This is a genomic window from Vibrio sp. Evd11 (genome assembly GCF_900382755.1).
Lineage (GTDB): Bacteria > Pseudomonadota > Gammaproteobacteria > Enterobacterales > Vibrionaceae > Vibrio > Vibrio lentus.
The window spans coordinates 1-115,343 of record NZ_OSDX01000001.1 but is presented as its reverse complement, the minus strand read 5'-3'; the positions used below and the strand labels follow the sequence as shown (position 1 = coordinate 115,343).

The 115,343-nt window shown below is 44.5% G+C and carries 100 protein-coding genes and 1 pseudogene (1 of these 101 running past the window's edge); 40 read left to right on the top strand and 61 right to left on the bottom strand.

Going from position 1 to position 115,343, the window contains the following annotated elements:
- From bamA to rpsB, 9 genes are all read right to left on the bottom strand, one after another.
- A protein-coding gene (gene bamA, locus ED652_RS00505; RefSeq protein ID WP_122053191.1) for an outer membrane protein assembly factor BamA crosses the window boundary here: on the bottom strand, positions 1-345 show its beginning. 2,061 nt of this gene lie to the left of the window's left edge; the window shows 345 of its 2,406 coding nt (coding positions 1-345); its start codon is at positions 343-345; its stop codon lies off the left edge, out of view.
- A 48-nt stretch (positions 346-393) separates the two neighbouring features.
- Positions 394-1,752 carry a sigma E protease regulator RseP gene (rseP, locus tag ED652_RS00500; RefSeq protein ID WP_122053190.1) on the bottom strand — a complete coding sequence of 453 codons (1,359 nt, stop codon included), beginning with the start codon at positions 1,750-1,752 and terminating at the stop codon, positions 394-396.
- Complete coding sequence (ispC, locus tag ED652_RS00495; RefSeq protein WP_122053189.1) at positions 1,749-2,957, bottom strand: 1-deoxy-D-xylulose-5-phosphate reductoisomerase; 1,209 nt, start codon at positions 2,955-2,957, stop codon at positions 1,749-1,751. The genes rseP and ispC overlap by 4 nt, the downstream gene beginning before the upstream one ends.
- 50 nt (positions 2,958-3,007) lie before the next feature.
- Positions 3,008-3,850, bottom strand: a complete 843-nt coding sequence (locus ED652_RS00490) for a phosphatidate cytidylyltransferase (RefSeq protein WP_017110385.1) — start codon at positions 3,848-3,850, stop codon at positions 3,008-3,010.
- Between the two features lie 15 nt (positions 3,851-3,865).
- Positions 3,866-4,618, bottom strand: a complete 753-nt coding sequence (locus tag ED652_RS00485) for an isoprenyl transferase (RefSeq protein ID WP_102314158.1) — start codon at positions 4,616-4,618, stop codon at positions 3,866-3,868.
- A gap of 98 nt (positions 4,619-4,716) precedes the next feature.
- Complete coding sequence (gene frr / locus ED652_RS00480) at positions 4,717-5,274, bottom strand: ribosome recycling factor (RefSeq protein ID WP_029225913.1); 558 nt, start codon at positions 5,272-5,274, stop codon at positions 4,717-4,719.
- Positions 5,275-5,371: 97 nt separating this feature from the next.
- On the bottom strand, positions 5,372-6,103 hold the full coding sequence (pyrH, locus tag ED652_RS00475; RefSeq protein ID WP_009847418.1) for a UMP kinase: 732 nt from the start codon (positions 6,101-6,103) through the stop codon (positions 5,372-5,374).
- A gap of 157 nt (positions 6,104-6,260) precedes the next feature.
- Complete coding sequence (tsf, locus tag ED652_RS00470; protein ID WP_017107181.1) at positions 6,261-7,106, bottom strand: translation elongation factor Ts; 846 nt, start codon at positions 7,104-7,106, stop codon at positions 6,261-6,263.
- 138 nt (positions 7,107-7,244) lie between these two features.
- Positions 7,245-7,976 (bottom strand): 30S ribosomal protein S2, encoded by a 732-nt coding sequence (gene rpsB, locus ED652_RS00465; protein WP_032500394.1) that lies wholly within the window; start codon positions 7,974-7,976, stop codon positions 7,245-7,247.
- A 458-nt stretch (positions 7,977-8,434) separates the two neighbouring features.
- On the opposite strand from rpsB, the gene map reads away from it, so the two are divergent.
- The 3 genes from map (at position 8,435) to ED652_RS00450 (ending at position 12,622) form a co-directional block, all read left to right on the top strand.
- The gene (gene map / locus ED652_RS00460; RefSeq protein ID WP_017110387.1) at positions 8,435-9,313 is read left to right on the top strand and encodes a type I methionyl aminopeptidase; all 879 of its coding nucleotides are present in this window, start codon (positions 8,435-8,437) and stop codon (positions 9,311-9,313) included.
- Positions 9,314-9,452: 139 nt separating this feature from the next.
- Positions 9,453-12,074, top strand: coding sequence for a bifunctional uridylyltransferase/uridylyl-removing protein GlnD (gene glnD / locus ED652_RS00455; RefSeq protein WP_065110910.1), 2,622 nt, complete (start codon positions 9,453-9,455; stop codon positions 12,072-12,074).
- A gap of 164 nt (positions 12,075-12,238) precedes the next feature.
- Positions 12,239-12,622, top strand: a complete 384-nt coding sequence (locus tag ED652_RS00450) for a DUF3461 family protein (RefSeq protein WP_017107178.1) — start codon at positions 12,239-12,241, stop codon at positions 12,620-12,622.
- A gap of 142 nt (positions 12,623-12,764) precedes the next feature.
- On the opposite strand, the gene truC is transcribed toward ED652_RS00450, so the two are convergent.
- Together truC and ED652_RS00440 are read right to left on the bottom strand one after the other, a co-directional pair.
- The gene (gene truC / locus ED652_RS00445) at positions 12,765-13,514 is read right to left on the bottom strand and encodes a tRNA pseudouridine(65) synthase TruC (protein ID WP_122053188.1); all 750 of its coding nucleotides are present in this window, start codon (positions 13,512-13,514) and stop codon (positions 12,765-12,767) included.
- Positions 13,514-13,828, bottom strand: coding sequence for a YqcC family protein (locus ED652_RS00440; RefSeq protein ID WP_102314161.1), 315 nt, complete (start codon positions 13,826-13,828; stop codon positions 13,514-13,516). The genes truC and ED652_RS00440 overlap by 1 nt, the downstream gene beginning before the upstream one ends.
- A gap of 87 nt (positions 13,829-13,915) precedes the next feature.
- Between ED652_RS00440 and ED652_RS00435 the strand changes: the two genes are divergently transcribed.
- Both ED652_RS00435 and ED652_RS00430 read left to right on the top strand, forming a co-directional pair.
- Positions 13,916-14,956, top strand: coding sequence for a DUF3549 family protein (locus ED652_RS00435; protein ID WP_122053187.1), 1,041 nt, complete (start codon positions 13,916-13,918; stop codon positions 14,954-14,956).
- 101 nt (positions 14,957-15,057) lie between these two features.
- Entirely contained in the window at positions 15,058-15,366 is a 309-nt protein-coding gene (locus ED652_RS00430) for a DUF3301 domain-containing protein (RefSeq protein ID WP_122053186.1), read from the top strand.
- On the opposite strand, the gene ED652_RS00425 is transcribed toward ED652_RS00430, so the two are convergent.
- The gene (locus ED652_RS00425) at positions 15,332-15,850 is read right to left on the bottom strand and encodes a GNAT family N-acetyltransferase (protein ID WP_017095538.1); all 519 of its coding nucleotides are present in this window, start codon (positions 15,848-15,850) and stop codon (positions 15,332-15,334) included. The genes ED652_RS00430 and ED652_RS00425 overlap by 35 nt on opposite strands.
- Before the next feature lie 770 nt (positions 15,851-16,620).
- Between ED652_RS00425 and ED652_RS00420 the strand changes: the two genes are divergently transcribed.
- From ED652_RS00420 to ED652_RS00410, 3 genes are all read left to right on the top strand, one after another.
- Positions 16,621-16,908: a hypothetical protein gene (locus ED652_RS00420; RefSeq protein ID WP_108092865.1), complete on the top strand. Its 288-nt coding sequence runs from the start codon at positions 16,621-16,623 to the stop codon at positions 16,906-16,908.
- An 86-nt stretch (positions 16,909-16,994) separates the two neighbouring features.
- A complete protein-coding gene (locus ED652_RS00415) occupies positions 16,995-17,438 on the top strand; it encodes a YaiI/YqxD family protein (protein WP_004734361.1) in 444 nt (147 codons plus the stop codon).
- Positions 17,439-17,556: 118 nt separating this feature from the next.
- A complete protein-coding gene (locus ED652_RS00410) occupies positions 17,557-18,297 on the top strand; it encodes a MipA/OmpV family protein (protein ID WP_122053185.1) in 741 nt (246 codons plus the stop codon).
- 105 nt (positions 18,298-18,402) lie between these two features.
- Here ED652_RS00410 and ED652_RS00405 read toward each other — a convergent pair whose 3' ends face one another.
- From ED652_RS00405 to ED652_RS00395, 3 genes are all read right to left on the bottom strand, one after another.
- Complete coding sequence (locus tag ED652_RS00405; RefSeq protein ID WP_029225911.1) at positions 18,403-19,989, bottom strand: AbgT family transporter; 1,587 nt, start codon at positions 19,987-19,989, stop codon at positions 18,403-18,405.
- Positions 19,990-20,375: 386 nt separating this feature from the next.
- The gene (ykgO, locus tag ED652_RS00400) at positions 20,376-20,501 is read right to left on the bottom strand and encodes a type B 50S ribosomal protein L36 (RefSeq protein ID WP_010436457.1); all 126 of its coding nucleotides are present in this window, start codon (positions 20,499-20,501) and stop codon (positions 20,376-20,378) included.
- Positions 20,501-20,761, bottom strand: a complete 261-nt coding sequence (locus ED652_RS00395; RefSeq protein WP_054541634.1) for a type B 50S ribosomal protein L31 — start codon at positions 20,759-20,761, stop codon at positions 20,501-20,503. Before ED652_RS00395 ends, ykgO begins: the two co-directional genes overlap by 1 nt.
- Before the next feature lie 123 nt (positions 20,762-20,884).
- On the opposite strand from ED652_RS00395, the gene tsaA reads away from it, so the two are divergent.
- The 6 genes from tsaA (at position 20,885) to ED652_RS00365 (ending at position 25,421) form a co-directional block, all read left to right on the top strand.
- Positions 20,885-21,580 carry a tRNA (N6-threonylcarbamoyladenosine(37)-N6)-methyltransferase TrmO gene (gene tsaA / locus ED652_RS00390; RefSeq protein WP_122053184.1) on the top strand — a complete coding sequence of 232 codons (696 nt, stop codon included), beginning with the start codon at positions 20,885-20,887 and terminating at the stop codon, positions 21,578-21,580.
- Positions 21,581-21,681: 101 nt separating this feature from the next.
- On the top strand, positions 21,682-23,397 hold the full coding sequence (locus ED652_RS00385) for a proline--tRNA ligase (RefSeq protein ID WP_122053183.1): 1,716 nt from the start codon (positions 21,682-21,684) through the stop codon (positions 23,395-23,397).
- Positions 23,398-23,602: 205 nt separating this feature from the next.
- Positions 23,603-24,298 carry a tellurite resistance TerB family protein gene (locus tag ED652_RS00380; RefSeq protein ID WP_017110395.1) on the top strand — a complete coding sequence of 232 codons (696 nt, stop codon included), beginning with the start codon at positions 23,603-23,605 and terminating at the stop codon, positions 24,296-24,298.
- A 168-nt stretch (positions 24,299-24,466) separates the two neighbouring features.
- Entirely contained in the window at positions 24,467-24,670 is a 204-nt protein-coding gene (locus ED652_RS00375) for a YaeP family protein (RefSeq protein WP_008222923.1), read from the top strand.
- A gap of 1 nt (position 24,671) precedes the next feature.
- On the top strand, positions 24,672-24,863 hold the full coding sequence (locus ED652_RS00370) for a DUF4250 domain-containing protein (protein WP_010436438.1): 192 nt from the start codon (positions 24,672-24,674) through the stop codon (positions 24,861-24,863).
- Positions 24,864-25,094: 231 nt separating this feature from the next.
- Positions 25,095-25,421 carry a hypothetical protein gene (locus ED652_RS00365; protein WP_122053182.1) on the top strand — a complete coding sequence of 109 codons (327 nt, stop codon included), beginning with the start codon at positions 25,095-25,097 and terminating at the stop codon, positions 25,419-25,421.
- A 564-nt stretch (positions 25,422-25,985) separates the two neighbouring features.
- Here the strand turns inward: ED652_RS00365 and glyA are convergent.
- Complete coding sequence (gene glyA, locus ED652_RS00360; protein WP_122053181.1) at positions 25,986-27,236, bottom strand: serine hydroxymethyltransferase; 1,251 nt, start codon at positions 27,234-27,236, stop codon at positions 25,986-25,988.
- 347 nt (positions 27,237-27,583) lie between these two features.
- Between glyA and ED652_RS00355 the strand changes: the two genes are divergently transcribed.
- The gene (locus tag ED652_RS00355; protein ID WP_016784986.1) at positions 27,584-28,186 is read left to right on the top strand and encodes a YitT family protein; all 603 of its coding nucleotides are present in this window, start codon (positions 27,584-27,586) and stop codon (positions 28,184-28,186) included.
- A 182-nt stretch (positions 28,187-28,368) separates the two neighbouring features.
- Here the strand turns inward: ED652_RS00355 and treC are convergent, their stop codons facing one another.
- The 5 genes from treC to gmhB all read right to left on the bottom strand — a co-directional run bounded on the left by treC (position 28,369) and on the right by gmhB (position 33,826).
- Complete coding sequence (gene treC / locus ED652_RS00350) at positions 28,369-30,054, bottom strand: alpha,alpha-phosphotrehalase (protein ID WP_122053180.1); 1,686 nt, start codon at positions 30,052-30,054, stop codon at positions 28,369-28,371.
- A 139-nt stretch (positions 30,055-30,193) separates the two neighbouring features.
- Positions 30,194-31,618, bottom strand: a complete 1,425-nt coding sequence (treB, locus tag ED652_RS00345) for a PTS trehalose transporter subunit IIBC (protein WP_102435090.1) — start codon at positions 31,616-31,618, stop codon at positions 30,194-30,196.
- Between the two features lie 204 nt (positions 31,619-31,822).
- Positions 31,823-32,767, bottom strand: a complete 945-nt coding sequence (gene treR, locus ED652_RS00340; protein WP_122053179.1) for a trehalose operon repressor TreR — start codon at positions 32,765-32,767, stop codon at positions 31,823-31,825.
- A gap of 88 nt (positions 32,768-32,855) precedes the next feature.
- The gene (locus ED652_RS00335; protein ID WP_017110401.1) at positions 32,856-33,197 is read right to left on the bottom strand and encodes an MliC family protein; all 342 of its coding nucleotides are present in this window, start codon (positions 33,195-33,197) and stop codon (positions 32,856-32,858) included.
- Positions 33,198-33,274: 77 nt separating this feature from the next.
- Positions 33,275-33,826 (bottom strand): D-glycero-beta-D-manno-heptose 1,7-bisphosphate 7-phosphatase, encoded by a 552-nt coding sequence (gene gmhB / locus ED652_RS00330; protein ID WP_017110402.1) that lies wholly within the window; start codon positions 33,824-33,826, stop codon positions 33,275-33,277.
- Between the two features lie 240 nt (positions 33,827-34,066).
- On the opposite strand from gmhB, the gene metN reads away from it, so the two are divergent.
- From metN to ED652_RS00315, 3 genes are all read left to right on the top strand, one after another.
- Positions 34,067-35,101: a methionine ABC transporter ATP-binding protein MetN gene (gene metN, locus ED652_RS00325; RefSeq protein ID WP_065103078.1), complete on the top strand. Its 1,035-nt coding sequence runs from the start codon at positions 34,067-34,069 to the stop codon at positions 35,099-35,101.
- Positions 35,091-35,774 carry a methionine ABC transporter permease gene (locus ED652_RS00320; RefSeq protein ID WP_004734372.1) on the top strand — a complete coding sequence of 228 codons (684 nt, stop codon included), beginning with the start codon at positions 35,091-35,093 and terminating at the stop codon, positions 35,772-35,774. The genes metN and ED652_RS00320 overlap by 11 nt, the downstream gene beginning before the upstream one ends.
- Positions 35,775-35,840: 66 nt before the next feature.
- Positions 35,841-36,650: a MetQ/NlpA family lipoprotein gene (locus ED652_RS00315; RefSeq protein ID WP_122053178.1), complete on the top strand. Its 810-nt coding sequence runs from the start codon at positions 35,841-35,843 to the stop codon at positions 36,648-36,650.
- 91 nt (positions 36,651-36,741) lie between these two features.
- Here ED652_RS00315 and ED652_RS00310 read toward each other — a convergent pair whose 3' ends face one another.
- The 3 genes from ED652_RS00310 to syd form a co-directional block, all read right to left on the bottom strand.
- Complete coding sequence (locus ED652_RS00310) at positions 36,742-37,947, bottom strand: carbohydrate porin (protein ID WP_122053177.1); 1,206 nt, start codon at positions 37,945-37,947, stop codon at positions 36,742-36,744.
- A gap of 395 nt (positions 37,948-38,342) precedes the next feature.
- Complete coding sequence (locus tag ED652_RS00305) at positions 38,343-39,119, bottom strand: Zn-ribbon-containing protein (RefSeq protein WP_017106286.1); 777 nt, start codon at positions 39,117-39,119, stop codon at positions 38,343-38,345.
- A gap of 4 nt (positions 39,120-39,123) precedes the next feature.
- A complete protein-coding gene (syd, locus tag ED652_RS00300; RefSeq protein WP_017106285.1) occupies positions 39,124-39,669 on the bottom strand; it encodes a SecY-interacting protein in 546 nt (181 codons plus the stop codon).
- Between the two features lie 131 nt (positions 39,670-39,800).
- Here syd and queF point away from each other — a divergent pair, with 131 nt between their 5' ends.
- The 5 genes from queF (at position 39,801) to xni (ending at position 47,323) form a co-directional block, all read left to right on the top strand.
- Positions 39,801-40,646, top strand: a complete 846-nt coding sequence (gene queF, locus ED652_RS00295; RefSeq protein WP_122053176.1) for an NADPH-dependent 7-cyano-7-deazaguanine reductase QueF — start codon at positions 39,801-39,803, stop codon at positions 40,644-40,646.
- A gap of 58 nt (positions 40,647-40,704) precedes the next feature.
- Positions 40,705-42,963 carry a lipopolysaccharide assembly protein LapB gene (locus ED652_RS00290; protein ID WP_122053175.1) on the top strand — a complete coding sequence of 753 codons (2,259 nt, stop codon included), beginning with the start codon at positions 40,705-40,707 and terminating at the stop codon, positions 42,961-42,963.
- Between the two features lie 118 nt (positions 42,964-43,081).
- Positions 43,082-44,647, top strand: coding sequence for a GGDEF domain-containing protein (locus tag ED652_RS00285; protein WP_122053174.1), 1,566 nt, complete (start codon positions 43,082-43,084; stop codon positions 44,645-44,647).
- A 393-nt stretch (positions 44,648-45,040) separates the two neighbouring features.
- Positions 45,041-46,408, top strand: coding sequence for a nucleotide 5'-monophosphate nucleosidase PpnN (ppnN, locus tag ED652_RS00280; protein WP_122053173.1), 1,368 nt, complete (start codon positions 45,041-45,043; stop codon positions 46,406-46,408).
- 141 nt (positions 46,409-46,549) lie between these two features.
- On the top strand, positions 46,550-47,323 hold the full coding sequence (xni, locus tag ED652_RS00275) for a flap endonuclease Xni (protein WP_009847458.1): 774 nt from the start codon (positions 46,550-46,552) through the stop codon (positions 47,321-47,323).
- 202 nt (positions 47,324-47,525) lie between these two features.
- On the opposite strand, the gene ED652_RS00270 is transcribed toward xni, so the two are convergent.
- The 8 genes from ED652_RS00270 to pomA form a co-directional block, all read right to left on the bottom strand.
- Positions 47,526-49,556 carry a TonB-dependent receptor gene (locus ED652_RS00270; RefSeq protein WP_122053172.1) on the bottom strand — a complete coding sequence of 677 codons (2,031 nt, stop codon included), beginning with the start codon at positions 49,554-49,556 and terminating at the stop codon, positions 47,526-47,528.
- Between the two features lie 420 nt (positions 49,557-49,976).
- Positions 49,977-51,068: a 23S rRNA (cytidine(2498)-2'-O)-methyltransferase RlmM gene (gene rlmM, locus ED652_RS00265; RefSeq protein ID WP_029223477.1), complete on the bottom strand. Its 1,092-nt coding sequence runs from the start codon at positions 51,066-51,068 to the stop codon at positions 49,977-49,979.
- Positions 51,065-51,463: a DUF423 domain-containing protein gene (locus ED652_RS00260; protein WP_065103071.1), complete on the bottom strand. Its 399-nt coding sequence runs from the start codon at positions 51,461-51,463 to the stop codon at positions 51,065-51,067. Before ED652_RS00260 ends, rlmM begins: the two co-directional genes overlap by 4 nt.
- Positions 51,453-52,076 (bottom strand): alpha/beta fold hydrolase, encoded by a 624-nt coding sequence (locus tag ED652_RS00255; protein WP_122053171.1) that lies wholly within the window; start codon positions 52,074-52,076, stop codon positions 51,453-51,455. The genes ED652_RS00260 and ED652_RS00255 overlap by 11 nt, the downstream gene beginning before the upstream one ends.
- Positions 52,069-52,977, bottom strand: a complete 909-nt coding sequence (locus ED652_RS00250) for a transcriptional regulator GcvA (protein ID WP_017106275.1) — start codon at positions 52,975-52,977, stop codon at positions 52,069-52,071. The genes ED652_RS00255 and ED652_RS00250 overlap by 8 nt, the downstream gene beginning before the upstream one ends.
- Positions 52,978-53,650: 673 nt before the next feature.
- Entirely contained in the window at positions 53,651-55,099 is a 1,449-nt protein-coding gene (gene thiI, locus ED652_RS00245) for a tRNA uracil 4-sulfurtransferase ThiI (protein ID WP_017106274.1), read from the bottom strand.
- 313 nt (positions 55,100-55,412) lie between these two features.
- Positions 55,413-56,360 carry a flagellar motor protein MotB gene (locus tag ED652_RS00240; RefSeq protein ID WP_029223478.1) on the bottom strand — a complete coding sequence of 316 codons (948 nt, stop codon included), beginning with the start codon at positions 56,358-56,360 and terminating at the stop codon, positions 55,413-55,415.
- A 15-nt stretch (positions 56,361-56,375) separates the two neighbouring features.
- Positions 56,376-57,140: a flagellar motor protein PomA gene (pomA, locus tag ED652_RS00235; RefSeq protein ID WP_017106271.1), complete on the bottom strand. Its 765-nt coding sequence runs from the start codon at positions 57,138-57,140 to the stop codon at positions 56,376-56,378.
- Positions 57,141-57,438: 298 nt separating this feature from the next.
- Between pomA and xseB the strand changes: the two genes are divergently transcribed.
- The 3 genes from xseB to dxs are packed head-to-tail and all read left to right on the top strand — an operon-like array spanning position 57,439 to position 60,491.
- Positions 57,439-57,681, top strand: a complete 243-nt coding sequence (gene xseB / locus ED652_RS00230) for an exodeoxyribonuclease VII small subunit (protein WP_004734405.1) — start codon at positions 57,439-57,441, stop codon at positions 57,679-57,681.
- Between the two features lie 20 nt (positions 57,682-57,701).
- A complete protein-coding gene (gene ispA, locus ED652_RS00225; RefSeq protein WP_012604642.1) occupies positions 57,702-58,586 on the top strand; it encodes a (2E,6E)-farnesyl diphosphate synthase in 885 nt (294 codons plus the stop codon).
- Positions 58,587-58,607: 21 nt separating this feature from the next.
- Positions 58,608-60,491, top strand: a complete 1,884-nt coding sequence (gene dxs, locus ED652_RS00220) for a 1-deoxy-D-xylulose-5-phosphate synthase (RefSeq protein WP_017633413.1) — start codon at positions 58,608-58,610, stop codon at positions 60,489-60,491.
- Positions 60,492-60,626: 135 nt separating this feature from the next.
- Here the strand turns inward: dxs and ED652_RS00215 are convergent, their stop codons facing one another.
- From ED652_RS00215 to ED652_RS00145, 15 genes are all read right to left on the bottom strand, one after another.
- A complete protein-coding gene (locus tag ED652_RS00215; RefSeq protein WP_065103066.1) occupies positions 60,627-60,986 on the bottom strand; it encodes a putative quinol monooxygenase in 360 nt (119 codons plus the stop codon).
- 50 nt (positions 60,987-61,036) lie between these two features.
- Positions 61,037-61,543, bottom strand: a complete 507-nt coding sequence (gene pgpA / locus ED652_RS00210) for a phosphatidylglycerophosphatase A (RefSeq protein WP_102306460.1) — start codon at positions 61,541-61,543, stop codon at positions 61,037-61,039.
- The gene (thiL, locus tag ED652_RS00205; RefSeq protein ID WP_122053170.1) at positions 61,543-62,517 is read right to left on the bottom strand and encodes a thiamine-phosphate kinase; all 975 of its coding nucleotides are present in this window, start codon (positions 62,515-62,517) and stop codon (positions 61,543-61,545) included. Before thiL ends, pgpA begins: the two co-directional genes overlap by 1 nt.
- A gap of 115 nt (positions 62,518-62,632) precedes the next feature.
- Positions 62,633-63,100, bottom strand: coding sequence for a transcription antitermination factor NusB (nusB, locus tag ED652_RS00200; RefSeq protein WP_004734399.1), 468 nt, complete (start codon positions 63,098-63,100; stop codon positions 62,633-62,635).
- A complete protein-coding gene (gene ribE / locus ED652_RS00195; protein ID WP_004734398.1) occupies positions 63,100-63,570 on the bottom strand; it encodes a 6,7-dimethyl-8-ribityllumazine synthase in 471 nt (156 codons plus the stop codon). The genes nusB and ribE overlap by 1 nt, the downstream gene beginning before the upstream one ends.
- A 280-nt stretch (positions 63,571-63,850) precedes the next feature.
- Positions 63,851-64,960, bottom strand: a complete 1,110-nt coding sequence (ribBA, locus tag ED652_RS00190) for a bifunctional 3,4-dihydroxy-2-butanone-4-phosphate synthase/GTP cyclohydrolase II (RefSeq protein ID WP_004734397.1) — start codon at positions 64,958-64,960, stop codon at positions 63,851-63,853.
- Positions 64,961-65,068: 108 nt separating this feature from the next.
- A complete protein-coding gene (locus ED652_RS00185) occupies positions 65,069-65,725 on the bottom strand; it encodes a riboflavin synthase (RefSeq protein WP_004734396.1) in 657 nt (218 codons plus the stop codon).
- 84 nt (positions 65,726-65,809) lie between these two features.
- Positions 65,810-66,919, bottom strand: coding sequence for a bifunctional diaminohydroxyphosphoribosylaminopyrimidine deaminase/5-amino-6-(5-phosphoribosylamino)uracil reductase RibD (gene ribD / locus ED652_RS00180; RefSeq protein WP_122053169.1), 1,110 nt, complete (start codon positions 66,917-66,919; stop codon positions 65,810-65,812).
- A gap of 10 nt (positions 66,920-66,929) precedes the next feature.
- A complete protein-coding gene (nrdR, locus tag ED652_RS00175; RefSeq protein ID WP_017106265.1) occupies positions 66,930-67,379 on the bottom strand; it encodes a transcriptional regulator NrdR in 450 nt (149 codons plus the stop codon).
- 156 nt (positions 67,380-67,535) lie between these two features.
- Positions 67,536-68,786, bottom strand: coding sequence for a glutamate-5-semialdehyde dehydrogenase (locus tag ED652_RS00170; RefSeq protein WP_122053168.1), 1,251 nt, complete (start codon positions 68,784-68,786; stop codon positions 67,536-67,538).
- A 65-nt stretch (positions 68,787-68,851) separates the two neighbouring features.
- On the bottom strand, positions 68,852-69,991 hold the full coding sequence (proB, locus tag ED652_RS00165) for a glutamate 5-kinase (protein ID WP_102306456.1): 1,140 nt from the start codon (positions 69,989-69,991) through the stop codon (positions 68,852-68,854).
- A gap of 121 nt (positions 69,992-70,112) precedes the next feature.
- Positions 70,113-70,502, bottom strand: coding sequence for a sigma factor-binding protein Crl (crl, locus tag ED652_RS00160; RefSeq protein ID WP_017091097.1), 390 nt, complete (start codon positions 70,500-70,502; stop codon positions 70,113-70,115).
- A gap of 144 nt (positions 70,503-70,646) precedes the next feature.
- Positions 70,647-71,900 (bottom strand): esterase FrsA, encoded by a 1,254-nt coding sequence (frsA, locus tag ED652_RS00155; RefSeq protein ID WP_026012376.1) that lies wholly within the window; start codon positions 71,898-71,900, stop codon positions 70,647-70,649.
- 89 nt (positions 71,901-71,989) lie between these two features.
- Positions 71,990-72,454 (bottom strand): oxytetracycline resistance phosphoribosyltransferase domain-containing protein Tet(34), encoded by a 465-nt coding sequence (tet(34), locus tag ED652_RS00150; RefSeq protein ID WP_017084190.1) that lies wholly within the window; start codon positions 72,452-72,454, stop codon positions 71,990-71,992.
- A gap of 84 nt (positions 72,455-72,538) precedes the next feature.
- Positions 72,539-73,828 carry an NCS2 family permease gene (locus ED652_RS00145; RefSeq protein WP_017106261.1) on the bottom strand — a complete coding sequence of 430 codons (1,290 nt, stop codon included), beginning with the start codon at positions 73,826-73,828 and terminating at the stop codon, positions 72,539-72,541.
- A 1,065-nt stretch (positions 73,829-74,893) separates the two neighbouring features.
- On the opposite strand from ED652_RS00145, the gene ED652_RS00140 reads away from it, so the two are divergent.
- A complete protein-coding gene (locus ED652_RS00140; protein WP_102361916.1) occupies positions 74,894-76,366 on the top strand; it encodes an aminoacyl-histidine dipeptidase in 1,473 nt (490 codons plus the stop codon).
- 319 nt (positions 76,367-76,685) lie between these two features.
- On the opposite strand, the gene ED652_RS00135 is transcribed toward ED652_RS00140, so the two are convergent.
- Complete coding sequence (locus ED652_RS00135) at positions 76,686-77,225, bottom strand: DUF3332 family protein (protein ID WP_122053167.1); 540 nt, start codon at positions 77,223-77,225, stop codon at positions 76,686-76,688.
- A gap of 271 nt (positions 77,226-77,496) precedes the next feature.
- Here ED652_RS00135 and ED652_RS00130 point away from each other — a divergent pair, with 271 nt between their 5' ends.
- Entirely contained in the window at positions 77,497-78,543 is a 1,047-nt protein-coding gene (locus ED652_RS00130) for a succinylglutamate desuccinylase/aspartoacylase family protein (RefSeq protein WP_102291181.1), read from the top strand.
- A gap of 133 nt (positions 78,544-78,676) precedes the next feature.
- Here ED652_RS00130 and ED652_RS00125 read toward each other — a convergent pair whose 3' ends face one another.
- Positions 78,677-78,991, bottom strand: coding sequence for a DUF3622 domain-containing protein (locus ED652_RS00125; protein WP_017106303.1), 315 nt, complete (start codon positions 78,989-78,991; stop codon positions 78,677-78,679).
- Positions 78,992-79,341: 350 nt separating this feature from the next.
- Between ED652_RS00125 and ED652_RS00120 the strand changes: the two genes are divergently transcribed.
- Positions 79,342-80,349 (top strand): adenosine deaminase, encoded by a 1,008-nt coding sequence (locus ED652_RS00120; RefSeq protein ID WP_122053166.1) that lies wholly within the window; start codon positions 79,342-79,344, stop codon positions 80,347-80,349.
- A gap of 125 nt (positions 80,350-80,474) precedes the next feature.
- Here the strand turns inward: ED652_RS00120 and ED652_RS00115 are convergent, their stop codons facing one another.
- Positions 80,475-81,659 (bottom strand): NnrS family protein, encoded by a 1,185-nt coding sequence (locus tag ED652_RS00115; RefSeq protein ID WP_122053220.1) that lies wholly within the window; start codon positions 81,657-81,659, stop codon positions 80,475-80,477.
- 307 nt (positions 81,660-81,966) lie between these two features.
- On the opposite strand from ED652_RS00115, the gene ED652_RS00110 reads away from it, so the two are divergent.
- Entirely contained in the window at positions 81,967-82,521 is a 555-nt protein-coding gene (locus tag ED652_RS00110) for a gamma-glutamylcyclotransferase family protein (RefSeq protein WP_122053165.1), read from the top strand.
- Positions 82,522-82,626: 105 nt separating this feature from the next.
- Here ED652_RS00110 and ED652_RS00105 read toward each other — a convergent pair whose 3' ends face one another.
- Positions 82,627-82,959 (bottom strand): tRNA-binding protein, encoded by a 333-nt coding sequence (locus ED652_RS00105; protein WP_122053164.1) that lies wholly within the window; start codon positions 82,957-82,959, stop codon positions 82,627-82,629.
- Between the two features lie 197 nt (positions 82,960-83,156).
- Here ED652_RS00105 and ED652_RS00100 point away from each other — a divergent pair, with 197 nt between their 5' ends.
- Positions 83,157-84,155 (top strand): substrate-binding domain-containing protein, encoded by a 999-nt coding sequence (locus ED652_RS00100; protein ID WP_122053163.1) that lies wholly within the window; start codon positions 83,157-83,159, stop codon positions 84,153-84,155.
- A gap of 219 nt (positions 84,156-84,374) precedes the next feature.
- Here the strand turns inward: ED652_RS00100 and galM are convergent, their stop codons facing one another.
- From galM to galE, 4 genes are all read right to left on the bottom strand, one after another.
- Complete coding sequence (galM, locus tag ED652_RS00095) at positions 84,375-85,454, bottom strand: galactose-1-epimerase (RefSeq protein ID WP_122053162.1); 1,080 nt, start codon at positions 85,452-85,454, stop codon at positions 84,375-84,377.
- Between the two features lie 111 nt (positions 85,455-85,565).
- A complete protein-coding gene (gene galK, locus ED652_RS00090; RefSeq protein WP_122053161.1) occupies positions 85,566-86,726 on the bottom strand; it encodes a galactokinase in 1,161 nt (386 codons plus the stop codon).
- Between the two features lie 193 nt (positions 86,727-86,919).
- On the bottom strand, positions 86,920-87,972 hold the full coding sequence (locus tag ED652_RS00085) for a UDP-glucose--hexose-1-phosphate uridylyltransferase (protein ID WP_122053160.1): 1,053 nt from the start codon (positions 87,970-87,972) through the stop codon (positions 86,920-86,922).
- A 294-nt stretch (positions 87,973-88,266) separates the two neighbouring features.
- Positions 88,267-89,286 (bottom strand): UDP-glucose 4-epimerase GalE, encoded by a 1,020-nt coding sequence (gene galE / locus ED652_RS00080; protein WP_122053159.1) that lies wholly within the window; start codon positions 89,284-89,286, stop codon positions 88,267-88,269.
- Between the two features lie 393 nt (positions 89,287-89,679).
- On the opposite strand from galE, the gene ebgR reads away from it, so the two are divergent.
- The 7 genes from ebgR (at position 89,680) to ygjK (ending at position 102,020) form a co-directional block, all read left to right on the top strand.
- Positions 89,680-90,663, top strand: coding sequence for a transcriptional regulator EbgR (ebgR, locus tag ED652_RS00075; protein WP_122053158.1), 984 nt, complete (start codon positions 89,680-89,682; stop codon positions 90,661-90,663).
- Between the two features lie 324 nt (positions 90,664-90,987).
- Entirely contained in the window at positions 90,988-94,104 is a 3,117-nt protein-coding gene (gene ebgA, locus ED652_RS00070; protein WP_122053157.1) for a beta-galactosidase subunit alpha, read from the top strand.
- A 3-nt stretch (positions 94,105-94,107) separates the two neighbouring features.
- Positions 94,108-94,560 (top strand): beta-galactosidase subunit beta, encoded by a 453-nt coding sequence (locus ED652_RS00065; RefSeq protein WP_122053156.1) that lies wholly within the window; start codon positions 94,108-94,110, stop codon positions 94,558-94,560.
- A gap of 166 nt (positions 94,561-94,726) precedes the next feature.
- A complete protein-coding gene (locus tag ED652_RS00060) occupies positions 94,727-96,151 on the top strand; it encodes an amino acid permease (protein ID WP_017110435.1) in 1,425 nt (474 codons plus the stop codon).
- 573 nt (positions 96,152-96,724) lie between these two features.
- Positions 96,725-98,158, top strand: a complete 1,434-nt coding sequence (locus ED652_RS00055; protein ID WP_017110436.1) for an amino acid permease — start codon at positions 96,725-96,727, stop codon at positions 98,156-98,158.
- Positions 98,159-98,558: 400 nt separating this feature from the next.
- Positions 98,559-99,623, top strand: coding sequence for a protein YgjJ (gene ygjJ, locus ED652_RS00050; protein WP_122053155.1), 1,065 nt, complete (start codon positions 98,559-98,561; stop codon positions 99,621-99,623).
- Positions 99,624-99,638: 15 nt separating this feature from the next.
- On the top strand, positions 99,639-102,020 hold the full coding sequence (gene ygjK, locus ED652_RS00045) for an alpha-glucosidase (protein ID WP_122053154.1): 2,382 nt from the start codon (positions 99,639-99,641) through the stop codon (positions 102,018-102,020).
- Between the two features lie 174 nt (positions 102,021-102,194).
- Here ygjK and ED652_RS00040 read toward each other — a convergent pair whose 3' ends face one another.
- The 4 genes from ED652_RS00040 to ED652_RS00025 all read right to left on the bottom strand — a co-directional run bounded on the left by ED652_RS00040 (position 102,195) and on the right by ED652_RS00025 (position 108,647).
- Complete coding sequence (locus ED652_RS00040; protein ID WP_122053153.1) at positions 102,195-105,311, bottom strand: beta-galactosidase; 3,117 nt, start codon at positions 105,309-105,311, stop codon at positions 102,195-102,197.
- 160 nt (positions 105,312-105,471) lie between these two features.
- The gene (locus tag ED652_RS00035; protein ID WP_122053152.1) at positions 105,472-106,698 is read right to left on the bottom strand and encodes an ABC transporter substrate-binding protein; all 1,227 of its coding nucleotides are present in this window, start codon (positions 106,696-106,698) and stop codon (positions 105,472-105,474) included.
- Positions 106,699-106,875: 177 nt separating this feature from the next.
- The gene (locus tag ED652_RS00030) at positions 106,876-107,727 is read right to left on the bottom strand and encodes a carbohydrate ABC transporter permease (RefSeq protein WP_004734435.1); all 852 of its coding nucleotides are present in this window, start codon (positions 107,725-107,727) and stop codon (positions 106,876-106,878) included.
- On the bottom strand, positions 107,727-108,647 hold the full coding sequence (locus ED652_RS00025; RefSeq protein ID WP_065110865.1) for a carbohydrate ABC transporter permease: 921 nt from the start codon (positions 108,645-108,647) through the stop codon (positions 107,727-107,729). Before ED652_RS00025 ends, ED652_RS00030 begins: the two co-directional genes overlap by 1 nt.
- Positions 108,648-108,943: 296 nt before the next feature.
- On the opposite strand from ED652_RS00025, the gene ED652_RS00020 reads away from it, so the two are divergent.
- Positions 108,944-110,026 carry an ABC transporter ATP-binding protein gene (locus ED652_RS00020; protein ID WP_122053151.1) on the top strand — a complete coding sequence of 361 codons (1,083 nt, stop codon included), beginning with the start codon at positions 108,944-108,946 and terminating at the stop codon, positions 110,024-110,026.
- Positions 110,027-110,302: 276 nt separating this feature from the next.
- Positions 110,303-111,643 carry an MATE family efflux transporter gene (locus ED652_RS00015; protein ID WP_102466073.1) on the top strand — a complete coding sequence of 447 codons (1,341 nt, stop codon included), beginning with the start codon at positions 110,303-110,305 and terminating at the stop codon, positions 111,641-111,643.
- 92 nt (positions 111,644-111,735) lie between these two features.
- Here the strand turns inward: ED652_RS00015 and ED652_RS00010 are convergent, their stop codons facing one another.
- Both ED652_RS00010 and ED652_RS00005 read right to left on the bottom strand, forming a co-directional pair.
- Positions 111,736-113,430, bottom strand: coding sequence for a solute:sodium symporter family transporter (locus ED652_RS00010; protein WP_122053150.1), 1,695 nt, complete (start codon positions 113,428-113,430; stop codon positions 111,736-111,738).
- A gap of 101 nt (positions 113,431-113,531) precedes the next feature.
- Positions 113,532-115,343 (bottom strand): annotated as a pseudogene (locus ED652_RS00005) (alpha-galactosidase).

The following is a 115,343-nucleotide window of genomic DNA, read 5'->3' as shown; positions in this document are numbered from 1 at the left end:
ATCTAGGTTCTGCTGAAGTTGCTCTTCTTTGATCGCTTTGTTCCCTGAGAATGAAATGCTTGCGATGGTCGGTCGTTCTTTTACTTGAACAACTAAAACACCTTCATCGCGAAGGACCTTAACATCCTCAAAGTTACCTGAAGCATACAGTGCACGAATGATCTCAGATACATCGCTTTCATCCACTTCATCGCCAATACGCACTGGCATTTTCAGTAGAGCTGCACCAAGTGCAACACGCTGTAAACCTTCGATCTTGATATCTTGAACTACAAAGTTTTGTGCTCCGTTCGCAGCCACACTAGTGGCCAATAGACTTGCGAACAGAATTTGCTTAATCGCCATACTTATTCTAATTATTCCTTGCTACTACCAATGCCTGTGAGAAACCATTCACAGACGAGTAAAATCATTAAATATTGCCAGAGCCATCAAAGAGAAGAGGATTGCTCCTCCCACTCTGTATCCCATTTCCTGAATTTTTTCAGGAACCGGTTTACGAGTTATGGCCTCAATAGCGAAAAAGAGCAAATGTCCGCCATCAAGCATAGGCAGCGGAACCAAATTAATAATACCCAAATTGACACTAATCAGAGCTAAAAAGCCTAAGAAGTAAACCAAACCGTAATCGGCGGTTGTACCTGCACCTTTAGCAATTGAAATCGGGCCACTCAAGTTGTTTAAGCCGACATCACCAACGATGAGCTTCTTGAGCATTGTCAGCGTCAAACCAATGATTTGACCTGTTTTATCAAATGCTTTTCCTACAGACTCAATTACACCAAATTGTAACTCAAAGCGATAATCTTCTGGCCATTCTGCGACTTCTGGAGCAATACCCGCATAGCCGATTATAGAACCATCAGAAAGCTCTCGACTTTTGGGCGTCATAGATAACGACTGCTCAGAACCATTGCGAAGTACCATAAGGCTCATGGATTTCATCGGGTTCGAGCGAATTAACTCAACAACCGACGGCCACTGTTCAATTGGCTGCCCATTAATCTCAACAATTTTGTCGCCGGCTTCTAGCCCCGCAGAGTATGCAGCGCCATCATCAATGACTTGAGCAAGCACTGTTGATATCTCTGGAGAATACGGTCTAAAACCAAGCGTTGTCATTGCAGACTCAGTTTCTGGGTTGAACGACCAGTCTGAAATATCCAATGTCATCTGTTGCTCAAAACCAATATCGTCTTGAGAAGAAACCGTTACGGTCATGGACTGATCACCAATATGTGATATCAAACCCATATTAACTGATTCCCAATCTGCGGTTTTGATTCCTGAAATAGATTTAAGTTCCATTCCAGTTTCAATTCCGGCTTGTGCAACAATAGATTGAGGGGTCACTTCACCTATCACCGGTTTAACCGCTGGTACACCGATCAAAAAAACCAACCAATACGCAAACACTGCAAAGATAAAGTTAAATGCTGGGCCTGCACCCACTATCGCCGTACGTTTCCACAATGGCTTCTTGTCAAAAGCGTATTGCTGTTCTTCTTCAGAAAGGTCGTCAACACGCCCATCGAGCATCTTAACGTAGCCGCCCAGCGGAATCACTGACAAGCTGTATTCAGTACCATCACGGCCGATCTTACTCCAGATTGATTTACCAAAACCAATCGAGAATTTTTCTACTTTCACACCACAACGACGAGCAACCCAGAAGTGTCCAAATTCATGAACAGCGACCAGAATGCCAAGCGCTACAATAAAAGATGCGAAGTTCCACAGAATTCCACTCATGCTAGCTGCTCTTTAATAAATTGAATGGCTATTTGACGAGACATATTATCGAGCTCAAGAAGGCTTTCCAAGCTATCTAAGCCCTCAGAGTTATATTGTTCACATACTTTGCTCATAACATGCTCGTTAATGATAGCAATATCGGTAAACTTCACTTGATTGTTCAAGAAAGCATCGACTGCAATTTCGTTTGCCGCATTAATTGCTGTTGTCGCATGCTGACCTAAGTAGCACGCTTCGATCGCTAATCTCAAGCATGGGTAACGAGTTAAATCAGGCTCTAAGAATGTCAGTTCGCCAACCTTAGTAAAGTCCAACGGCTTCACACCCGCTTCAGTACGGTCAGGGTAAGACATGGTCAAAGCAATTGGCGTCGCCATATCAGGTTCACCCATTTGAGCCAGTACCGAGCCATCTTTGTACTGAACCATAGAATGAATCACAGACTGAGGGTGGATAATAACTTTGAGTTGCTCTTTAGAGGCATTAAATAACCACTTAGCTTCAATGTACTCTAAGCCTTTATTCATCATCGTTGCTGAATCAACAGAGATCTTAGGTCCCATTGACCAGTTAGGGTGTGCAATAGCACGCTCAGGAGTGACGGATTCAAGCTCTGCAACATCGGTATAACGGAAAGGGCCGCCAGAACCCGTCAAGAGAATATGGTTGATACCGTTCTCTTCCAGATTACAACGACCTAGATTGGTTTGTACATTTTGCGGTAGGCATTGAAAGATAGCATTGTGTTCACTATCGACAGGAAGTAGCTCAGCACCATATTTTTCGACTGCGTCGATGAACAACTGCCCTGACATCACTAAGGCTTCTTTGTTAGCCAGTAAGATACGCTTGCCCGCTTTAACTGCTGACATAGTAGGAAGCAGGCCTGCCGCTCCAACAATCGCAGCCATCACAGTATCGACTTCTTTTAAAGAAGCGACCTGACACACCCCTTCAGGGCCAGATAGCACCTCTGTTTTAGGATGACTGGCAGACAAAATTTCAGCTAATCGAGACGCTGCATCTGGGCACGCCATAGCTACGTAGCTAGGGTTCCACTTTTCAACTAACGCCAACATCTTGTCGACATTCGAACCTGCTGCTAGTGCGACAACTGAATAGAGCGTCGGGTTTTTCTCGACCACTTTCAGTGTACTTGCACCGATAGAGCCTGTAGCACCAAGGATAGTTAGATTTCGCATCGCATATGACCGTAGAAATGTAATAAAGGGCAGAATCACTGCCCTTTTTATTAGAATGCTAAATAAAGCAGAGCAAAGACAGGGAATGCAGCCGTTAAGCTATCTATTCTATCAAGTATACCACCATGACCAGGAATCAGATTACTGCTGTCTTTGACCCCGGAAACACGCTTAAACATGCTTTCAACAAGGTCACCAAGAACAGAGATAACAACCGTCACTAGGGTGATAACAATCATGTGAAGAGGACTGGTAAACTGGATATCAAACAAATCAGCAAAGATCCAAGCCACGATCACCGCGGTAATAATACCGCCAATAAGACCTTCAATCGTCTTATTTGGGCTTACCGCTGGCGCCATTTTACGCTTACCAAAGCTCTTACCTGAAAAGTATGCGCCGCTATCTGCGGCCCACACGAGCAAGCAAACAAACATCACTAGCTTTGCACCATGATAAGGATCCGCATCGATACCGTTAGCGCGCAAAATCACCACACTCCAAAAGAATGGCAGCAGAGTAAGTAGCCCAAAGCCGTGTCTAAGAATAGAAGAGTCTTTCCATGCAGGCATAGACTTAGGATAAGTCACCGCCATACCACTCGCTATCACCCACCAAATCGAACCAATACTCAGAATGGCATAGTGAGCACTAGAAAGGTGATTAAGGCTAAATGCATCAAAAGGGATAAAAGCAAAACTGGCAGCACTCACCACAACCGTTGGAATCAACGCTAAGTAACGCGATTTGCTTTCAACAAACTGAGTCCACTCCCAAAAGCCCAATAACGTAATTACCGCTAATGAAAGTATAAATGTGGGAAGTGATAACTCGAAAATACCTAGAATAACTAGGGGAGCCAAAATCAACGCCGTAATAATTCGTTGTTTCAAACCAAAAAATCCTTATTAACTGTCCATCAGAGCTTTAATCTGCTCACCCGTGCATCCAAAACGACGCTCACGGTTTACAAACCAAGTCACAGCTTCGACTAAGCTGTCTTCATTAAAGTCTGGCCAGAATTGTTCAGTGAAATACATTTCAGCGTAAGCCAATTGCCAAAGCATAAAGTTGCTAATGCGACATTCACCACTGGTGCGAATCAGCAGATCAACTTCAGGAATATCAGACATTGTTAGGTGCTGTGTAATCATAGCTTCATCAATGTCTTCTACATTAATATCACCAGACTTTACCTGTTGAGCAATAGAGGTCATTGCTTGCTGAATATCCCATTTACCGCCGTAGTTAGCCGCAATATTGATAACCATACCGGTATTAGCGCTAGTCAAAGCTTCTGCTTCTTCTATCTTCTTTTGTAGTCGATCATTAAAACGACTTTTATCACCAATAACACGAAGTTGTAGATTATTTTTATGAAGCTTTTTTACTTCACTAGAAAGGACTGAGATAAACAGTTCCATCAAAATACCGACTTCTTCTTCTGGTCGACGCCAGTTCTCGCTGCTAAATGCAAAAAGTGTAACAGCTTTAATGCCAAGTCTGGCAGCAGAAGAGATGGTTTTTCGAACGGCTTGAACACCGTTTTTATGGCCAAAGACGCGAGGCTTGCCCTGAGCTTTTGCCCAGCGGCCATTACCATCCATAATGATAGCAATGTGTTTAGGAAGAGAGTCTGTGAACGCTTGAGAATTATGCATAAAAGAGTGAATCAAATTCTAATAGTCGAACAGAGTAGCATAAAAAAACGCTGAACAGTGAGTACAGCGTTTTTCCAGTAAGTAAAGAATATGGGAAATTAAACTTCCATCAACTCTTTTTCTTTCGTAGCTAGAACTTCATCTACGTTCTTAACAGCAACGTCAGTTAGCTTTTGAATTTCGTCTTGTGCTTTACGATCTTCATCTTCAGAAATTTCTTTGTCTTTCAGAAGTGCTTTAAGATCGCCATTCGCGTCACGACGGATGTTGCGGATAGCAACACGGCCACCTTCAGCTTCGCCACGAACGATTTTAACTAGGTCTTTACGACGCTCTTCCGTTAGCGGTGGAAGTGGAACACGGATAACTGTACCAGCAGACATAGGGTTTAGGCCTAGGTCAGACGACATGATTGCTTTTTCAACAAGAGGCGTCAGTGTTTTATCAAATACAGTGATCGCTAGAGTACGTGCGTCTTCAGCAATAACGTTAGCAACTTGAGTCAAAGGCGTTGGTGCACCGTAGTACTCAACAGTCAGACCAGAAAGTAGGCTCGGGTGTGCACGACCTGTACGAATCTTTTGCAGGCTGTTTTTTAGTGCATCAACACTTTTTACCATGCGCTCTTGAGCGTCTTTTTTGATTTCGTTAATCACAATTTCACCTTGATTATGTTCTTTCTTCAAGAAAGCTTTTTATTTGGAGTGATAAGGATAAGCTTACCAAAGTGTAAACCTCAGTAAGCCCGAAAAATTAGTCAGCATCGCTGATTAATGTACCTTCAGTTTCACCCATAACCACGCGGCGTAGTGCGCCTGGTTTATTCATGTTAAATACACGGATTGGCATTTTGTGATCACGTGCTAGCGTAAATGCAGCCAAATCCATTACTTTCAATTCTTTCTCAAGAATCGTGTTGTAAGACAAAGTATCATACAGCTCTGCGTCTGGGTTTGCTACTGGGTCAGCAGTAAATACACCATCTACTTTCGTCGCTTTTAGAACTACGTCAGCTTCAATTTCGATACCACGTAGACACGCAGCAGAATCTGTAGTGAAGAATGGGTTACCAGTACCTGCAGAGAAGATCACAACGCGACCTTGACGTAGTTGGCTGATTGCATCTGCCCAGTTGTAATCGTCACACACACCTTTAAGAGGGATTGCAGACATTACACGTGCGTTTACGTAAGCACGGTGTAGAGCGTCACGCATTGCAAGGCCGTTCATTACCGTTGCAAGCATACCCATGTGGTCACCAACAACGCGGTTCATACCTGCTTCAGCAAGGCCTGCACCACGGAAAAGGTTACCGCCACCGATAACAACACCTACTTGAACACCTAGTTCAACCAATTCTTTTACTTCTTGAGCCATACGATCAAGGATCGTCGGGTCAATACCAAAACCTTCTTCGCCTTGTAGTGCTTCACCGCTAAGTTTTAACAGAATACGTTGATACGCCGGTTTAGGGTTCGTAGTCATGGAGTTTACCTTCCAAAGAGTTGATGATTAACAGTCATGGATAAAAACTGATTAGCTCAGTTCGCATTCATAACAGCTAAAAGCCAAAAATAATTCACTATTCATAAAAAGACCGCAGCATTTGCCACGGTCTTTTTTTCAATCAATACGCTAAGGATTAACCTTGTTGTACCGCTGCAACTTCGTCTGCGAAGCTCATTTCAGCAGCTTTCTCGATACCTTCACCAACTTCTAAACGAACGAAGGTAGTAACTGATGCGCCTTTCTCTTTAAGAATGTCAGCAACAGTTTTCTTAGGTTCCATGATGAAAGCTTGACCAGTAAGAGATACTTCGCCCGTGAATTTCTTCATACGGCCGATAACCATTTTCTCAGCGATCTCTTGTGGTTTGCCTTCGTTCATAGCGATTTCTACTTGAACAGCTTTTTCTTTTTCTACTACGTCAGCAGGTACGTCAGATGGGTTAACGTACTCAGGCTTAGAAGCAGCAACGTGCATAGCGATGTGCTTAAGCGTTTCAGCTTCGCCTTCACCAGCTACAACAACACCGATTTTCTCGCCGTGACGGTAAGAAGCTAGTGCAACACCTTCAACAAGCTCAACACGACGGATGCTGATGTTCTCACCGATCTTAGTTACTAGAGCGATACGTGCGTCTTCAAACTTAGCTTGAAGAGCAGTGATGTCTAGACGTTCAGCTAGAGCCGCTTCAGCAACTTCGTTAGCGAATGCAAGGAAACCTGCATCTTTAGCTACGAAATCAGTTTGGCAGTTCACTTCAAGAAGAGCAGCAACGCCAGCTTCTTCTTTAATGATGATTGTGCCTTCTGCAGCAACGTTACCAGCTTTTTTAGCTGCTTTCGCTGCGCCAGATTTACGCATGTTTTCAATTGCTAGCTCGATGTCGCCTTCAGCAGCAACAAGCGCTTTTTTACATTCCATCATGCCCGCTGCAGTGCGTTCACGAAGTTCTTTAACTAGAGCTGCAGTTACAGTTGCCATTCTCTATTCCTTAGTAAATTCTAAAAAAGATAAAAAACAGGGGCCTAATTAATTGGCCCCTGATATTGACTGTATTCAGTCCGTTAAGCCATCGATTATGACCGCTTAATATGAACTAAATATGGCTCAGAGCCGCTATTATTCAGCTTCTACAAAACCGTCTTTTTCAGCAGCTACAGCAGCAACATCTTTGTTACGACCTTCTTTAACCGCGTCTGCAGCAGCGTTTAGGTAAAGCTGTACTGCACGGATTGCATCATCGTTACCTGGGATAACGAAGTCAACGCCGTCTGGGTTAGAGTTAGTATCAACTACAGCGTAAACTGGGATACCTAGGTTGTTTGCTTCTTTAACTGCGATGTGTTCGTGATCAGCATCGATAACGAATAGAGCGTCTGGAAGGCCGCCCATGTTCTTGATACCACCAAGAGATTTCTCTAGCTTCTCCATTTCACGAGTACGCATTAGAGCTTCTTTCTTAGTAAGCTTGTCGAAAGTACCGTCTTGAGCTTGCGCTTCAAGTTCTTTCAGGCGCTTGATAGACTGACGAACAGTTTTGTAGTTCGTTAGCATACCGCCTAACCAGCGGTTGTTAACGTAGAACTGGTTGCTGTTGATAGCAGCTTCTTTAACAGCTTCAGATGCAGCGCGCTTAGTACCAACAAAAAGAACTTTACCTTTCTTCTCGCCAACTTTAGCAATTTCAGCTAGAGCTTCGTTGAACATTGGTACAGTTTTTTCTAGGTTGATGATATGAACCTTGCTACGAGCACCAAAGATGAATGGCTTCATTTTTGGGTTCCAGTAACGAGTTTGGTGACCGAAGTGAACACCAGCTTTAAGCATATCGCGCATTGATACAGTTGCCATTTTAAAATCCTCTATGGGGTTAGGCCTCCACACTCCCCATGAATCCGACCCCTAACAACTAACCACTTTTTCAGCCGTTATCTGTGTTGTTGAGGCACCCCGGAACATGTGTCGGAATGTGTGTGATTTAAAGATATAAGTTAGTGGACACGAAGCTTGTTTCGCCAATTGGAGAAAACAGTCCTGATGTCCGGCGCGCTTTATACCATATTTTGTCCATCTATGGCTAGAAAAAAATATAAAAATGGCGGTTGCTATACTGATCTTTGATGCTGTATTTCTCTTATAAATAGTACCAATAACGCAAGAGGCTATCGGCTTAAAGTTGAACACTATTCAATCACGCTTAGTAGTATCCACCAGCATTATATGGGTATCAGAATGTTGCGCTAAAATGCTGCACTGCTAGAATAGCCCCAATATGCACACTTAGGTGCTACCAAATTAAGAGATATGCAATGGCTGTAAAAATTAAAACTGCTGAAGAAATCGAGAAAATGCGCGTTGCCGGCAAGCTGGCTTCTGAAATTCTAGAGATGATTGAACCTCATATCCAAGTAGGTACAACGACAGAAGAACTGAATAAGATCTGTCATGAGTACGCTCTAGAAAGAGGCGCATACTCAGCACCACTTGATTACCACGGTTTCCCTAAGTCAATCTGTACGTCTATCAACCACATCGTGTGTCACGGTATTCCAGCATCACAAGATGAGACGGGTAGCACAGGTCAATTCAAACCTGCGGTATTGAAAGATGGCGATATTCTAAACGTTGATATCACTGTGATTGTTCCTGATGACGAAAATGCAGACCTAAGCACTCGTCCACAAGGCTACCACGGTGACACATCTAAGATGTTCCTTGTGGGTGAAGTTTCTCCAGCAAACAAACGTCTATGCATGGTTGCTCAAGAAGCACTTTACGAAGGCATGCGCCAAGTAAAACCTGGTGTTCAGCTTGGTCAAATCGGTACCGCTATCGAGAAGTACATCAAAACCAACAATAAGAACAACCCACGCGCTAAGTTCTCTATTGTTAAAGATTACTGTGGCCACGGCATCGGTTCTGAATTCCACGAAGATCCACAAGTGGTTCACTACAAAAACAGCGACCGTACCGTACTGAAAGCTGGCATGTGTTTCACAATCGAGCCAATGATCAATGCTGGTAAGTTTGGCTGCCGTCTTGATGACGAAGATAGCTGGACAGTGTACACAGCAGACAGCAAAAACTCTGCACAGTGGGAACACACACTGGTTGTAACGGAAACAGGTTGTGAAGTACTAACACTACGCAGCGACGATACGATTCCACGTATCATGAAGAACGCTTAGTTCAACAAGCTGAATACAATCAGACTTTTAAAAATATCCCCGCATTGTCGGGGATATTTTTTATCTACGTAATTTCGATTTTCCATCACCTTCTGTTAAATTGTTAAATACTCTCATTTGCTTGCACGGATAGCAGACTATGCCTTATCAATGCCCTATTACGTTCAATGACGAACAAATTGAAATCTGCGAATTAAAAAACCAACTCGAAATCTTCACGCAGTATCAGAAAGATGAATTTCTCAATCATCACCCAGTGACAGACTTAGTGTTGCTACGCTCTGAATATATGGATTTGCTCCTCAACCGATTATGGGATCATTTTGGTTTTAGCAAACTGCCTCATATTGCGTTAGTCGCTGTAGGTGGTTATGGTCGCGGCGAACTGCACCCGTTATCCGACATTGATATCTTAATCGTATCGCAAAAGACGCTGCCTCCCGCACTGGGTGAAAAAGTCAGTCAGTTCATCACGCTACTTTGGGATTTGAGACTCGAAGTTGGCCACGCAGTGCGTACCATTGCTGAATGTATTGAGATTGGTAGTGACGATTTAACGGTTGCAACTAACCTGCAAGAGTCGCGCTTACTGTGTGGCAGTGAAGACACCTTCCAAGAGCTGAAACTAAAGATTCATTCCGATTCATTTTGGCCAAGTGAGACCTTTTACAAAGCCAAAATTCAAGAACAAAGAGAGCGTCATGCTCGCTACCACGACACCACCTACAATCTAGAACCGGACATCAAATCAACACCCGGTGGATTAAGAGACATCCACACTCTGAGTTGGGTTGCGCGTCGACATTTTGGTGCCACATCTCTACTGGAGATGAGCAAATACGGATTCCTCACCGATGCTGAATATCGTGAGCTCGTTGAATGCCAAGATTTCTTATGGCGCGTTCGCTTTGCATTGCATATCGAACTACGCCGCTACGACAACCGACTTACCTTCGCGCATCAGGCTCAAGTAGCCGAACACCTTGGTTATACTGGTGAAGGCAATCGCGGCGTAGAAATGATGATGAAAGAGTTCTACCGAACACTTCGTCGTGTCGCAGAGCTCAACAAGATGCTGCTTAAACTGTTTGACCAAGCGATCATCAATGGTGGTCAGACGCAAGAAGCCGAGATTCTCGACAACGACTTCCAACGTCGAGGCTCACTGATCGAAGCGCGTAAGCCTGCCCTATTCCAAGCTCGTCCGGAAACGATTCTCGATATGTTTATCCATATCGCTAATGACTCTTCCATCGAAGGGGTAAGCCCACCAACCTTGCGACAACTGCGTACTGCACGTCGTCGATTGAACCGCTTCCTGCATACCATTCCTGAAGCGCGTGACAAGTTCATGGACTTGGTTCGCCACCCAAATGCACTGCACAAAGCTTTTAGCCTAATGCATAAATTGGGCGTGTTATCGGCCTATTTACCGCAATGGAGTCAGATTGTTGGTCAAATGCAGTTTGATCTGTTCCATGTCTACACCGTGGATGAGCACAGTATTCGTCTGCTCAAGCACATCAACCGTTTTAACCAAATTGAAAACCACGATAAGCACCCAATTTGTTGTGAAGTGTACCCGCGAGTTCAGAAGAAAGAGCTGCTGATCCTCGCCGCTATCTTCCATGATATCGGTAAAGGCCGTGGGGGTGACCATTCGGAAATTGGCGCAGTTGAAGCTTACTCTTTTTGTATTGAACATGGGCTATCGAAGCCAGAAGCCAAGCAAGTAGCATGGCTTGTTCAGAACCACCTATTGATGTCTGTCACCGCCCAACGCCGTGATATCTACGACCCTGATGTGATTACCGAGTTTGCTAAAAAAGTCCGCGATGAAGAATCCTTAGAGCTACTGGTGTGCTTAACCGTCGCCGACATCTGTGCGACTAACCCTGAATTATGGAACAGCTGGAAACGCACCCTGTTAGCGGAGCTATTTCACTCAACACAGCGAGCACTGCGCCGTGGCTTGGAAAACCCCGTCGATGTCAGAGACCGTATTCGTCACAATCAGCAGATGGCATCAGCTCTACTGCGTAAAGAGGGCTTCACCGCTCGTGAGATTGAAGTGCTTTGGCAACGTTTCAAAGCCGATTACTTCTTACGTCACACGCACAAGCAAATCGCTTGGCACTGTGAGCACTTACTTCGTCTAGAAGACCCAAGCCAACCGTTAGTTTTGATCAGCAAGAAAGCGACGCGTGGCGGTACTGAGGTGTTTGTTTATTGTAAAGACCAAGCCGCACTTTTTGCGACCGTTGTAGCTGAGCTTGATAGACGCAACTTCAACGTTCATGACGCGCAGGTTATGGTCAGTAAAGATGGCCATGTTTTGGATACCTTTATCGTACTCGATCAGCATGGTGAAGCTATTGATGAAGCGAGACACAAAGCCGTAGCTAAACATTTGACTCACGTTCTGGCTGATGGCCGTCCAACTAAAATTAGAACGCGCAGAACGCCACGTAACTTGCAGCACTTCAAGGTAAAGACTCTGGTCGAATTCCTACCGACCAAGAGCAAGAAACGCACCTTGATGGAACTCAGAGCCCTGGACACGCCGGGATTACTGGCTCAAGTTGGTGCAACCTTTGCTGAGTTAGATATCAATTTGCACGGCGCTAAAATTACCACCATCGGCGAACGCGCAGAAGATTTGTTTATTCTGACAAGTGAAGCGGGAGGAAGGCTATCTGAAGAGCAGGAACAAGCGCTAAGAGAAAGATTGACTGAGCATGTTTCGGAACTTGCGCCCTAAAAAGAGAATCTAATCATCAGATAAGTGTGGGTAAAGATAGAGAGCGATCTTGCCCACAACTTACAATCAATTCCCATATATCAACTATCTAGCTCGTCGTTAGGCTGCTACATTGATCAAGTCAATTACATAAAAGTATTACATTCATAAACTAGAGGTCGCTTATGTATCCAAACCTCACTGGCTTAGGTATCCACGAACCTAAACAGATTGAACGTTACTCCCTTCGCCAAGAAGCTCACAAAGATATTCTTAAGATTTACTTCCGTAAACAGAAAGGCGAACTGTTCGCGAAAAGCGTTAAGTTTAAGTATCCACGACAAGTAAAAAGTGTGCTTGTTAGCGGTGGCAACAATCAATACAAAGAAGTGACCGAGATTAACCGTAATCTCACACTTGTAATTGATGAGCTCAATAAGATCACCAAGCCGATTCCAACCGCAGAAGTCGATGTGAAACAGAAAATTCTTACTGACTTGCGTCACCTAGAGAAAGTGGTATCGAGTAAGATCGCAGAGATCGAAGCGGATCTAGAAAAGCTAAAATGATCCCGCGGTTCGCGGTTAGCTATGTACGGTTTACACCTAAATACTAGTTACCCGTACAAATTGCACAGACATTAAAAAGGGCTGATATCACTATCAGCCCTTTATTTTTTCTATTGTCTACGTTGACTAGGCACGTGTGCGTTTACTTAGACAAACATGCTTCAGCATTCACTAAGTTGGTATCCCACTCAAAGGTTTCAAATAACCTTAACCACGTTTCATCTAGGTTGGCCTTCATCACCAATTCTTCTTTAGTGAAAGGATGGATGAAGCGCAATTCAGAAGCATGCAGTAACAGACGGTGCGAGTCTAAATCATCACGAAACAATCGGTTATGTTTACCATCACCATGTGAAGTATCGCCGACAATCGGGTGTCTTAGGTGAGCCATATGACGACGCAGTTGATGTTTACGTCCTGTCTTTGGCATCATCTCAACTAAGCAGTAACGACTGGTAGGAAAACGGCCTGTTGAATACGGCACTTCGACTTTCGCTAACGGCTCGTAAACGGTGACGGCTTCTTGTGGTTCTTTGTCTTCTTTCGCGAACTTATCGGCGATCTTATCCAGTTCAACCTTAAGCGCATAATCAAGCGTATCGCCCTCTTCTATCCACCCACGCACAATCGCATGATAGGTTTTTTGCATCTCGTGGTTGGCGAACATCGGCATCACCTCAGAGGCAACCTCACTCGACAGTGCAAACACCAACACACCAGATGTAGGTCGGTCTAAACGATGCAGAGGAAAGACGTGCTGGCCAATTTGGTCGCGCAGAGTCTGCATCACAAACTGAGTCTCGTGTTTATCCAACCATGAGCGATGCACTAGCATACCCGCAGGCTTATTCACCGCGACAAAATACTCATCTTGATAAATGATCTCTAACATTACGCGCATACCTCATCAATGCTCAGAATCGTCACTAGCAATTCCGCTTTCTCTGCCTCATTTTTCCACACTTCACCAAAATAAGGATGAATAGCAAAGCCTTTAGGTAGGCTCATTTGTGCATCCATCATTGCATTGATCTTAACGATGAAGATCCACTGCAACCACTCTTCAGGTTGTAGCGAATCAATAGCGAAAGGTTCAACGCTCGCCAGAGCTTCATCCGAAGGCGGAAGAGCACTCCATAGAGAACATTGGCGCATTTGTTGTTCTAATTGTTGAAGTAAAAGAGGTAACTTTGTGGCTGCTGTCATTTTTCACCAAGTTATTTATCTAGTGACCTTGAAATTGGGGCATAGAGTACCATCTATTTAGGAAAGAAAGTTAGGAGCTTTATTACTATGGAAACGATTCACACGCTCACTCAGTTGCTAAAGAATAGCGGTTGCCAATACGATATCTACGACCTCGGTCGTCGTATCCAGAAGATCGACAACACCCTATTCTCTGATGTTGAGCAGGGGAAACAGCCATACCCGTTTCCACTTCAAAAACAAGCTCACTTAGCGATTAGCTACTGGAACGAACACAAGCAGCCTTGGATCTGGTTCCTAAAATTCAAACTCGATGAAAGAGGCTTACTGCATCAAGGGGATGTGGGTAATTTTCTTAAGTTTGTTATCGAAGCAATGGGCACGCGTTTGAACGGTGATATCAGCGAAGAGCAACAACAAAAGCTGTCAAACAACCCATATACCTTCAAGCCTTCTGAAGACAAAATGGCCGTATTCCATAGCCAAGTCAGAGCAGGCTTAGACCTTGCGACGAGCCAATATTACGAGCACGCTCAGCATTACTTCACGGGTGAGCTTGGTTGGGATAACTGGAAAACAGTTGGACTACAAGGCATCACTGATATGTGTGCGCGTTTAGGTAACCAACAAAACGGTGTTGCGATTCGTAAAGCCATCAATAAGCTGCCATCAGAACCGCTATACGCGACGCTAGGTGCGCTTGAGCATACACAAATCAATGACAAACTCGCGCAACGCTTACAAGAGCTTGCAGAGAATGAAATCGCAAGCAAAGAGCCTGACTTGTTCTTACTTTCAGCTTTAGTTCGTGCCCTTTCCGGTGCAGAACAAGGGATCGCGAATAACATCATTAACCAAGTTCTCGCTAGTCCACGCTTGAGCCACCAAGAAGTGTTGATTGGTTTAGCGGGTCGTAGCTGGCATGCGCTACAAGACCCTGCGATTGCTGAACAATTCTTGTTGCGTCTCGCACAAACGGGCAATCAAAACCTGTTTAATCAGTTATTTGCAGATTTAGTGATGATTCCAACACTAAGAATGGTATTTTTACCCTTGTTGAATTCGAACCCATCACCTGAGCTCGCAAACGCATTGATTGAGTTACAACAAGCGGCTAAGTCTCAATAATTGACTGATGACTAACTCAAAAGCGAGCTAGATCTGTAGCTCGTTAACACAAGCTCAAAATTACGATTGGAAGAGAGTGATTAAAAGGAAGTATGGATTAAATGATAGATAACTTATTGGCTATTTTGCTTCTGTGCTTCTTTTGCTTTCTGTTTTGGCAGCAGCGCAGGCAATCCGAGCTTGCGAAAGCTGCCATTGCGAGAAAGTGTAAAGAGCTCGACCTACAATTATTAAGTGTCGCCTTCAACGGTCATAAACTTAAGATGCGCCATGAACTCACGACCATTTGTCGCTGGCATACTGTGTACCATTTTGAATTTTCGGCGTTAGGTGACGACCTGTACCAAGGAAAACTGACCATGGTGGGTTTTCGCTCTATGCGGTTTGAGCTACAGCCTCATAGAATGTAACGTCGCAATACGCGGTATAACTATATTCATGATAAGGGCCAAACTGATCTTGTTTGGTCTCTTTAAATGCAAAGCCTAGTTTTTCTAATAACTTAATCGATGGGTTGTGACCAACATTCACGGTCGCAACTACATTCGTTAGGTGTTCTTCAAAACAGACCAAACTAAAGAAAGGTTTTAGCACTTCACTAGCAAGGCCTTGATTCCAAAATTCCTTGTCCAGAATAAATCCCAGTTCATGCTTCCCTTCTTCAGACGAAACAAACAAATGCCCGAGGTATTCGCGGGTTTGGTTGTGGATAATTGCTCGGCAAAAACCAACGTTGTCGTTCAGTATTTCTTGAAATAAGTGTTTTGCAGAGGCAATAGAATGCGGCCCGTTCATTTCAGCACGATTAATGGGGCAACAATTCAACTTGATAAAGTCGTGTTGTAGCTGTTCGGTATAAGGTACCAACAACGTTCTTGAGGTTGCTATCGTCATAAAACACTCCTTGTGTTGACCATTAGCAGAAAAGCAGATGTCACGTACTTAGATAAAAAGATCTTGAATTAAAGAGAGCCCCTAGATAAAGAAAAAGCCTCAGGAAAAGAAAAGCCCCGACACCGAAGTGTCAGGGCTAGGGTCTTACTCGCAGCAGTCCGGCTACTAATAAATGCTCCATGCATCATCCATAATAGTGACTGTAATCCTTCAGCTCTTTCCTTTACTTCGCCATCCTAGCGGTGTCCAATCATCCTGAAAGCTAACAATCCTAGTTAGCGCACATCACTTGTTCCGTGAGCGGTGTCCTTTACATCATCCTGATGCTAATCCAACCCTTTAAATCCTAAAGGTGTCCATTGTCATTCCGTTGCAGCTAACTTCCTGTTAACTGACTGTATCCCTACAATGTCCTTACGCTCCATGCTTGACTACTCAATCCTAAGTAACCAAATCTTCATCCTGAAGATAACCAAATCCTTGGTGCTTTCCTGTTCCGTGTCAGAATCCTTCCGACAAGGTTTAATTTACGCGATTTAAGATTTCGGACAATAGATTTGCATCACATTTTGAATTCAATAAAGTTGTTAATTATATAAAACAATTAAAATTCAAAAACTTAACCATATGCATATCAATCTCTCTAGAGAACTATTTGTGTTATCTCACAGCCTTTGTAAGAGATCTCTCACACGCGATGGGCTGTTTTATGATTCGCTATCATTCACTGGAGCGAGTAAAATGACCAAATACTAAAAATGGAGGTCAACATGCTGACAAAAGATGTGTCTGAAGAGTTGAAATCAGTGCTTGAAGGACTGCAAGCACAAGGGAAAGAGCCAACTGTTGCTTTAGTGAAAGCTCGTATGAGTACATCCGTTCCAATGCCAGCTTTGATTACAACCATCAAGAGCTGGAAAAGTGCGAATCGCGTACCTAAAGTGGAAGTCGCGACACAAGCAGAGCCAGCACTTGATCGTGTTAGCCAACTGGAAAAGCAAATCCTTGAACTTACCGCTCGCGTTGCCACGCTAGAAGCCAAGTTAACTGATCAATAAGTTAACGGAACAATAAGCTAACTGGTCAATAAGGCAACTGAGCAATAAGTTGACCGATAAATAAGCTAACAGAGAAATAGAACACTATGAAGATATGGGTTGATGCGGACGCTTGTCCCAAGGTTATCCGAGAAACAATCGTACGCGCAGCTGAACGCACAGGGGTCGAATGTACCTTTGTCGCAAACCATTTGGTTCCCGTTCCCAAGCGTAATAACATTCACTCAATTCAAGTCCCAAGCGGATTTGATATTGCAGATGATGAAATCGTAAAACGCACTGAACCCGGTGATCTGGTGATTACCTCTGACATTCCTCTGGCGGATGAAGTGATCACCAAAGGTGCGCTTGCTTTAAGTTCTCGCGGCGAGCTTTACACCAAAGAGACCATTAAAGCGCGTCTCAACATTCGTGACTTTATGGATACTATGCGTTCAAGTGGTATTCAAACTGGCGGACCAAGCACTCTTTCTCAAACCGACCGTCGTGAGTTCGCAAACCACCTCGATCGCCTATTAGCAAAGCGCTAATCACAGCCTTTCTAATGACGACAACTTTTGAAGTCGTCACTTAGTCGATACAGCCCCGATGAAATTTTAATCGACATACTCCGTTCTTGATATTTATTACAATAACGGAGTATTGCTTATGATTTGTCGAATCGCCCTCTCGCTATCCATTGTTTTTGGCAGCACCCAACTTTCTTTTGCTGATGAAGACTTTGCTGATCAAGAGTACGGAATCATCGGAGGCAGCATCACCTATGGTGAAAGTGTTTTCTCGACTAAAACTACCCCTCAATTTGGCGCGACACCCAACCTATTCTATTCAGGTCCAAAAGGCTTTATCGATGGTAGCTTAGCCAATTGGCAACTGCTGCCCTACGTAGGATTATCTGGAAATTGGCGCTTTGCTGAAGTGTCAGACACTTTTGTGGATCTACCTAACGGCATTCAAGACAGAGATGGTAATGGAGAGCTGGGGATAACCTTAGGAACGGTAGGCGCACGCCTTACCTACTTACACGATGTGACTTCAGAACATAACGGCTACGAAGTTCAGCTTCACTTAGGCAGAACATTAGAAACCTGGACGCAACCATTCACCATTACGCCCTACCTAGAAGTCGATTATCGTGATAAGAAACTGTCCAATCACCTGTATGGTATTTCTAACACCGAATCTTCTGCCTCAGGGTTAAATCAGTTTGATGCGGGGTCGACGTTTGTTTATCAAGCAGGGCTAATCGGGCTTTATGAGTTCACGCCAACTTGGATTGGTATCGCTCGAGCAGACCTAATTCATCATGACAGCGACAGCGCGTTGATACAACGAGATGTGGGCTGGTCATTCGAACTAGGGGTTACCTATCGGTTTGCGGGATTGTAAGTTTACTGACTCAAACAAAAAGAGCCTGCATCAATGCAGGCTCTTTGGTATATCGTCTTTTATTCAGTTAATAAGCGAATCGAAATGTTCGCCTATCACCGTTCACTAAGGCGTGTAGTACGTTGCAGCACCAGGACCTACTGGTAGACCAAATACGAATACCCATAGGTAGAACAAGATGCTCCAACCGAACATGAATACCATTGAGTAAGGCAACATTGTCGCGATCAGTGTACCGATACCTAGGTTCTTCATGTAGCGAGTTGCTACGGCAAGGATAAGACCGAAGTAGCTCATCATTGGTGTAATGATGTTCGTTGTTGAATCACCGATACGGTAAGCCGCTTGAATCGTTTCCGGTGCGTAGCCTACTAGCATCAACATTGGAACGAAGATTGGCGCTGTTACTGCCCACTGTGCAGAAGCTGAACCGATCATCAGGTTAATGAAGCCACACATTAGGATGAATGCGAAGAACAACATTGGACCCGTTAGGCCAATATCCTGAAGGAATGTTGCGCCGCCTACAGCGACCACTTGACCGAAGTTCGTCCACTTAAAGAAAGCAACAAACTGCGCAGCAAAGAATACAAGAACAATGTACATGCCCATTGAAGACATAGACGTTGCCATTGCATTAATCACATCACGGTCATTCTTCATTGAACCAGTAACTTTGCCGTAAACAAAACCAGGAATAGCAAAGAATACAAAGATAAACGCGACGATACTTTTCAGGAATGGAGAACCTGAAATCGTACCTGCCTCTGAACGCAGAACACCGTCAGCCGGAACCACAGTCCAAGCTAAAAGTGCGCTCACGATTAATACAGCAACACCTGCTAGTTTAAGGCCTTTCTTCTCAATAGCAGTAAGCTTACCCATTGAGTCATTTGAAAGATCTTCAGATGCGTCTTCATCGTTGTATTTACCTAACTTAGGTTCAACAATCTTCTCTGTTACCAATGCACCGGCAATCGAGATAAAGAAGGTCGAAACAAACATGAAGTACCAGTTTGATTCAGGGCCAACAGAGTAAGAAGGATCAAGCATTTGTGCCGCTGTTTCTGTAATACCAGAAAGCAGTGGATCAACCGTACCGATAAGTAGGTTTGCAGAATAACCACCAGATACACCAGCAAATGCTGCCGCTAGACCTGCTAATGGGTGACGACCCAATGAGTGGAAAAGCATTGCAGCAAGAGGGATAAGTACTACGTAACCTAGCTCTGAAGCCGTGTTAGAGATAATACCGGCAAATACCACGGTTACAGTAACCATGCGCTGAGATGCGCCCATTACCATGCCGCGCATTGCCGCAGATAATAGACCTGAGTGTTCAGCAATCGCAACACCTAGCATTGCAACAAGCACGGTACCAAGTGGCGCAAAGCCAACAAAGTTCTTAACTAGATTAGTTACGATGAGTTGTAAGCCTTCAGCATTAAGTAAGCTTACAACGTGGATCATGCCATCAGCAGCACGACCGCTAGCACCTTCTGGGCGAGGATCCATTACAGATACTTCGAAGTAACCAGCAATTCCTGAAGAAACTAGGATTGCGACACAGAAGATTGCGAAAAGAGTGATTGGGTGGGGTAAAAGGTTCCCCAAATATTCAACGCCATCGAGAAAGCGGGTAAAAATAGGTTTCTTTGGCGAGTTGTTTTTTATTGAAGCTGATGAACTCATCAGTTCCCTCCTTGTAGTGATTCCTGTGCAATTGTGACAAAAATGTTCAAATTGCCAGCGCAGAGTACGCGACAAAATTATCAATTAGAAATTCAAAATGTTACAAAATGTGTAACAAACGACGATTTTTAACTCTATTTGAACAATTAATTAGCAAATAAATCTATATTAAATACAAAAGATAGATTTATAATTCACAAACAAGCATTCACTACAAATATGACTGACAATATAACTCATTGATTCACATGAAAATAAAACACACCATACTCTAAAGGAGGATTCTATATTGGCCAAGGTTCCGCTCGAAGGAAAAGAAAAACAGGCAAATGAATGAAGTTTGACTTTCCCCTCGTTTTTACACACGCGTCACATCATATTGACGGTTATTTTTGAACCGCTTTAAATCTTGGATTGGATTTGCAGATCACATAATGACGCCCTCTGCGCTTAACGATCTGGCAATCTGGGTGACGGCTTTTCGCACTTTTAAGTGATTTAACAACTTTCATTATTTAGCTCCCTTACCTAATTGACCAAAGCGACGAGTAAAGTTAGCAACACGTCCCTCTTTATGAAGCACTCTCTGTTTACCCGTATAGAAAGGATGCGATTTTGCAGATACTTCAATCGTGAAATAAGGATAAGTATTGCCATCTTCCCATTCGATAGTGCGGTCTGTTTTCAGCGTAGAGCCTATTAAGAAGTACTCATCAACGCTGGTGTCATGGAACACCACTGTGCGGTAGTCAGGGTGGATATTCGGTTTCATTGTATTTCCCTAAATAATTAAATTGATATGTTATAACATCCCAAATGATAATTATTATCAAAAGAAAAACAAGTGATTTTATGATATTTTTCCGTCTTAACTGAAACCAGAGAACACCTTGCTATGTACACCATTGAACCTGTTGGCTTTATTGAGTCTCCTTATAAAGAGAAGTTCGCGGTACCAAGACAGCCTAGGTTAGTACCCACTTCTACCTCAAGAGTTAGGCTGGTTGACGCAGCAAACTGTCTTGAGTCTGTTCGTGATATTGAGCAATTTAGTCACGTATGGTTGTTGTTTCTGTTCGATAAGAACCTTGAAGCCGGCTGGAAACCAACAGTGAGACCCCCTCGCCTTGGCGGTAATGAACGCATTGGTGTCTTCGCATCGCGTGCCACCTTTAGACCGAATGGAATAGGCATGTCTGCGGTTGAGCTTAAAGGTGTATCTCAAGAAAAGGGACAAACTTGGTTGGACTTGGGCAGTGTTGATCTCGTTGACGGCACACCTATCATCGACATCAAACCTTATATCCCCTACTCGGATTCGATTCCCGATGCACTAGGAGGGTTTGCTGCCGATGAACCTGAAGTGTTAGATGTAAACTTCTCGCAGCAAGCTCAAAGTAAGCTGTCTGGTCACCCACAGGCGCGCCATATCATTCAGGTGATCAAAGAAGTGTTAGGCCAAGATCCACGCCCCGCCTATAAGAAAGGTAAGCCAGACAGTAAAGAATATGCGGTAAATTTGTTCGATCTTAACGTGAAATTCGTTGTTGAAACGCTTTTCATCAATGTTACCGACATTGAACGCTTTTGAGATCCCAAATAGGCTGATATTATATGCGGCTATATCAGATTTGCTGTCGTCACTAACTGCAGCAAATTTTCTTTTATCAATGATGAAACGGATACCATAGAATGCGTACCAGTAACTACCTTCTTTCTACTCTGAAAGAGACTCCAAACGACGCAGAAGTTATCAGCCACCAGCTGATGCTACGTGCAGGTATGATCCGTAAGCTAGCTTCAGGTTTATATACTTGGCTACCTACTGGTCTACGTGTACTGCGTAAAGTCGAAAATATCGTTCGCCAAGAGATCGATAATGCAGGTGCCGTTGAAATCTTGATGCCCGTAGTTCAACCGTTTGAGCTTTGGGAAGAGACTGGTCGTTCTGAAAAGATGGGTCCTGAGCTACTTCGTTTCACAGACCGTCATTCTCGTCCGTTTGTTCTTAGCCCAACAGCAGAAGAAGTGGTAACGAGCCTAGTACGTAACGAGATCAGCTCTTACAAACAGCTTCCTCTAAATCTGTACCAAATCCAGACTAAATTCCGTGATGAACGCCGCCCTCGTTTTGGCGTAATGCGTGCACGTGAATTCTCTATGATGGATGCGTACAGCTTTGATATCGATAAAGAAGGCTTAGAAAAGTCTTACCAAGCGATGCACGATGCTTACTGTAAAGCATTCGACCGCATGGGTCTTGAGTACCGTCCAGTATTGGCAGACTCTGGCGCAATCGGTGGCAGCGGCTCTCAAGAGTTCCACGTTCTTGCTGAAAGCGGCGAAGACCTAATCGCATTCTCTTCAGAATCTGATTACGCAGCGAACATCGAGAAAGCAGAAGCACTAGCTCCTACTGAAGAAGTTGCAGCGCCAACTCAAGAGATGGAACTGGTTGATACGCCAAACGCAAAAACAATCGCAGAACTTGTAGAGCAACACGGTCTAGCAATCGAGAAGACAGTTAAGACTCTATTCGTTAAAGCTTCTAATGAAGTAGACGCTGATATCATCGCGCTAATCATCCGTGGCGACCACGAGCTTAACGAAGTGAAAACAGAGAACCTTCCACAGGTTGCTTCTCCACTAGAGATGGCTTCTGAAGAAGAAATCCGTGCACTTGTTGGTGCAGGTCCTGGTTCACTTGGCCCTGTTGGTCTAGAGCTACCATTCATCGTTGACCGCTCTGTTGCTGTAATGAGCGACTTCGGTGCTGGTGCAAACGTAGACGGTAAGCACTACTTCGGTATTAACTGGGGTCGTGACGTTGAGCTTGCTCAAGTTGAAGACCTACGTAACGTAGTTGAAGGCGACCTTAGCCCATGTGGTCAAGGTACCATCCAACTTAAGCGCGGTATCGAAGTTGGTCACATCTTCCAGCTAGGTAACACTTACTCGAAAGCAATGAACTGTAACGTGCTTGGTCCTGATGGTAAGAGCGTAATCCTAGAAATGGGTTGTTACGGTATCGGTGTTTCACGTGTTGTTGCATCAGCTATCGAACAAAACCACGATAAGTTCGGTATCACTTGGCCAGACGCACTAGCACCATTCCAAGTTGCTATCGTACCAATGAACATGCACAAATCTGAGCGCGTTAAAGAAGCAGCTGAGAAGCTATACGCTGAATTAACGGCTATGGGAATCGAAGTACTATTTGATGACCGTAAAGAGCGCCCAGGTGTTATGTTTAAAGATATCGAGCTAGTGGGTATCCCTCACACTATCGTTATCGGTGATCGCAGCATGGACGAAGGTAACTTCGAATACAAAAACCGTCGTACTGGTGATAAAGAAGCTATCGCAATGGACACGGTTATCGAGCACCTTAAAGCTCAACTAGCTTAATCATCCGATTGCTTGTGCTTGCAAGCTGATAGATAGATAAACATTGAAAGGCTGCCATTAGGTGGCCTTTTTTGTGCCTGTCGTTTCTCTTCAAATTCCCTTCTATTTATCACCAGAGTAAATAACGTAAGTTAATCCCCTGTTCATCTTTATATCCGTATATTGGTTTCAACTACTCTTTGACACATTTACATTGGAGGTATCGATGGATATCAAAAGCTTACTTAACCAAGCACTTAAGTCAGATCTCGTTAAACAAGGCACTCAGAAGCTTTCCCAAGGATCTTCGAGTTTAAGTAGTCTCTCTAAAGGCAGTAACAGCAATGGCAAGAGTAGCAGTAAAAGCACACTTGGCGCCTTCGGTGCAGGCGCAGTTGGGGGCGGACTTTTAGGTGCGTTAATGGGCTCTAAGAAGACTAAGAAGATGGGTAAGAAAGCAGCTGGGATTGGTGGCGCAGCGGCACTGGGTGCTCTGGCTTATAAGGTCTACAACGATTACCAATCGAAACAAGGCCAAACACCAAATACCGAACAAGCTCAATTTGATGAGAACGATTCAAACCATAGCGTACTGATTCTAAGATCGATGATTGCTGCGTCCAAAGCCGACGGGCATGTTGATGAAGAAGAGATGGCTAAGATTGAACAAGCCGTCGAGAACATGGGCGCAGATTATCAGCTGACTAAATTGGTGTCTGAAGAATTGCACAAGCCACTCGATCCAAGCGAAATAGCTCAATTAGCAACATCACCTCAACAAGCGAGTGAGATCTACTTAGCCTCTTTGATTGTGGCCGACGAGCAGAACTTTATGGAAAAGGCTTACCTCAAAGAGTTAGCAAAGCAGCTTAACCTTGCTGATGAAGTGACTTATCAGCTTGAACAGCAGATCTCTAGTTAAGCGGTCAATATCAGGCTAATCCACAAGCTGACAGAGTGATATATTGAGCCTCAACAAAATGAGATATTGAGCAAGGACAAACTAACTCTGAACTTAATCAGATCCGCTTTGTTTTTGCTTATCTCTATGTGTATATTGAGATCAGTTATCATTTGGTTAGGTATAAAAATGAAAGTATACGATTGTTGTGATTTGGTGCGTGAACTGTATTCTCAAATTGGCAGTGGCGACCAAGGCTACATCCCTAAAGCGATCACCTGCGCGGTAAAAACATTGAACGACCTTGCTGCAGATGAATCTCTTCCTAAAGAAGCGCGTGAGCGTGCAGCATTTGCCGCTGCTAACCTACTGATCTCAGATTTCGAGGACTAATATGAACCTCGCTAATTTTGAAAAGATGGATCCAGTGATGTTGATGAGTATCGTCAACATGAAACTACGTGACGACTTCGGCGGTGATTTGGATCGAGTAGTTAACTTCTACGAGATCGACAAAGCAGCATTGATCGCTAAACTTGCTTCTGCTGGTTTTGAGTTCCTTCCAGAGGCCAAACAGTTTCGGTAGTGGTTTAGAACAAGCTTAATTTTGAAAGGCCAACCTCAGCGTTGGCTTTTTTATTGGTGATACATATCGAATAAACATGTAGTTAGCCAGTTATAATTTCTCGGTCTGCATCTATACTTTTATATCTTAGAGTCAACGAACGCGTCTTGAACCAAAGCGTATTGTTGTATAGGCTACCTCAAATAGCATATAAAACTCATCACTCAATCTGATGATAGCGAAGGATTAACAATGAAAAGACCCGGACTTTTAGCCGTTTTCGCAGCAACACTGACTGCAGGTTGCGCTTCAAATACACAGCAAGACAACTTTCGTGAAGCCTCTTTTGAGCTGTGTAACACCGAAGTCGATATTTACTCAGTAAGCCATGATGAGCGAATTCGTATCGTCTGTTCTGATGGTTCTAAATTCGCTTTGAACAGCGAAGATACGCTAGAAGTAATGCGTGATATCAACATCGACTATTGTGATGGCGAAGGCTTAGGTAAATTCAACGAGAGCCGCCACTACTACTCATTCAAGTGTAAGTCTGGCACCCTACTAAGCATCAGAAAATAGAGCCAACACAAGCAAACCACAAAGGGTTGATGTGCAAACATCAGCCCTTTTTAGTACCTGCCTTTCTGTATTCTCAGATAGCCCAACTCTCATACCGATATATACCCAAAAGGTCCCTAACAAGGAGCCCTTCAAATCGTATTTTTCAATCAAATAGCTTTAGTTCAAGGAACAGGCGCGGAGTTTTCAGCACCTTTCCCTAAAACAAAAAGAGACTCAATGAGCCCCTTTAAAAGTATTTTTCAAGGTAGTCGTTTGAAATTCTAGGAGAGCACGCGGAGCTTACGGATGTAAGTGAGCATGCTCGACAACGACTTTATTACTTACGAATACAAAAAAGGCTCCCAACAGGAGCCTTTCAAATCGTATTTTTCAATCAAATAGCTTTAGTTCAAGGAACAGGTGCAGAGTCTTCAACACCTTTCCCTAAAACAAAAAAGGACTCAATGAGCCCCTTTAAAGTATTTTTCAAAGTAGTCGTTTGAAATTCTAGGAGAGCACGCGGAGCTTACGGATGTAAGTGAGCATGCTCGACAACGAAGTTCAAATTACTACGAAGAAAAATTAAGCGTAAACCGGTAGACGCTTACAGATATTTAGTACTTTTGCTTTCGTTGCTTCAATAACAGACTCATCGCCCATGTTATCAAGGATGTCACAGATCCAACCTGCTAGCTCTTTCGCGTCTGCTTCTGAGAAACCACGACGAGTAATAGAAGGAGAACCGATACGGATACCAGACGTAACGAACGGGCTACGCGGGTCGTTTGGTACTGAGTTCTTGTTAACTGTAATGTTAGCTGAACCTAGTGCTGCATCTGCTTCTTTACCTGTGATGTCTTTGTCGATTAGGTCAACTAGGAACAGGTGGTTCTCTGTAGAACCTGAAACGATGTTGTAACCGCGTGCTAGGAATTCAGCAACCATTGCTTTTGCGTTAGCCACTACGCGAGCTTGGTATTCTTTGAATTCTGGCTCTAGAGCTTCTTTGAACGCTACTGCTTTACCAGCAATAACGTGCATTAGAGGGCCACCTTGGCCGCCTGGGAATACTGCTGAGTTTAGCTTCTTGTAAAGATCTTCACCTTCGTTAGAAAGGATAAGACCACCACGAGGACCAGCAAGTGTTTTGTGCGTAGTCGTTGTTACAACGTGAGCATGTGGAACTGGGTTCGGGTATACGCCTGCAGCGATTAGGCCAGCAACGTGAGCCATATCTACGAAGAAGTAAGCTCCTACTTTGTCAGCGATTTCACGCATGCGCTTCCAATCACAAACTTGAGAATAAGCAGAGAAACCACCGATGATCATCTTAGGTTTGTGCTCGATAGCTAGCGCTTCCATCTCTTCGTAATCGATTTGACCTGCTTCATCGATACCGTAAGGGATGATGTTGTAAAGCTTACCCGAGAAGTTTACTGGAGAACCGTGAGTTAGGTGACCACCGTGCGCTAGGCTCATACCTAGAACAGTATCGCCAGCGTTTAGTAGTGCCATGTATACAGCGTTGTTTGCTTGAGAACCTGAGTGAGGTTGTACGTTCGCGTATTGAGCGCCAAACAGTTCACATGCACGTTCGATTGCTAGAGTTTCAACTTTATCTACGAACTCACAACCACCGTAGTAACGCTTACCAGGGTAGCCTTCAGCGTATTTGTTTGTAAGTTGAGAACCTTGAGCTTCCATTACACGTGGGCTTGTGTAGTTTTCTGAAGCGATAAGTTCGATGTGCTCTTCCTGACGAAGAGTTTCTTCTTGGATAGCTGCGAATAGGTCCGCATCGTAATCAGCAATGTTCATGTCACGCTTAAGCATCTATATCTCCTGACTCAGATTGTACTGAAAGTTTCAAAAAAACCACACAACGACCGAAAGCAAACGTTTCCGTCACCGTTTTGATGTGACGCATTCTACATAATTTGATCTAGGTCATAAAGAGCTAATTGCAATTTTATCATGCAGTTTTTTCATAATCACATATAAGATTCATCATGGTTATTAAGCTTATCCAACCAAAGATGACGCTTACTGTCAATTTTACGCTTTACACCCTGTAAAACGCAGATTACATAGGTTTACCTTAATTTTACCCCTCAAGCTACCGAAAGCTAAGGTTTTTCTCTACTATGCACGCCTTTATTGGTTAGGTAATTATTAAAACGATGGAAAAACACTCACGTAAAGAAGATTGGGTAGCTATTCTCACTGGCACGTTTTTAGTGGCGTTAGGCGTCTTCTTTTTACAGTCAGCGAACCTGCTTACCGGTGGTACTACTGGCTTGGCTCTGCTTTTGAGTCAATTCTTACCTGTAACCTTCGGTATTTTGTACTTTGTGGCCAACTGTCCATTCTATTTATTGGCGTGGAAACGATTTGGCCGTAGCTTTGCCATTAGCAGTGCCATTGCTGGTGCGTTAGTTTCTGTGTTTGCCGATCATTTATACCTCGTTATCTCACTAGAAGTTCATAACGAGATCTACTGTGCTGTTGCCGGTGGCTTATTAATGGGCTTAGGTATGTTAATCCTATTCCGTCATCGCTCAAGCTTGGGTGGCTTCAACGTATTATGTTTGTTCATCCAAGACCGCTACGGCATCTCTGTGGGTAAAACTCAAATGGGCATTGATGCCTGTATTCTGTTTGCGTCTTGCTTCTTCGTATCGCCTTGGGTAATTGCTGTTTCAGTATTGGGCACCGCAGTATTGAACATCGTATTGGCAATGAATCACAAGCCTACTCGTTATTCGGTGAACTACGCGTCTTAACGTTCATTACCTGCTCTGTCGTTACTGGCACGCGGTACTCTAGCTTCTCGCAAACGAGCTTCAGGGACGATAATCCAGACATCACTAAAACAAAAAGGCTTTGGGGAGCACTCCAAAGCCTTTGTTGAAACCTAAATCTCTAGGGGGAACGGAGAATTAGGTTAATTGAAATCGTAACGAGACTAAGCTTCGATCAAGAGGATACGCGTCTCGTAAGGTCGCAGCACTTGGTGATGAGACGCCACTAAACTCTCGCTCACTTGATAATTACACAACAAGCTCTTAGCCTTCGTCATCTCAAAACGTTCAGGTAAAACGCATTCAGCCTCTTCACCATAATAGTTGTTAATGCACAATAGGTTCCGCCCTTCGCTCTCGCGTGCATACGCAAAAATGGATGAATGCTCAGGCAATAGATCTTGATAGTTGCCATCCGTAATCACTGGCACTTGTTTACGTAACTCAATCAAACGCTTGTAAAAATAGAAGACCGAGTCTTTATCTTCAAGCGCTTGCTCTGCGTTGATCTCAGTGTAGTTATTCGCAACATCTAACCATGGCTGTGATAACGAGAAGCCAGCGTAAGTCTCACTATTCCATTGCATTGGTGTACGAGAGTTATCACGGGATTTCTGCGCTAAGATCGCCATCATATCTTCATGAGCCACACCATCACGGTTCACCATAATGTCGTACATGTTGGTACTCTCTACATCACAATACTGGCTGATCTCGGTGTAACCCGGGTTGGTCATACCAATCTCTTCACCTTGATAGATATAAGGTGTGCCTTGCATCATGTGGACTGACGCAGCCAGCATCTTGGCTGATTCAACGCGATATTGTTGATCGTTTCCTAAGCGGCTCACGATTCTTGGTTGGTCATGATTACACCAAAATAGTGCGCCCCACCCTTTTCCGTTTAAGCCAGTTTGCCAATGATTGAAGATCGATTTGAGCTGTAAGAAATCAAACGGCGCATTGGTCCACTTTTCACCATTAGTGTAATCAACCTTAAGGTGGTGGAAGTTGAACACCATTGATAGCTCGCTGTTATCAACGTTTGAGTATTGCTGACAATGTTCCAACGTGGTTGAAGACATCTCACCTACGGTCACGCTACCGTATTTTTGGAATACCGCTTCGCTGATCTCTTTCAGATATTCGTGCACTCGTGGGCCATCGGTATAGAAACGGCGACCATCACCGATATCATCATTTGGGAAATCTTGCTGCTTTGAAATCAGGTTGATTACGTCCAAGCGAAAACCATCGACGCCCTTTTCTGCCCAGTAGCTGATAACCTCTTTCACTTCTTCACGTACAACCGGGTTCTCCCAGTTAAGGTCGGCCTGTTCTTTCGCAAATAAATGTAAGAAATATTGCCCAGTGACTTCATCCATTTCCCAAGCGTTACCACCAAACTTAGACTGCCAGTTGGTTGGTGCTTGACCGTTTACTGGGTCTTTCCAGATGTAGTAGTCGCGGTATGGGCTGTTTTTGTCACCCAATGCAGACTGAAACCATGCATGCTCGGTCGAGGTATGATTTACCACGATATCCATCACGATACGGATGCCACGTTGATGCGCTTCAGACAATAATAAGTCGAAGTCTTCCATAGTGCCGAATTGAGGGTTAATCGAGTAATAGTCTGAAATATCGTAGCCGTTATCGATCATAGGTGACGAGTAAACTGGGGTTAACCAAATAGCATCTACACTCAAATGTTTAAGGTAATCCAGTTTCGAAATGATCCCTTTGATATCGCCAGTACCTTTGCTGCCACTGTCACAAAAGCTCTTTGGGTAGATTTGATAGATGGTTGCGGTTTTCCACCAGCTTTCATCATGTTCAGTCATCGCCATCTCTAACACTCACTTACCAGAAAATATAAATAAAAAATCACCATGTGAATCATGGTTGAATAGCCGTTATAACTAAGAGAAAAAGCTATAACTAAGAGAAAAGCGATGACTCACTTAAAGTCATCGCTTGTTAAATGCATTACGCGTTGGCGGTTTCTAGTTCGCCTTTCATCTGTGCTCGCTTGTAGAAGAACAACGTCAGCGTTATCGGTAGGACAATCGCCACTAGCATCGCGACTAAGTAAATCGACCAATATTGAGGTTGAATCGATAAGATACCCGGCAAGCCACCAACACCGATACCATTAGCCATCACACCTGCACTACCACAGATTGCAGCCGCTGCGGCACTGCCGATCATTGCGCTCAGCATGGGGAATTTGTATTTAAGGTTGATGCCGTACATCGCTGGTTCCGTCACACCTAAGTACGCTGAGATTGCAGCGGGTACTGATATGTCTCGCTCGCCTTCACGCTTACTCAAAATAATAATGCCAACTACAGCAGATGCTTGTGCAATGTTTGATAGCGCAATCAAAGGCCAGATTGGTGTGCCACCTAAATCTTGCATTAGTTGTAAGTCCACAGCGTTGGTTGTGTGGTGAATACCCGTGATAACCAAAGGTGCGTATAAAAAGCCAAATACTACTGACCCAAGAATCGCGAAGTCGCCGGTCATTGCCACTTTGGCAGCGAATGCCACACCATCACCTAACATACGACCGAATGGGCCAATGAAAGCGTGCGCTAGAATCACAGACAAGATGATCGAGACAAATGGCACGACAACTAGGTACAGATAAGAAGGAACAATGCGCTTAAGGTTGGTCTCAATGAAGGCCAGAGCCACACCCGCTAACATTGCAGGGATCACCTGAGCTTGATAACCGACCTTCTCAATCACGAACAAGCCAAAGTCCCACACCTCAGGTACCGATTTACCTATCATGTAAGCGTTCATCAACTGTGGAGAAACCAAGGTCACACCGAGCGTGATACCTAAAATAGGCGTTCCGCCGAGTTTCTTAACCGTTGCCCAACACACACCAACCGGTAAGAAGAAGAAAATCGCTTCGCCAATCAACCATAAGAAAGAATGAACGGTTGCCCAAAATTGGCTGATTTCAACCAAGGTTTTGCCATCGAACATGCGAATGTCGCCAATCACATTACGGAAACCAAGAATCAAACCACCAGTAATAATGGCAGGTAGCAGTGGTACGAAAATTTCGGCTAAATGGGAGATACCACGCTCAAGGAAATTCATGTTTTGACGAGCAGCCAACTTCGCCTCATCTTTTGATGATGCATCTTTACCAGTTTGCTCAATCAGAAGTGCGTACACCTCATCAACCTCGGTGCCAATCACGACTTGGAATTGACCTGCGTTCGTAAAGCAGCCTTTTACCAGTTTAAGCTTCTCTAATTCTGCTTTGTTCGCTTGTTCCGTATCGTTCAATACAAAACGCAGTCGAGTTAGACAATGGCTGACACTCGCAATATTCTCTTTGCCACCGACTAACTCGATAAGACGCGCAACGTCTTGCTTCGCTATCTTACTCATACTACCCCACCCTGATTTCATTCAATTACTCATCTAAACCATGCAGCTATAACCACTCGGATTTAGATTTATGGGAACATTCCCAATTACGATTATTATAATGCCCATATGAATGATAAATTAAAATGGGAACAGTCCCATTAATTGAAAGAGATCACACTCTAATTTTAATCTAAGCGGTTCAATTTCGCTTGATTGAGTGGATTATAGAATAGGTGATTGAGTGTGATGAGAGATCTCTGCATTGCCTAAAAGCTGAGAGATCAATAAATTAGCGGCTAACTTACCCGCAGATTGATACCCAGGATCAATGCTAAATACTCGCGGGAACAAGAAAGAGAGAAGATCATTACCACCAACACCGGTCACCACCACATCTTCACGTTGTAGTTCTTGCAGACGTTTGATTACGCCAAGAGCCAATGTGTCACTGGCACACACAATCGCTTGAGTCGCAGGAGCAAGCACCTCATCCACCAACTGATAAGCACTTTCGTGATGAAGTTGACCAGTACGATAGTTGGCAACTGAGCCTGTGTTTTCACACCACTCGAGATAAGCCTTAAGACGCAGTTCACCGGTTGATTTATCGCTAGGATCAACGCCAATGAAACCAACATCAGAGATCCCCTGATCCGATAGATGCGCTAATGCACTATTGATCACATGTTGGTTGTCATAGTTAATCGACGTCACGTTCTCGGTATCCAGAGCAATCACAACCGCTTTGTGTTCCCAAGCTTCAATCGCAGGAATATCGCAGTCAGTAAAGCCAAACACGATTATGCCGTCTACATTGCGGCGCTTAAGAACCTGAAGATGCTCATTGGCTTTTTCTCTATCGAGCTGGCTTTCCATGATCACGACATCGTAATCCGCTCGATACAACTCAGCCAACATAGTGCTAACTGCTTTGTTTTCAGAAGGAGAATCCAGACGAGAAATGATGACACCGATGACTTTTTGACTGCCACCACGCATCGACTGCGCAGACTTTGAAGGCGTGTACCCAGATTCTTGAATTACTCTTTCCACCCTTTCTCGGGTTTCAGGTTTCACTTTTGGATCATTGGTCAGAACACGAGATACGGTTGACTTACCAACACCGGACAGCTTAGCAATATCGAGAATAGTGAGTTTTTTGCTCATAAAAAGTCTAACGTTAAAGGGAAGAGAAGAAAAAGTGAGGGTGTAATCCCTCACTTAACTGTTTGTAAATCCTAGCAACTACTATGACTTACTTTTGGCAATTTCGATAGACGACACGACCAAGTTCTAGACGTGCGTTGTCACCTTTAGTACGTAAAGTGACGCTGTTAATCAGTTCAGAGGTTCCATCATCTAAGATGTATTTCGTTCCTGAACCTGCTGGAACTTGAGTCAGACGGTATTCATTCTCAGGGAGACGTAATACCGCTTTTTCATTATCAAGGTAAGCCACTTCAAACGAAACGTCAGACTCACATTGATAAGTCACGAATTGATTATCCGATGCTGCGCTCTCAGTCTCAGGAGCTGCTGATTTAGAGCACCCGACTAATGCAACTGAACATAGAGATGCTACTAACATAGCTTTCATACTTCGTTCCTCATCTTTATATAGTGGGCAAATATGGTGGACAACACTCATTTGCATACTGAGCGATAGGTCTGTGTTTAGCCTTTCAAATATGCGGGTACATCTTTAATGCTATCCAGCACGACACTGGCAAGTGCCTCACCCTTTTCAGTCACGGGTTTACCGGTTCTCACCAAGACTCGGGTACCAACACCAGCGGCTTCTGCTGCCATCATGTCTTCAGCTTTATCGCCGATCATGACAGAATTCGCCATATCAATTTTCAGAAAGTCACGAGCAGAAATGAACATACCTGGTTTAGGCTTGCGACATTCACAATCTTGCTTGTAGTCGCCAATGCCGTGTTCAGGGTGATGAGGACAGTAATAGATACCATCTAACTCAACGCCATTATCGACAAAGTTCCAATCCATCCATTGCGTCAAAGAAAGAAAACGATCTTCGCTAAACTTGCCACGAGCAATACCAGATTGGTTGGTCACAAGTACCAATAAATAGCCCATATCTTTAAACGCTTTCGCCGCTTCAAACACACCATCGATGTATTCAAAGTCATGCTCATCATGTACGTAGCCGTGATCAACATTAATCACACCATCACGATCTAAAAAAACAGCCGGTTTAGACAAAATTCAGTTCTCTATCAACTCTCTATTAATCATTAATTATTACACGCTTTATTTGCTTCATCACTATCTATTTAGTTTTGCGTTCGTTAACGATTTGTTTCTACCCTAGCAACACGATCGACGTTTAGCCGTCTAGACGTAAAAATATCTATTGACTTAGATCATAGAACACCATAGCATCATCTGTAAATCGAACGAGCTATCGATATATTATTCTGTTTTACCTGCACGAGTTCCCCTATGATTAAAGTGAATCAAGTCAACAAGGTTTTTTATCAAGGCACTAAAGAAATCAATGCCTTAATTGATATCAACCTCCACATTCCTCAAGGTCAAATCTTTGGAGTCATCGGCTCTTCAGGTGCAGGCAAAAGTACCCTAATCCGCTGTGTAAACATGTTGGAAGCTCCAACGTCTGGTGAAGTGATTGTTGACGGTATTGACCTAACAACACTCAGCAAATCAGAACTCAGCGAAGCGCGTCGTAACATCGGCATGATCTTCCAGCACTTCAACCTGCTGTCTTCTCGTACTGTATTTAACAATGTAGCACTGCCTTTAGAGCTTGCTGGTAAAGATAAAGCAGCGATTGAAGCAAAAGTGAGTGAGCTACTTGAACTTGTTGGTCTATCAGACAAGCGTGACACCTATCCAGCCAACTTGAGTGGCGGTCAAAAGCAGCGTGTTGCGATTGCTCGCGCACTGGCCTCTGACCCGAAAGTATTGCTATGTGATGAAGCGACCAGTGCACTCGATCCTGCGACTACTCAATCTATTCTTGAGCTACTGCGTGAAATCAACCGCAAGCTGAACATCACTATCCTGCTTATTACTCATGAAATGGATGTAGTGAAAAGCATTTGTCACGAAGTGGCGATCATTGGCGGCGGTGAATTGGTAGAGAAAGGGACTGTCGGTGACATCTTTGCACACCCTAAGACAGAACTGGCACATCAATTTATTCGCTCAACCTTGGATCTTACGATTCCTGAAGATTACCAAGCACGCTTGCAAGAAACTCGCGTAAACAGCAGCTACCCGCTGGTACGCCTTGAGTTTACTGGCGCAACGGTCGATGCTCCGCTGATGACGCAAATCGCACGTAAGTTCAACATCGATGTCAGCATCTTAAGTTCAGACCTGGATTACGCCGGCGGCGTTAAGTTCGGCATGATGGTTGCTGAACTGTTCGGTAATGAAGCCGATGATAATGCTGCTATTCAATTCCTACGCGACAACAATGTAAAAGTAGAGGTACTTGGCTATGTCCTTTAGTTTCAACGAGATTGCTGACTGGATCAGCCTTAACGGTAACCTTCTATTAGGCGCAACAGGCGAAACCCTTTACATGGTTGCTGTAGCAGGCATTGTTGGCTTCGCTGTCGGTATCCCATTAGGCGTGATTCTACATACGACTAAAAAAGGTGGTCTGTTAGAGAACACCAAGTTAAACAAAATTCTCGGTGCGGTTGTGAACGTGGGTCGTTCAGTGCCTTTCTTAGTACTGATGGTTGCGATCATCCCACTGACTAAGATGCTGATTGGTACCTTCATTGGTACAACAGCAGCGATTGTTCCACTGACGATTGGCGCTATCCCATTCGTGGCTCGACTTATCGAAAGTGCGCTACTTGAAGTACCAACAGGTCTAGTGGAAGCGGCTCAATCAATGGGCGCAACACCAACACAAATCATCAATAAGGTTCTGCTTCCTGAAGCACTACCGACTATCATCAACTCAGTAACGATTACATTAGTGACGCTGGTGAGCTACTCAGCAATGGCAGGAACTGTTGGTGGTGGCGGCCTAGGTGATGTCGCGATTCGTTACGGATTCCACCGTTATGATGTGACTATCATGGCTGTGACGGTAGTAATGTTGATTGTGCTGGTACAAATTATTCAATCAATCGGTGATTCATTGGTTCGCCGTGTTGACCACAGATAACGACTTACAGACCAAACTCAAAGTCGTCTGAACCAAATTAAATAGATTTATTAAAAGGAGATTATTATGAAATTTAGCCTTAAAGGTTTACTTACTATCGCAGCAGCGGCATCAGCGCTAGTACTAGCAGGTTGTGGTGACAAAGAAGTCGACACTTCTAAAGTAAAAGTTGGCGTAATGGCAGGTGCTGAAGCACAAGTTGCTGAAGTTGCAGCTAAAGTAGCAAAAGAGCAGTACGGCCTAGATGTTGAACTAGTAACTTTCACAGATTACGTAACACCAAACGCGGCACTGGATGATGGCTCTATCGACATCAACGCATTCCAACACGCACCGTACCTAGATCAGCAAGTAGCTGACCGTGGCTACAAGCTAACTATCGCTGGTAACACATTTGTTTACCCAATCGCGGGTTACTCTAAAGAAGTGAAATCTGTAGACGAAATCCAAGACGGCGCGCGTATTGCGGTACCAAACGATCCAACAAACCTAGGTCGTTCTCTACTGCTTCTTGAGCAACAAGGTCTTCTTGAGCTTCGTGAAGGTGCTGGTCTTCTAGCAACCGTTCGTGACATCGTTAAGAACCCTAAGAACCTAACCATTGTTGAACTAGACGCAGCACAACTGCCACGTTCTCTAGATGACGTAGCACTGTCTATCATCAACACAACTTACGCGAGCTCTATCAACCTGACTCCGCAAAAAGACGGTATCTTCGTTGAAGACAAAGATTCTCCATACGTAAACCTAATCGTTTCTCGTGAAGAAAATCTAAACGCAGAAAACGTACAGAACTTCGTTAAAGCTTACCAAACTGAAGAAGTATACAAAGCAGCTTCTGATATCTTCCAAGGTGGCGTAGTTAAAGGTTGGTAATCAACTAAACGACAGCAATCTATAGATACCCGAAGGGGCTGACATAACGTCAGCCCCTTTTTATTGGTTAGGATTTACAAGAAAGTTCGACTTACCACCAAGCTTCCACTTGCATACCAACGCTCATTTCACTGTTTTTACCTTCACCGAAGGCATTGTCATTTTCAGCATCGTTTAGGTAAGTCGCAAAGATACGGAATTCAGGACGCGACCAGAAACCCACTTGTGGAACCCAAGCCTGAGCGATTGTAAATTTACCACCCGCCCCATCTTTGTTATCGATAGTTTCAACAAAGCCACCAATTTCAAGAATGGTACGCATACGCTTGTCCCACTTGTAAAGCGGACGAATGACAGCACTGAAAGAATCATCATCGCTATTATTCGCGCCAACCCCCGTCGACATGGCATAACGGACAGTGTGGCCAAACTCAATATTCTCACCAATCGCAAGTACACCCCAGTTAATCAATCGAAAGCCCTCGGCGTCATTATTATTTGCATCACGTACGATGCCCTTACCGGTACCAAAGGTTGTCATCTGCTCGGCATAGCCAGAGTTAGCGACTTGGAGAATCGTTTTGTTGAAGCCACCAGTAAGATTTTGATTCAAACTTGCCGTTAGCATTACGCTGTCATCCGCATCGACTGTTTGACCTTGTTTTTCATTGGCGAAGTTCATATCAATGCCGACCTCAAGATCCGCATTTTTCCACAGTGGAATCCCGGCATAGCGCACGTCAGCAATCATGGCTGTGGTTTCTTTCCCATCAAATACATCGCCCGTAACGGTGTCTTGAATCAAAGCGACCGATAATTTACCTGGCCCCATATTGATGTGTTCAACACCAGCACCAATACCACTGACATCCCAGTAGTAGTTATCAACGATGTGTACATCATGACGTTGGTAGTAACGTTCACCCGCCCAAATTCCAATATCCTTATCTTCAAACAGCCCGACCGCCTGAACATTCAATTGCACCACATCAACGCTTTTATCTGCGGCGTTCTCATCTTGGCCTTGCCAGTACGACAACATGGAATCAACTAAAAATGAAACGTCGTCCTCGGCATACACCTCTTTCTTAAAACCAAACTCGCCATACAGGTCATTTTCGTTGCCAAGTCGGCCAACTTTACTCACCTCCCATTTGCTATTTGAACCACCTTCATTACTCTGGCCAACGCCGCCACGCATGTAGCCATTGAATTCCAATGGCGTGGTTTCATCAGCGTATAAATTAGGAGCAAGTAAAGCAGTAGAGAGTGCAGCAGCAATAGGTAACAGTTTCATCGTCCATTCCTTTAAGATCTAGAATTACGTTATTCTTATACATGGGAACATTCCCATGGGATCGATCCCATGTATATTGAGAGGAATATAAATTGAAAGAGAACTGGTTGATTACTGTGATCCAGTTAACTATTGAAATGATCAAAAGTTGATGGGTGTGGAATTATTCTGGTGAATACTTAAGGACTACAGAGCGAGAGATAAAACACAGAATGGACGTATTAAAGTACAAAATTCGTTCGACAAGATGGGTTCTCCCAATACTGATAAACGATCAATATTAAGGAATAAAAAGAGAAAGAAACGGGAAGCTAACAGGGAGAAAAGCAGAGGAAAAAGTATCGAAGTATTGGCTCAGACTTCGATACTCTGAATCTAAAATAGAGCTAAGTGGGTTACTTAATATGATCCCAAGAGATGTTCGACACCAAACGGCAGTCATCACACTTGAAATAGAAAATGTCGTGGATCGGCGCATCTAACAGCCATTCACCACCACATTGTGGGCATTTACGCTCTTTTTCAGCTTTTAAGCTAATGCCGCCCACACGGTATAAGTAGTAATATGTTGGGATCTTAGTGAGGTACTCAATGCGCCCTCTTAAACCCCAGCCGCGTTTGAACAATACGCTTTTGGTATCACTGATCTCCGTCAGAGTTGCGTGTTCAGCACGACAACCACCGCCCATTTGAACTTCATCGCAGGCTTGCCATTCTGTCTGCCACTTCAGTACGGCTTTATGGTCGCCATTAAATGTCGGAGGGTTGCGATATAAAGGAATAGGCAACAAGCTGTCGCCACTGCGTAGCGGTGAACAGGTATGCACGAACGTCGTGTACAACACTTGCCAGCTCGGCGCTTCATCTTCTGCCACTTCTTCGGAGTTAAGGTCTCGGCCAAGCAAACGCATTTTAGGCGTAAGTAAGCTCGCGTTAGACAAACGGTCAAAACACACTTTAACGAAGTCTGAGTGGTTCCGTGGGTGCAAACTGTCTTGCTCTGGGCACACAACGCGAACATAAAATTCGCCGTCACCCATCACGATAGGAAACTCACGTCCCAACACTTGTCCGTTATAACGAAGTGCATCCATCAAGCCATTAACCGCCTTGTCGACAGCGCTTACCGTTGTGTTATCAAAACACTCAAATTGAAGTTCTAGTACGTACATCTATTTATACCGCTGGTTGTAACTTTTCTAAAAATTCTGCCAATGTCTCGGCTAGTACATCACGATTTTTTGTGCCTAAGCGCTCTAGAATCACGTTACCGGTTAGGTTACAGATCGAGATAACATCCAGTTCAGCATCGGTAGCTGCAATAAACACTGTCGGTTTTAGCTTCAAACGACGCTGAGTCACTAAGTGACCTAAGATATTTTCTTGCAGGCATTCGAAGTCATCATCACTCCAAATTTGCAATAAAGTCAGTTCATTACCATCAAAAGTAGCGTTCATGTCTGCGCTGTATTGTGCGCCGTAGAAAGTCTTGATGTCTTCATGCAGCGTCAACTCGATACCTGTTTCAACGTTAGTGAAATCAGCAAATTGCTCACGTGGATAGTTTTTCCATAACACGGCATCGCCGCTCTTTTCTTCTACGCAAGGCGACACAATATCCACCAACTCCTCATTGCGAGGTAAACTTTGGTGTTGCAGTTGCCACGCGTCAACGTATCGCTGACTAAAAGAAAGTAGTGCGTCTTGAGCACGTTGAGTCATGAAAATCTCCTAAACACAAAATAATAAATAGAATCCGAGCCCTTTCAGCACCGATTAAGCGATGACTTAATGACAGGGTAATGGGGATTCAGTAAAATCGACCCCATTCTAATCGAATTTGAAACGAAAGTATGAGCAAATATTCTGACGCAAAAGAGCTAGCGGGTTTAACCCTAGGCCAAAAAACTGAGTACTCTAACCAATACGATGCAAGTTTATTGCAACCAGTACCTCGTAGCCTGAATCGTGATGACCTTGCGCTAAACGGTGACCTGCCTTTTGTTGGCCATGATATTTGGACGATGTACGAACTTTCGTGGCTAAACAGCAACGGCCTACCACAAGTGGCTGTGGGTGAAGTTTTCATCCCTGCAACCAGCCCAAATTTAATTGAATCAAAATCTTTCAAGCTGTACTTGAACAGCTACAACCAGACTCAATTTGAAAACTGGGACCAAGTCACTGAGCGCCTGACCCAAGATTTGTCTGTATGTGCAGGCGAAACGGTGATAGTGAATGTAAACTCAGTAACCGATTACACCAACCAGCCTATCGTAACGATGGAAGGCGACTGTATCGATAACCAAGACATCCAAATCACTAGTTACGACTTTGAAGCGTCACTGCTTGAAGGGGCTGCTGGCGAGCAAGATGTTGAAGAAACACTGCACAGCCATCTATTGAAGTCGAACTGCTTGATCACTAATCAGCCAGACTGGGGCAGCGTTGAGATCGCATATTCAGGTAAGCAAATTGACCGTGAAGCTCTGCTACGCTATTTAGTTTCTTTCCGTGAGCACAATGAATTCCACGAACAATGTGTTGAACGTATCTTCACTGATATCATGAAATACTGTGGCCCATCGAAGCTAATCGTGTTCGCACGTTACACGCGTCGTGGTGGTCTGGATATCAACCCATATCGTTCAACCGAGCAAGATAGACCAAGCCACAATAAGCGTATGGCTCGCCAATAATCAGGCGAAAAGCACTTACTCTTATTTGAACCTATCCAATCTTTAAAGGGACATTGAAATGCGTTGGTTATACGTTGTTAGTCTATTTATTTTAAGCTTCAGTACATCGGTCAATGCGTCGGTCTACTCGTCGGCGTTACTCAACGAGGCTAACAACCTTGTAGAGATTGAGCCGAGCCAAGCAAAACAAATGGCCAACAGTTACCTAACGCTGCGTGTCCTTTCAGATCAACGTGAGAAAAGCCCATCGGCTATTTCTCGCGAAGAAACTGATTCTTCCATTCGAACGCCAAACAGCAGTATTGATGCGTACAAAATCTTAGCCAAAGCTGAATACAACCTTGGCCATACTCATACTGCCATTCAGCACATTGAAGAAGCCTCAGAACTGGCTAAAACTTATAAGCTTGAATACCTAACGCTTGATCTACAGATACTGAAAGTTAGATTGCTTTGGCTCAGCGATAAAAAGTCGACGAAAGCAAAAAATGAACTCGTCAGTATTGAAGCGAACCTAGAATCAATCAACAAAACGCTGCGTCTAACAGAAGGCATCACCTATCGATTGATCATGTTGAAGGCGGAGATCGCCTCTTATGAAAACAAAATCGACGAAGCCGAAAAGTACTACCAAGAAGCTAAAACATTCCTAGATCAGCGCTACTCTGAAAAAGTCACGATTGATTACCATATCTCTGTTGGTGAGTTTTATCTGACCCACAAAGAATATAACCACGCACTTTCTGAATTGTTGTATGGCTACTGGAAATCAGTGGAAGGCAACCTAAGTTCGCGCTTGGCTAAAGTAAACCGCCTGCTTGCACAACTTTTCTTCGAGCGACAAGTCCTAGACAAAGCACTAGAGCATCTATCTCAAGCTGCTGATTTTTATGATAACTTCGAAAATTCTCCCGTATTAGCACAAGTGCTTAAGAAGATGGGTGATGTGTACTTCTTCCAAGGTAAATACAACCTTGCCCTCGTGCATTTCTTCAACGTCCTTGATCACGAGAGTACAGACCGAGATATCCACCAAGTCATTGATATTCGTCTAAGTTTATCGGCAACCTATCTGCGCCTTTATAACTACCCTCTAGCCGAGCAATACCTAACCCGTGCTCTTGAGCTGCTGGAATATACGGACATTCCAAAGCTGGAAGGTCGTGCTGCACTGTTATCAGCAGGATTGGCTTATCACCTGCAAGAGAGCGAAGATGTGATAAAGCATGCGACACGTGCGCTTGAGATCTCACGTCAGATAGAGAACATGCGTCTTTCGCAGCGTTCGTACTACTTACTCTCTTTAGGTTATGAGCAGGCAGGTCGTCCGCAACAAGCGTTGGCTAACCTTAAGCAGTACAACAGCCTTGTCTCTTTGGAACAGCAAAAGCTCAACCGTGTTGGTGAAGACGCATTCCGCCAACAGAAAGAGTTTGCCGAACAAACCCTGCACTACGCAGGCCAAGCGCAAGAGCTAGAAAAGTACAAACTAGAGCATCGCAAGTTCCAGAAAATATCGTTCGCCCTATTCTTGTTCAGTATTATCTTGTTCTTCTTTGTGCTTCGCCGTGGCTACCTCATTCAAACCTTAGCCAAAGAAGTCGACTCACTACGAACAGACTTGTTTACACACTCGCGATCTAAGCTCCCGAACCTCAGAATGCTGAATGCCAAGCTGTCCAACTCGCTAGAACAAACCAGCCAAACCTTCGAACAGTGGCAACTTGGCGAGCTAATCTATGAACCATTGAATGATCGTCTCCGCTTCGTGATGATTGATTTACCCTTCCTACGTAACATGTATACGCAGAACGGTTATAAAGCGGGTCTAGAGTTAGAAGATGCTTTTGGTGAATTCTTGAAAGAGAAGCTTGAAGGCCCTGCTCGTGTCTATCACTTCTCAGACGCGAACCTGCTTTACATCGAACCTAACTCAGACCGAGATTCATCACCAGAGACGATGTTTAAAAAGATACAATCTTGGATTACCGACTTTGAACCCAAGCGTAATATCAACCGAACAATTCGTATGGGTATCGCTGACTACCCGTTCTTGCCTAGAGCTTACACCGCTATTAATGACCAAGAGCTGTTGGATGTTTTATTGATGTCGACGAACCTAGCACGAGAAATCAGCCTTAAAGAGCGAAGCAGCCAATGGGTATATCTCAAAGCCATTGATAATGCGCCCGCAGCAAGCCTTGCAACAGGTAACATAAGAGAAGCTTGTAAACATGCGATTAATCAAGGGTTAATAAAAATACAATCGTCCTACCAGAATGAGGACAACATCAAAAAAATGCTAAAAGATGACTGATTTGCGAGCGGTTGAGGCCTGCAACTCGTGACCTTATTTTTAGTTTTGTTATTATCGATGCAATGGAATTTCATCTAAACGATCGTGATCGGTCTACTCGGCGCTAATTAATACATCTATGGGCATTCTCGAACAAGACATTCACGCGCAACTCCACCAGCTGAAAGTTCAGCTGGAACAAGTTCGTTTGACACAGAGAGACACTTCGTTCAAGTTTATTAGAGAGCAGAAAGTTCTAAAGCGTATCGTTACATCATTAAGTGACGCGTGCGTTGGAAGTAACGAACATTTAGATGAAAACCTTATTGCCTTGCGGGAAGAGCTAGAAAAGCAAAAAGACATTAGCTCAATGATCCCCAAATTGGCAGTATTAGAAAGGATGCTTAAGCAGAAAACGTTGGCTATGGATAAACAGAACGGATATCTGGACGATAGCATTAAGCACAGTGGTGAAACGCTACAACGCATTACTGGTCTTCCAGCGCAGTTGAAACGCGATCTACGAAACTTACTTAGCTTCTCCGAATGCAATGGCAGTCAGAAAGTCGACCACGCCATGAAGCTTCTCAGTATTTATGAGCGTGCCATAAAGATTATGGCGAACAACTCTCGCACTCATTTTGGCGATACAGCTCAATCTCCTGAGCAAGAATTACTTTCGGATCTTTCCACAGAGTTACAACACTTGATCACTGAACTCGACTTCGAGGGTGAATCAGGTGACTCGCTTATCGATATTCGAGCAAAGCTCCTATTGGGTGTTTCAACACAAAACCTACTTGAACTGTCACTTCAGATTCTCAAACTGGTTATTGAAGGCACTAATTTAGAGCGTAAGAAATCTGAACAGTTTATCGATCAGCTCAATGCTTCACTCTCTTCTAGCATCAAAACTGCAGACCAAAATACCGATCAAAGCCAAAGCTATTTTGAGCACCGCCAAGGCCTTAACTCTGAGTTAAGCGACCTTGTCGTCAAAAGTCAAAACTCGGTTGAGAAAGCCACTGATATTACTGTCTTGAAGCAGTCGATTAATCCGCTTCTTAGCGAGATAGCTTCTCTGTCAGAGCGACTCAATCATGCAGAGCAGAAAGAACAAGCTTTGATCGAACGAATGAGTTACGGAAAGACTCAACTAAATTCTCTTTACGAAGTGACCCAAGACTACAGAAAGCGTCTTGAGGATCAGGCTCAGCGTATGCTGCTTGACCCACTCACTAAGGTTTACAATCGTACCGCTTTTACCGATCGCTTAGAGCTTGAGTACCGTCGTTGGATTCGCGCACAACACTCACTACGCGTTGTACTGCTAGACATCGATAATTTTAAAGCAATTAACGATAGCTTTGGTTATACCGCGGGTGATAAAGCACTTAAAATCATCGCAAGAACCATCATTAAAGAGGTCGGCATTACTGATACTGTGGCTCGTTTTTCTGGTGAAGAGTTCGTCTTGTTACTTCCAGAACAAACGGATGAATATTGCCATCAGGTGATTCAGAACATTCAGGCTCAAGTAAGTCGCTTACCTTTTAAATTCCGCGACCAACAGATCACCATTACTCTGTGTGCGGCAAGTACTCAGTTTAAAGAATCAGATACACCGGAAGAAGTGCTAGAGCGATTAAATAAGACGCTAAATAAAGCAAAACAACGTGGCACTAACCAAATCATTTGGCACTAAGCCAGCCTAACATTTAATTTATTTCATTTTTTCAAATACTTATCACATACCAATTCCCTCAATGTTTGCTAAGCTAATGATTAACATTCGCTTAACAAGCATTTTTGACAAGCAATGCGTATAGAAGCTTTTAAGTCTCTATATATGAACTTAAGAAACTGTATGTATGAACTTAAGTCTCTTTATATATGAACCTAAGAATCAGTGTATACGTACTTAAGCATCTGTATATAGGCTCGTAAGCCATTCTAACTAAGTCATTAAGCAACGCTGTCGTAACCGTTTCGTCTGGTTAACTCTCTCACCTTTAACCAAACACTTTCAACGTTTGCTTCTCACCTCGAGCCAGAGGGTCACTTCAACGTCCCCTGCTCTTTTCAACAAGGAGGCACTATGATCACTCATATCAGCCCTGCCGGTAGCATGGATTTACTCTCTCAACTTGAAGTTGAGCGTCTTAAGAAAACCGCTTCTAGTGATCTGTACCAACTGTATCGTAACTGTACGTTAGCGGTACTCAACTCGGGTAGCCACACCGACAACTCCAAAGAGTTGCTCGACAAGTATCAATCGTTTGATGTTGAGGTCGTCCGTCGTGAGCGAGGAATCAAGCTCGAACTGAGCAACCCTCCAGAACATGCCTTTGTCGATGGTGAAATCATCAAGGGTATCCAAGAACACTTATTCTCAGTGTTGCGCGACATTGTCTATGTCAACATGCATCTTGCAGATAACCAAAGACTCAACCTGACCAATGCCACTCATATTACCAACCTTGTATTTGGTATTTTGAGAAATGCAGGCGCACTTACGCCAGGTATCGAACCTAACCTGATCGTGTGTTGGGGTGGTCATTCAATTAATGCAACTGAATACCAATACACTCGCGAAGTGGGGAATGAACTTGGCCTACGTGAACTGAATATCTGTACCGGTTGTGGACCGGGGGCAATGGAAGGGCCAATGAAAGGAGCTGCAATTGGTCACGCGAAACAGCGTTACACCGATCATCGTTATCTGGGGCTGACCGAGCCTTCGATCATTGCGGCTGAGCCACCAAACCCAATAGTGAACGAACTGGTGATCATGCCAGATATCGAGAAGCGTCTTGAGGCATTCGTTCGTATGGCGCATGGCATTATCATTTTCCCAGGCGGCCCCGGCACAGCCGAAGAGCTACTGTACATCTTAGGGATTATGATGCACCCAAATAACGTCGACCAACCAATGCCGATTGTTTTAACAGGCTCAAAAGAGAGTGAAGCTTACTTCCGCTCTATCGACAAGTTCATCGGCGAAACCTTAGGGCCTGATGCGCAAAAACACTATGATATCGTAATTGATGACCCAGCACGCGCTGCGAAAATCATGAAACAAGCGATGCCAGATGTGCGATCTCACCGTAAAGAGACTGGCGATGCCTACAGCTACAACTGGTCACTGCATATTGAACCTGAGTTCCAACTGCCATTCGACCCTACGCATGAATCTATGGCGGCGCTTGATCTGCATATGGATCAGAAAACAGAAAGCCTTGCGGCTAATCTACGTAAAGCCTTCTCAGGAATTGTAGCAGGTAACGTCAAAGCTGAAGGTATTTTGGAGATAGAGAAACATGGCCCCTTCCTGATTGATGGCGACAAAGAGCTGATGACAAAAATGGACCAGCTGCTGAATGACTTTGTTGAACAACATCGAATGAAACTGCCGGGAGGCACTGACTATGTTCCTTGCTATAAAATTATGCCTAGCAGCGAATAACGGCAAGTAACTGATAACAAGCCACAAGAATAAAGTTAAACAAGTCATGACGTTTACGTCACCAAAGTTTCAACTCACCAAGTGATACGTTACTATAAGGGGCTAGCAGCCCCTTATTTATTGCCTATTTAGTGGAAACTTATGTCTATCCATCTTGTTATTATCGATGCCTTGAACCTCATCCGACGCGTGCACTCTGTTCAGCCGGACCCAACCGATATTGCAAGAACCATCACCACGACAGCTCGCACTCTTAATCGCATCCTAAACGAATCAAAGCCCACTCATATCATTGCGGTATTTGATCATCATTTACAAGATCGAGGTTGGCGTGCGGAAGTCCTTCCCGCTTATAAGCAAAACCGTAAGCCGATGCCAGAACCTTTAATGAAAGGTCTCGATGCGATTCAACAAGCTTGGTGGGAATTAGGGATTGATTCACTGCTGTCTGATGGCGATGAAGCAGACGATCTAGTAGCTACACTCGCTAAGAAAGTGGCTGATCATGGAGAAACGGTTACTATCATCTCGACAGATAAGGGCTACTGCCAACTGTTGTCTCCAACGCTACAAATCCGTGATTATTTCCAACACCGTTGGTTAGATAAACCCTTTATCGAAGCGGAATTTGGCGTAAAGCCAGAGCAACTAGCAGATTACTGGGGGTTAACAGGCGTCAGCTCAAGCCAAGTCCCCGGAATTCCAGGTATAGGGCCAAAAGCAGCCAAAGAGATATTAACGACATACCCTGATATCGAAACAGCATTCCTAGCTGAAGACTTACCGAAAAAGTATCGTAAGAAATTCGATGAGCATATCGAGTCGGCTCGCGTATGTAAGCTCGTTTCTGCACTCAAAACAGACATCGATTTAGGTTTTAATCTGCAAGATATTCGCTACGAAGCTGTGTCTTAATCCAACGTTACAAATTTAGTCATTAAAAGCTAACCGTTAGAAACAGATCGCTTATAAATCAAAAAAATTAGAAACTCAATCATTAGAAAGCAGAAAAGCCTTAGTCTGAACTAAGGCTTTTTTGTTGTTTCATTTTAAGACGAAACATTGCACTTATACTGATAACTCTCTATTTCTAGAGTAACTTTCAGCTAAGAGCAGATTAGAAGCTATAAGCGATAGAAGCTTTAAAGTTACGACCTGCTTCATAGCTGGTGTACTTTTCTGAACCCCAAGAGATACCAAAACCAGTATGCTCAGCGTACTTCTTATCAAGCAGGTTATCGATACCAAGGTTCATCTCTAGGTCTTTAGCAAACGTCGGTGTGTAAGCCGCCCAAATGTTGTGTGTAGCGAAACCAGAGCGTTTGATCTCTTTGCCTTTTTCGTTCTCGTAATCGTTCCCCGGAACAAAGCGAGAGTCCCAACCAAACACAAATTCATTGTTTAGGCTGTAGTTAAAACCGGCCTTAAAGTTATGAATACCGGTTTTATTCATGTGGCTTGTCTTGCCATTTTTCAGGCTCTTTTGCTCGCCATCAGAGTAAGAGTGGTTAGCGTAAACACTTAACGCGTCTAACTGATAGCTCAATACAGTCTCTACACCCCAAACTTCAACATCATACTTATTCGATAATGTTGCGTTGTTCTTAGTTGGGTGCATTTGGTTATCAAGGTCATAGGTATAAGCCGTGAAACCTAGAATCGCGTAATCAGCCGCAAGCAAACGTGTTAGCTCGTAATCAAAACCTGCTTCGTAGTTATTACCCGTCATCGCCTTAGTATCAGACTGCTTAACTTTGCTTGGTGCTTTCATCGTTAGCGTTTCTGGTAGTGACGCGCCTTTAAACAGACGACCGTAACCCACACGAAGTTTTAGGTTTTCCGTTGTTTGGTATTCACCTTTGAACTTTGGAGATAGCTGATCAAACTCGCCCTTATACACGCCACCCAGTTTATGAACGTCGTAACGAAGGCCCGTTGTTAAACGGAAGTCGCTGAACTCGTACATATCTTGCAGATACAGACCATAAGCCGTCACGGTACCACCATCCATGCTGTAGTTCTCGGTTTGACCTTGCTTAGTACCGCTTTGGTAAACGCCATCGCCAGCATCAATCCATTGTTCAGCTTTGTAACCATCAAGACCGTAAGTAAGCTCATGCTCACCAACCCAAGAGATATTACGAATGTCACCACCGATGGTCGTCACGTTGTATTCACGATCAGGGATAGCAATTGTACCGTCTTTAATCCAATCGCCGTTCGCGTCTTTGTCCCAAGCAGTGTCAACAAGCGCGTCACGATCCATGTACTGACGGTTGTAGTAGACGTTAGTTTTCAGATGAACCAAATCACTGCCTGCATCGTATTCATGCTGCAGAGTCACAGTATCTCGGTTTAGTGAGTGGTAGTTGTGCTCGTCGTCAGCATACAGTGCACCGGCCTTCTCACCAGAAAGCTGACGCTTACCGCCATCACTGTATCGGTTGAACGTTAATTTGAATTCGTTGGCGTCATTTGGGATGAAAACAACCTTAGCTAAGCCAGACTTCAGCTCACCCTGCTTTGATGTTACCGCTTTCTGATCGGGAATATGCAGGTCACCATCTTCTGAGTAGTTAGCAATACCCATGAACTGCAGTTTGTCGTTCACTTTTGCGTACACTGCCACGTTGGTTGCGAAGCGCTCGTAAGCCGTTTGGTAGCTTGTTTTTACTCGAGCGCCAATGCTTTCACCTGGCTTAAGAAAGTCGCTCGGGTCTTTCGTCTCGTAACTAAACGAACCGTTGATCGCACCTGAACCCGATAGCGCAGAATTACCACCTAGTTCAATTTCGGCGCGCTTAAGCATCGCAGGATCAATTGCTTGGTCGCCTGAGTGGTGGAAGAGCTGGCCTTCTTGACGAGCACCATCAATGGTCACTACGGAAAATTTATCTTCCATACCACGTACAAACACTTTTCGAGAGTAACGTGCGTTTCCGTCTACCGTTACGCTAGGCATGGTGTTCAGAACATCTTTGATGTCCGATGCTTGTTTCTTTTCAAGGATATCTGAATTGATTTCTGTCTGAACAAGTTGATCAAGAGCGGAACCGATAACGACAACGGTTTCTGTGTCGTCTGCAGCAAGGGCAGTAAATGAAGTCAAGGCAACCGTAACGGCCACTGATAATGCTTTAAGTTTCATATTGTGTTTTTATAATTTATAGAATCAAGTAAGGAAGCGTGAATATTACACACTTTGAATGATAATTCTTATCATTTACATTCTTTACTTACATTCACTTACTTTTAATAAAATCACTTTTGGCTAGAATGTTCTTGTTGTAAAACTTACTTAGTTTTGCCGCTGAATTATTAATTAAATCCTGCTTCGTATCACCCCTGAATTAGGTAGCCGTAAGTCTCGATCTCTTACGGCTTTTTTAACTGACGAACGCAGAGGTTAAAGCAATAATCGGCGACGATGACCAAGCGACCAACCAAAAACGTCACCATCTATACCACCAAATTGCAGATACAAAAAATGCCCCATAAAGGAGCATTTTATTGGCCACTGACAAGCCGGTTAATGACTGATATTAGTCACTCTTCACTGCACTAACAATTAGTACGGTGAGATATTCGAAAGCGACTGAATATGAACCGTGATCTCTTCGCGATCATGATAAAGGTGCTTCGCCTGCATCTTGAATTTAACTTTGTTATCGATAAGGAACTGTTTTAGGTTCTCGATATCTTGTAGTACTTCATCGTAGCGACCTTTCATTGGCAACTTAAGGTTAAACAGAGCTTCTTTCGCCCAACCTTTGATGATCCACTCACCCATAAGGTGTGCAACACGAGCTGGCTTTTCAACCATGTCACAGATAATCCAAGTCACGTTCTTACGGTCTGGTTCGAACTTAAAGCCATCCACCATGTGGTGCTTAATTTGACCCGTTTCCATCAGGCTATCTGCCATCATGCCGTTATCGACACAGTGAACAAACATAGATCGCTTAACCAATTGGTAAGTCCAACCACCTGGACACGCACCTAAATCTACGCCCCACATACCCGGAGCCAGACGCTCGTCCCACTCATCACGAGGGATGAATACGTGGAATGCTTCTTCTAGCTTCAATGTAGAACGGCTTGGCGCATCTGATGGGAATTTCAAACGAGGAATGCCCATGAAGAACTGTGAGTTGTTGGTTGGGTAAGAGTAACCAACAAAACAGTGACCCGGCGCGATAAAGCATAAATGAAGCACTGGCTTCTTAGCGTTATCTTTCGCAGTCATCAGGCCTTTACCACGCATTGCTTGACGCATCGGCACGGTAAACTTACGGCAGAACTTCAAAAGCTCTTTCGCTTCATTGGTATCTGGCGTTTCAATACGGATATCACCACAACGCGGGAAGCCTTCTTTCTCAGAAAGCGCCTCAAGAATTGGAGAGATACGATCGTCTGTTGGGAGATCTTTGATTTCAACAGCAACCGCTAACATTTGACGAGCAAAGATCAGTGATTGGAAATCAACTTCTTTGATCAGCTTATCGGCTTCGCCAGCTTGATAACATTCAAACAATACAAAGCCTGTATTGCTCTTTAAGCGAGGAAAACCAAACACTTCCAGTTGTGTTGCCTTGTCTTGAATTTCGCCAGCACATTCTTTTTCAAAACCAGAGCGACAATAAAGTAGTACGTGTTTCACTGAGTTACCTCTTTTATATTCAAAGCAGCGAAGGAGAAGACTCCCCAACCAATGATAAATAGTAGACCACCAAACGGTGTTATAGGGCCAAACCATTTTATTCCTGTCAGTGCTAAGCCATAAAGGCTGCCACTAAAACAAAGGATGCCGATGATAAAGCAAATTGCCGCAATGAAAAAATATTTTTGTGATTTAGCGCCAAGTTTCATCTGTAGCAGAGCGCCACACGCCAATATCGCCAGAGTATGGATAAACTGGTACTGAACACCGGTCTCAAACACGCCTAGCAGATACTCAGGTAAAATAGCTTTCAAGCCGTGCGCGGCAAATGCCCCAAGCATTACGGCAATCGCACCAGAAATGCCCGCGATAGTGAGTAAATACTTACTTCTCATTGAGCACCTCTTTGATAAACGCAGATAACTTCTCAACGGTTAACGCAATATTCTGCTGTTCGGTGTAACCAGAACTCTTACGAGGCTTAAAGCTGTGGTCGCCATCAGGGATAAATTCAACACGAATAGAATCCGACAGATCGAAGTCAGCAAACTCTTCACGCTTACCAAAGGTATCGCGCTCGCCTTGTAGAATAAGACATGGCTTTGTTAACTCAGCCAAGTGCTCACCTTTGTATTTCTCTGGTTTGCCTGGGGGATGAAAGGGAAAACCCAAACATGCCATTGCTGCCACCTTATCAACTTCAGACAAATGGCTCGCCATGCGTCCTCCCATCGACTTACCACCAATCACAAGCTTATCGGCATCAACCTGCTCAATAATCTCTTGGTAGGCTTCAAGTAGCTTAGGTGCTCTGTCAGGTGGACGACGCTTGCCATCTTCAGCTCGCTTAATCATGTAAGGGAAATTGAAGCGAATCACTCGTATTCCTTTAAACGCCAACCCTTTGGCTACCGACTGCATGAATTCATGATCCATACCAGCACCGGCGCCGTGCGCAAAGACAAAGGTTACTGGGTTGTCTTCACCATCAATAATTAGGTTACTCATCGAGTAAGTCCTCTTGTTCGCTTTGTGCTTTCGCTAACATCCAATCTCGGAAGGTCGCAATACGTCCCATGTCGGCTTGTTTCTCATGACACACCACATAGAAGGCATTTTTACTCACCAACACTTCATCAAATGGAGCCAACAATCGGCCGGCCTCGATTTCAGGCTGAGCCAAAACGTTGTTCCCCAGAGCAATACCTTGCCCATGGGCAGCAGCTTGCAACACCATGGTCGAGTGGCTAAAGATAGGGCCGTGATTCACGTTAACGCCATCAATGCCATTTTGTTTCGCGAACTGTTTCCAATCTTTTCTAGAGGTATCATGCAGTAGCGTATGGCATGCCAAATCGCTTAACGATTCTAGAGGTTTCGTTCCGAGCAACACCGACGGTGAGCAAAGAGGAATTAAGTATTCTTGGTAAAGCTTATCAGCTCTAAGCCCCGACCAATTGCCTCGCCCGTAGTAAATAGCCACGTCTACGTCATCCGTTAGCGAGCCTTCATCCATATCTACAGCTTTGATTCGCACATCGATATCCGGTTCTTGCTGATTAAAGTCAGCCAACCTTGGTACTAACCATTGAATCGCAAAACTTGGCGGTAAGCTGATGGTCAATGCACCCTTCTCGCTTCGCTCAAGTACCTTGTCTGTCGCCTCAGCCAAAGAAGTGAAGATATCTTTAATATCTAAGAAGTAGCTTTGACCCTCTTCAGTCAGCAACAAAGAGCGGTTTCTTCGGCGAAAGAGCTTTAATGACAAGAATTCTTCAAGCGCCTTAATTTGATGACTTACTGCAGCTTGAGTAACAAATAACTCTTCTGCGGCACGCGTAAAACTCAAGTGTCGAGCCGCGGCTTCAAACACTCTCAAGGAGTTTAATGGGGGTAATCGACGAGACATAGTTACTCTCTAAATTGGCATTAGTTTTTTTTATCTGAAACATTATAATTTGTCCATTGCCTAGCGGCCAGAGAAATTCTATATTTCATCCCGCAGCAGCTAGCCTGAACGGCTTGATTCTCTCCAGAATCAATTGGTTTAGCTCCTGCGATGTTGTGTTTGCAAACTCGTACTTTTCGAGTTGGGTAGAGTTCTACCAAATGTTTTGTTGCAGTTCCATACTGAAACGAGGCATATACTTCCTGTATTTATTTTGACCTGTCTGTCAAATTGGTTTGCACCGCCTTTAAGGCGGTGTTTTTTTATGCCCAAAGTAAAATAACAACAAGTTTATCAATAGCTGTGCTAATTAATCTTTATTATTTTTCATCGCTAATCACAGAATCAGACACCCACTCAAATAATCAACTGAACACATACAAATAGAACCATTGAGTTGCACTACAAAGTAACAGAATACTTCAAGATACTCACACTTCTTCAGTTACATATAAATCCGTTTAGAGCTCACCATTTCTATCAATCAAAAATTTTAAAGCTGAGCATGACGATAGCACGCCCAAAGTCACGCCTCTGTCTGACTACTGTAAATCATTCATAACAGAAAATAAAAAAGCCGCTTACTTTTCAGTAAGCGGCTTTGCAAAATTACAAACGGTTGGTCAACACACCACTATGGGCGGTAAACCTTAACGTTGTGGAAGCCTTGCTCTTGCAAGTAAAGCGCTTGCAGACGGCTCATGACACCACGGTCACAGTACAACAAGTACTCTTTCGATTGGTCTAGGTCACCAAACTGAGTTGAAAGCTTGAAGAACGGGATGTGTTTGATTTCAACACCATCGATTTCTAGTGGGCTTTCGTCTTCTTCGTCTGGGCTACGGATATCTAGAACGACTGCGTGCTCCGCAACGGCTTGAACTTGCTCCACTTCTGGTGCCTGTTCTTGGCTCTCTTTCTCGATATCACGGATATCCATAATACGAGCGTTCTCGATCACTTGATCCAGCACTTCGAAGTTAAACTTAGCTTCTTCCGCTTCTAGTTTGCCTTTCTTCGCTTTCACTGTTGGCTTCTTAGAAATAACACCACAGTACTCAGGCATTACTTTAGCGAAGTCTTCAGTACCAATCTTACGAGACAGGTCGATGATGTCTTCTTTGTCCCAGTTGATCAGTGGACGAAGGATCAAAGTATCCGTCACGTTATCGATATGACGCAGGTTAGTTAGCGTTTGGCTAGAAACCTGACCCAATGCTTCACCCGTTACTAGTGCTTCGATACCAAAGCGCTCTGCAACCATACCACCAGCACGCATGAACATACGCTTAAGAACAACGCCCATCTGGCCGTCTTCAACGTTCTCAAGGATCTCTGCGACTACAGGTTCAAAATCGATAGAGATGAACTTCACCTTTGCAGATGAGCCGTATTTATTCCATAGGTAGTGAGAAACTTGCTTAACGCCAATCTCGTGAGCTGGGCCACCAAGATTGAAGAAACAGTAATGCACCTTAGAACCACGTTTGATGTGTAGGTAGCTCGAAACGCCAGAGTCAAAGCCGCCAGAGATCAAGCTCAGTAGATCTTCCTGAGTACCTAGAGGGAAACCGCCTAGGCCTTTATGACGTTCAATTACTTGGTTTAGCTTGTCGTTCTCGACTTCAACTTTAACGGTAATATCTGGGTTTTTCAGTTTTACTTTTGCTGAGTCAACCGCTTGGTTTAGACCACCACCTACGTAGCGTTCTAGCTCGATAGAGGTAAAGTCATGTTTACCACGACGCTTAGCTCGCACAGAGAAAGTCTTACCTTCAATAAGACTACGGCTGCGCTCAAGAACTTGCTCGTAAATATCGTGCAGGTCTTTAAATTCTGATTGCTGAACCTCAAGGGAGTGATGAATACCCGGGGTTTGCGTCAATACTTCGAGTGTTTCTTTAAAGTATTTGTCGCTCTCAGACGTCACTTCGATGTAGTCGCGACGATTGAAGACAGCCACAGACTCAGTACGACGCTGAAGAATAGTACGAATATTACGTTCTAGAATCTTTGTGAAGCGCTTACGCACCGATTCACTTTTTACAAAAATTTCCGGGTGGGGCTTAACAATAAATTTCATAGTACTTTCACGCCAATAAGGTTCACAATTTTAATAAGTTCATCACCACGTAAAAGGTCATTTCACATAGTTATTGAAGCAATAATAGATCAATATTAAATCTAAGGGCGCGAATTATACATGAGAAAGTCAAACAAGGAAAAGAGTGCGTGCTTTGGTGCCATTAATAAACTCACCTTGGCGGCAAGCTACTATCTCAATTTCATCCCACCTCTTCTCTTCTCAGCTTGGTACAAACACTTTTATGTATCACACAAAGAAAAAGCCCAATCTACGACAGATTGGGCTTTGGAATGCATATTCTTGGTAAAGACTATTCAGCGATTGCTGGGACTTCTTCGCTATAGAGCGGCTCACCCTGCATGATACTGATCTCAACGCGGCGATTGAGGCTACGTTGCCATTCCGTATCGTTGGACTCGACAGGCTCTGTATCGGCCATACCACGCACTCTCAAACGTTGATGAGAGAAACCACGAACCTTTTCCATTTCTTGAGCAACAGACACCGCACGTTGCGATGATAAGTCCCAATTAGAACGGTAAAGCTCAGAATCGAGTCGCTGGTTATCGGTGTGTCCTGAGATTCGAACAATACCGGGCACATCTTTAACAAGCTCAGCAACCTGTCTCACCAATGGTCGGAACTTAGGTTGTAGGAAAGCAGAACCCGATGGGAATGCGCCCTTCTCGCGAATTCGAATCACAATCTGCTGGCCAAGATTTTCAACTTCAATCGCACCTTGGTCGATCTCTCGCTCAAGTGCTTTCTTGATGCTTTCCATCAAGGTTTCCATCTCTTGCGATTGAGCCTCGGCTTGCTGTTGCTGTTGGTCTGACTCAGAGTTTTGATTGTCGTGAGTCGACACCTCTGGAGACTTACCTCCGGTCATCTTGCCTTGGTCGCGCATCGTGCCGCCAGCACGCTCAGATTCACCTTCATGAAACTCTAGCGTTTGCTGAGTAATATCAATGGTCTGCTGCATGATCACGTCAATCGGTGTCGGCTCAGGGCGACCAGGGCGGAACTCTTGTGCAATGATGCTAGTGCCTTTCGGAATATCTTTCACTTCCAAGCGGTTTTGGACACCGAATGCAAACTTCATCGAACCGGCAATCTGCTTGAACTTCAATACGTCCATCTCAGAAAACGAGAGCAGCAGTACGAAGAAACACATCAGCAGTGACATCAAGTCAGCAAATGTTCCCATCCATTGAGGTAAACCGGGAGGGGGACATTTACATGGATTGTCTTCATCCATCTTCATTCTTCCCCCTTAATCAGTTTCACCATCAAGACTACGCTTACCTTCGTTCAGGTAACTCTTGAGGTAACCGTCAATCACTCGTGGGTTTTGACCATCTTGGATGGCTAATACACCGTCCATTACCAAGCGGCGGTTGAGCGTCTCTTGATCTCGGCGCAATGCAAGCTTGTCTGCGATTGGGAAGAACACCATGTTCGAAAGAATCGCACCATATAGGGTCGTTAAAAGTGCAACCGCCATCGCAGGACCGATCGCTTTAGGATCATCCATGTTCGAAAGCATCGCAACCAGACCAACTAAGGTACCGATCATACCCATCGCAGGGGCAACATCACCGAATGCAGAGAACACTTTCGCGCCCTGTTCGTGACGCTCTGTAGTTAACGCAATGTCTTTTTGCAGTGCCGCACGCACCACATCACCATCATGGCCATCGACCAATAGATCGATGCCCTTTTGCATGAAGCTGTTGCTGATTTCCATCTCTTCAAGTGCTAAGAAACCACCTTTACGTGCTGCATCAGCCATCTCTACAACTTTAGCGATAAGATCTTCAGGCTCGTCAGCTTTAAACATAAATGCTTTACCAGCGATTTTGGTCGCACCAAAGAATTGTCCCATGGTGAACTTCATCAGAACAACAAACGTTGAACCACCAACCACGATCAAAATGGATGTCGTGTCATAGAACATCCCGAGGCTTCCACCTAGGATCATTGCCATGATTACAAAGGCAAATCCACCAATCAAACCTATTAGGGTTGCTAAATCCACTGAGCACTCCTCATGCTTTTTTGTAGCTCTATGTCGACGATAATCTTTTTATCGGCAAGACTGTAAGATCTTTTAGTTAATTCTTGGCCTAAGTATCACACTTTTCGTTTTTGAATCACAACTATTAGCTTACTTTGGCCTTATCCGTAGCGCATAAACTCGATAAAGCTAAGGTTATTCAATCAAAGTGAGTTCAAGCCCCTTAAAAACGAACTTTCTAGCAAAATTTCTTGGTTACATTTGACCATCTCAGCGGCCTAGGGTAACGTTCGTTCATCTTTCCAAACGCAGATTTATTATGGCTACTAAGAAACCTGAAAATATGAGCTTTGAAGCGGCTATCGAAGAGCTTGATGGCTTGGTTGATCAACTAGAAAATGGTGATCTAGCTTTAGATGATGCGCTGAAAAAGTTCGAACGAGGCATCTCCCTCGCTCGTGCTGGTCAAAGTAAACTAAACGACGCTGAACAGCGTGTTAGCATCCTACTGCAAAATGATGAAAATGCAGAACTGAGTGACTTTAACCCACAACCTGAATAACAAATTGTATGAGATCCCCTATGATCGAGACGTTATTGTCTTATCAAGCACGTAATAACGAGCAACTGAACCTTTGGCTTGACCGCCTGCCACACCAAAATCAGAACCTAATCAACGCGATGCGTTATGGGTTACTTTTAGGCGGCAAACGCGCACGTCCGTTTCTTGTCTACATTACAGGGGAAATGCTCGGTTGCACCGCAGAAGAACTCGACACTCCAGCTTCAGCAATCGAATGTATTCATGCCTATTCTCTGATTCACGACGACCTTCCAGCAATGGACGACGACGAATTGCGTCGTGGCCATCAGACTTGTCACATCAAATACGATGAAGCAACGGCAATTTTAACTGGCGATGCACTACAAACTCTCGCGTTTACTATACTTGCGGAAGGCACATTAAGTGCTGACGGGGAAAGCAATCGCGTTCGAATGATTCAACGCTTAGCAGAAGCGTCTGGTGCACAAGGTATGTGTATTGGACAAGCACTTGATATTGAAGCTGAAAACCGCTCTGTCACGCTAGAAGAGTTAGAAGAAGTTCACCGTAACAAGACTGGCGCTCTAATGAAGAGTGCGATTCGTTTAGGTGCTCTGGCTGCTGGCGAAAAAGCGTTCGAAGTGATGCCTCAATTAGATAAGTACGCCGATGCAATCGGGTTAGCCTTCCAAGTTCAGGATGATATTTTAGATATCATTAGCGATACCGAAACTTTGGGTAAACCACAGGGCTCTGACCAAGATTTGAACAAAAGCACCTACCCTTCTTTGTTAGGTTTAGAGGGCGCTCAAGAAAAAGCGCAAACTCTGCTACAGGAAGCGCTTCAAGCTTTGGCTGCAATCCCATACAATACCCAGTTACTCGAAGAGTTCGCCCGATACGTCATCGAGCGCAAGAACTAAGACAATAAGCGCGCATTACCTATGACTCTTGATATATCAAAGTACCCAACTCTTGCTTTGGCTGATAAGCCAGAGGATTTGCGTCTACTTCCAAAAGAGACGCTTACACAGCTTTGTGATGAATTACGTACCTATCTTCTTAACTCAGTGAGCCAGTCAAGTGGTCACTTAGCATCAGGCTTAGGTACAGTAGAGCTAACAGTTGCTCTGCACTATGTGTACAACACGCCTTTCGACCAGTTGGTTTGGGATGTTGGCCACCAAGCATACCCACATAAGATTCTTACTGGCCGTCGTGACCGCTTATCGACTATCCGTCAAAAAGATGGACTGCATCCATTCCCATGGCGTCAAGAGAGCGAGTACGACACGCTTTCGGTTGGTCACTCTTCAACATCGATCAGTGCTGGACTTGGTATGGCGATCAGTGCGAAGAAAGAAGGCAAGAATCGTAAAGTCGTCAGTGTGATTGGCGATGGTGCGATCACCGCAGGTATGGCCTTCGAAGCCATGAACCACGCGGGCGATATTCATAATGACATGCTGGTTATCCTTAACGATAACGAGATGTCGATCTCTGAAAACGTCGGTGCTCTGAACAACCATCTAGCTCAAGTTCTTTCTGGCAGTCTTTACACGTCAATTCGTGAGGGTGGCAAGAAAGTGCTATCGGGCGTTCCGCCGATTAAAGAGCTGGTTCGTCGTACAGAAGAACATCTAAAAGGCATGGTTGTCCCTGGCACCATGTTTGAAGAATTAGGCTTTAACTACATTGGTCCGGTTGACGGTCACGATGTGAATGAGCTGATTAAAACGCTGAAGAACATGAGAGACCTTAAAGGCCCTCAGTTCCTGCATATCATGACCAAGAAAGGCAAAGGCTACGAGCCTGCTGAGAAAGATCCAATTGGTTATCACGGCGTTCCTAAATTCGATCCTGCACACTCTAGTCTGCCTAAGAGCACCAGCTCTAAACCAACTTTCTCTAAGATTTTTGGCGACTTCCTGTGTGATATGGCCGCGCAAGATCCTAAGCTAATGGCGATCACGCCAGCAATGCGCGAAGGTTCTGGCATGGTGCGTTTCTCGAAAGAGTACCCAGAACAGTACTTCGATGTAGCAATTGCTGAGCAGCACGCTGTGACACTAGCAACGGGTATGGCGATTGCGGGTGATAAGCCGATTGTGGCTATCTACTCGACGTTCTTACAACGTGGCTATGATCAACTGATCCACGATGTTGCTATCATGGATCTACCGGTTATGTTCGCGATTGACCGTGCAGGTCTTGTTGGCGCCGATGGTCAAACACACCAAGGTGCGTTCGACTTAAGCTTTATGCGCTGCATTCCTAACATGGTGATTATGGCGCCAAGCGACGAAAACGAATGTCGCCAAATGCTATACACTGGTCACCAGCACACAGGTCCAAGTGCCGTTCGTTACCCTCGTGGTAATGGCATGGGTACTGAGATTCAAAGTGAATTTACTGCGCTAGAGATTGGTAAAGGTCGTATCGTTCGCGAAAGCGAAAAAGCAAAAGATGGCTCGAAAGTCGCTATCCTGAGCTTTGGTACTTTCCTTGAGAGTGCACTTCAAACGGCTGACGCTATTGATGCGACAGTTGCTGATATGCGCTTTGTAAAGCCACTCGATGAAGCTCTGATCAAACAACTTGCTGCTGACCACGATGTACTTGTGACAATCGAAGAAAACGCGATTGCAGGTGGTGCCGGCGCGGGTGTGATTGAATTCTTGATGAAAGAAAAGCTACTGATGCCAGTATTGAACCTTGGTCTACCAGACAAGTTTATTGCTCAAGGTACTCAAGGCGAACTGCATGAAGAGCTTGGCTTAGATGCTAAAGGCATAGAGAAGTCTATCTCTGATTACCTTGCTAAATAGCTTTCACAAGCAAACGGCATAAGCAACAAATCAAAAAAGGTTGGCCCTAGGGTCAACCTTTTTAGTATCCGCTAACTCGTTAGCTAAACCTTATAGCTCAACTAACTTTCGCTTATCCAAACTTGTAGCCCAAACTTAGCAACAAGGCTTAAGTACTGGTGCGTCATAGTTCTCTGGTTCATCAGAGTAGATAGCAACGTTGAAGTTCTCAACCAAGCCAGTTTCTTCAACACACTGCTCTTGGAAGAACTGCTGAATCTCACGACGTTGGCAATGCGCTTCAAACGCTTCGTTGTCCGCCCAGATCTCATTGAAAGCAATCGGGAAACTCTGACCTTCTGCAAACGGGCTCTGAATGTGACGAGTCACCGTGTACTGGATACAACCATCTTCACGCATTGTGTTTGGTTCTAGAGACTTTAACACTTCAAACAACTCGTTCAATTTGCCTTCTTTTGGCTGAAATTGAGCAACACAGTAAACCTTCTTAGACATTGTTATTCCTTGTTTTTATCTATTATTGTTCGTTCTCTGGGTATTGATTCTTAAACAAGCCAACCTGAAAAATGAGCCACTGCATACAGCGAAATCGCCGCCATAATACCCGCCACGATATCATCAATCATGATACCTAAGCCGCCGTGAACTCGCTTGTCTAACCAACCAATTGGCCAAGGCTTTACCATATCGAAAAAACGAAACAGAACAAAGCCAGCTAATAGCCATTTCCAATCATTAACAGGAATACCCAACAACGGTACTAGGCCCATGGTGATCCAAAAGCCAGCAAACTCATCCCACACAATAGAGCCATGATCGTGAACGCCCATGTCATCAGAAGTCACTTGGCATATTTTGATACCAATAATGCAGCTCACAACCACAAGAATGACATAAATAGGGAAAGGTAACTGAACCAGCAATAGATAAAACGGGATAGACGCAAGCGTGCCCATGGTGCCGGGAATAATAGGCGATAAGCCACTACCAAAACCCGTTGCCAATAAGTGCCAAGGATTTTTAAGAGAAATAAGAGAAAGTGGGTTTGTCATCAATTAACCTTAAAGTGATCGTAACCAGTTAAGTTCCAGCTTAGTGGTTCACCATTATTGTGTAATTCAAAATATTCTACAGGTCTTATCTGGCCAATGCAGGTGACTTTTGTGCCAGTGTGTGACAAAGCACTTTCCAGTGAACCTTTATTTTCTTCCGGCACGGTAAAGCAGAGTTCGTACTCTTCACCACTGGTAAGCGCATACTGCTGTGCAGAAGCGATATCGGAAGAAAACTGGCGTAATTCAGCGGAGATAGGCAACGCACTCACATCAATGCTTGCACCGACCTGAGAACGCTTAAGGATGTGTTTTAAATCAGCAATAACACCATCAGAGATATCGATGGCAGACGAAGCAAGATTCACTAATGCTTGACCCGCCAAAACTCGTGGAGTGCTCAGGTAGTGTCTCTCTTCAAGCTCTAACGCATAAGGCTTAGCTTTGTTCTGTTCAGGGTCTAATATCACCTCTAGTCCCGCTTTGCTGTCGCCTAAGTTGCCCGTTACGTAAATCCAGTCACCCACTTTCGCGCCATCTCTGCGTAGTGCTCGACCTTCGGGTACAAAGCCCTGCACAGTCAGCGTTAAACTCAACGGTCCTTTGGTCGTGTCACCACCAATAAGTTGAATACCAAAATAGTCTGCAAGTTTGAAAAAAGAGTCACAGAAGGGAGCAAGCCACGCTTCATCGACTTCAGGCATGGTTAACGCAAACGAAACCCAGGCAGGCGTCGCGCCCATAGCCGAGAGATCACTGATATTCGAAGCCAAAGCTTTGTGTGCCACCCAAGCTGGGTTTGCTTCCGCTAAGAAGTGAGTGCCCGCCACTAAGGTATCCGTACTGATCGCGATCTGAACATTACTTGGCGCTTTGACCAAAGCACAGTCATCGCCCGCAGCAAGATGTACGTCTTTACGTTGTGGTTGTCGATTTACAAAATATTTTTCAATCAGGTTAAATTCGCCAGACATCACATGCCCTATCTTTAGTCTTCATACAAATCACCGTAATTATTGATATTACAGAAATTTAGTTACAAAAAAGGCCAGCATAAAAGCTGACCTTTAGATTCAATATACGAACGTCTTATTTCTTACGAACGTGCGGTGCAGCTTTATCAAGCACACCGTTAACAAACTTATGGCTGTCTTCTGCTGCGAATACTTTCGCAAGCTCGATAGCTTCGTTGATAACCACTTTGTATGGTACATCTTCGCGACGAGTCATCTCGTACATAGCTAAACGTAGAAGCGCTAGTTCCATCAAATCCAGATCTTGCATAGGGCGAGATACGAATGGACGAAGCTTGCTATCAAGTTCCATGTGGCTAAGAGCAACACCAGTTAGTAGGTCGCGGAAGTATGCAACGTCTGTTTCTGGCATAGCTAGAGCAGGTTCTGCGGCATGATGCTCTTCTTCATCATACTTACCACCAGATAAGAACTGTTCTTCAACGGTAGCAATATTTTCTTTAGTAATTTGCCAAGAATAAATTGCTTGTAGAGCAAATTGACGTGCGTTACGACGTGCGGCTGGTTTCACACTGGCCCCCATTAGGAATCGATTTCAGAAAGAACGTTGATCATCTCAAGTGCGCTAAGTGCTGCTTCTGCACCCTTATTACCAGCCTTGGTTCCTGCGCGTTCAATAGCTTGATCGATCGTATCAACAGTAAGAACACCAAACGCTACTGGAAGAGAAAACTCCAGAGACACTTGTGCCAAACCTTTATTACATTCACTACAAACATAGTCAAAGTGAGGTGTACCGCCACGGATTACTGTACCAAGAGATACAATCGCATCGAACTTACCTGTTTTTGCAACGCGCTGCGCTACAAGTGGAAGTTCTACTGCACCAGGGCAACGAACAACAGTGATGTTGTCTTCGCTTACTTGTCCATGACGCTTTAAAGTATCGATTGCACCAGAAAGTAAACTTTCGTTAATAAAACTGTTGAAACGAGCAATAACGATAGCAATTTTTGCATTTGGCGCTGGGAAGCCACCCTCGATCACTTTCATAAGCCTTCCTTTAACTATTTTCATCAAGTGAGAATCGCCGGATTCTAGCACAAAACTGTGAGCAATATCTAATGCTAATTTAGAAGAACAGACACCGGAGATGTAAAGATGATAACGCAGCACTGCTGCCAACCTTATTGGAGCAGCAAGTAGCCAAGCTTGTGTATTCAACACGTTTTGAATCGGGCTTGGCTACTTTGCTCTTTTATCGAAATTAACCTCTAAAAGAGCCACTGAAATCATCGGTAAATTATGTCGCTATAAACGGACGGACGTCGGCTTACTCACAAACGTATTCAACAACGTTAAGACCAAAACCACCCAATGCGTGGTAACGCTTAGTGCTTGAAGAAAGCAGACGCATATCGTGAACGCCTAGGTCTTGAAGAATCTGAGAACCCACACCAACACGACGAGAAGTACCTTGCTTCTTAGCCATGGTTGGTTGCTCATTCTTATCTTGAGCTTCGAATGTCTTCACTTTATGGATCAAAGAATCAGACGACTCTTCGTTACCCAGAATAACCAACACACCGCCTTCGTCGCCAATGCGCTTCATCGCTTTATCTAGCGACCAGCTACGCTCGGTACCGCGATCAGAATGAAGCAGATCGGTAAACGTATCATGCAGGTGAACACGCACTAAAGGGGCGCCTACAGACAAGTCGCCCTTTTGCATTGCGTAGTGGATCTGGTTATCAATCGTGTCACGGTAAGTCACAAGCTCAAAGTCACCAAACTCTGTTGGCAAATGGCATTGTGCTACACGTTCAATTGTCGTTTCTGTGTTGTTGCGGTATTCAATCAAGTCAGCAATGGTGCCCAGTTTGATATCGTGTTTTTCAGCGAAGACTTCAAGATCAGGACGACGTGCCATGGTGCCATCGTCATTTAGGATCTCAACGATAACAGATGCTGGCTCACAGCCTGCTAGACGAGCTAAGTCACAACCTGCTTCAGTGTGGCCTGCGCGCGTTAGAACACCACCTTCTTGAGCAGTCAGAGGGAAGATATGGCCAGGTTGAACTAAGTCAGCCGCTTTTGCGTCTTTTGCCACTGCCGCTTGAACGGTAACAGCGCGGTCTGATGCAGAAATACCCGTTGTTACGCCCTCTGCCGCTTCAATTGAAACCGTAAAGTTCGTCGTGTATTGAGCATTGTTGTCTTGAACCATAGGCGCTAGACCCATACGGTTTGAACGTTCTTTCGTCAACGTTAGACAAATTAAGCCGCGGCCATACATCGCCATGAAGTTAATCGCTTCTGGCGTAACATGTTCTGCTGCCATGATCAGATCGCCTTCATTCTCACGATCTTCATCATCCATCAGGATAACCATTTTTCCTAGGCGAATGTCTTCAATAATTTCTTGAGGAGTACTAATTGGCATTGTTCTATATCCTTTGAAATGGTTCTGCTTCCTAGAACCGACACTATTTAAACCTGATGATATTGCTCGCTTTCGCAAAGTGATGTTTAATGCACTTTGTACTAGCGGTTAGGCAAAACCATTCTGTTGTAAGAATTCCATCGTCAATCGAGATTCAGGTTCAGACTCTTGCTGCTGACCTTGCAGTAAACGCTCCATGTAGCGCGCTAATACATCAACTTCTAGATTCACTTTGCGACCAACATTGAATTGATCAATGGTCGTTTCTGAAGAGGTGTGGGGAACGATCGTCAGCTTAAAGGCATTCTTGCGTAAATCGTTCACTGTCAGGCTAATTCCATCAACGGTGACTGAACCTTTTTGAGCCACATACTTTGAGATCTCTGCTGGCATTTCAACCCAGAACTCAATCGCACGACCGACTTGGTTACGCTCAACAATCTCACCCACGCCATCAACGTGACCCGATACGATATGACCACCGAAACGCGTGGTCGGTAACATTGCTTTCTCTAGGTTGACCTTGTCGCCGGCTTGGTAATCGACAAAACCCGTTTTTTTCAGGGTCTCAAGCGAAAGGTCTGCACTGTAGCTGTGGTCGTTATACTCAACAACCGTCAAACAAACACCATTGGTCGCGATACTGTCGCCTAACTTAACGTCAGCCATATCAAGATTACCAACATTAACCGTTACGGTGATGTCTTCTCCGCGGGGAGTGATTGCACTCAATGTACCTACGGCTTCTACAATTCCTGTAAACATTTTAAAACTCTTTTTGTTGTCAACGACATGTATTTGGTTAGCAGAACTATTTCCACTATGGTTTCGTTACTATTTGTTTCGCGACTATTGGTTAGCCACAATAGGTTTCGCGACGATGCGAATATCCACACCAACCTGTCGAACATCTTTAATTTCTAGGTCAATCACATCAGACATTGAAGTGAGCCCTAATGCGCCCATCAAACCTCGTCCGTCACTGCCCATTAGTTTAGGTGCTAAATAGAGGATTAGCTCATCCACTAACTGCGCTTCAATCAAGCTTTTTGCCAATGTTGCGCCTGCTTCTACCCAAATATGATCAATATGGTTCGCTGGCAATTGACGCATCAGATCGTGTAAATCGAGCTGACCTGCATCTGTGATTCCGACTTCAATATCAGCAGAGGTTTCAGCGACTATCAATACCGATGTTGGAGTTTGGAATAACTTGAGCTCAGGATACAGTTGATTTTGGCGATCAAGAATTACGCGAATTGGCTGACGCAACTCGTCTTCAACGTAATTTGTTTTGGTACTGCTTGGCAACTCTGCCCAACGAACATTCAGCGACGCGTTGTCTTCAATCACCGTTTGGCTGGTTGATAGCACCGCGCCTGATTTTGCTCGGTAGTTCTGAACGTCACGACGCGCTTCTGGCGACGTGATCCACTGGCTTTGACCATTTTCCAATGCCGTTTGGCCATCAAGGCTAGCGGCCATTTTTAACTGAACAAATGGCATGCCCGTTTGCATACGCTTAATAAATGCAGGATTTAAATCGAGAGCATCTTGCTCTAACAAGCCAATTTCAACCTCAATACCTGCGTCGCGTAGCATCTTGATACCACGGCCTGCGACTTTAGGGTTTGGATCCTGCATGGCGCAAATCACTTTTGAAACCTGAGCCTTAATCAAACCTTCAGCACAAGGTGGCGTACGACCATAGTGCGAACAAGGTTCTAGCGTGACATAAGCGGTCGCACCTTTTGCCTTATCACCCGCCATTCTCATCGCGTGTACTTCGGCATGAGCTTCGCCAGCTTTGGCATGAAAACCTTCGCCAACGATCTGACCGTCGGTTTGTACGATGACACAACCCACATTCGGGTTTGGTGCAGTGGTGTAAATGCCGCGTTTTGCTAACTGAATAGCACGCGACATCATTTGAAAATCTAGGGGAGTAAAGTTAGACATGATTGAGGAATTAGTCCTCTAATTTAGCGATTTCTTCGCCAAACTCTCGGATATCTTCAAAGCTGCGGTAAACAGAGGCAAAACGGATGTACGCCACTTTATCCAATACTTTCAATTGACCCATAACAAGATTACCAATCATCTCGCTTGGTACTTCACGCTCACCAGTTGCACGGAGTTGTGACTTAATCGTACTGATCGCAAGTTCAATGGCATCAGCACTCACTGGGCGTTTTTCTAGGGCGCGCTGTACACCACCGACCATTTTATCTTCATTAAATGGTTCGCGGTTTCCATTCGACTTTATGACTTTAGGCATCACAAGTTCTGCCGATTCGAACGTCGTAAAGCGTTCACTACATGCAAGGCATTGACGGCGACGGCGAACTTGATGGCCATCGGCTACCAGTCTTGAATCGATTACTTTAGTGTCGTTCTCTGAACAAAAAGGACAATGCATATCACCTCCAAATAATTGAATATCAGTGTAACGGAATTGCCAAACGTTAGGAAAGAAAAAGGGCCAATTAAGGCCCTTTTGTGTGGTGATTCATTGATTATTGCTACTCAAAAGCAATTTCAAAAATGAGCTGAGGAATAAAATTAACGACCAGCGTTAACCACGAACCAAATAGTTCGCTTTGCCCACCCATTTGTAACTTGTCAGTTCTTCTAAGCCCATTGGGCCGCGAGCATGTAATTTCTGAGTAGACACTGCGACTTCAGCGCCTAAGCCAAACTGTGCGCCATCAGTGAAACGTGTTGATGCATTCACATAAACCGCTGCAGAACCGACTGAGTTAATAAAGCGCTCTGAGCTCTCTAGACTATTCGTCATGATCGCATCTGAGTGGCTCGCATTGTGTATGCGCATGTGGTCAATCGCTTCTGCCACACTAGCGACTACTTTCACACCTAACGTGTAGCTTAGCCATTCAGTGTCAAAGTCACCTTCAACTGCATCACGTTGGTCTTCACAACCCGCTAGCAGCGATTTTGCGCTAGTGTCAGCAACCAAGGTAACCTTGCCTGCTAAACGCTGTGTTAGCTGCGCTAAGAAAGCTTCAGCAACCGCTTCGTGCACTAATAATGTATCTAGCGAGTTACACGCAGATGGGCGTTGAACTTTTGAGTTTTCAACCACATCAACAGACTTCTCAAGGTCAGCGCTTTCATCAACAAAGATATGGCTGATACCAAAACCACCAATGATCACTGGAATGGTGCTGTTCTCTTTACACATCTTGTGCAGGCCAGCGCCACCACGTGGAATGATCATATCCACGTAGTCATCCAACTTAAGTAGTTGAGATACGAGTTCACGATCAGGTTTTTCAATGTACTGGACTGAAGCGGCAGGAAGTTCTGCTTTCTCTAATGCAGACTGGATGACTTTAACCAGCTCCATGTTTGAGAAGAATGTCTCTTTGCCGCCACGTAGGATACTTGCGTTACCTGTTTTCAGACACAGTGCTGCAATATCGATGGTTACGTTCGGACGCGCTTCATAGATAACGCCAACTACGCCTAGTGGCACACGACGACGAGACAGTGACATACCGTTTTCCAGTACCTTGCTGTCAATCTCGCTGCCGACTGGATCATTCAGGCTAATCACGTTACGTACATCGTTAGCGATACCCGTTAGACGCTCTTCGTTCAGCAATAGACGATCAAGCAGTGCGTCGGTCAGACCCGCTTCACGACCCAGTTCGATGTCTTTTGCGTTCGCTTCTAAAATCGTTGCTGCGTTTGCTTCTAGCTCATCAGCGATGATCGCCAATGCCTTGTTCTTCTGCGCCGTTGATGCGGTCGCTAGGTGGAAAGCAGCGTCTTTTGCTGCAATACCCATGTTAGTTAAATCCACGTTTAACTCTCCCTAAATTCTGTCTGTCTTTGGATGTAAAAGGCGATTCGCCTTATCATCACGAGCTATTCTTGGATTACAACCAGGTCGTCACGGTGAATGACTTCTGACCCGTAATCGTAGCCAAGAATGTCGCCAATATCTTTACTGTGCTTGCCTGCTATTTTTGCTAGGTCTTGGCTTGAATAACTGGCGATACCACGCGCAATTACTTTACCTTTGCTGTCTGTAACTTGGGTGACTTCACCACGAGAGAATTCGCCTTTAACTCGAACAACCCCTTTCGCCAACAAGCTGCTGCCTTTGGTGTTAACGGCATTGACTGCGCCATCATCGACAACGATGTCACCAGCTGAAGCTGGGCCCGCTAAAATCCAGCGTTTACGGTTTTCAAGCGCTTCCGCTAAAGGTAAGAAACGCGTGCCTTGCGGGCTATCACTCAATGAGTCAAACACCACATTTTCAGCACTGCCTGCTGCTATGATCACTTCAATACCCGCACGACGAGCAATATCAGCTGCCTGCAGTTTTGTCGCCATGCCGCCGGTACCTAACGTAGTACCACTGCCGCCTGCGATCTTACGCAATGTGTCATCAATGGTTTTTACTTCTTTGATGAGTTCAGCGTTTGGATCTTTACGAGGGTCAGCGGTAAACAGGCCTTTTTGATCAGTTAATAGCAAAAGCTTATCAGCGCCGCATAAAATACCAACCAGTGCCGACAAGTTATCATTGTCGCCCACTTTAATTTCGTTGGTGGCTACTGCGTCGTTTTCGTTTACTACAGGAATAATATCGTGTTCAACGAGTGCGTTGATCGTGTCACGTGCATTAAGAAAACGCTCGCGATCATCGAGATCAGCACGAGTCAGTAGCATCTGGCCAATTTTAAGGCCATAGATAGCAAACAAAGACTCCCAAACTTGAATCAACTGACTTTGCCCAACTGCCGCAAGCAATTGTTTGCTCGCCATCGAGTTGGGAAGTGCGGGGTAACCAAGGTGCTCACGTCCGGCTGCAATTGCACCAGACGAAACCATAACCACAGAGTGGCCTTGTTTTTTTAATTCAGCACATTGACGAACCAACTCAACCATGTGAGCGCGGTCTAATGCCAATGTTCCACCAGTTAAGACACTGGTACCCAGTTTAACAACGACAGTTTTACTCTGTGTTGTTGTCCCGCTTTGATGATTTGTTGTCATGAAGTCTTTTATGAATAAAACAAATAAGAGGTGATGTTTTAGCAATCAACAAGAGAATTCACAAGTAGAAAAGGTGCGAAATCGCACCTTTTTGCTTTATAGAGAAGAGTAACCTTTAAAATCAGACGAATTCGACAGACTCTTCGTCTAACTGAACGCCGATTTCAAATTTCTTTTGAAGTTCGTCAACCAGCTTCTGGTGAAAGGCTTCTTGAGTTCGAGAGACCTCAGCGACCGCCTTTTTAGGTAATGGCAAAGGATCCCAGTTACCATCAATGTTGTATTTACCCGTGTTGTACTTCGCCGAAAATCCTTCTTCCGACTTATCCAACTCTAGCCACCAGCCCCAGAACTCGCGCTCTTCTGGTGACTTTTTATCGTTCACACACACAGACAAGCAATCAAAAATATAGTGGCCTTCTTCTGATTGCGGCTCCCTCAAATACGGACCAATGGCCTTTAAAACGTTTAACAAGCGATAATGTGTCGGTTGCTGTGTCACTTCTGACATATTGAATCTCCATTTTCAATGTTAAGAATGACTTTACTCAGACTGCAATACGTAGAAAACATGCAGTTGGATTTTATAAATTCTCTCTGAGTATCAGGTACTTACTTTGTACACTTTTCATGCTTAACTAATTTAGGAGAAATGTCATCTAAATAATTCATCCTCAAGCCACTTTATCGCTAATTCGAGGGATTGCTCATACCCCTGTGTAATTGATTTAGTTTTGATTTTCTTCGCTTTGCCGTAATCACTGTAAATAGCAACCAGTTGATTATCCAGATGCGGTGAAACAGGGTCACCTTCCAAAGCCAATGCCAAAATAGGAACACTGGTTTTACTGTTAGCCAGCAAGCCTTGCACCTTCAATGACCAAGCCATCAGTTGCCCAGAAAGGCTATTGATATCCACCGCTCCTTTGCCAAGGCGAGAAGCCAACACATCCAAATGCATCTTGGGCATCTGCTTGAGTTTGTCCGCATGAACAAAGATATCGTGGATCGGAGCGCCAAGAGAGATACAAGCTTTGAGTTTGTGCTGCTCAAGGAAGGATAGCCTCACCATCGCGTTACCACCGAATCGGAACCCGAACAGACCGACTTTATGATGGTCCACCCATGGAATGTTAGGCAGTTCATTCAACACGGCTTGATGCAGGCAAGAAGAGTCTTCGGTCAGTGGCCAGTGTGAACTGTGCCCTATCGACGGCATATCAATCGTTAGCATCGCAATGTTTTTCGGTGCTAGGTAATCTCTAAACAAACGCCACATGTCAGTTTGCAAGCTATCTAAACCCGCACTCACGATCACGACAGGTTGTGGTTTGTCTGTTTTGGTTAGATGTAAGTTCGCCTTAATCTTTTTGTTTTGATACGGCACTTCGATTTGTTTGACGATCAATTTGGTGTGTTTGATCGCTTCAGAATACGCCGCATTCGCTAATACCTGCGCCTGAGCAGCAAGGTTGTCGTTCTTTAGATGTGGGTAACCCGCAATGCTGAAACACAACGATGCTGAAAACAGCTCTTCAGCCATCTCTTCACCGTTCTTCTCATTAGAACGATTCTGATGCTGCATACCTAGCTTGGTCCATTCGTATGCCCAGTTACCACTGCGGTAGCCCATCACGGTATCTAACCACTCATCGGTGGTACGAGAATTATCGGATGAGGCGATGCGTGCCAATACCGCTTCTTGCTCTATCGGGTTAACGCCTTGCCATACCCACTGAAGACGTCTTAGGTTTCGATACCAAGATGAGTTCTGCTCTTCACGCTTTTTATCCAACAGTTCTTCTGAACTTGGCATGTAACGCGTAAGCATTGAGGTCTCTTTGGCCTGCTTGTGCTTTACAAACAAGGTTTCCGAAAGGTTCGAGCTCGTTTCTTCTGATTCAGACATTGGGATACTTAATAAGAAATGGTTGTTACTAATCATATAAAAAAAAATGACCCTATAAAGGGTCATTTCTCAAAAAACTAAGTTTACACTTATTTTGACTTGCGATTTACCGGCTCAACGAAGCTTAGGCTAGTATCCCAAGGTTGCTCAATCCATGTGTCTTGAGCGATATCAACGATGTATTCATCTAACAAATCTGCGCCAGATGGTTTTGCACATACAGCGATCAGTTTCGCTTTAGGGTACATTTCGCGAAGCTTGCGTGCAGTGTCACCACTATCAACCAAGTCTTCAACGATTAGGAAACCTTCGCCATCACCTTCAGGTGCTTTAACGACTGTCATATCACGTTGGTGATCGTGGTCGTAGCTAGAAATACAAATCGTATCTACGTGACGAATACCTAGTTCACGAGCCAAGATTGCACCAGGAACCAAACCACCACGGCTTACTGCCCAGATACCTTTCCACTGTTCTGCTGGCATTTGCTTTTCAGCTAGTTGACGGCAGTAAGTCTGCATGTTGTCCCAAGTGATAACGAATTTGTTGCTCATAGTATAAAACCTAATAATTTTGTCATGTTATTAGAGGCTATGCCTTACATAGCCTCTTCAGCGATTAAGCAGAAATCTAGACGATTAAGCGAAAATGTATTTAAGAATAAAGATAACCGACATTACCCACACAGCAGGTGAAACGTCGCGACCTTTACCACTTAGCAGCTTAATTGCAGCGTAAGCGATGAAACCTAGTGAGATACCCTCAGCGATAGAGTACGTCAGTGGCATAAGCAGGCATGTTACCACGACTGGTGCAGCTTCCGTAAGATCACGCCAATCAATGCCAACTAGGCCAGACATCATCAGAATTGCTACATAGAAAAGTGCACCTGATGTTGCGTAAGCCGGAATCATACCTGCAAGTGGCGAGAAGAAAAGAGCCAGTAGGAATAAGATGCCAACTACAACCGCCGTTAGACCGGTACGACCGCCTTCAGCAACACCCGCAACACTCTCAACATAAGAAGTAGTATTTGATGTACCTAGCAGTGCACCAATAGATGTCGCTGTAGAGTCAGCAAGCAGTGCTTTGTTCAAGCGCGGTAGTTTACCGTCTTCTTTGATTAGGTTTGCTTTCGTAGCTACACCAACCAGAGTACCCGCGGTATCGAACAAATCGACGAACAAGAATGCGAATACGACTGAAATCATACCAATTTCAAATACAGCAGAGAAATCAAGCTGCATGAACGTCGGTGCTAGGCTTGGTGGCGTAGACATGATGCCGCCATACTGAACGTCACCAATTGCAATGCCGATAGCCGTGATTGCTAGAATCGCAATCATTACCGCCCCTTTCACACCGCGGTGAACAAGAGCAATAGTCAGGAAGAAACCAAGCGCACCTAACATTGGCGCAATCGCAGTGATATCGCCAAGTGAAACCTTAGTCGCTGGGTTAGAAACAACGATGCCTGCATTGCTAAGCGCGATAAACGCAAGGAAAAGGCCGATACCCGCAGAGATACCAACACGCAGAGACATAGGGATCGAGTTGATAATCCATTCACGAATCTTAAAGATACTTAAGAAGATGAAGATTACGCCTGATACGAAAACCGCTGCCAAAGCAACTTGCCACGTATAACCCATACCCATTACAACAGCGTAGGTAAAGAATGCGTTCAAACCCATGCCTGGAGCTTGCGCGATTGGGTAGTTAGCAACAAAACCCATGATGAAACAGCCAATAGCGGCCGCTAAACAGGTTGCTACAAATACAGCGCCATGGTCCATACCAGCATCAGCTAGAATCATTGGGTTTACAAAAATGATGTAAGCCATTGTTAGGAAGGTTGTTAGACCTGCGATGATTTCAGTGCGCACATTGGTGCCATTTTCACTGAGTTTGAATAGCTTTTCGAACATTATCGAATCCTATAAGGGTAAAAAGTAAACGGTTGCGTAATCGATTGGCTGTGGATTATAAAGTTATCAAATAACAAATTCCAGATAGAATTAAGGCTCTAATCGATATTTATCAGAATGCCGTATGAAACAAAGCGATTAAAAACGAAGGCTGAAATGTAAAATAACCATTAAAAACAATAATTTAAGTAAGATAAATACGATGAGGTTACTTGGCTATTTTTTAAACCATCAGTTATTTTCATTGAGAATGTAGCCATCAAATTCTCAATTTAAACCCACAAGAGATGTGTATTTTTCAACAGGATCAGTAATAAGGCGCAAATTGATATTTTAGCGTTCAAAAAACAACCGCTGAGAATGGTAGAAAAAGTGGTGAATTGACGCGGTAGGAAAAAAGTAGCAGGCAAAAAAAACGCCACTCAAAACTGAGTGGCGGTAGAATCTGTCAACCAAAAGGGTTGTAAAAGAATTCTAATATATAGGGGTGAACAAAACTGTTCGAGTTACATGCTTGTGGTATTAGTAACCAAAGCTTGTAGGGTATGCAAAGTTGCTAGTGTAAACAGAGCTGTTAAGCCAGAACATTGCAGATGGTAAACCTTTCATAACTATCACCTTAATAAATCAATAAAAAACGAATTTGATTTCTCGGTTCCTTGGAGGCGATAAAACGGACTCATCCTTTGAGCATTTACTCTTCACTTCAGAAGTTGGTTATTAATATACCCGAAAGAAAAAAGATTACAAGTGTTTTTTGCTATACGTCACATTTTTGGCTAATTATGGTTATTTAATAAACCTTATTTTGTAATTAAATTACAAAATGGACTTAAGAAAACGTTTGCTTACACTATTTATAAGCATCAAAGCGCTTAATCATGATCAGATAGACAAGATCGCTTTCAAAATTTGAGCTATTTGAGGTTTAGAACCGCTACTCGTCAAAACGCTCAAGTGGTATGCTGTTGCCATCAAAACAGACCCATATTTTAGATTTTTATTCTAAGGTTTTACCTATAAAAATCCTAAATATATGGTTACCAAATAAAAAAGGAGTCATCCGTGTCTGAATTCCATTCTGAGATCAGTAAATTATCCCCTGCCCCTATTTGGCAGTTCTTCGATAAGATTTGCTCAATCCCACATCCTTCTAAGCATGAGGAAGAGCTAGCTCAATACATTATTGCTTGGGCAACAGAGCAAGGTTTAAATGTACGTCGCGACCCAACGGGTAACGTATTCATTACTAAACCTGCAACGCCAGGCATGGAAAACAAAAAAGGTGTTGTGCTACAAGCGCACATCGATATGGTTCCACAAAAGAACGAAGACACGGTTCACGACTTCGCTAAAGATCCTATCCAGCCATATATTGATGGTGAGTGGGTTACAGCGAAAGGCACAACACTGGGTGCTGATAACGGTATGGGTATGGCTTCTTGCCTTGCTGTACTGGCATCAAACGAAATCAAACATGGCCCTATCGAAGTTCTACTAACAGTAGATGAAGAAGCAGGCATGACTGGTGCTTTCGGTCTTGAAGCAGGTTGGTTAGAAGGTGATATCCTTCTTAACACCGATTCAGAGCAAGAAGGCGAAGTGTACATGGGTTGTGCTGGCGGTATCGACGGCGCAATGACATTTGAAATTGCACGTAACGCGATTCCAGCAGATTTCGTAACACGTAAGCTAACGCTAAAAGGCCTAAAAGGCGGTCACTCTGGTTGTGACATCCATACTGGTCGTGCAAACGCGAACAAACTGCTTGCTCGCTTCCTAGCGGGTCACGCAAAAGAGCTAGACCTTCGCATCGTAGAATTCAAAGGTGGTAGCCTTCGTAACGCTATTCCTCGTGAAGGCTTCGTAACGGTTGCGGTTCCAGCAGCAAACCAAGAGAAACTGGCTTCGCTATACAACTACTACACAGAGCTGCTTTCAACAGAGCTAGGTAAAGTAGAAGACAGCATCGTGACTTTCAATGAAGAAGCTTCTGTAGAAATGGGCGCACTTGCGTCAGCAGACCAAGCTCGCTTTATCGCGGCACTTAACGCATGTCCAAACGGCGTGATTCGTATGAGTGACGAGATTGAAGGTGTTGTTGAAACGTCTCTAAACGTAGGTGTTATCACAACAGAAGAGAACTCAATCACAGTGCTTTGCCTGATTCGTTCTCTTATCGATTCAGGTCGTAGCCAAGTAGAAAGCATGCTTCACTCTGTTGCTGAACTAGCAGGCGCTAACATCGCGTTCTCTGGTGCTTACCCAGGTTGGAAACCAGACGCAGATTCAGAAATCATGCATATCTTCCGCGACATGTACGAAGGTATCTACGGTCACAAGCCAAACATCATGGTTATCCATGCTGGTCTTGAATGTGGTCTATTCAAAGAACCTTACCCGAACATGGATATGGTTTCTTTCGGCCCAACCATCAAGTTCCCTCACTCTCCAGATGAGAAAGTGAAGATCGACACGGTTGAGCTATTCTGGAACCAAATGGTTGCGCTACTTGAAGCAATCCCAGAAAAAGCATAATTCGATAAGCTATGTTTGTTCAATGAATCGTGCTTTTCAATAAATAGCACTTTTCAGTAAACACCGTTTATCCGAGACAAAATAAAACAGGTACTCAATGAGTACCTGTTTTTGTATCTAATCTTTGTAAACGACTATTTGTGACTAAAGAAATAATACTAATCACAGTAAGTAAGTGTTCAGAAATAGCGCAGGAAAAAGGCTTGAGAACAAGGCGTGATTTTCTGATAAGTAGTTATTCTACAATCAAAAATCACAACGCAGTTATCGAGATTTTTAACAAGCTAGGGTGACCAGTTATTTACTACGATTGGTATAATTAAGCGCGTGTAGCCGCGTAGCTCTCTAGTTCATCAATTGAAGTTTGTGCCACAACTTCACCATCGATGAAGTACGTCACCATCTCGCCATCGCGAACACCGATTAACGTCGCACGCTCACCAGACTGGTAAGTGATGTCCATTTGGATAGTGTTTTCGTCGATCTGCTGCATTTGACCTTTCTCAATCATATCGGCACTCGTGATCGGGCCTACTGGCGCTTCAGTCAGTGACTTATCAAGCTGATCGTTGATATCAAGGTAAGTATCAGTCTTAGTATCAAAGATGTGCGGAGCACCTGTTAGTGGGTTGCTACCCGTCCAGAACTCTAGTGAGTTAAATACTAGGTAATCGGCAGCAACCGTTAGACCGTACGCAGGTGCAAGTAGTATGTTCAAACCACCACGAGCGTAGCGGTTGTCAACAGCCTTGATGTTGAACTTCATTAGGTAACCCGTTACTGCGTTGCTACCCACACAGCCAGATAGAGCAACAGATACCACCGCTAGTGCTACAACTTTTGAAATTGTTTTTTTCATTTTGATCTCGATATATGAATTTGGCCGCCAAAAAATGGCGATGGATAATACCAACCAACCGAACAATAAATATCAGCGTTAAATCAATGTATTGTCAGGAAATTAACAATTCTAAACCCCTTCTAACTAGCCAAATCAAAAACAGAAACCAATTAAGAAACCCCTCCATAAAAAAGTTTTGTCGTCACCGTAAAGCGATTGATTCGTACTAAAAATCAACGATTGATACATTCCGTGTTAACGAATTATCACCATGTTGAGAACAACCTAAATGGCAAGACTAAAACCTAATCAACCATTCGAATTACTTGGTTATACTGTTCAGCCAGGACAGAGAATGGAGATTGAACTGCAAGCGGCTCAGCTTTACACGCACTCTCCACTTTCGATCCCGATTGAAATTATTCATGGCCGCCAAGCGGGCCCAACACTGATGGTAAATGCGGCGATCCACGGAGATGAATTAAACGGTGTTGAGATTGCACGACAGCTGACTAATGCGATTGATCCAAAGAAACTGAAAGGAACACTACTTGTTGTGCCTATCGTTAACGTATTTGGTTTTATCCATAAGTCTCGTTACCTACCTGACCGTCGTGACCTGAACCGTTGCTTCCCAGGAAGTGAGAAAGGATCACTGACATCACGCATCGCTCACACCTTCTTTGAGAACGTAGCGAAGCACTGTGATTACATTTTAGATCTTCACACAGGTGCTATTCACCGTACTAACTTGCCACAGATCCGTGCAAACCTGTCGAACCCTGAAACACTGCGCATCGCAAAAGCGTTCGCAACACCCGTGATCATAGATTCTCCACTGCGTGACGGTTCACTGCGCAGCGAAGCGGAAAAACTGGGTATTCCTGTATTAACTTACGAAGGTGGTGAAGCGCTGCGTTTTGATCACCTAGCGATTCGTGCGGGTTACCTTGGCGTGCATCAAGTGATGAAAGAAATCGGCATGCTACGCCCTAACCGTAAGAAGTTACCAGAGCCAGTATTGAGTAAATCGACCAGTTGGATCCGCGCTGAATCAGACGGCATTTTGCGTAATATGGTAAGGCTTGGCGAACAAGTTGAAGCAGGACAAACTCTGGCTTACATCAGTTCACCTCTAGGTCACCAAGAAGGCCAAGTAATCACAACTAAAGGCGGTATCGTGATTGGTCAACAAACACTGCCTCTAGTCAATGAGGGTGACGCGGTGTTCCACATTGCTTACTTCAAGCAAGATGATGATGAAGTGGGACAGTCTGTTGAGAGTTATATTGAAGAAGTCGCGGAAGATGATTGGTTAACGACTCTGAACAACTAAGTTTGCAGAGTAAGTTAGCTGAATAACGCTCAGAAATGCAAAAGCCCCAATATACTTTTAACTAGAAAGAGAAAGTTATATTGGGGCTTTTTTCTGCTCTTCTTCAAACAAGAAGAGCATAAATTATTGCGACTTACTCGTCGTCTAGCTCTTCTGCGCGAGCTTTTGCACGTGCTTCACGCGCTTGCTCAGCTTTAAGCTCTTTAGTGTGACGCAATTCATCACGCTCTTTACGTTGCTCTGATTTACGATCGTTACGCTCAGCTTGGTTTGCGATGAAAGATGCTAGTTCTTTCTCAGCCCACTCTTGTGCTAGAGCTTCAGTTTCAAAACCAGATTCACGCTTAGATACTGTTGTGCTGCGAGACGTTACTTGACGAGTAATTTCTGCACACCAACCGTTGCGTTTTTCTGTAATGCGGATATCAAATTTTTTGTTCTTAGACATGTTCTATTTATTCCTAAGGGAGATCATTAAGGGATCGGTCAACTTTGATAACTCCATCTAAGTGAGTATCTTTTAACACCATCCCTTGGTAAGCGCGGTATTAGAGCACAAATCCATGGATATTGCTGCAAATATTTGCAGCGGATCACACTCCATTGCTGCAAAACGTTTGCGGCTCATTTCAATTCCTTCATAGCCCTCTATTCACCAGCAATTTCAGCGCTGTTTTATCGACAGCAATGAAATGAACTATGCTCAAACAGAGAGAAGTAAATCGCCTAAAATCTCACATTGATAGGCGTAAGCATCTCACCTACTCCGCCCATAATTAAAATAGCTAAGGAGTTGCTATGGATAGCTTCATCAAAAAATTACCGAAGGTTGAGCTTCATTTACACATAGAAGGCACACTAGAACCTGAGTTGATGTTCGAACTCGCCAAGCGCAATAACGTGTCGATTCCCTTTGAGAATCCAGACCAAGTTCGCGAAGCCTATCAATTTCACAACCTGCAATCCTTCCTCGATATCTATTACCAAGGCGCCAACGTGCTGCTCCACCAGCAAGATTTCTACGACCTAACTTGGGCTTACCTATTGAAATGCCAGCAAGACAACGTAGTTCATACCGAAATATTCTTTGACCCACAGACTCATACCGAACGTGGGATAGGTTTCGACACAGTTGTTGGCGGTATCACTCAAGCTTTACAGAAAGCAGAACAGGAACTTGGGATAAGCAGCCAACTGATCATGTGCTTTCTACGTCACCTTGATGAAGACAGCGCGTTCGAGACGCTCAAGCAAGCCCTGCCCTACAAAGATAAAATCATAGCGGTTGGGCTAGATTCATCAGAGCAAGGCAACCCGCCAGAAAAATTTAAACATGTCTTTCAAGAAGCCATCAACCAAGGTTTCCTAACCGTGGCTCATGCAGGAGAAGAAGGCCCAGCACAAAATATTAGTGACGCGTTGAGCTTGTTAGGCATAACCCGAATTGATCATGGCGTTCGCTGTGTTGAAGATGACGACTTGATGGAACAGTTAATAGCAAAGCGCACACCGCTGACCGTATGCCCGCTATCGAATACCAAACTCAAGGTCTTCGAAACCATGCAACAACACAACATTGTCAAACTGCTGAGAAAAGGGCTGTGCGTCACCATCAATTCCGATGATCCAGCTTACTTTGGTGGTTACATGAATGACAACTTCCTTGCTGTCGCCAATGCTCACCCACTGACGAAAAACGAGTTAGCTCAATTCAGTATCAATGCCATTGAAGCGAGCTTCGTTTCCCCTCAGGCTAGACAAGAACTCACCGCGCAAGTCCGCCAATATCTAACAGTGAATGCTTAACGAGCCAATAGATAATACTGAACGAATAGAGAAAGTGCACTTTTCAACACGATCAAAAAAGGGAAGCTCATTGCTTCCCTTTCATTATCTAAAGGCTTGACTAGCAAGCTTCATCAATCCTCTGATTAACCTGGGTGACCATCCACACGTGGGGTTAATAACATCATGCCGAATTTCCAGATAAACAGACAGAATGCCAGTGTCCATAAGCCCGCACTGATGTTAACCATCTCAAACAAGTAAGCCGGGAAGAAAGTGACACCTAAGCTACGAACTAATGCCGCGATAAAGATAGCCGAGAACGCCAGCGCCATGCTTGGCCCTTTGTAAATCGCACGACCTGTGTGTCCCATGGTGACACGTGTGATCATCGCAAGAATGAGCCCACTCAAACCGCCAATCGCAAACAGGTGCAGCATGTTATGGCTTGCAAATGGGTTATCTAACAAGCCTCTTAGTAACAAGCTCAAAGGAATACACAAATAAGCCGCATGCAGTGACCACACCAAAGGCTCAGACAACGTTGTCCAAGGCTTCCAACGAACAAAGCGAACCAACTGAGTTACACCTGCAAACACCATCAACTCATTGCCCACTTGAGCAAAGGTCAACGGGAAGAAGCTCAGCACAAACAACCCAACCAAAGGCAGGTTTGCTAGCCATTCCAACCAAACCAATGGTTGTGCTTTTTCAAAGTCAAAACGACGGGCCGTGAAGAACGGGATAACTCGTCCACCCATCACGGATAATAGCAAGGTAAACCACCATAACATTGCGTGCCATACTGCAGACGATGGGAATGGGGGCATGCCTTTAATCGTCGCGTAACTAGCAAAGTTGGCGACGATAGCCAATATAAACAGCGGCACAAAAAACAGGTTCTTCCAGCCTTTCGATTTCACGACACGGAAACCAATCTCGTAAGCGGCAAAGATCAAGAACAACGCTTCAACCGATGAGATCAACCACAATGGCGCCGGTGTCCAAAATAGAATACGAGGTGCTAGCCACAAACCAACGAGCGCAGCTAATCGATAATGTTTGGTGCCGTTGACTCCCGTCCACGTTTGCACCGCAGTCAGAACAAAACCAACCACAATCGCCATAGAAAAACCAAACAGCATTTCATGTACGTGCCACCAAAGCGCGGGTACTTTTAACACTTCAGGCTGACCATTTTGGAACATGACAACCCAAGCGACGATAGCAATCACGGCATAAAGGCTGCCTAGAAAGAAGAAAGGTCTAAAACCTAAACGAAGATAAGCTGGAATCGCATCTTCTACGCTTTTATCTGTGATATTTAACAAACTCATTCCTCATTTCAGATAACAAGCCAAGTGTGGCTTATATTGAATTGCTACCAATAGCCAAATTCAAGGTGCAGTAATCATCACCGCAATATTGCCTAACACAATGCATGAAACGCGCCAAAGATATAAAACCAATAAAAACAAGCAACAAGGTGTATTTACAGGTCAAAAAAGTGTCAATTAAACACACCACAAAAAGTCATTTGGACTCGAAGGTGTGTAAAATAAAAAACTACTGACATTTGATGAAGCCAAACATATAGTAAGACTAGTCTCAAATACAAAAGAACAGACAGGGAACGCGATGTATATTTTTGGTTATGGTAGCTTGATCAACTCCTCTTCTCGTCAACTCACAGGTCAAACAGGACAAGCGATTCCTGCGATAGTGCACGGCCTAGTGCGTCACTGGAGTAAAATCGACGACAGCTATGTTTTGTCACCGTTGATCGTCAATCTTGGTGAGGGACAAGTGAATGGTGTTTTGCTTGAGGTCGATGATGTTGCGTTGGCTGAATTTGATCATCGTGAGCGTGGTTATCATCGAATTGAGTTAAGAAGCGATCAGATAGAGAGCCAAACCGAGTTTAAAGCGGATCAATCGATCTGGGTATATATCAAAGACGAAATCGAAGCGCCTTGTGAAAACAGCCCTATAGTTCAAACCTATGTTGATACTGTCATGGCAGGATGTTTAGAGGTGTCTGAAAGCTTTGCTGCGCACTTTGTGGAACATACACAAGGTTGGCACCATCCATTAGAAAATGATCGCCACCAGCCGAAATACGGCAACCTTGCTGGGGTTTCTGATCACCACCACAGTGTGATTGATGGTTTGATACTGACCGTTCGTAGCTAGTCTTTGAGGGCTTTGGGTATTTTGAAGCTTCGATCATTTGAAGCTTTGAGAACCGATAAGTCGATGAGCTTATAACGAATAGTCTCACCGACTAATCTAGACAACTTAAACCACTCGAATACCCGCTGGCATCGCACGTTCCGGTGTCAGCAATACACTTTCAGATTCATCATCCGTTTCTGCACATAACAGCATGCATTCAGAAGTGTGGCCTCTCATCTTCGCTTTAGCTAGGTTACACAACACGACAACCTGCTTGCCCATTAACTCTTCCTCGGTGTAGTAAGGGACTAGGCTAGTCACCGTTTGTAGCGTCTTCTCACCGATATCCACTTGCACGATGTACAGCTTGTCTGCGTTTTCATGACGCACGACCTGAATGATCTGACCTACACGCATTTCTAACTTAGCAAAGTCACCATAAGAGACAGTATCCATTTCTCACTTCCTATATTAATTTATTTTTATCAATTAAATTATTTACTAAAATTAAGTAAAATGTAAATGTTTACACTAGCACTAAGAGCAACAATTACAAGCGGTAAAGATCTCATTACTGGAAGTAAAATGAGAGTTTCATTGCCTTAGTATCATTGTCGGTGTTAAATAGATTCAGCAATATATAGAGGTTAAAAATGGCAACAATTAAAGATGTAGCAAAGGAAGCTGGTGTTTCTGTTGCAACCGTATCTCGAGTGATCAACAAGTCTCCTAAAGCAAGCGCAAGCTCGGTAGAGTCTGTGACTAAAGCGATGGTTAAACTGGGTTACCGCCCTAATGCAAATGCTCGTGCGTTGGTCAGCCAAAGCACCAATACTGTGGGCGTGTTAGTTGGTGATATCTCCGACCCCTTTTTCGGCACGCTGGTTAAGGCTGTCGATAATGTTGCTCGTGAGAACGGAAAACATATCCTCGTTGGTAATGGCTCACACGATCGTGAAGAAGAGAGACAAGCGATTGAGTTGCTGATTAATAGCCGTTGCGATGCCTTGGTAATCCACTCTAAAGGACTCACCGACGAAGAGCTGATTGCCTATGCCAAAGAAGTAAAAGGCTTAGTACTGATCAATCGTTATATTGCTGAGATTGCTAACCGCTGTATTTTCTTGGACAACAAAAAAGGCGCGTATCTTGCGACTGAATACCTTATCCGCCATGGTCATAAGAGCATTGCCTGTATCGCCTCATCGCACAGCATTGAAGATGCCGATGAGCGTGTACAAGGTTACTTGTCAGCACTCTCGGATTACAAAATAGCGTTATCTGATAGCTATATTGAGTACTCAGCTCCCACCAGTGAAGGTGGTGAATACGCCATGACCAACCTTTTGACTAAATCACTGCCAATCACAGGCATTGTTGCGTACAACGATTACATGGCGGCAGGTGCTTTGTCTGTCCTAGATGAAAACGGTATTCAAGCGCCGGACAAAATGTCGATCATCGGCTTCGATGATGGCTTGATTGCACGCTATGTTCATCCAAAGCTAACCACCATTCGCTACCCGATTCAAATGATGGCAGAGAAAGCGACACGACTCGCGTTGCACTTAGCCAAAGGTGAAAACACCTCAACGGAGCCAATGATGTTCTCTCCGACTTTGGTGCGCCGTAATTCGGTAGAGAAAATCTAAGTTCAGGTCAACTCACCAAACAGCAAACAAAAAAAAGCCCTAACAGAAGCGATTCTGTTAGGGCTTTCCTACCTTACTCTGATACCCAACAATCGCGCTTAATAAATCGCACTCTTATTGAGCGCCACTTTTGCTCATCCCCCAAGAACAACGCGATAACTCACATCGTTCTATTCACAAACAAAAGCAATTGGCATAACCGTTTTGAGCTAGAGCGTACTAGTTTGAATAATCCCCCGAAAATTCAAACTGGTAACAGGTACGGTAGTTATATTCTTGTTCAGGCTCGAGAATACAACTGTCCTGCTTCCACTCTGGGTGGTTAGGAGAGTCAGGTAAGAACTGGGTTTCTAGCGCCAAACCAGCGTAGTCTTCATAGCTGCCACCACTTCGGTTTGGTGTACCACCAAGCCAGTTTCCGGTGTATAGCTGCATCGCAGGTTTGGTTGAAAATACTTTTAGTGTGACGAGCGCATCTGGTGACGTTACGGTAGCGGCGCATTGAGTGCGCTTACAGCCATCAGCCAATAGGAAAGAGTGGTCGTAACCCTTTGCTGCTTTCTGCTGTTCATCACCCAACAAACGCTCTGAGATCATCATAGGCTGATTGAAGTCGAAGCTGGTCGATTTCACCGATTTAAGATTGCCTAATGGAATACCTACCGAGTTGGTCGGTAAGAATTGATTGGCGTTGATGCTCACAATATGTGACAAACAATCGTGCCCGGCTTCCGCACCAAGTAAGTTGAAGTACGCATGATTCGTTAGGTTGACCACGGTTGGCTTGTCTGTGGTCGCAGAGTGATGAATGGAAACTCGATTGTCTTCGGTAAGTTCATAACGTACCGACACATTCAAATTCCCCGGAAACCCTTGGTCGCCATCAACCGACTCTAGGTTAAACACCACTGATGTTTCGGTTTGCTCGGCAATATTCCAACGACGTTTATCAAAACCGTTCGGACCACCATGTAAGGTATTGCCCGCTTGGTTGGTTTCCAGTTTGTAGTTCTGACCATCTATTTTAAAGCGACCATTGGCAATGCGGTTAGCATAACGGCCAACGGTTGTGCCCATATAGCTGGCTTGTTTCTCGAAGTTCTCCATTGAGTTAATACCCAACAAAACTTCTCTTTTATTTCCCTTTACTGGCAAGATACAGCTCAACCATGTTGCACCAATGTCCATGAATGTCACTTGCATTCCATGCTTATTTGATAGCGTCACTAACTGAGCGGGTTGGCCATCATAGGCTGGAGTTTGTGTCATGGATTGATGCAGGGTTTGCTCTTGTGTCATTCTAAATTCCTTCTAGTGCCAGTAAAAAGCCTCTACATTGGGTAAAGGCTTTACTATTTGGCCTACCATGAACTTTTTAGTTGATAAGCTCTCTATTAAATCTCGAAACAGCTAGATTACTTCAACTAAGCCTGCTCCGTCTTTCGCTTGGCACACATAAATAGATTCTTTTAGACCGGTCGCCGCTTGATATTTCTGCTCAACGGTTGTTTTAATTTCATCAACCAATGCAGGTGGAACCAATGCCACAATACAACCACCGAAACCACCGCCAGTCATGCGCACACCACCTTGGTCACCAATCACGTCTTTGACCATATCAACCAGAGTGTCGACTTCTTTGACTGTGATTTCAAAATCGTCTCGCATTGACGCATGCGATTCAGCCATCAATTCGCCCATGCGTTTCATATCATGAGTACGCAGAGCTTGAGCCGCTTCAACGGTACGGTCATTTTCAGTAATCACGTGACGGGCACGTTTCGCGACCATTTCATCCAACTCAGACTCTTTCGCTTTGAACTGTTCAATAGTCACATCACGAAGTGCAGGAACACCAAAGATGCGTGCCGCTTCTTCACACTGTTCACGACGCGTGTTGTATTCGCTGTCGACTAAACCACGTTTCTTGTTTGAGTTGATGATAACCACAGCCATATCTTCTGGCATAGAAACAGCTTGAGTTTCTAAGCTACGACAATCCAAAAGCATCGCATGATTTGCGCGACCTTCAGCAGAAATCATTTGGTCCATGATGCCGCAGTTACAGCCTACAAATTCGTTTTCGGCTTGCTGACCATTCAATGCAACTTCAGCTTGGCTGATCTCTAGGTTGTAAAGCACCTTGAATGTCTGACCAATGACCACTTCCAGTGCCGCAGAAGAACTTAAACCTGCACCTTGAGGCACGTTGCCAGTTACAGATATGTCTGCACCTTTAAACTCAAAGCCACGACTCATTAGGCATTTCACAACACCACGAATGTAGTTCGCCCACATCTTGTCTTGTTGGAATGTGATCTCTTGAGTTAGGTCGAACTCATCGACTGCATTATCGTAGTCCACTGATACTACGCGCACGATGTTGTCATCACGCTTTGCTGCTGCAACTACCGTTTGGTAGTTAATGGCACACGGTAGAACAAAACCATCGTTGTAGTCAGTGTGCTCACCAATCAGGTTCACACGACCCGGAGCTTGAACGATATGAGTCGCTCGGTAACCAAGGGCTTGCTCAAAAGATGCTTTCACGTTTTGGATTAGATCAGACATAAGTAAACTCTCTGCTTAAACTCTTTAATCAATTGGTTATGGCCCCTTTACGGCACCACTTTAATTCTTTTAGATCCCCGACCCCTTTGTTCCTCACTCTCGGGATTGACGCTAAACGTTTCAATGAAACTGTCATTCCAGAATCGAGGAACGAGATATCAGGAATCTCGCTCGTTATCTACGAAGCAACGTATTACTGCTCTTTGTAGTGAACGTCACTCAAATCACGAAGACGTTGCGCGGCTTGTTCTGCGGTTAAATCACGCTGAGACTCCGCCAACATTTCGTAGCCGACCATGAATTTACGAACCGAAGCACTGCGTAACAATGGCGGGTAGAACAGTGCATGCAACTGCCAGTGATCGATGTCGGTGCCTTCTTCGAAGAACGGCGCATAGTGCCACCCCATCGAGTATGGGAATGAACACTGGAACAAGTTGTCGTAACGACTGGTCAGCTTCTTGATCGCAAGCGCCAAGTCATCACGCAGCTCGTCCGTCAATTCACTCATGCGGCGAATATGCGTTTTTGGTAGCAACATAGTTTCGAATGGCCACGCAGCCCAATAAGGTACTACAGCAATCCAATGTTCAGTTTCAATCACAGTGCGTGAGCCGTCTTTCATTTCGGCTTCAACGTAATCGACTAACAAGTTCGAACCTTGCTGGTCGAAGTACTCTTTCAGCAACTTTTCTTTACGTTCAATTTCGTTGGGTAAAAAGCTGTTTGCCCAGATTTGACCGTGTGGATGAGGCTGAGAACAGCCCATGGTCTCGCCTTTGTTTTCGAAGGCTTGAACCCATAGGTAATCTTTACCCAGTTCTTCAATTTGCTCGTTCCAGGTATCAATAACACCACGGATTTTATTAACCGGTAACTCTGGCAGCGTTTTGCTGTGATCCGGAGAGAAACAGATAACACGGCTCAACCCGCGAACACCTTGAGTCTTGAATAGAGGGTTTTCAGACTCTGGAGCGTCAGGTGAATCAGGCATCAACGCCGCGAAATCGTTACTGAATACGTAAGTGCCGTCGTAATCTGGGTTTTCATCACCCGAGATACGTGTATTGGTCGGGCACAAGAAACACTCTTTCTCATACGCTGGAAGCTGCGCAGTCGATGGCTTTTCATCTTGGCCGCTCCACGGACGTTTTGCGCGGTGCGGTGATACTAAAATCCACTGACCTGTTAATGGGTTATAACGACGGTGCGGGTGGTCTACTGGGTTAAATTCAACTTTTGACATGTTTAGATTGCTCTCAAATTTTGTGTCTTGGTCAATTCACCAAGATGAATAATTCTTCTACAAGGAGATTCCCTATCACGCTCGTTCCTCGCTGTAGGGAATGACGCTCAGAAATCGAAGTTTTAAAATTCGTCATTCCAGAATCGAGGGACGAGATATCTGGAATCTCTCTTCATCTGCATTCCCCAATGAAATTGGAGTTGCAGCTAGGCAGCAAGATTTCCAATATCCATGAGCATAGATCTTCTATGTGATTGGAATTGGTAAGCGCAGCTAACAACGCTGCGGCTTCAATTACGAAGGGGAATAGCCGTTCGGGTTCTTCGACTGCCAATTCCACGTATCCGCAGTCATCTCCATCACGCTGCGAGTCGCTTTCCAGCCTAACTCACGCTCTGCTTTTTCAGTGCTTGCCCAACATTCGGCAATATCACCGGCGCGGCGTGGACAAAGTTCATAAGGAACTGGTTTGCCTGAAGCTTGTGCGAAGGCTTCAACCATCTCAAGCACACTCGAACCTTTACCTGTACCTAGGTTATAAATATGTAAGCCAGCTTTCTCGCCCACCGCTTTTAGTGCTGCAACGTGACCGTCTGCTAAGTCCATTACATGAATATAGTCACGAACGCCAGTGCCATCGACTGTTGGGTAATCGTTTCCAAAAACAGCCAGTTTTTCACGGCGACCTACCGCTACTTGAGCAATAAACGGCATCAGATTGTTTGGGATACCTTGTGGGTCTTCACCCATAGTGCCCGATGAATGGGCGCCAACTGGGTTGAAGTAACGCAGTAATGTCACACTCCAATCGTTCTCAGCGTTGAACAAATCACTCAAACATTCTTCGACCATGTACTTACTGCGACCATAAGGATTAGTTGTTGCACCCGTTGGAGAGCTTTCAGTAATTGGCACCACTTCTGGATCACCGTAAACGGTAGCCGAAGAGCTAAATACAATGCTCTTCACACCCGCTTTCTTCATGCTGCGAGCTAACACCAATGATCCATTGACGTTGTTATCGTAGTACTCCAAAGGCTTGGACACCGACTCCCCAACCGCTTTCAGGCCAGCAAAGTGAATCACGGCTTGGATATCGTTTTCTGAAAACACGCTATCTAGAAAAGATTGATCACGAATGTCGCCAAGATAAAAAGTTGGTCGCTTACCGGTCAATGATTCGATTCGCTCCAGTACTAGCTCTTTGCTGTTGCAAAGGTTATCAACAATGATTGGCTCCATACCCGCCTGTATCATTTGAATACATGTATGACTTCCGATGTAACCCATGCCGCCCGTAACCAGTACTTTCACAATCAACCTCTCTTTGTCGTCATTCTTGGACTAACTCGAACTGACATTCAGCTCAGTAGCACCGTATGCCAGAAATAGTAGCAGCCATTTTGACTATAATTCTGTGATCAAAACCACGAAGTGTAAACGTTTACACTAACTCATATCATTGTTACTGAACGTGACATAGGGAGAACCTATAAACAAAAATATCTAATTCATTGAATTTTAATAAGATAATTATAGATAGTTAGATTTTAGACATCATAGAGGAGTTGAACATTTATTTTACTAAAAGTTAATGCAATGACTTCCAGTTTGATTACAATAGGTCTGTAGAATAAAGAGGTGCATTGCTTTTTTACTAAATACCAATTTCAAAGCAGCGCAATGTTCCAATAACAGGAAGTGAGTATGGCAACGTTAAAAGATATCGCGACTGAAGCACATGTTTCATTGGCTACAGTTTCAAGGGTTCTCAATGAAGATCCAACATTAAGCGTCAAGGAAGAGACCAAAAGGCGTATCTTTGAAATTGCAGAGAAGTTGGAATACAAAACCAGCAGCTCACGAAAAGCCGTTAGCAGTAAAAAACAAAATCATCACTTCCTTGCGCTGTATAACTACAAGCAAGAAGCTGAAGTGAATGACCCTTACTATCTATCGATTCGCCACGGGATTGAAACCCAATGTGAAAAAATGGAAGTTGGACTAACTAATTGTTATGAAAGCAAAATACAGGTTAGTTCTAGCAACATTACCGGTGTTTTATTAGTCGGCCGAATGACACAAGAAGTTATCGAGCAAGCGAAAAAGCTGACCGATAATATTTGCTACGTCGACTTTACGGATCACTCAGAACCTTATGATTCTGTCGATATCGATCTTGCTCGTATCAGCAAAGAGATCACCAACTTCTTCATTAACCAAGGTTATCAACGCATTGGTTTCATTGGTGGGCAAGACGACATCAATACTTCAGACATTCGTGAAGTGGCTTTTGCTGAATACGGCGGCCTTAAAAACGTAGTCAGTGAGCAAGATATCTATCGCGGCGACTTCTCTAGCTCATCGGGCTACGACCTAGCGAAGAAAATGCTAGAGAGCGAGAATTACCCGAAAGCCATGTTTATTGCATCAGATTCCATCGCTATTGGCGTTTTACGAGCGATTCATGAGCACGGTTTGCGCATTCCTGAAGACATTGCGCTGATCAGTGTAAATGACATCCCAACCGCTAAGTTTACCTTCCCATCTTTATCAACGGTTCGTATCCATTCTGAACTGATGGGAATTCAAGGTGTTAACCTGCTGATAGAGAAAGCGCGCGACGGACGAACCATCCCACTTAGAGTCTATGTGCCTAGTAAACTCAAGCTGCGCGACACAACAAAATAATCATATAAATCAAATATATAAAATAAGGCTACCTTTATTGAAGGTGGCCTTTTTTATGTCTTTCATATACGCCAACATACGCATATTTCCCTTCTGAAATACTCACCTAAATCACCAAATGACATTCTTTTAAGTGGATCACACACCACTGTAAAAAGCCCACAAAAAACGTGATGGAGTTAAAGTAAAACGTTTTCACCAATTTCATTTAGTAAAACTTTTACTAATAATTACCTCAGTCCAAAAATACTCGTATTCACTACGACCCAATTACGCATAAGAACGTCGGTCAGCAAATTGCATTTAGGCCGAGAGAGAGGCAACGTGAACAACTGGGAAAACTTCCTGAACTTACATGAGAACCGTATGGCACCGCGTGCATACTTCTTCTCATACGCATCAGAAAAGAATGCAAAAACGTTTCAGCGTGAACTTAGCAGCCACTTCCAACTATTGAGTGGTCAATGGAATTTCAACTATTTCACCAATCCACTATTGGTTCCTGAAGAGTTCTACTCTCAAGAAATGAAAGACTGGGGCCACATTACGGTTCCAAACATGTGGCAAATGGAAGGCCACGGCGATCTTCAATACACAGATGAAGGTTTCCCATTCCCAATTGATGTGCCTTTCGTACCATCAGACAACCCAACCGGTGCATACCAACGCTCTTTCTTCCTAGGCGAAAGCTGGGACGAGAAACAAACCATCATCAAATTTGATGGCGTTGAAACTTATTTCGAAGTTTACGTAAACGGCGAGTACGTGGGTTTCAGCAAAGGCAGCCGCCTAACCGCTGAGTTCGATATCTCTAGCCATGTAAAAGCAGGCAACAACCTGCTTTCTATTCGTGTGATGCAGTGGGCCGACTCAACCTACATTGAAGACCAAGACATGTGGTGGACGGGCGGTATCTTCCGTGATGTTTACCTAGTAGGTAAAGAGCAACTGCACGTTCAAGACGTTACCGTTCGCACTGACTTCGACGACGCTTACCAAAGCGCTACCCTGTCGTGCAACGTTGCCCTAGAAAACCTAGCAGCAGCAACAAACGCAACCCTTGAGTACGCATTGCTTGATGGCGGCCAAGTTATCTCGCAAGGCGCAGTTGATAACCTAGCCGTTCCTAATAGATTGACTGACGGCAATGCGAATACTCAATTCTCTATTGATGTGGTTAACCCAGTTCAATGGAACGCTGAAAACCCTTACCTGTACCAACTGCTACTGACGCTGAAAGACGCTGACGGCAAGGTGCTGGAAGTTATTCCACAACGCGTTGGTTTCCGCGATATTAAAGTGCGTGATGGTCTGTTCTACATCAACAACAAGTACGTGATGCTGCACGGTGTAAACCGCCACGACAACGACCACCTGAAAGGTCGCGCTGTTGGTATGGATCGCGTAGAGAAAGACTTGGTACTGATGAAGCAACACAACATCAACTCAGTACGTACAGCGCACTACCCGAACGACCCACGCTTCTACGAACTGTGTGATATCTACGGCCTATTCGTGATGGGCGAAACCGATGTTGAAACACACGGCTTTGCTAACGTTGGCGACCTAAGCCGCATCACTAACGATGCCGCATGGGAAGCGGTGTTTGTTGAGCGTATCGAACGTCATATCCACGCTCAAAAGAACCACCCTTCTATCATCATGTGGTCGCTAGGTAACGAATCTGGCTACGGCTGCAACATCCGTTCTATGTACGATGCAGCGAAAGCGATTGATGACACGCGTCTGGTTCACTACGAAGAAGACCGTGATGCTGAAGTAGTAGACATCATTTCAACCATGTACTCACGCGCTCAACTGATGAATGCCTTCGGTGAATTTCCACATGAAAAACCACGCATCATCTGCGAATACGCACACGCAATGGGTAACGGCCCTGGCGGTTTAACCGAATACCAAAACGTGTTCTACAAGCATGATGCGATTCAAGGTCACTATGTTTGGGAATGGTGTGATCACGGCATTCTGGCACGTGATGAAGCAGGCACAGAGTTCTACAAGTACGGTGGTGACTACGGTGACTACCCGAACAACTACAACTTCTGCATGGACGGTTTGATCTACCCAGACCAAACACCAGGCCCAGGCTTGAAAGAGTACAAACAAGTGATTGCCCCAGTGAAGCTTCGCGATTTCGATGCACAAACGGGCACCTTCACTGTCGATAACAAACTTTGGTTCTCAAACATTGATGACTACACCATCACTGCGGAAATCCGCGCTGAAGGTAAAACCATTGCTGTGCAACATATCAAGGTTGAAGAGCTGGCTGAAAACTCTAGCCGCGAACTGACACTTAACTTGCCAGAGCTTGATGAGCGTGAAGTGTTTGTGAACTTTACTGTTCGCAAAGATTCTCGTACTTCATACAGCGAAGCGAACCACGATATCGCGGTTTACCAATTCCAAGTGAAAGAGAACACAGCGCAGCTTGACGCCTTCACCAACAACAATGCAACGGCACTGAATGTTGAAGAGTCTCGCCTCGCTTATGTAATCAAAGGCCATAACTTTGCACTGAACTTCTCGAAAGTGAACGGCAAGCTGACGTCATGGTTAGTCAATGGCGAAGAACTGATTAAGTCGGAACCTAAGCTGAACTTCTTCAAGCCAATGATCGATAACCATAAGCAAGAGCACGATGGTTACTGGGAGCCTGCGCATCTACAAATCATGCAAGAGCACTTCCGCACGCTAAACGTGGAAGAGAACAACGGCAAGATTGAGATCACCACCACCAGCATCATTGCTCCACCGGTATTTGATTTCGGCATGCGCTGTGAATATCGCTACCAAATCAGTGCCGAAGGCCAACTGAACGTTGAACTGAGCGGCGAACGCTACGGTGATTACCCACATGTGATTCCAGTGATTGGTTTCGATATGGGCATTAACGGTGATTTCGACCAAGTTCAATACTACGGCCGTGGCCCTGAAGAGAACTACCAAGACAGCAAACAAGCCAACATGATTGATGTGTACCAATCAACCGTGGCTGACATGTTCGAGAACTACCCGTTCCCACAAAATAACGGCAACCGCCAACACGTTCGTTGGGCTGCGCTTTCAAGCCGCGCAGGTAATGGTATTGCAGTAAAACCACAGCAAGAAATCAACTTCAGCGCATGGTTCTACACCAACCAAAACCTGCACCAAGCACAACACACCATTGAGCTAGAGAAGAGCGGTTACATCACGCTAAACCTAGACCACCAAGTGATGGGCTTAGGCTCGAACTCTTGGGGCAGTGAAGTGTTAGATTCTTACCGCGTGTACATGGATGAGTTCCGCTACGGCTTAACTCTGGTTCCATTCCAAGCAGGCGATTGCGATGCGCAGCACCTAATCAATCACAACTTTGGTAATGAGTTTTTCACGGCGAACGCTCCGAAAGCTCAACCACAACAGAACGAGGCATAAGCGATGATCGTTTTAGACAACCTAGAGCAATTTAAAGTCGTTTACCGCGACGGTCGTAAATGGCAACGCTGTGTAGAAGCGATTGAAAACATCGGCAACATCAAAGATGGCGTGATGTATTCAATTGGTGACTCACTGGCTTACATGATTGAAGACGGCGTGGCTCGTAACACCGAAAACTTTACTGGCAACCGTCGTTACTTCGACGTGCATTACTACCTAGAAGGTCGTGAAACCGTCGATTTCGCAGCCAAGTCAGAGCTAGAGCAAATCCAAGCTTACAGCGATGAGACTGACCGTGAACACCTAATGGGTAACGGTGAAACTCGTGAACTCATTGAAGGTCAAGTAGCGATCTTTGATAACAGCAAAGCTTACCGCTTCCACGGTGATAACCGAGTACGCAAAGTAGTGCTGAAAGTGACTATTGAAGACGGTTACTTCCTTAATAAGTAAGTAACTGAAAGCTAAACAAACGAAAGCAACAACAAGATCTATTCACAGTGTGTACTGAGCCTTGCCGTTCAAGGCTCAGTCACACTGCATAACGCCTTTACGCTTCTTCCCTACAAGGAAGCTTAAAGAAATAACGACTATAATTACGTGACCCTTGGAGGACACTATGTCTGAATCTGTACGCGGTAAGTTAGGTAAATTTGCCTTACTCTCCATGACATTTGCAGCGGTATTTAACGTTCGCAACATTGTAAATAACAACATCGAATTGGGATTGAGTTCAGCCCCTATCTTTTTGCTTGCCACTCTTATTTACTTCATTCCATTCGTATTCATTATTGCTGAATTCGTATCAGCAAATAAAAATTCTGAGTCAGGCATGTATGACTGGCTTAAACAGCCTTTAGGCTCAAAAGCGGCCTACTTAGGTTCATTCCTCTATTGGTTCGTTAACCTATTCTGGTTTGTATCACTACTACCTAACGTTATCGCATACGCATCTTACGCAATGCTTGGCTACGAGTACGCCTTCTCTCCGATTGTGACATCGGCAATCTCAATTGGCCTATTTGCGGCGGCAACGCACATCTCGACTAAAGGCGCGAGCTGGTTAGGTAAGATTGCAGAGATCGTGGCATACGGCGTATTTGCACTGTTCGCGGTTTACGTTATCGGCGCACTAATGGCATTAGGTGGTAACCATGAGCCAGTAGAACCAATCACGCTAGAAGCAATGACGCCAACCATCAACTGGGCAACACTAGGTATTATGTGTTGGATCTTCCAAGCAGCCGGTGGTGCAGAAACCGCAGCCGCTTACCTAAACGATGTTAAAGGTGGTCATAAGTCTTTCATCAAGGTGATCATCAGCGCGGGTATCGCTATCGGTATCATGTATGCAGTCGGTTCTCTATTAGTGAACGTATTCGTTGCACGTGATGAACTCACTTATGCTGGCGGCATGGTTGAAATCTTCACTGGTATGGCGAACTACTTCGACATTTCACAATCTCTAACAGGTCGCTTCGTCGGTATCATCCTGTTCGTCGCTATGTTCGGTTCGATGATGATGTGGACAGCAGCTCCAGTAAAAATTCACTTCTCTGAAATCCCTAAAGGTGTTTACGGTGAGAAGACGACTGAGCTTAACGAACACGGTGTGCCAGTACGCGCAGCATGGTGGCAGTTTGCGTTCGTATTCCTAATGCTCGTTATAAACGGCTTCGGTTCTGAGTCTGTACAAGACATGATGAACACAGCGATTAACCTAACAGCTGGTACGGCAATGTTACCGCCTATCTTCATCATGGTGGCGTACTTTGTATTCCGCTTGAAGCATGACGATACACCACGTGACTTCCGCATGGGTACGCGAGTTCAAGGTATGGCTGTTGTATCTGTACTTATCGGTATCTTCGTTGTGAGCATGACAGCGTCAGCATTCCCAACGGGTGTAGACCTAATGCAAGCGTTCTTCGTCAACGTATTTATGACGGCAGTGTTCTCAGCGATCGCTTGGTGGTGGATCTCTCGCTTTGAAAAGAAGCAAGCAGGTAAAGACGCGAAGTTAGAAGCCGCAAAGCAGTCGTAATCCAAAATTAACACCTCTAATTGAAAAGCGCCTTATGGCGCTTTTTTTGTTTTAAATCAGAAGATTAAATACCAATAAACAAGAATAAAAACGTCATTCCGTCAAGGTTTCACTTCACGAAAAACGTTAGTTAGATCGTAATAAAACTCGAATAAAAACACAGGTAAAATATTAACTAAATTTATTTACTCGATATCACATATTTGATCAATTCCGATTAACTTCCCGCCGCTTAATCTTTAATCTTCTTGCTGAAGAAATAGAAAAACTCATAGAACAATAAACGACACAAAGCCCCTACAAGCCTGTTACATCGTCGTACATGAGAAAGCCAATTTCTTCGATGAATGCCTTAGTGTTGCATTTGAAATTCAAGTAATAAATTTACTGAAATCGAAAAGATAAACGCCAAGGAATTAGTTCGTAAATCAATACAAAAATAATAAATGAGCCAAACCTGACTTCATGAAGCGGGTGTTTGCCAAACCAACATAACAATAAAAACACGGCCTAGATCTCCCTCTCTAGGACCTAGTAAATAACGATCATCAACGTGATTCACCGGAGAACATCATGTCCGATAATAAACGCAGTACGATAGGCAAGTTTGCCCTACTGTCTATGACCTTCGCGGCGGTATACAGCTTCAATAACATCATAAACAACAACATCGAAATTGGCCTTTCCTCAGCTCCGATGTTCTTTTTAGCAACCATCTTTTACTTTGTGCCCTTTTGTTTGATCGTGGCTGAGTTTGTATCATTGAATAAAGACTCTGAGGCGGGTGTTTATTCTTGGGTTAAAAGCTCTCTAGGCGGTCGCTGGGCGTTTATTTCAGCTTACACCTACTGGTTTGTTAACCTATTCTTCTTCACCTCTCTGCTGCCTAGAATCATCGCTTATGCGTCGTATGCGTTCTTAGGATTCGAATACATATTTACGCCGATAACCACGGCGATCTTGAGCACCATTCTATTTGCGGTTGCTACACACATTTCAAACAACGGCGCGAAGCTACTTGGCCCAATCACCTCACTAACCTCGTCACTGATGTTGTTGCTGACTCTGTCTTACATCCTGCTTTCAGGCGGTGCTTTGATCGGTGGTATCGAGCCAGCTGACCCAATCACCATTGAAGCGATGACACCAAGCTTTAACTGGGCATTCCTTGGGGTAATCACTTGGATCTTCATGGCGGCTGGCGGTGCTGAATCGGTTGCGGTTTACGTCAACGACATCAAAGGCGGACACAAGTCTTTCGTTAAAGTGATCATCATTGCGGGTATCTTTATCGGTGCGCTTTACTCGGTTGGCTCTGTGCTTGCGAACGTATTCGTTGCTCGCGAAGAACTTAAGTTTACTGGTGGTTCGGTGCAGGTATTCGAAGGGCTAGCAAGACACTTTGGATTGTCTGAAATACTGATGAACCGTTTCGTTGGTGTGGTTTCATTCACTGCGATGTTGGGCTCTCTACTGATGTGGACAGCGACTCCGGTTAAGATTTTCTTCTCTGAAATCCCTAAAGGTATCTTCGGTGAGAAAACCGTCGCACTCAACAAACAAGGCGTGCCAGAGCGTGCAGCATGGGTTCAGTTCTTCATAGTGATTCCACTGATGTTCATCCCAACGTTGGCGTCGGACACCGTACAAGACTTGATGAGCACCATCATCAACATGACCGCTGCAGCCTCTATGTTGCCGCCACTGTTCATTATGATTGCTTACCTGCACCTGCGTGTAAAACTTGATCATCTCCCACGAGATTTCCGCATGGGTTCACGCCGAGTGGGTATCACAGCGGTGTCGATTCTTATCGCTATCTTTACAGTGGGTTTCTTTGCATCAACCTTCCCGACTGGCGCAGACATCATGACCATTATCTTCTACAACGTGGGTGGGATTGTGATCTTCCTTGGCTACGCATGGTGGAAATACGGTCAATACGAGAAAAGCTTATCTCCAGAAGAGAAGAAACTAGAAGCAAAGCCGGAAACTGCTAACGCCTAGTGTTCTCCTTACCTTGGTCTTAATCTTGATTTGAACTCTCTTAGGCACTCACTATTTGGCGAGTGCCTTTTTATTCGCTTCCCTTTTTTCTTATCGCTGCGCCTTACATCTATTTACCGAGTTATTCCTTTCATTAAAAATAGATTCACAACACCAATGTATCCCTCGCCTGATATTTGTTTATAAATCCAACTAAAACCCAAAATAAATTAACAGTAAATTTTTACTAAAAATAGATCACACTTTTAAGTTTATTTAATTTTAAACACAAAAATAATCATTAATATTAGTTTTGCGATCGTAAGTGACCTGACCATATACGCCTTGAAGAGCACCCCATATTAGAAGTCAGAACTGCTTACGAAGCTTCATTTATAACCCCGACACAGAAGTGAACAAAATGAAAAGTAGTTTTACTAAAAAGACTCTTATTACAAGTTGTATTCTTGCTGCCCTTACGGCCAATGCGCACGCTGATGAAACCGCGGCTAACCACAGCGACACTCAGCCCCCTAAAACAGAATCAGAAACGCTGTTTAACTTTTACGGAGAGCTTGGCCTTGGTGGTCATGTGGCACTCGAAGGTGATGATAAGGGTCGCTACGCAGACGGCACTTACATTGAAGCGGGTTTAGCTATCGAGCACGGTAATTGGTTTGGTCTTGCTTACATGGAAGGCTGGACGGTACAAGCCGATGACGAAGGTAACGCTTGGGCGACTGGCCACGGCTGGGGCGGCTTCGAAGGTGGTTTTAACCGCTTTTACGCTGGCTACCGCACCGATGCAAAAACAGAATTTATTGTCGGTCGTATGGACTCGTCACTGGATGACGTTCAATGGTGGGGTGACCCTACAGTTGAGTACGGCTACGCAATCTCAAACACGCGTGACGTACATCTTGGTGTGAAGATTCAAAACCTAGAAGGCAAACTTCGCTACAGCGTTTCTTTCGCGCCAGAGTCTGACTTCTCTGAAGACGATGCTCTCGTTCACTTCGGTAAATACGACAGCTTCGCAGACCAATGGAAAGATAAGAACGCCATGGTCAATGGTTACCTCCAATACGACCTCACTGACGACCTGACCCTAATGGGTGGCGGTGAAGTTCGTAATAATGACGGCGGTGAACTTCTACTATTAGGTGCTGAATACAAAAACTTCGCCACTCGTATTTGGCATGATACCGATAAAGGCAACCAAGAATCTTTCGGTAGCGAGTCAGGTATTCAAACCAGTGCGTGGTACGAAGCAGCACAAGGCGTTTACCTATCAGCAGCCTACAACTACGCAAACTTTGACGGTGACAATGGCGACAAAGAGATCACCTCTTACATCAATGCTGGCGTTTGGTACGAATACGGCAATGGCGCGTTTGCGACTGCTTTCGATAGCCGCTTTGGCGTAGGCAGCGACACTGAAATCGGCGACGCGCAAGTGTTCGCAATGCAATACTTCTACTGGTAATAACAGGAACTCATCATGAAACTGAATAAATCATTCGCAGCTCTCGCTATTGGCGCAGCACTTGTTGTTACTGGCTGTACATCAAACTCAAGTTCTGACACAGAGCAACTGCAAGCAAACGAATTTAAGAACGTTATCGACCGCACTGGCTCACCAGAATACATGCGTGATTACGACTTCGATGACCACCAGCGCTTTAACCCATTCTTCGACCTAGGTGCATGGCACGGTCACTTGCTGCCAGACACAGCTGAAGGCATGGGCGGCTTCCCAGGAACGGCACTGCTTACTGAAGAATACATTAACTTCATGGCAGATAACTTTGACCGCCTAAGCGTGTTCAAAGATGGCAAAAAAATCGCATTCACCATGGAAGCTTACAGCCTACCGGGAGCATTGGTTCAGACACTAAAATCTGACGATGTAACGGTAGAAATGACGATGCGCTTTGCTTCAAACCGTACCTCTCTGCTAGAAACCAAAATCACTACCGACTCCCCAGTAGAACTGGTGTGGGATGGTGAGCTACTCGAAAAGACACACGCGAAAGAAGGCGTGGCGCAAACCGACAAAACAATCGCTGAAACTTACCCTGAGTATGACCGTCAAATCGTCGCAACCGACGATGGCCTAAAGGTCACCTTTGGTAAAGTGCGTTCAACGTGGGATCTACTTACGTCAGGTGAGTCTGAGTACCAAGTTCACAAATCAATTCCAGCGCAAACTACAGTTGATGGTTTAGCGTTTACTTCAACGGCAAACATTGAAGCATCGACAACTATCTACACCACATACTCACATGTTCTAACGGCAGAAGAAGCGCAAGCAGAACAGCCTGAAATCAAAAAGATCATGGCAAACCCTACCGACTTCTTAGCGGCATCAGCAGAACGTTGGGAAGGCTATCTTGAGATGGGTTTAACCAACCCGAACGCGACACCAGAACAAGAACGTGTTGCGGTTAAAGCGATGGAAACCCTAAACGGTAACTGGCGTGGCGCAGCCGGTGCGATGGAGTTTGATTCAGTGACACCATCAGTGACTGCACGTTGGTTCTCGGGCAACCAAACTTGGCCGTGGGACACATGGAAACAAGCCTACGCAATGGCTCACTTCAACCCAGACGTAGCGAAAGACAACATCCGTGCGATGTTCGCTTACCAAATTCAGGCCGACGACGCTGTTCGCCCTTGGGATGAAGGCTACGTGCCCGATTTATTGGCTTACAACCTAAGCCCAGAACGTGGCGGCGACGGTGGTAACTGGAATGAACGTAATACCAAACCAAGCCTAGCGGCATGGGCAGTAATGGAAGTCTACAAGACCACCAGCGATGAAGCTTGGCTCGAAGAGATGTATCCAAAGCTCGTGGCTTACCACAATTGGTGGCTACGCAACCGTGACAACAACGGCAACGGTGTACCTGAATATGGCGCAGCACGCGACAAAGCACACAACACACCTGAAGGTGAAATGTACTTCACCGTGGTTCGTGGTGACAAACATGAAACAGTCGTAGGCCAAGCAGCACTGGATAAAGTTGTGGCTGAAGGTAACTACGATTACATCGAAAGCCCAGCTCAAACAGCCGCATCTTGGGAATCAGGTCGTGACGATGCAGCCGCATTCGGTTTCATCGATAAAGATCAGCTAGACGCGTATGTGGCGAACGGCGGCAAGCGCAGCGATTGGGATGTTGAGTTCGCTCAAAACCGCGCTGAAGATGGCACGCTATTGGGCTACTCACTACTGCAAGAGTCTGTCGACCAAGCAAGCTACATGTACAGCGACAACAAGTACCTAGCAGAAATGGCTGACATTCTAGGTAAAGACGCAGAAGCGAAAGAGTTCCGCGAAAAGGCTGAGCATCTGTCGAACTACATCAACACTTGTATGTTCGACGAAGGCACTAACTTCTTCTACGACATTCGTATCGAAGACAAACCACTAGCCAACGGCTGTGCAGGTAAACCGATTGTAGAGCGTGGTAAAGGCCCTGAAGGTTGGTCACCATTGTTCAATGCTGCTGCCACTCAAGCTAACGCTGATGCAGTTGTCTCTGTAATGAAAGATACAGAAGAGTTCAATACCTACGTTCCACTAGGCACAGCGGCGCTTTCTAGCCCAGCATTTGGCCCAGATATTTACTGGCGTGGACGCGTTTGGGTAGACCAATTCTACTTCGGTCTAAAAGGCATGGACAGCTACGGCTACCGTGACGATGCGATTGAAATGGCAGGTGCATTCTTTGATCACGCCGATGGACTAGTGCAAGACGGCCCTATCCGTGAGAACTACAATCCACTAACCGGCGAACAACAAGGTGCACCAAACTTCTCTTGGAGTGCTGCTCACCTATACATGCTTTACAACGATTTCTTTACTGACGCAGAGTAAATCAAACCTATACCTGTCTTCTGGAATTCAATGAAAAGATAACCTCATAAATTTCAGGCTTTGGCACTCAGTATCTCGCTGAGTGCCTTTTTTACACCTGAAGCCAAATAAGCTAACAAACAAGCACTTAGACTATTTGGCCTACCATGATCCTTTTACTCTATTCGCTGCACGTTAGCCTATATCACCACAATGAAAACGCACCTGATAATGGTAATGCTCTTCCAATAATTTGAATTCATCATGTACGCTTGGCGTCCAAGAATCATCCCCACCAACCCCCATGTGAAAACCATCAATGTTCACAAACAATTGCTCTTGTTCAACTAAATCACAGGTGTGTTTCGCCTGCTGTAATTGCTGTTGCCCAAATCGACTGACAGAAAAGTGGAAGTTTCCTTTCAGTTCAAATCCACCAATTTTTGCCTCACGAACATCGCAACGTAAGCCGCTGTCTGAAGGGAAAATATAAGGAGTGTGCATTTGATTTATGCTTTGCTGATGTAAACCAACGTGTGCCGACATCTTTCTATCGGGATAGTTTTCATGAGGTCCGCGACCGAACCAACTCACGCCATCTGGGAGATTCTTCAATGCAAATGTTAATCCCACTCGTGGTAACGACGGCAAGCCTCTCGCCGCTTGCACATCCACATCTAGCTTGACCTCACCATCAGCATAAAGCTGATATTGCCAACAAGTAAGCAACCTCACCTGCCCTTCAACTAAGTGAGCAATTCTTGCTGTCACCGATACAGAGTTTTGCTGAGTGAAGTGGGAAAATTCAATACACTCAGGAGTAAGTGAATCAAGCCCCATTGCCTGCCAACGCGCTATCCATGAATTGGGATCTACTCGATTGGCCTCGCTTACACCAATATCATTGTCTAGTGGTGCTCGATAGAAGTTATCTTTTAAGCCACCGGTTAACTGTTCAACCCCATTCACTAGCCAACTGTCTAAGGTCCCTGTTAACACATCAAACTCAACTTGGTAATCATCGCCGATAACCGTTAGCTGTTTTTCAGTTTCAATAACTTGCGGTAGATTTTGTGAAAGGTTGGCGTCCAAAACTAATTGCGGTTGAGTAGGTAAATTCAGTTGTTCAATGGCCGTCACATGACCTTTGTCAGCCCACGCCGTATTGGTATTCAACACCACATCGAGATTAAGGAAGTTGAGCGCATTAGCCGTGTTCGGAATAGTCACTCCATCAAGCTCAATCTGCACACTGGATTGAGCTTCAACAAGCAGTTCAATACTGCCATGACATTGAACAATTCCATCTTGAGTGATATTCCAATTAAGCGTTTCGACAGACTCTGCATCAAATAAATACTCACTGGTAATCTCAATCACCAATGGTGATGCAGAAACCAGCTTGAATTGATAAAACTGCTGCGCTTTTTTCACTTCATGTAACGTTGGATGAACCGTTCTATCGGGGAATACCAAACCATTAATGCAGAACTGGCGATCATTAATATCGTCACCGAAATCACCACCGTATCCCCAATATTGCTTGCCGCTCGAATCGGTTTTGGTGACCCCTTGATCGACCCAGTCCCAGATAAATCCACCTTGCAATCTAGGGTTGTCTCGAAAAGCTTGCCAGTATTTATCAAAGCTACCAAGGCTATTGCCCATCGCATGTGCATACTCACACAAGATCAGCGGACGATGCTCGTTTGGTAGAGCTATCGCTTTACGAATGCCCACGCGAGGTGTCACTTTAGGTTGACTCTCAACCACAGGTAAATCCCAATCAACCCGTGCATACATAGGACATAAAATGTCGGTCGCTGCGGTATCTGCCCCGCCACCTTCATACTGAACGGGGCGTGTTGGATCTGTTTGTTTCACCCATTGATACATCGCATGGTGATTGCGACCAATACCCGATTCATTACCCAGCGACCAAATGATCACGCTGGCGTGGTTTTTATCGCGCTCCACCAGCCTTGTCATTCGTCTCATGTACGCATTCAACCATGACGCATCGTCGGATAAACGGCACATCGGAAATTGACCATGAGTTTCCACATTCGCTTCATCAACCAGATAGAGACCATACTCATCACATAGTTCATACCACAATGGATGATTCGGATAATGAGCGGTTCTAACGGCATTGAAGTTATTTTGCTTGAGCAGTTTGATGTCTTGAATCATGCCTTCACGAGTCATGGTGTGACCCAATTCAGGATGATGTTCATGGCGATTCACACCACGAATTAGCAACGGCTTACCGTTAATTTTTAGCAAACTATCGGTAATTTCAACACTTCGAAATCCGACATCGTAAGCCTCACAATCAATAAGCTCATCTTGTTGATTGAGTAACGACACTACACAGCGATATAAGTAAGGTGACTCAGCACTCCACTTGTTCGGATTAACCACTGAAATGCTGTGTTCAGCCATTTCAGACCAAGGCCCTTTTTCATCAACATAACGCTCACCAAAACCCACGATTTGAGGTTCGCAAGCCAACTTTCCTTGATCATCATAAAGTTCAGCTTTCAGCTTATAGCAGCTTTCTACATCATTGCTGTGCTTGGTTATTTGCGTAGAAATATTTAAAACTGCATCGCGATAGCAAGCATCTAGCTGAGTCTCAATACCAATATCCTCGATTGCGACCTTGGGTTTTATCAATAAAATCACATCACGGAATATTCCGCTGAGCCACCACATGTCTTGGTCTTCAAGATAGGAACCATCAGACCAACGCAGCACCATCACTACCAGCGTGTTCTCGCCTGCTTGTAAGTATTCAGACACGTCAAATTCAGCCGGTAATCGGCTGTCTTGTGAATACCCAACCCACTTCCCGTTGCACCACAAATGAAATGCAGAATTCACGCCGTCGAAGGTCAACCTATGAGTGTCTAATAACTCCTGTTCCGTGCAATTAAAACGCGTTCGGTAGAGCCCTGTCGGGTTATCGCTAGGGACGAAAGGAGGGTTATCAGCAAAAGGATATTTCACATTGGTATAGATAGGTTTATCAAAGCCTTGCATTTGCCAGTTGCTTGGCACCACTATCGACCCCCATATCGAGTCATCAAAATGCTCAGACACAACCTCTTCACTGACCAACTCTGGTGAATCGAACAGCTGAAACTTCCAAACCCCATTGAGAGACAAGGTATTCGACGAGTTCTTCGTCATAGCCTCAGCCAACGAGGTGTAACCATTCAAAGGAGCATGAGCCTCAATGACATTGTGATGGGTGATGTGTTGATTTTCCCACTCACGGGCAGAGATGATTTGAGAGAAAGTTCTCATGAAGTGTTCCTTACCAAAAGCCATTCAACGTGAATCATTGCAAGTGATACTCAGCGCCTCATTGCGTTCAAACATTACGAACGCCAACTAAACAGCTCTTGCAATAATCTCTTAAGAGAAGAAAAAAACCGCAGCCAGAACAGCTGCGGCTATTGAAATATTACTTAAAGGCGCGTTTACTCACCTTATCGAGTTTCTTCAAGATTTTTTCGATTCGATCAGGGTGAACCATAAACTCTTGGAAGCCCTTCATGCCTTCTTTAGCCATCGCGGGATCGGTGTCTCGGTCATAGAACTGAGCCGTGCCCTCGGTAGAAGCCAGCATTGCTACGCCTTTATCTAAGAACGGGTCTGACTTCGCTTTGGCTTTATTGTTGGTCGGGATCTGTAGCAGCATCTCATTGATGAGTTGCTGATTTTCCGCACGCGCAACAAATTCTAGGAACTTACGAGCATCTTCCTTGTTTTTCGCTTTAGAAGGAATGTGTAACGTATCCATTGGCGCATCTTCAGACATAGGAACACTTGGATCGATCACTGGGAATTGGAAGAAGTCCATCTTGCCATCTAATTCAGCAGGGAAGTTTGGCGTAATGAAATTACCCATTAGGTACATCGCCGCTTTACCGTTGTACAAGAAAGGCTGAGCTTCTTGCCATGAATAAGAGGCGTGATTTTCTAGATAGTAACCAGGTTCAACAAGCTCTGCCCAGTTAGCGAACGTTTTCTTCACACGCTCATCAGAATAAGGCACCTTGCCTTCCATCAATTGAATGTGGAAATCCAAGCCGTTGGTACGCATGTTGATGTAATCAAACCAACCCGCGGCAGTCCACAAGTACTTAGTACCAATCGCAAACGGTGCAACCCCATTTTCTTTAAGCGTTGCCGATGCCGACTTCAAATCTTCCCATGTTTTCGGTTCAGCAATTCCATATTGCTCAAAGATGTCTTTACGGTAGTAGATACCCCATTGGTAATACGTGTATGGCACACCAAATTGCTTACCCTGTACTGTCATCGCAGGAGCGGCAGCCGCAAAGTCTTGCTTCATATTATTGTCAGTCCAAATATCACTCACATCTTCGAACAGGCCACGATCAACAAAGGCTTTCATTCGGTTACCCGCATACCAAAAAACCACATCTGGCGGCGAAGTGACCAACCAATTACGAATCGTTGTTTTGTACGACTCATGATCGTACAAGTTGTACTTGACCGTAATATCTGGGTTTTCTTTTTCAAAGCGATTGATGATCTCACCCCACGCTTCTTTTGGCGCTGGATCAGAAGCATCAGAGTTGATGACTAAGGTTCCTGCAAACGCTGTTGTAGAAACGGAGGCAGCAAGCACTGCCGTAGCAGCGATATGTTTCACGTATTTCATATTGAGGTCCTTGTTATAGAGCTAAGCTCACTAAGTCCAATTATTATTGTTTTGTCTCGTAGGGTTGTTCGTGTTTTAGTTACTCTTCAATGGTTCATCCATTCGGGATATCGTCAGCAATAACGGCTTAAATCAACCGCTATTGCTAGGTTGTTGTATTGATTATTATCTCGTTGCTTACCCTTTAGTCGCGCCTAATGTCAGGCCAGCAATAAAGTGTTTCTGCATAGTGAAGAACAGCACTACGGGCGGAATGGCAGCTACGACCGCTCCGGCAGACATAAACTGCCAAGACGCCAACCACTGGCCTTGCAGTGAACTAAGCCCCGCGGTTACTGGGCGAACGTCATCACTCTGAACCAATACCAACGCCCAGAAGAAGTCATTCCAAATAAAGGTAAACACCAACACGGCTAGAGCAGCTAATGCAGGGCGTACTAAAGGCAGCACCACATGCCAAAATATTTTCCATTCACTGACGCCCTCCACTCGCGCCGCTTCAATCAACGCATCGGGAATACCCACAATAAAGTTCCGCATGAACAAGGTACAAAAACCGGCTTGGAAAGCGATATGGAAGAAAATCAGCGCCCAATGGGTATCGTAAAGACCAAGTCCAATCGTTAAATCACGTACTGGAATCATCAAGATTTGGAACGGAACAAAGTTGCCCGCAATGAACATCGCAAAGATCCACACATTGGCTTTGAAGTTGTATTTCGCTAAGGCGTACCCGGCCAGAGTCGAGAGTGCGACAGCACCTGCGACCGCTGGCAGCGTGATGATCAAGCTATTGATTAAATACTGCCCCATCGAGGTCGAGGTAAAAACTTGGGTGTAGTTTTCAATGAACTGAATCTCGCTCGGCCAGCCCCAGTAATTACCTTTGTTGATGTCATCCATCGAACGAATCGACGTCATCATCACGGCAATAAGAGGTAACAACCACATTACGATCGAGATAGGTAACGCGACTCGGTAACTGATATTAGTAAAGCGACCGGCTTTTTGAATTGGTTGCGGAAACATTATTTTTCACTCCTTAACATGCGCCACAAGAAGTAAGCGATATAGATATCCATAATCAGAAACAGCACCACTGAAACCGCCGCACCGTAACCCATTCGATAGTTAAAAATAGACTCTTCATACATTTGATACGCCAGTACCGTCGAGCTTCCCCAAGGTCCACCAGCCGTCATGGTTGCCACTAAATCGAAAGAACGAAGGGCACCAATTACGGTCACGACCACAGCAATAAACGTCGCAGGTCTTAATTGAGGAAGCACCACATACCAGAGCATGCGCCATTTCTTCGCCCCATCTAGTCGCGCCGCTTCTAATTGCTCTGGGTCGAGGTTATTCAACCCCGTTAGATACAAGATCATGCAGTAAGAGATTTGTGGCCATAGACCAGCGGCAATGATTCCGTAGGTCACATAGTCTTCATCAGCGAGTATTGATATAGGCTCAAAACCGAACGCACCCAATACCATATTGAAAAGCCCAAATGAGGGGTCATAGAACCAGGAGAACACTAGACCAACCACGACTTGAGAGATAACAAAGGGGAAGAAAAATAAGGATTTAACGACACGAATGCCTTTCACTTGTTGGTTTAAGAAAAGGGCAATCGCCAAGCCACAAGGTGGCGCGAGCATAAAGAATATCAACCAAAGGAAATTATTCGTTAAGGAAGTGTAGAACGCATCTGAGTCAAACAGTTCGCGATAGTTCTCAAGCCCTACCCACTCTTTCTCACCTAGCCCGTCCCACTCAAAGAAACTGAGCCAAATGCTGTCCAAAATTGGATAAACAACATAGAGAGAAAAGATGGCGATAGCAGGTGCCAAGAACAACCAAGGCGATACCTTGGAACTAATACGTCTTTTCTTCTTGGCCGATGGGATGCGATTTTCTGGGTATATCGTTTTCACAGATTGCTCCATTTCCCGGAATTCCTTGTATTCAAAGCTTCATTTACTATTTGATAAATTTCCACCTAGATTTCTAAATTTAATCTAGCAACTCAGCATTTATGGTGATTACGTTCAAATATTAGGCTTATTGATAACATTACGCACAGTTATGTTTTAATTTTGTAAACGTTTCCACAAAAATTAGTATGGATTGTAAAATTTGCATGACCGGGATCAATAATTTACCCGAGGCATCTAACAAATTTCTGATGAGAGCGTATGTTTTAAAGGCAAAGTGATGTAGTCCAACGAAGCAAGGAGAGAGCATGGCTGATATCAGCTTAAAACAGGTCATCAAACGATATGGTGATGTTCAAACGATCCATGGTGTTGATCTAGAAATAACTAACGGCGAATTCGTAGTATTCGTTGGGCCGTCTGGTTGCGGTAAATCAACCCTCTTACGCTTAGTTGCTGGCTTGGAAGAGATTACTGAAGGTGAGATCCATATTGGCGATGATCTGGTTAACGATGTCGATCCTGCCGAGCGTGGTGTGGCGATGGTATTCCAGTCCTACGCCCTCTATCCGCATATGACGGTTGAAGAAAACATGGGCTTTGGCCTGAAAATGAACGGTGTAGCTAAAGAAGTCGTCGAGAAACAAGTCACCAGTGCCGCGAAAACGCTTCAACTAGACCCTTTGTTGAAACGTAAACCTAAAGAACTGTCAGGTGGACAACGTCAGCGTGTTGCTATTGGTCGAGCGATTGTTCGTAACCCAAGAGTGTTCTTATTCGACGAGCCATTATCAAATTTAGATGCTGAACTTCGTGTCGATATGCGCTTACAAATCGCCAAATTACACCAAGATCTGCAAAACACTATGATTTACGTTACACACGATCAGGTAGAAGCCATGACGCTTGCTGACAAGATCGTAGTACTGAGAGACGGTCGAGTCGAACAAGTCGGTTCTCCACTCGAACTGTATCACTCTCCACAAAATGAGTTTGTGGCAGGCTTTATCGGTTCCCCAAAAATGAACTTCTTACCATGTGTGGTGAATAACACCTCGGAAACACACGCTGAACTAACCGTTAATGGCCTAAGTAAAATCATTCTGCCAATACCAGGTGATGGCCTAGCCGAAGGCCAAAAGCTGACTCTTGGTATTCGACCAGAACACTTAGAGATCAACGGCGAGTCAGATATCAGCATTGAGTTCCAGAGTGAAGTCGTAGAAAGGCTAGGAAACAGCACCTATATGTTTGGTCAGTCTTGTGGCGTAGACAGCTTTAAAGTTCATTTACCCGGCGATCAAGAAGTCACACGTTATCAATCTCTAAATCTAAATTTCTCATCAAAAGATTGCCACCTGTTTGATGCCGAAGGACAGAGAATCAACTAAATCAAAGAATACAAAAACATATTAAGCTGGTGGACAACACCAGCTTTGCTTTAACCCTTATCTGCAAAAAACTTTCTGTAAAGTACCTTCCTTCTGGTTCGATATCTTTATGAAACTTTCCCAGAAGTTTCATCAATCACGGTCAAGATTGTGGGTAAACGAACTTATTTAAACTTTCTTTATCCTTAACCGCTATCCGGACATTAATTTGATAGTCGTTTACTCAATAATGGCTAAACTATAGTGTCGCCTACCCTTTTTTTTGAGAAAACCTAAATGCCTACTGCTGATTCCACCCTAAATAAACGCATGGGAATCGTTGCGCTCACTTGGCCAATTTTTATCGAAGTCCTTCTAAGAACCGCACTCAACACCAGTGATGTATTCATGTTATCGGGATACTCAGACAAAGCCGTATCTGCCGTTGGTGTTATCTCTCAGATATCCTTTTTTCTGATCATCGTCTCGACCATGGTCAGTAGCGGAACAGGCATATTAATCGCACAGTATAATGGTGCATCTCGCGATGAAGAAAGCGCTCATGTGGGCGTGGCGAGCATTATCTTAGCCATTATTACTGGTGTATTGCTCAGTATTATTGCGGTTCTTGGTGCAGAGTATTTTATCCCGCTTTATCAACTTGAGGCGCAAGTTGAACAATACGCTCAAGAGTACTTATTTATTAGTGGTGCCCTCACCTTCAACGTGACGATTGGTGTGGTGTTAACTACGATTTTACGTAGCCATGGTTACTCTAAGTCACCAATGGTCATCAACCTAATAGCCGGTGTTATCAATGTGTTTGGTAACTACTGCGCGCTATATCAACCTTTTGGTTTACCAGTATACGGTGTACAAGGGGTTGCTACGGCAACTGTCATTAGCCAAACCATTGGTCTACTAATCTTAGTTGGTGTCGTAAGAAGCAAGGACATAAAGTTACCTCTCAAGCAGTTCCAATCAGTGCCTAAATCTATCTATCAAAAAATCATTAAGATCGGCTCGATGAACGCTGGCGAGGTGCTCTCTTACAACATGGCGCAAATCACAATTACCTTCTTTATTGTGCAAATGGGAACCTCATCACTAGCTGCATTTACTTATGCACAAAACATTGCTCGCCTCTCTTTTGCGTTTGCTTTAGCCATTGGTCAAGGTAGCCAAATTCAAACGGGTTACTACATCGGTAAAGGTTGGGTAGACGAAATAACGAGCCGTGTACAACGTTACTTTGTGGTTGGCTTTATCGCTTCAACTAGCATTACTTGTATGGTCTACCTGTTCCGCTTCGAAATCCTAGATCTGTTCACTCAAGATCCTGAAATCATCGCCCTTGCCGCAATGCTCATTGCGGGTTCAATCTTGTTAGAAGCTGGCCGTGTATTTAATCTGATCTTCATCTCATGTCTAAAAGCGACAGGCGACATTAAGTTTCCAGTCAAGATGGGCATACTTAGCATGTGGGGGATTGGCGTCGCTATGAGTTACTTGCTTGGCGTACATTGGGGTTATGGTGTGTTTGGCGCGTGGATGGCTATCGCTATGGACGAATGGTTCAGAGGAATCATCATGGCGTATCGTTGGCGAGCAAAGAAATGGACTCGATTCTCGTTCTAGAACGTTTAGCCTTACGTTTATCTTCATCAGACCGAAAAACGCCGCTCCCTATTTCCAAGGAGCGGCGTTTTCATTTTAATTATTCGAACTCACTACGCTGTCGCAAGTGCTTTCTTACGCTTTGCTAAGCGAGCCACAATCCCGAACAACATCACAATGCCACATACACCGTAGACTTGCATGATGGTTGGATCATCAGAGACAAAACCGACATCAGAGAACATCACGTAAGCACCTAGCACCATGTAAAGAATGATCGCTGAAGCTTCAAAGCGGAACTCCCAAGGCGTAACATCAATGCTTTCATTCACAGGCATGACGTAATCGTCTTCACGTGGCATGAAGTGACCAATGATGAACATCAATGTCGTACACACAACAAACAGAATCGCTAACTGATGTAAAAAGTGAATTGGCGTTTTGAAGACTAACTGCATTGCAGCGTATGAGCTTACAAATACCACCAACGCGACTTTTGCAGCTAAGGCAGGCACACGCTTAGAGACATAACCAACAAACACGATAGTAAAGATTGGCACACTAAAGAAACCCGCTACCATCTGTAGGTATTGGAACAAACCTTCCGGTGCATACATGATGAAAGGTGCAATACAGACAGAAATGATGGCAATCACAACGCCAAATATACGACCTTTATCCACCAACTCTTCATCCGTTTTACCTTGACCAAACAAAGGCTTGTATACGTTCAACGCAAATAACGTCGTAGAGCTGTTCAATACACCGTTGAAGGTACTTAGGATGGCACCAAACATAACTGCGACAAAGAAACCGACTAATGGTTTAGGCAACACTTCGTTTACCAAGCGAGTGTACATGGTGTCTGGATTACCCGCATCCGCCCCAAACATATGAAAAGCAATGATACCTGGAATGATTAAGAACAGTGGTGAGATAACCTTGATTGCGCCAGCCAGAATTACCCCTTTTTGACCTTCTTTTAAGTTCTTAGCACCCAACGCACGTTGGATGATTGATTGATCCGTCCCCCAGTAATAAAGGTTCACAAGTAATAGACCCGTAAATAGCGTTGAGAACGGTAGTGGATCGGTCTCTGTACCAACCGACTGCAGTTTCTCTGGCGCTGCATAAAGCAGAATATCCAAGCCAGCACCAAAACTACCATCACCCAATGCCATCAAACCAAATACAGGGATCATTAAGCCACCAACAATTAAGCCCACGCCATTAATTGTATCTGCAATCACAACCGCCTTCAGGCCGCCATAAATCGCATAAAAGAAACCAAGTAATCCGATTGTCGCCGAAATAAGGGCGATCGAGCTGAATTCTGAAATATTCAACAACGCTTGAACATCAAAAATTTCACCCAAAACAACGGCACCGGCATAAAGTGTGGTTGGCAAAATATTGATGACGTATTGGCACAAGAAAAGCAAGGTCACGAACTTCTTCACTGACATGTCGTAGCGACTTTCTAAAAAGTCAGGAATGGTCGTAATCCCTTGCTTCAAATAACGCGGTACTAGCATCAATGCAATAATCACTAAGGTGACACCAGATGCCACCTCCCAACCCATAACACTCATGTTGTGGGTGTAAGCTTGTGCGCTCATACCAACAAAACTGGTCGCGCTCAAGTTAGTTAAGATAAGGGAGCTGGCAATCAAACCACCGGTTAAGCTTCTTCCGCCGAGAAAGAAGCCGTCTTGTGAAGTGTTCTTGTCATTTTTAACTTTGTTGTAGGTAAACGCGACAACAAAACCAGTAAATAACAAGAATGACAGCAGAACTGTAATGGATATTTTGTTTTCCTTAAGTTTAGTTATTGCGGCAGCAATTCCTCGCTGCCGATTATATTTTTATATTTAGAATTTTATTTGTAGGGATGATCAGAGTCAGTGGTTCATATCTTTTTTAGATGAACAATCAATGCTGACTCTGGGTCTAGAATCGGTAAGGTCAATCCAATTTCTTTAAGGTTATCGCCGCTCAAAGTTAACGTTCTATCGAGCCATTGAGGGCGCTGTTTCATCAACTGGAAACTGGTTTGTGGCATGTCCACTAACTTCACTTGATACATCGCATTGTCTTCAACGCAACTAATACGAAGTGGCGAAGGCAGAGCATATTCAGGCATGGCTAATTGGCACACGGTGATCAACATTTCATCGTCATTTTCAACGCCATAAATGTTCTGATTTTTGTCCGAAGGATCCATTCGGAAACTACGGCCAGAATGCAAAACATGACGGAACTGTTTATGCAGTGAAATGTAATGTGAGAATGCTTGTTTCTCTTCCGGTGACTCTTTAGCTGGGTCAAGCTCAACCCCCATGTGCCCCATGAGTGCGGTTACACCACGCATATTGATACTGTGACGACGGTTGGTTGAGTGGCATTCTGCTGGGCCGATGTGCGCCCCCATCACTTCGGGAGGGAAGAAGTAACTCATGCCTTTCTGAATGGCTTGGCGCTCTAAGGCATCATTACAATCCGATGCCCAGAAACGATGCGTTCGTTTTAGAATTTCAAAGTCGATACGACCACCACCCGAAGAACAAGATTCGATCTCGACGTCTGGGTGTTCTAGGTTCAATTCATCAACAAGGCGGTATAGCGCTTTAGTTTGACCATGCACAGCAGCCTTCCCGTTGTGACCCGGTTGAACCAACTCTCGGTTCATATCCCATTTAAGGTAAGTAATGTTGTATCGAGTTAAAAGCGCATTGAGGCGTTCATACAAATAGTTAAAACACGCTTCATTTTGTAGGTCTAACACGTACTGCCAACGACCAGATGGTTGATGATACCCTTGTAAACCAAGCACCCAATCCGGATGGTTTCGATAAAGATTGGAATCTTGACTTACCATCTCAGGTTCAACCCAAAGGCCAAACTCCATACCCTGTTGGTTTACATGTTCAATCACAGGTTCTAAGCCATTTGGATATTTCACCTCATCCAAATACCAGTCGCCCAGTGCGGTACGTTCACCATCACGACCGATAAACCAACCATCATCAATGATAAATCGTTCAACGCCCATCGCACCGGCTTCGGTTGCCATCTGCATAATGTAGTCAGGTTTATGGTCGAAGTAGATCCCCTCCCAAGTATTTAAATGCACTGGGCGAGGTTTATCGGTAGGGAATTGAATAATGTTGTCACGAACAAACTGCTGAAAACGTTGAGCAATACCGTTTAAACCAGAGTTGCTGTAACAACCATATAACCAAGGTGTTTGATAGCTTGCCTGAGATTCCAGAATAGATTCGCCAGCGAGTAATAGCTCACCAGCTTGAACAAAATGACGGCCATCACTTCACACATCAGCACGCATTTGGTGATTGCCACTCCAACCTAAATGGAACCCCCAAACCAAACCGTTCTGTTCAGAAAAACCTTCCGTGCCCACAAACATTCCAGGGAAATTCTCGTGAGATGTGCGGCCACGACGGTTCTCTTGCATGAAGCCACCGTGTTCAAAGCGTTGACGTTGCGTTTGAAACTCATGACACCAACGACCATGGAACGTCATAAGCTCATTAGCATGATTCGGTAATGGCAGCGTTGAAGAAAGCTTGTTCAGGTAGTATTTATACCAATTCAAGTAAAAATATGATCTAATTGAGACCATCGAACTCTTGCAGAAAATCGCTATGGATAGCCTTAATAATACAGATTTTAAAAAGCTAGCAAGCCAACAAAAAACCAT

What these genes read in the sequence shown, in the direction of transcription:
- ED652_RS00215 (WP_065103066.1), bottom strand. Translation starts at nt 60,986, where the DNA reads ATGTCTAAGAAGGTTTACTGTGTTGCTCAATTTCAGCCAAAAGAAGGC.
- ED652_RS00405 (WP_029225911.1), bottom strand. Translation starts at nt 19,989, where the DNA reads ATGAGTTCATCAGCTTCAATAAAAAACAACTCGCCAAAGAAACCTATT.
- ED652_RS00125 (WP_017106303.1), bottom strand. Translation starts at nt 78,991, where the DNA reads ATGTCTAAGAACAAAAAATTTGATATCCGCATTACAGAAAAACGCAAC.
- ED652_RS00110 (WP_122053165.1), top strand. Translation starts at nt 81,967, where the DNA reads ATGTATATTTTTGGTTATGGTAGCTTGATCAACTCCTCTTCTCGTCAA.
- ED652_RS00335 (WP_017110401.1), bottom strand. Translation starts at nt 33,197, where the DNA reads ATGAAAGCTATGTTAGTAGCATCTCTATGTTCAGTTGCATTAGTCGGG.
- ED652_RS00355 (WP_016784986.1), top strand. Translation starts at nt 27,584, where the DNA reads ATGGAAAAACACTCACGTAAAGAAGATTGGGTAGCTATTCTCACTGGC.
- ED652_RS00395 (WP_054541634.1), bottom strand. Translation starts at nt 20,761, where the DNA reads ATGAAACCGAATATCCACCCTGACTACCGCACAGTGGTGTTCCATGAC.
- ED652_RS00105 (WP_122053164.1), bottom strand. Translation starts at nt 82,959, where the DNA reads ATGGATACTGTCTCTTATGGTGACTTTGCTAAGTTAGAAATGCGTGTA.
- ED652_RS00040 (WP_122053153.1), bottom strand. Translation starts at nt 105,311, where the DNA reads ATGAGAACTTTCTCTCAAATCATCTCTGCCCGTGAGTGGGAAAATCAA.
- ED652_RS00260 (WP_065103071.1), bottom strand. Translation starts at nt 51,463, where the DNA reads ATGAGAAGTAAGTATTTACTCACTATCGCGGGCATTTCTGGTGCGATT.
- ED652_RS00130 (WP_102291181.1), top strand. Translation starts at nt 77,497, where the DNA reads ATGGCAAGACTAAAACCTAATCAACCATTCGAATTACTTGGTTATACT.
- ED652_RS00185 (WP_004734396.1), bottom strand. Translation starts at nt 65,725, where the DNA reads ATGTTTACAGGAATTGTAGAAGCCGTAGGTACATTGAGTGCAATCACT.
- ED652_RS00425 (WP_017095538.1), bottom strand. Translation starts at nt 15,850, where the DNA reads ATGACGATAGCAACCTCAAGAACGTTGTTGGTACCTTATACCGAACAG.
- queF (WP_122053176.1), top strand. Translation starts at nt 39,801, where the DNA reads ATGAGCAAATATTCTGACGCAAAAGAGCTAGCGGGTTTAACCCTAGGC.
- ED652_RS00365 (WP_122053182.1), top strand. Translation starts at nt 25,095, where the DNA reads ATGAAAAGACCCGGACTTTTAGCCGTTTTCGCAGCAACACTGACTGCA.
- ED652_RS00290 (WP_122053175.1), top strand. Translation starts at nt 40,705, where the DNA reads ATGCGTTGGTTATACGTTGTTAGTCTATTTATTTTAAGCTTCAGTACA.
- rpsB (WP_032500394.1), bottom strand. Translation starts at nt 7,976, where the DNA reads ATGGCAACTGTATCAATGCGCGATATGCTTAAAGCTGGTGTTCACTTC.
- ED652_RS00440 (WP_102314161.1), bottom strand. Translation starts at nt 13,828, where the DNA reads ATGACAGCAGCCACAAAGTTACCTCTTTTACTTCAACAATTAGAACAA.
- ED652_RS00385 (WP_122053183.1), top strand. Translation starts at nt 21,682, where the DNA reads ATGCGTACCAGTAACTACCTTCTTTCTACTCTGAAAGAGACTCCAAAC.
- ribBA (WP_004734397.1), bottom strand. Translation starts at nt 64,960, where the DNA reads ATGCCAATTAGTACTCCTCAAGAAATTATTGAAGACATTCGCCTAGGA.
- dxs (WP_017633413.1), top strand. Translation starts at nt 58,608, where the DNA reads ATGACTCTTGATATATCAAAGTACCCAACTCTTGCTTTGGCTGATAAG.
- ED652_RS00285 (WP_122053174.1), top strand. Translation starts at nt 43,082, where the DNA reads ATGGGCATTCTCGAACAAGACATTCACGCGCAACTCCACCAGCTGAAA.
- pgpA (WP_102306460.1), bottom strand. Translation starts at nt 61,543, where the DNA reads ATGACAAACCCACTTTCTCTTATTTCTCTTAAAAATCCTTGGCACTTA.
- ED652_RS00255 (WP_122053171.1), bottom strand. Translation starts at nt 52,076, where the DNA reads ATGAGTAACCTAATTATTGATGGTGAAGACAACCCAGTAACCTTTGTC.
- nusB (WP_004734399.1), bottom strand. Translation starts at nt 63,100, where the DNA reads ATGGGGGCCAGTGTGAAACCAGCCGCACGTCGTAACGCACGTCAATTT.
- galK (WP_122053161.1), bottom strand. Translation starts at nt 86,726, where the DNA reads ATGTCTGATCTAATCCAAAACGTGAAAGCATCTTTTGAGCAAGCCCTT.
- ED652_RS00310 (WP_122053177.1), bottom strand. Translation starts at nt 37,947, where the DNA reads ATGAAACTGTTACCTATTGCTGCTGCACTCTCTACTGCTTTACTTGCT.
- glnD (WP_065110910.1), top strand. Translation starts at nt 9,453, where the DNA reads ATGCCTTATCAATGCCCTATTACGTTCAATGACGAACAAATTGAAATC.
- crl (WP_017091097.1), bottom strand. Translation starts at nt 70,502, where the DNA reads ATGTCAGAAGTGACACAGCAACCGACACATTATCGCTTGTTAAACGTT.
- xseB (WP_004734405.1), top strand. Translation starts at nt 57,439, where the DNA reads ATGGCTACTAAGAAACCTGAAAATATGAGCTTTGAAGCGGCTATCGAA.
- treR (WP_122053179.1), bottom strand. Translation starts at nt 32,767, where the DNA reads ATGAGCAAAAAACTCACTATTCTCGATATTGCTAAGCTGTCCGGTGTT.
- ED652_RS00055 (WP_017110436.1), top strand. Translation starts at nt 96,725, where the DNA reads ATGTCCGATAATAAACGCAGTACGATAGGCAAGTTTGCCCTACTGTCT.
- ispA (WP_012604642.1), top strand. Translation starts at nt 57,702, where the DNA reads ATGATCGAGACGTTATTGTCTTATCAAGCACGTAATAACGAGCAACTG.
- ED652_RS00270 (WP_122053172.1), bottom strand. Translation starts at nt 49,556, where the DNA reads ATGAAACTTAAAGCATTATCAGTGGCCGTTACGGTTGCCTTGACTTCA.
- rseP (WP_122053190.1), bottom strand. Translation starts at nt 1,752, where the DNA reads ATGAGTGGAATTCTGTGGAACTTCGCATCTTTTATTGTAGCGCTTGGC.
- ED652_RS00380 (WP_017110395.1), top strand. Translation starts at nt 23,603, where the DNA reads ATGGATATCAAAAGCTTACTTAACCAAGCACTTAAGTCAGATCTCGTT.
- ED652_RS00420 (WP_108092865.1), top strand. Translation starts at nt 16,621, where the DNA reads ATGCTGACAAAAGATGTGTCTGAAGAGTTGAAATCAGTGCTTGAAGGA.
- ispC (WP_122053189.1), bottom strand. Translation starts at nt 2,957, where the DNA reads ATGCGAAATCTAACTATCCTTGGTGCTACAGGCTCTATCGGTGCAAGT.
- map (WP_017110387.1), top strand. Translation starts at nt 8,435, where the DNA reads ATGGCTGTAAAAATTAAAACTGCTGAAGAAATCGAGAAAATGCGCGTT.
- ED652_RS00305 (WP_017106286.1), bottom strand. Translation starts at nt 39,119, where the DNA reads ATGTACGTACTAGAACTTCAATTTGAGTGTTTTGATAACACAACGGTA.
- ykgO (WP_010436457.1), bottom strand. Translation starts at nt 20,501, where the DNA reads ATGAAAGTTGTTAAATCACTTAAAAGTGCGAAAAGCCGTCACCCAGAT.
- ygjK (WP_122053154.1), top strand. Translation starts at nt 99,639, where the DNA reads ATGAAACTGAATAAATCATTCGCAGCTCTCGCTATTGGCGCAGCACTT.
- ED652_RS00315 (WP_122053178.1), top strand. Translation starts at nt 35,841, where the DNA reads ATGAAATTTAGCCTTAAAGGTTTACTTACTATCGCAGCAGCGGCATCA.
- ED652_RS00410 (WP_122053185.1), top strand. Translation starts at nt 17,557, where the DNA reads ATGATTTGTCGAATCGCCCTCTCGCTATCCATTGTTTTTGGCAGCACC.
- thiL (WP_122053170.1), bottom strand. Translation starts at nt 62,517, where the DNA reads ATGTCTGGCGAATTTAACCTGATTGAAAAATATTTTGTAAATCGACAA.
- ribE (WP_004734398.1), bottom strand. Translation starts at nt 63,570, where the DNA reads ATGAAAGTGATCGAGGGTGGCTTCCCAGCGCCAAATGCAAAAATTGCT.
- ED652_RS00065 (WP_122053156.1), top strand. Translation starts at nt 94,108, where the DNA reads ATGATCGTTTTAGACAACCTAGAGCAATTTAAAGTCGTTTACCGCGAC.
- ED652_RS00435 (WP_122053187.1), top strand. Translation starts at nt 13,916, where the DNA reads ATGGAAACGATTCACACGCTCACTCAGTTGCTAAAGAATAGCGGTTGC.
- galM (WP_122053162.1), bottom strand. Translation starts at nt 85,454, where the DNA reads ATGACACAAGAGCAAACCCTGCATCAATCCATGACACAAACTCCAGCC.
- treC (WP_122053180.1), bottom strand. Translation starts at nt 30,054, where the DNA reads ATGGCGATGACTGAACATGATGAAAGCTGGTGGAAAACCGCAACCATC.
- treB (WP_102435090.1), bottom strand. Translation starts at nt 31,618, where the DNA reads ATGAGTAAGATAGCGAAGCAAGACGTTGCGCGTCTTATCGAGTTAGTC.
- syd (WP_017106285.1), bottom strand. Translation starts at nt 39,669, where the DNA reads ATGACTCAACGTGCTCAAGACGCACTACTTTCTTTTAGTCAGCGATAC.
- nrdR (WP_017106265.1), bottom strand. Translation starts at nt 67,379, where the DNA reads ATGCATTGTCCTTTTTGTTCAGAGAACGACACTAAAGTAATCGATTCA.
- tsaA (WP_122053184.1), top strand. Translation starts at nt 20,885, where the DNA reads ATGTACACCATTGAACCTGTTGGCTTTATTGAGTCTCCTTATAAAGAG.
- proB (WP_102306456.1), bottom strand. Translation starts at nt 69,991, where the DNA reads ATGACAACAAATCATCAAAGCGGGACAACAACACAGAGTAAAACTGTC.
- ED652_RS00370 (WP_010436438.1), top strand. Translation starts at nt 24,672, where the DNA reads ATGAACCTCGCTAATTTTGAAAAGATGGATCCAGTGATGTTGATGAGT.
- ED652_RS00015 (WP_102466073.1), top strand. Translation starts at nt 110,303, where the DNA reads ATGCCTACTGCTGATTCCACCCTAAATAAACGCATGGGAATCGTTGCG.
- ED652_RS00135 (WP_122053167.1), bottom strand. Translation starts at nt 77,225, where the DNA reads ATGAAAAAAACAATTTCAAAAGTTGTAGCACTAGCGGTGGTATCTGTT.
- ED652_RS00430 (WP_122053186.1), top strand. Translation starts at nt 15,058, where the DNA reads ATGATAGATAACTTATTGGCTATTTTGCTTCTGTGCTTCTTTTGCTTT.
- ED652_RS00020 (WP_122053151.1), top strand. Translation starts at nt 108,944, where the DNA reads ATGGCTGATATCAGCTTAAAACAGGTCATCAAACGATATGGTGATGTT.
- ebgR (WP_122053158.1), top strand. Translation starts at nt 89,680, where the DNA reads ATGGCAACGTTAAAAGATATCGCGACTGAAGCACATGTTTCATTGGCT.
- ED652_RS00250 (WP_017106275.1), bottom strand. Translation starts at nt 52,977, where the DNA reads ATGTCTCGTCGATTACCCCCATTAAACTCCTTGAGAGTGTTTGAAGCC.
- ED652_RS00485 (WP_102314158.1), bottom strand. Translation starts at nt 4,618, where the DNA reads ATGCATAATTCTCAAGCGTTCACAGACTCTCTTCCTAAACACATTGCT.
- ED652_RS00035 (WP_122053152.1), bottom strand. Translation starts at nt 106,698, where the DNA reads ATGAAATACGTGAAACATATCGCTGCTACGGCAGTGCTTGCTGCCTCC.
- ED652_RS00145 (WP_017106261.1), bottom strand. Translation starts at nt 73,828, where the DNA reads ATGTTCGAAAAGCTATTCAAACTCAGTGAAAATGGCACCAATGTGCGC.
- xni (WP_009847458.1), top strand. Translation starts at nt 46,550, where the DNA reads ATGTCTATCCATCTTGTTATTATCGATGCCTTGAACCTCATCCGACGC.
- ED652_RS00240 (WP_029223478.1), bottom strand. Translation starts at nt 56,360, where the DNA reads ATGGATGAAGACAATCCATGTAAATGTCCCCCTCCCGGTTTACCTCAA.
- frsA (WP_026012376.1), bottom strand. Translation starts at nt 71,900, where the DNA reads ATGTCTGAATCAGAAGAAACGAGCTCGAACCTTTCGGAAACCTTGTTT.
- ED652_RS00085 (WP_122053160.1), bottom strand. Translation starts at nt 87,972, where the DNA reads ATGTCAAAAGTTGAATTTAACCCAGTAGACCACCCGCACCGTCGTTAT.
- ygjJ (WP_122053155.1), top strand. Translation starts at nt 98,559, where the DNA reads ATGAAAAGTAGTTTTACTAAAAAGACTCTTATTACAAGTTGTATTCTT.
- ED652_RS00320 (WP_004734372.1), top strand. Translation starts at nt 35,091, where the DNA reads ATGTCCTTTAGTTTCAACGAGATTGCTGACTGGATCAGCCTTAACGGT.
- ED652_RS00100 (WP_122053163.1), top strand. Translation starts at nt 83,157, where the DNA reads ATGGCAACAATTAAAGATGTAGCAAAGGAAGCTGGTGTTTCTGTTGCA.
- thiI (WP_017106274.1), bottom strand. Translation starts at nt 55,099, where the DNA reads ATGAAATTTATTGTTAAGCCCCACCCGGAAATTTTTGTAAAAAGTGAA.
- ED652_RS00415 (WP_004734361.1), top strand. Translation starts at nt 16,995, where the DNA reads ATGAAGATATGGGTTGATGCGGACGCTTGTCCCAAGGTTATCCGAGAA.
- ppnN (WP_122053173.1), top strand. Translation starts at nt 45,041, where the DNA reads ATGATCACTCATATCAGCCCTGCCGGTAGCATGGATTTACTCTCTCAA.
- ED652_RS00025 (WP_065110865.1), bottom strand. Translation starts at nt 108,647, where the DNA reads ATGGAGCAATCTGTGAAAACGATATACCCAGAAAATCGCATCCCATCG.
- glyA (WP_122053181.1), bottom strand. Translation starts at nt 27,236, where the DNA reads ATGCTTAAGCGTGACATGAACATTGCTGATTACGATGCGGACCTATTC.
- metN (WP_065103078.1), top strand. Translation starts at nt 34,067, where the DNA reads ATGATTAAAGTGAATCAAGTCAACAAGGTTTTTTATCAAGGCACTAAA.
- ED652_RS00375 (WP_008222923.1), top strand. Translation starts at nt 24,467, where the DNA reads ATGAAAGTATACGATTGTTGTGATTTGGTGCGTGAACTGTATTCTCAA.
- tsf (WP_017107181.1), bottom strand. Translation starts at nt 7,106, where the DNA reads ATGGCAACTGTAACTGCAGCTCTAGTTAAAGAACTTCGTGAACGCACT.
- ED652_RS00060 (WP_017110435.1), top strand. Translation starts at nt 94,727, where the DNA reads ATGTCTGAATCTGTACGCGGTAAGTTAGGTAAATTTGCCTTACTCTCC.
- ED652_RS00120 (WP_122053166.1), top strand. Translation starts at nt 79,342, where the DNA reads ATGGATAGCTTCATCAAAAAATTACCGAAGGTTGAGCTTCATTTACAC.
- ED652_RS00450 (WP_017107178.1), top strand. Translation starts at nt 12,239, where the DNA reads ATGTATCCAAACCTCACTGGCTTAGGTATCCACGAACCTAAACAGATT.
- truC (WP_122053188.1), bottom strand. Translation starts at nt 13,514, where the DNA reads ATGTTAGAGATCATTTATCAAGATGAGTATTTTGTCGCGGTGAATAAG.
- ED652_RS00030 (WP_004734435.1), bottom strand. Translation starts at nt 107,727, where the DNA reads ATGTTTCCGCAACCAATTCAAAAAGCCGGTCGCTTTACTAATATCAGT.
- ribD (WP_122053169.1), bottom strand. Translation starts at nt 66,919, where the DNA reads ATGTCTAACTTTACTCCCCTAGATTTTCAAATGATGTCGCGTGCTATT.
- pyrH (WP_009847418.1), bottom strand. Translation starts at nt 6,103, where the DNA reads ATGACTACGAACCCTAAACCGGCGTATCAACGTATTCTGTTAAAACTT.